This window comes from Variovorax sp. 160MFSha2.1 (assembly GCF_048305075.1).
Lineage (GTDB): Bacteria > Pseudomonadota > Gammaproteobacteria > Burkholderiales > Burkholderiaceae_C > Variovorax > Variovorax guangxiensis.
On sequence record NZ_CP157624.1, the window covers coordinates 5916568 to 6027987 of the forward strand.

Annotated in this window: 103 protein-coding genes, 1 tRNA gene, 1 pseudogene and 1 riboswitch (2 of these 106 cut by a window edge); of the genes and pseudogenes, 59 read left to right on the plus strand and 46 right to left on the minus strand. The window is 68.9% G+C overall.

Annotated features, from left to right (window positions below; all coding sequences use genetic code 11):
* Together ABL838_RS27245 and ABL838_RS27250 are read left to right on the plus strand one after the other, a co-directional pair.
* On the plus strand, positions 1–359 hold the end of the coding sequence (locus ABL838_RS27245; protein WP_184640831.1) for a DsbC family protein. The gene continues 364 nt to the left of window position 1, outside the view; the window shows 359 of its 723 coding nt (coding positions 365–723); its start codon lies off the left edge, out of view; its stop codon occupies positions 357–359.
* Positions 359–2188 carry a M61 family metallopeptidase gene (locus ABL838_RS27250; protein ID WP_184640832.1) on the plus strand — a complete coding sequence of 610 codons (1830 nt, stop codon included), beginning with the start codon at positions 359–361 and terminating at the stop codon, positions 2186–2188. The genes ABL838_RS27245 and ABL838_RS27250 overlap by 1 nt, the downstream gene beginning before the upstream one ends.
* 263 nt (positions 2189–2451) lie before the next feature.
* Here ABL838_RS27250 and ABL838_RS27255 read toward each other — a convergent pair whose 3' ends face one another.
* Entirely contained in the window at positions 2452–3042 is a 591-nt protein-coding gene (locus ABL838_RS27255; RefSeq protein ID WP_260319379.1) for a DUF2325 domain-containing protein, read from the minus strand.
* A 135-nt stretch (positions 3043–3177) separates the two neighbouring features.
* On the opposite strand from ABL838_RS27255, the gene ABL838_RS27260 reads away from it, so the two are divergent.
* Positions 3178–3957, plus strand: a complete 780-nt coding sequence (locus ABL838_RS27260; RefSeq protein WP_369660771.1) for an enoyl-CoA hydratase — start codon at positions 3178–3180, stop codon at positions 3955–3957.
* A 16-nt stretch (positions 3958–3973) separates the two neighbouring features.
* On the opposite strand, the gene ABL838_RS27265 is transcribed toward ABL838_RS27260, so the two are convergent.
* Complete coding sequence (locus ABL838_RS27265; protein WP_418122772.1) at positions 3974–5380, minus strand: hypothetical protein; 1407 nt, start codon at positions 5378–5380, stop codon at positions 3974–3976.
* A complete protein-coding gene (locus tag ABL838_RS27270) occupies positions 5377–6045 on the minus strand; it encodes a sigma-70 family RNA polymerase sigma factor (protein WP_126023649.1) in 669 nt (222 codons plus the stop codon). The genes ABL838_RS27265 and ABL838_RS27270 overlap by 4 nt, the downstream gene beginning before the upstream one ends.
* 136 nt (positions 6046–6181) lie before the next feature.
* On the opposite strand from ABL838_RS27270, the gene ABL838_RS27275 reads away from it, so the two are divergent.
* From ABL838_RS27275 to ABL838_RS27300, 6 genes are all read left to right on the plus strand, one after another.
* Complete coding sequence (locus ABL838_RS27275; protein ID WP_418122773.1) at positions 6182–7714, plus strand: VWA domain-containing protein; 1533 nt, start codon at positions 6182–6184, stop codon at positions 7712–7714.
* Positions 7715–7768: 54 nt separating this feature from the next.
* Positions 7769–7845, plus strand: a tRNA-Met gene (locus ABL838_RS27280).
* An 81-nt stretch (positions 7846–7926) separates the two neighbouring features.
* Positions 7927–8328, plus strand: coding sequence for a DUF2946 family protein (locus tag ABL838_RS27285; RefSeq protein WP_165909670.1), 402 nt, complete (start codon positions 7927–7929; stop codon positions 8326–8328).
* A 131-nt stretch (positions 8329–8459) separates the two neighbouring features.
* Positions 8460–9077 (plus strand): SCO family protein, encoded by a 618-nt coding sequence (locus ABL838_RS27290; RefSeq protein ID WP_418122774.1) that lies wholly within the window; start codon positions 8460–8462, stop codon positions 9075–9077.
* Between the two features lie 46 nt (positions 9078–9123).
* Positions 9124–9603 (plus strand): copper chaperone PCu(A)C, encoded by a 480-nt coding sequence (locus ABL838_RS27295; RefSeq protein ID WP_418117969.1) that lies wholly within the window; start codon positions 9124–9126, stop codon positions 9601–9603.
* Between the two features lie 268 nt (positions 9604–9871).
* Positions 9872–10381, plus strand: coding sequence for a hypothetical protein (locus tag ABL838_RS27300; protein ID WP_418117970.1), 510 nt, complete (start codon positions 9872–9874; stop codon positions 10379–10381).
* A gap of 231 nt (positions 10382–10612) precedes the next feature.
* On the opposite strand, the gene ABL838_RS27305 is transcribed toward ABL838_RS27300, so the two are convergent.
* Positions 10613–12253, minus strand: a complete 1641-nt coding sequence (locus ABL838_RS27305) for a long-chain-fatty-acid--CoA ligase (RefSeq protein ID WP_418122775.1) — start codon at positions 12251–12253, stop codon at positions 10613–10615.
* Between the two features lie 122 nt (positions 12254–12375).
* On the opposite strand from ABL838_RS27305, the gene ABL838_RS27310 reads away from it, so the two are divergent.
* The 4 genes from ABL838_RS27310 to ABL838_RS27325 all read left to right on the plus strand — a co-directional run bounded on the left by ABL838_RS27310 (position 12376) and on the right by ABL838_RS27325 (position 14831).
* The gene (locus tag ABL838_RS27310) at positions 12376–13047 is read left to right on the plus strand and encodes a nitroreductase (RefSeq protein WP_418117972.1); all 672 of its coding nucleotides are present in this window, start codon (positions 12376–12378) and stop codon (positions 13045–13047) included.
* Positions 13048–13114: 67 nt separating this feature from the next.
* Positions 13115–13909, plus strand: a complete 795-nt coding sequence (locus tag ABL838_RS27315; protein ID WP_418122776.1) for a phosphodiesterase — start codon at positions 13115–13117, stop codon at positions 13907–13909.
* Positions 13910–14036: 127 nt separating this feature from the next.
* The gene (locus tag ABL838_RS27320) at positions 14037–14297 is read left to right on the plus strand and encodes a hypothetical protein (protein ID WP_418122778.1); all 261 of its coding nucleotides are present in this window, start codon (positions 14037–14039) and stop codon (positions 14295–14297) included.
* 168 nt (positions 14298–14465) lie between these two features.
* Positions 14466–14831, plus strand: coding sequence for a hypothetical protein (locus tag ABL838_RS27325; RefSeq protein ID WP_126023656.1), 366 nt, complete (start codon positions 14466–14468; stop codon positions 14829–14831).
* Between the two features lie 44 nt (positions 14832–14875).
* Here ABL838_RS27325 and ABL838_RS27330 read toward each other — a convergent pair whose 3' ends face one another.
* From ABL838_RS27330 to ABL838_RS27345, 4 genes are all read right to left on the minus strand, one after another.
* Positions 14876–16045, minus strand: coding sequence for a GGDEF domain-containing protein (locus ABL838_RS27330; RefSeq protein ID WP_418122779.1), 1170 nt, complete (start codon positions 16043–16045; stop codon positions 14876–14878).
* Positions 16046–16119: 74 nt separating this feature from the next.
* On the minus strand, positions 16120–16938 hold the full coding sequence (locus ABL838_RS27335; protein WP_369660760.1) for an enoyl-CoA hydratase-related protein: 819 nt from the start codon (positions 16936–16938) through the stop codon (positions 16120–16122).
* A gap of 17 nt (positions 16939–16955) precedes the next feature.
* On the minus strand, positions 16956–18134 hold the full coding sequence (locus tag ABL838_RS27340; protein WP_418122780.1) for an acetyl-CoA C-acetyltransferase: 1179 nt from the start codon (positions 18132–18134) through the stop codon (positions 16956–16958).
* A gap of 42 nt (positions 18135–18176) precedes the next feature.
* Positions 18177–18959 carry an SDR family NAD(P)-dependent oxidoreductase gene (locus tag ABL838_RS27345; RefSeq protein WP_126023660.1) on the minus strand — a complete coding sequence of 261 codons (783 nt, stop codon included), beginning with the start codon at positions 18957–18959 and terminating at the stop codon, positions 18177–18179.
* A 102-nt stretch (positions 18960–19061) separates the two neighbouring features.
* Between ABL838_RS27345 and ABL838_RS27350 the strand changes: the two genes are divergently transcribed.
* A complete protein-coding gene (locus ABL838_RS27350; protein WP_418122781.1) occupies positions 19062–21737 on the plus strand; it encodes a LuxR C-terminal-related transcriptional regulator in 2676 nt (891 codons plus the stop codon).
* 86 nt (positions 21738–21823) lie between these two features.
* Positions 21824–22483, plus strand: a complete 660-nt coding sequence (locus ABL838_RS27355; RefSeq protein WP_418122782.1) for a hypothetical protein — start codon at positions 21824–21826, stop codon at positions 22481–22483.
* 24 nt (positions 22484–22507) lie between these two features.
* Here ABL838_RS27355 and ABL838_RS27360 read toward each other — a convergent pair whose 3' ends face one another.
* From ABL838_RS27360 to ABL838_RS27370, 3 genes and pseudogenes are all read right to left on the minus strand, one after another.
* Positions 22508–23704, minus strand: a complete 1197-nt coding sequence (locus ABL838_RS27360) for a branched-chain amino acid ABC transporter substrate-binding protein (protein WP_418125918.1) — start codon at positions 23702–23704, stop codon at positions 22508–22510.
* A pseudogene (locus tag ABL838_RS27365) lies at positions 23684–24835 on the minus strand (BMP family ABC transporter substrate-binding protein); the annotation flags it as partial. The gene ABL838_RS27360 and the pseudogene ABL838_RS27365, both read right to left, overlap by 21 nt.
* 65 nt (positions 24836–24900) lie before the next feature.
* Positions 24901–25608, minus strand: coding sequence for a hypothetical protein (locus ABL838_RS27370; RefSeq protein WP_418122784.1), 708 nt, complete (start codon positions 25606–25608; stop codon positions 24901–24903).
* Positions 25609–25866: 258 nt separating this feature from the next.
* On the opposite strand from ABL838_RS27370, the gene ABL838_RS27375 reads away from it, so the two are divergent.
* The 3 genes from ABL838_RS27375 (at position 25867) to ABL838_RS27385 (ending at position 28239) form a co-directional block, all read left to right on the plus strand.
* Positions 25867–26718, plus strand: a complete 852-nt coding sequence (locus tag ABL838_RS27375) for an AP2 domain-containing protein (RefSeq protein WP_418122786.1) — start codon at positions 25867–25869, stop codon at positions 26716–26718.
* A 236-nt stretch (positions 26719–26954) separates the two neighbouring features.
* Positions 26955–27788 carry an AP2 domain-containing protein gene (locus ABL838_RS27380; RefSeq protein WP_418122788.1) on the plus strand — a complete coding sequence of 278 codons (834 nt, stop codon included), beginning with the start codon at positions 26955–26957 and terminating at the stop codon, positions 27786–27788.
* A 73-nt stretch (positions 27789–27861) separates the two neighbouring features.
* Complete coding sequence (locus tag ABL838_RS27385; RefSeq protein ID WP_418122790.1) at positions 27862–28239, plus strand: hypothetical protein; 378 nt, start codon at positions 27862–27864, stop codon at positions 28237–28239.
* A 21-nt stretch (positions 28240–28260) separates the two neighbouring features.
* On the opposite strand, the gene ABL838_RS27390 is transcribed toward ABL838_RS27385, so the two are convergent.
* The 5 genes from ABL838_RS27390 to ABL838_RS27410 all read right to left on the minus strand — a co-directional run bounded on the left by ABL838_RS27390 (position 28261) and on the right by ABL838_RS27410 (position 34585).
* Positions 28261–29409 (minus strand): acyl-CoA dehydrogenase family protein, encoded by a 1149-nt coding sequence (locus ABL838_RS27390; protein ID WP_418122791.1) that lies wholly within the window; start codon positions 29407–29409, stop codon positions 28261–28263.
* Between the two features lie 45 nt (positions 29410–29454).
* The gene (locus tag ABL838_RS27395) at positions 29455–31014 is read right to left on the minus strand and encodes a long-chain-fatty-acid--CoA ligase (protein WP_418122793.1); all 1560 of its coding nucleotides are present in this window, start codon (positions 31012–31014) and stop codon (positions 29455–29457) included.
* A gap of 30 nt (positions 31015–31044) precedes the next feature.
* Complete coding sequence (locus ABL838_RS27400; RefSeq protein WP_418122796.1) at positions 31045–32157, minus strand: CaiB/BaiF CoA transferase family protein; 1113 nt, start codon at positions 32155–32157, stop codon at positions 31045–31047.
* Positions 32158–32235: 78 nt separating this feature from the next.
* Positions 32236–33378, minus strand: coding sequence for an acyl-CoA dehydrogenase family protein (locus tag ABL838_RS27405; protein ID WP_418122797.1), 1143 nt, complete (start codon positions 33376–33378; stop codon positions 32236–32238).
* A 13-nt stretch (positions 33379–33391) separates the two neighbouring features.
* Positions 33392–34585 carry an acyl-CoA dehydrogenase family protein gene (locus tag ABL838_RS27410; protein WP_418122799.1) on the minus strand — a complete coding sequence of 398 codons (1194 nt, stop codon included), beginning with the start codon at positions 34583–34585 and terminating at the stop codon, positions 33392–33394.
* A gap of 228 nt (positions 34586–34813) precedes the next feature.
* Here ABL838_RS27410 and ABL838_RS27415 point away from each other — a divergent pair, with 228 nt between their 5' ends.
* Entirely contained in the window at positions 34814–35062 is a 249-nt protein-coding gene (locus ABL838_RS27415) for a hypothetical protein (RefSeq protein ID WP_418122801.1), read from the plus strand.
* 16 nt (positions 35063–35078) lie between these two features.
* Here ABL838_RS27415 and ABL838_RS27420 read toward each other — a convergent pair whose 3' ends face one another.
* Positions 35079–35948, minus strand: a complete 870-nt coding sequence (locus tag ABL838_RS27420; RefSeq protein ID WP_418122803.1) for a UDP-2,3-diacylglucosamine diphosphatase — start codon at positions 35946–35948, stop codon at positions 35079–35081.
* 93 nt (positions 35949–36041) lie between these two features.
* Here ABL838_RS27420 and ABL838_RS27425 point away from each other — a divergent pair, with 93 nt between their 5' ends.
* Positions 36042–37784: a lysoplasmalogenase family protein gene (locus ABL838_RS27425; RefSeq protein ID WP_418122805.1), complete on the plus strand. Its 1743-nt coding sequence runs from the start codon at positions 36042–36044 to the stop codon at positions 37782–37784.
* A 27-nt stretch (positions 37785–37811) separates the two neighbouring features.
* Here ABL838_RS27425 and dmeF read toward each other — a convergent pair whose 3' ends face one another.
* Together dmeF and ruvB are read right to left on the minus strand one after the other, a co-directional pair.
* A complete protein-coding gene (gene dmeF, locus ABL838_RS27430) occupies positions 37812–38774 on the minus strand; it encodes a CDF family Co(II)/Ni(II) efflux transporter DmeF (RefSeq protein WP_184640854.1) in 963 nt (320 codons plus the stop codon).
* Positions 38775–38779: 5 nt separating this feature from the next.
* A complete protein-coding gene (gene ruvB, locus ABL838_RS27435; protein WP_369660747.1) occupies positions 38780–39844 on the minus strand; it encodes a Holliday junction branch migration DNA helicase RuvB in 1065 nt (354 codons plus the stop codon).
* Positions 39845–40013: 169 nt separating this feature from the next.
* Here ruvB and ABL838_RS27440 point away from each other — a divergent pair, with 169 nt between their 5' ends.
* The 7 genes from ABL838_RS27440 to ABL838_RS27470 all read left to right on the plus strand — a co-directional run bounded on the left by ABL838_RS27440 (position 40014) and on the right by ABL838_RS27470 (position 46584).
* Positions 40014–40640, plus strand: coding sequence for a CDP-alcohol phosphatidyltransferase family protein (locus tag ABL838_RS27440; protein WP_126023673.1), 627 nt, complete (start codon positions 40014–40016; stop codon positions 40638–40640).
* On the plus strand, positions 40637–42403 hold the full coding sequence (locus tag ABL838_RS27445; protein WP_418122808.1) for a bifunctional alpha/beta hydrolase/class I SAM-dependent methyltransferase: 1767 nt from the start codon (positions 40637–40639) through the stop codon (positions 42401–42403). Before ABL838_RS27440 ends, ABL838_RS27445 begins: the two co-directional genes overlap by 4 nt.
* Positions 42400–43752 (plus strand): phosphatase PAP2/dual specificity phosphatase family protein, encoded by a 1353-nt coding sequence (locus ABL838_RS27450; protein WP_418122810.1) that lies wholly within the window; start codon positions 42400–42402, stop codon positions 43750–43752. The genes ABL838_RS27445 and ABL838_RS27450 overlap by 4 nt, the downstream gene beginning before the upstream one ends.
* Positions 43742–44188, plus strand: coding sequence for a hypothetical protein (locus tag ABL838_RS27455; RefSeq protein ID WP_418122812.1), 447 nt, complete (start codon positions 43742–43744; stop codon positions 44186–44188). The genes ABL838_RS27450 and ABL838_RS27455 overlap by 11 nt, the downstream gene beginning before the upstream one ends.
* A gap of 124 nt (positions 44189–44312) precedes the next feature.
* The gene (locus ABL838_RS27460; RefSeq protein WP_418117994.1) at positions 44313–45032 is read left to right on the plus strand and encodes a lysophospholipid acyltransferase family protein; all 720 of its coding nucleotides are present in this window, start codon (positions 44313–44315) and stop codon (positions 45030–45032) included.
* Positions 45029–45985: a phosphatidate cytidylyltransferase gene (locus ABL838_RS27465; protein WP_418122814.1), complete on the plus strand. Its 957-nt coding sequence runs from the start codon at positions 45029–45031 to the stop codon at positions 45983–45985. The genes ABL838_RS27460 and ABL838_RS27465 overlap by 4 nt, the downstream gene beginning before the upstream one ends.
* The gene (locus ABL838_RS27470; protein WP_418122816.1) at positions 45982–46584 is read left to right on the plus strand and encodes a YdeI/OmpD-associated family protein; all 603 of its coding nucleotides are present in this window, start codon (positions 45982–45984) and stop codon (positions 46582–46584) included. The genes ABL838_RS27465 and ABL838_RS27470 overlap by 4 nt, the downstream gene beginning before the upstream one ends.
* Before the next feature lie 18 nt (positions 46585–46602).
* Here ABL838_RS27470 and ABL838_RS27475 read toward each other — a convergent pair whose 3' ends face one another.
* Complete coding sequence (locus ABL838_RS27475) at positions 46603–47229, minus strand: Crp/Fnr family transcriptional regulator (RefSeq protein WP_418122818.1); 627 nt, start codon at positions 47227–47229, stop codon at positions 46603–46605.
* 274 nt (positions 47230–47503) lie between these two features.
* On the opposite strand from ABL838_RS27475, the gene ABL838_RS27480 reads away from it, so the two are divergent.
* Genes ABL838_RS27480 through ABL838_RS27510 form a run of 7 tightly spaced genes read left to right on the plus strand, consistent with a single transcriptional unit; the run spans position 47504 to position 56785 of the window.
* Positions 47504–48568, plus strand: coding sequence for a porin (locus tag ABL838_RS27480; RefSeq protein ID WP_126023679.1), 1065 nt, complete (start codon positions 47504–47506; stop codon positions 48566–48568).
* Between the two features lie 23 nt (positions 48569–48591).
* Positions 48592–50703: an acetate--CoA ligase family protein gene (locus tag ABL838_RS27485; protein ID WP_418122820.1), complete on the plus strand. Its 2112-nt coding sequence runs from the start codon at positions 48592–48594 to the stop codon at positions 50701–50703.
* A gap of 22 nt (positions 50704–50725) precedes the next feature.
* Positions 50726–51706, plus strand: a complete 981-nt coding sequence (locus tag ABL838_RS27490; protein ID WP_418122822.1) for a Bug family tripartite tricarboxylate transporter substrate binding protein — start codon at positions 50726–50728, stop codon at positions 51704–51706.
* A gap of 34 nt (positions 51707–51740) precedes the next feature.
* The gene (locus tag ABL838_RS27495) at positions 51741–53123 is read left to right on the plus strand and encodes a DUF1254 domain-containing protein (RefSeq protein ID WP_418122824.1); all 1383 of its coding nucleotides are present in this window, start codon (positions 51741–51743) and stop codon (positions 53121–53123) included.
* 3 nt (positions 53124–53126) lie between these two features.
* On the plus strand, positions 53127–54470 hold the full coding sequence (locus ABL838_RS27500; RefSeq protein WP_418122825.1) for a DUF1254 domain-containing protein: 1344 nt from the start codon (positions 53127–53129) through the stop codon (positions 54468–54470).
* Entirely contained in the window at positions 54467–55738 is a 1272-nt protein-coding gene (locus ABL838_RS27505; RefSeq protein ID WP_418122827.1) for an alkyl sulfatase dimerization domain-containing protein, read from the plus strand. The genes ABL838_RS27500 and ABL838_RS27505 overlap by 4 nt, the downstream gene beginning before the upstream one ends.
* A 45-nt stretch (positions 55739–55783) precedes the next feature.
* Complete coding sequence (locus ABL838_RS27510) at positions 55784–56785, plus strand: Bug family tripartite tricarboxylate transporter substrate binding protein (protein WP_418122829.1); 1002 nt, start codon at positions 55784–55786, stop codon at positions 56783–56785.
* A gap of 19 nt (positions 56786–56804) precedes the next feature.
* Here the strand turns inward: ABL838_RS27510 and ruvA are convergent, their stop codons facing one another.
* Complete coding sequence (gene ruvA / locus ABL838_RS27515; protein ID WP_126023684.1) at positions 56805–57377, minus strand: Holliday junction branch migration protein RuvA; 573 nt, start codon at positions 57375–57377, stop codon at positions 56805–56807.
* A gap of 20 nt (positions 57378–57397) precedes the next feature.
* On the opposite strand from ruvA, the gene ABL838_RS27520 reads away from it, so the two are divergent.
* A complete protein-coding gene (locus tag ABL838_RS27520; RefSeq protein WP_418122831.1) occupies positions 57398–58354 on the plus strand; it encodes a PhoH family protein in 957 nt (318 codons plus the stop codon).
* Position 58355: 1 nt separating this feature from the next.
* Entirely contained in the window at positions 58356–58823 is a 468-nt protein-coding gene (ybeY, locus tag ABL838_RS27525; protein WP_418118006.1) for an rRNA maturation RNase YbeY, read from the plus strand.
* A 16-nt stretch (positions 58824–58839) separates the two neighbouring features.
* On the opposite strand, the gene dtd is transcribed toward ybeY, so the two are convergent.
* Both dtd and ABL838_RS27535 read right to left on the minus strand, forming a co-directional pair.
* Entirely contained in the window at positions 58840–59283 is a 444-nt protein-coding gene (gene dtd, locus ABL838_RS27530) for a D-aminoacyl-tRNA deacylase (RefSeq protein WP_418122833.1), read from the minus strand.
* Positions 59280–60197, minus strand: coding sequence for a cation diffusion facilitator family transporter (locus tag ABL838_RS27535; RefSeq protein WP_369660735.1), 918 nt, complete (start codon positions 60195–60197; stop codon positions 59280–59282). Before ABL838_RS27535 ends, dtd begins: the two co-directional genes overlap by 4 nt.
* 153 nt (positions 60198–60350) lie before the next feature.
* Between ABL838_RS27535 and ABL838_RS27540 the strand changes: the two genes are divergently transcribed.
* Together ABL838_RS27540 and ABL838_RS27545 are read left to right on the plus strand one after the other, a co-directional pair.
* A complete protein-coding gene (locus ABL838_RS27540; RefSeq protein ID WP_418122835.1) occupies positions 60351–60929 on the plus strand; it encodes a FecR family protein in 579 nt (192 codons plus the stop codon).
* Positions 60930–60940: 11 nt separating this feature from the next.
* Positions 60941–61561 (plus strand): OmpA family protein, encoded by a 621-nt coding sequence (locus ABL838_RS27545; RefSeq protein WP_369660734.1) that lies wholly within the window; start codon positions 60941–60943, stop codon positions 61559–61561.
* Positions 61562–61601: 40 nt separating this feature from the next.
* Here ABL838_RS27545 and tyrS read toward each other — a convergent pair whose 3' ends face one another.
* The gene (gene tyrS / locus ABL838_RS27550; RefSeq protein ID WP_369660733.1) at positions 61602–62810 is read right to left on the minus strand and encodes a tyrosine--tRNA ligase; all 1209 of its coding nucleotides are present in this window, start codon (positions 62808–62810) and stop codon (positions 61602–61604) included.
* Positions 62811–62994: 184 nt separating this feature from the next.
* On the opposite strand from tyrS, the gene ABL838_RS27555 reads away from it, so the two are divergent.
* Together ABL838_RS27555 and ABL838_RS27560 are read left to right on the plus strand one after the other, a co-directional pair.
* Entirely contained in the window at positions 62995–64341 is a 1347-nt protein-coding gene (locus ABL838_RS27555) for a M23 family metallopeptidase (protein WP_126023692.1), read from the plus strand.
* A 10-nt stretch (positions 64342–64351) separates the two neighbouring features.
* Complete coding sequence (locus tag ABL838_RS27560; RefSeq protein WP_418122837.1) at positions 64352–65482, plus strand: anhydro-N-acetylmuramic acid kinase; 1131 nt, start codon at positions 64352–64354, stop codon at positions 65480–65482.
* Positions 65483–65487: 5 nt separating this feature from the next.
* Here the strand turns inward: ABL838_RS27560 and mdtD are convergent, their stop codons facing one another.
* The 4 genes from mdtD to rplM form a co-directional block, all read right to left on the minus strand.
* Positions 65488–66915: a multidrug transporter subunit MdtD gene (gene mdtD / locus ABL838_RS27565; protein WP_126023694.1), complete on the minus strand. Its 1428-nt coding sequence runs from the start codon at positions 66913–66915 to the stop codon at positions 65488–65490.
* A gap of 78 nt (positions 66916–66993) precedes the next feature.
* Positions 66994–67359, minus strand: a complete 366-nt coding sequence (gene erpA / locus ABL838_RS27570; protein WP_019656358.1) for an iron-sulfur cluster insertion protein ErpA — start codon at positions 67357–67359, stop codon at positions 66994–66996.
* Positions 67360–67545: 186 nt separating this feature from the next.
* Positions 67546–67938 (minus strand): 30S ribosomal protein S9, encoded by a 393-nt coding sequence (gene rpsI / locus ABL838_RS27575; protein ID WP_126023695.1) that lies wholly within the window; start codon positions 67936–67938, stop codon positions 67546–67548.
* A 12-nt stretch (positions 67939–67950) separates the two neighbouring features.
* The gene (gene rplM, locus ABL838_RS27580; RefSeq protein WP_019656360.1) at positions 67951–68382 is read right to left on the minus strand and encodes a 50S ribosomal protein L13; all 432 of its coding nucleotides are present in this window, start codon (positions 68380–68382) and stop codon (positions 67951–67953) included.
* Positions 68383–68580: 198 nt separating this feature from the next.
* Here rplM and ABL838_RS27585 point away from each other — a divergent pair, with 198 nt between their 5' ends.
* Positions 68581–69534: a 23S rRNA (adenine(2030)-N(6))-methyltransferase RlmJ gene (locus tag ABL838_RS27585; RefSeq protein ID WP_418122839.1), complete on the plus strand. Its 954-nt coding sequence runs from the start codon at positions 68581–68583 to the stop codon at positions 69532–69534.
* A gap of 23 nt (positions 69535–69557) precedes the next feature.
* Here the strand turns inward: ABL838_RS27585 and ABL838_RS27590 are convergent, their stop codons facing one another.
* The 4 genes from ABL838_RS27590 to ahcY all read right to left on the minus strand — a co-directional run bounded on the left by ABL838_RS27590 (position 69558) and on the right by ahcY (position 73303).
* Positions 69558–70172 carry a septal ring lytic transglycosylase RlpA family protein gene (locus tag ABL838_RS27590; protein WP_418122841.1) on the minus strand — a complete coding sequence of 205 codons (615 nt, stop codon included), beginning with the start codon at positions 70170–70172 and terminating at the stop codon, positions 69558–69560.
* Positions 70173–70234: 62 nt separating this feature from the next.
* Positions 70235–71059 carry a methylenetetrahydrofolate reductase [NAD(P)H] gene (gene metF / locus ABL838_RS27595; RefSeq protein ID WP_184640871.1) on the minus strand — a complete coding sequence of 275 codons (825 nt, stop codon included), beginning with the start codon at positions 71057–71059 and terminating at the stop codon, positions 70235–70237.
* A gap of 10 nt (positions 71060–71069) precedes the next feature.
* Entirely contained in the window at positions 71070–71846 is a 777-nt protein-coding gene (locus ABL838_RS27600; protein WP_418122843.1) for a TlyA family RNA methyltransferase, read from the minus strand.
* Between the two features lie 17 nt (positions 71847–71863).
* On the minus strand, positions 71864–73303 hold the full coding sequence (gene ahcY, locus ABL838_RS27605) for an adenosylhomocysteinase (RefSeq protein ID WP_126023700.1): 1440 nt from the start codon (positions 73301–73303) through the stop codon (positions 71864–71866).
* A 64-nt stretch (positions 73304–73367) separates the two neighbouring features.
* Positions 73368–73436: riboswitch (S-adenosyl-L-homocysteine riboswitch) on the minus strand.
* A gap of 117 nt (positions 73437–73553) precedes the next feature.
* Between ahcY and ABL838_RS27610 the strand changes: the two genes are divergently transcribed.
* The 7 genes from ABL838_RS27610 (at position 73554) to ABL838_RS27640 (ending at position 79674) form a co-directional block, all read left to right on the plus strand.
* Positions 73554–74186 (plus strand): hypothetical protein, encoded by a 633-nt coding sequence (locus ABL838_RS27610; protein WP_418122845.1) that lies wholly within the window; start codon positions 73554–73556, stop codon positions 74184–74186.
* A 169-nt stretch (positions 74187–74355) separates the two neighbouring features.
* Entirely contained in the window at positions 74356–74856 is a 501-nt protein-coding gene (gene phaP, locus ABL838_RS27615; protein WP_126023703.1) for a TIGR01841 family phasin, read from the plus strand.
* A gap of 19 nt (positions 74857–74875) precedes the next feature.
* A complete protein-coding gene (locus ABL838_RS27620) occupies positions 74876–75796 on the plus strand; it encodes an alpha/beta fold hydrolase (RefSeq protein WP_418122847.1) in 921 nt (306 codons plus the stop codon).
* A gap of 38 nt (positions 75797–75834) precedes the next feature.
* Positions 75835–76269, plus strand: coding sequence for a hypothetical protein (locus ABL838_RS27625; RefSeq protein WP_418122849.1), 435 nt, complete (start codon positions 75835–75837; stop codon positions 76267–76269).
* Complete coding sequence (locus ABL838_RS27630) at positions 76266–77354, plus strand: alpha/beta fold hydrolase (protein ID WP_418122851.1); 1089 nt, start codon at positions 76266–76268, stop codon at positions 77352–77354. The genes ABL838_RS27625 and ABL838_RS27630 overlap by 4 nt, the downstream gene beginning before the upstream one ends.
* Positions 77351–77965 (plus strand): N-acetyltransferase family protein, encoded by a 615-nt coding sequence (locus tag ABL838_RS27635; RefSeq protein ID WP_418122852.1) that lies wholly within the window; start codon positions 77351–77353, stop codon positions 77963–77965. Before ABL838_RS27630 ends, ABL838_RS27635 begins: the two co-directional genes overlap by 4 nt.
* A gap of 80 nt (positions 77966–78045) precedes the next feature.
* The gene (locus ABL838_RS27640; RefSeq protein ID WP_418122854.1) at positions 78046–79674 is read left to right on the plus strand and encodes a peptide chain release factor 3; all 1629 of its coding nucleotides are present in this window, start codon (positions 78046–78048) and stop codon (positions 79672–79674) included.
* A 152-nt stretch (positions 79675–79826) separates the two neighbouring features.
* Here ABL838_RS27640 and ABL838_RS27645 read toward each other — a convergent pair whose 3' ends face one another.
* From ABL838_RS27645 to ABL838_RS27655, 3 genes are read right to left on the minus strand one after another with little or no spacing between them, the layout of a single operon-like run.
* Positions 79827–80630, minus strand: coding sequence for an ABC transporter permease (locus tag ABL838_RS27645; RefSeq protein ID WP_418122856.1), 804 nt, complete (start codon positions 80628–80630; stop codon positions 79827–79829).
* Between the two features lie 15 nt (positions 80631–80645).
* Complete coding sequence (locus ABL838_RS27650) at positions 80646–81488, minus strand: ABC transporter permease (RefSeq protein WP_418125919.1); 843 nt, start codon at positions 81486–81488, stop codon at positions 80646–80648.
* Between the two features lie 5 nt (positions 81489–81493).
* Positions 81494–82489: an ABC transporter ATP-binding protein gene (locus ABL838_RS27655; RefSeq protein ID WP_418122858.1), complete on the minus strand. Its 996-nt coding sequence runs from the start codon at positions 82487–82489 to the stop codon at positions 81494–81496.
* A 94-nt stretch (positions 82490–82583) separates the two neighbouring features.
* On the opposite strand from ABL838_RS27655, the gene ABL838_RS27660 reads away from it, so the two are divergent.
* A complete protein-coding gene (locus ABL838_RS27660; RefSeq protein ID WP_418122860.1) occupies positions 82584–83402 on the plus strand; it encodes an HAD-IIB family hydrolase in 819 nt (272 codons plus the stop codon).
* Between the two features lie 130 nt (positions 83403–83532).
* On the opposite strand, the gene ABL838_RS27665 is transcribed toward ABL838_RS27660, so the two are convergent.
* The gene (locus ABL838_RS27665; RefSeq protein WP_184640883.1) at positions 83533–84750 is read right to left on the minus strand and encodes a porin; all 1218 of its coding nucleotides are present in this window, start codon (positions 84748–84750) and stop codon (positions 83533–83535) included.
* A gap of 209 nt (positions 84751–84959) precedes the next feature.
* Positions 84960–86225: an MFS transporter gene (locus ABL838_RS27670; protein ID WP_418122862.1), complete on the minus strand. Its 1266-nt coding sequence runs from the start codon at positions 86223–86225 to the stop codon at positions 84960–84962.
* Positions 86226–86314: 89 nt separating this feature from the next.
* On the opposite strand from ABL838_RS27670, the gene ABL838_RS27675 reads away from it, so the two are divergent.
* Positions 86315–86884, plus strand: coding sequence for a TetR/AcrR family transcriptional regulator (locus tag ABL838_RS27675; RefSeq protein WP_418122865.1), 570 nt, complete (start codon positions 86315–86317; stop codon positions 86882–86884).
* Here ABL838_RS27675 and ABL838_RS27680 read toward each other — a convergent pair.
* The 4 genes from ABL838_RS27680 to ABL838_RS27695 form a co-directional block, all read right to left on the minus strand.
* The gene (locus ABL838_RS27680) at positions 86871–87857 is read right to left on the minus strand and encodes a tripartite tricarboxylate transporter substrate binding protein (protein ID WP_418122867.1); all 987 of its coding nucleotides are present in this window, start codon (positions 87855–87857) and stop codon (positions 86871–86873) included. The genes ABL838_RS27675 and ABL838_RS27680 overlap by 14 nt on opposite strands.
* A gap of 131 nt (positions 87858–87988) precedes the next feature.
* Positions 87989–89029: a histone deacetylase family protein gene (locus tag ABL838_RS27685; RefSeq protein ID WP_418122869.1), complete on the minus strand. Its 1041-nt coding sequence runs from the start codon at positions 89027–89029 to the stop codon at positions 87989–87991.
* Between the two features lie 39 nt (positions 89030–89068).
* Positions 89069–90118 carry an ornithine cyclodeaminase gene (locus ABL838_RS27690; RefSeq protein ID WP_418122871.1) on the minus strand — a complete coding sequence of 350 codons (1050 nt, stop codon included), beginning with the start codon at positions 90116–90118 and terminating at the stop codon, positions 89069–89071.
* 150 nt (positions 90119–90268) lie between these two features.
* Positions 90269–91678, minus strand: a complete 1410-nt coding sequence (locus tag ABL838_RS27695) for a PLP-dependent aminotransferase family protein (RefSeq protein ID WP_126023720.1) — start codon at positions 91676–91678, stop codon at positions 90269–90271.
* 173 nt (positions 91679–91851) lie between these two features.
* Here ABL838_RS27695 and gabT point away from each other — a divergent pair, with 173 nt between their 5' ends.
* The 7 genes from gabT (at position 91852) to ABL838_RS27730 (ending at position 100029) form a co-directional block, all read left to right on the plus strand.
* A complete protein-coding gene (gene gabT, locus ABL838_RS27700) occupies positions 91852–93144 on the plus strand; it encodes a 4-aminobutyrate--2-oxoglutarate transaminase (protein WP_418122873.1) in 1293 nt (430 codons plus the stop codon).
* 27 nt (positions 93145–93171) lie between these two features.
* The gene (locus ABL838_RS27705) at positions 93172–94278 is read left to right on the plus strand and encodes an ABC transporter ATP-binding protein (protein WP_418122875.1); all 1107 of its coding nucleotides are present in this window, start codon (positions 93172–93174) and stop codon (positions 94276–94278) included.
* Positions 94279–94344: 66 nt separating this feature from the next.
* The gene (locus tag ABL838_RS27710; protein WP_184640890.1) at positions 94345–95373 is read left to right on the plus strand and encodes an ABC transporter substrate-binding protein; all 1029 of its coding nucleotides are present in this window, start codon (positions 94345–94347) and stop codon (positions 95371–95373) included.
* 34 nt (positions 95374–95407) lie between these two features.
* Positions 95408–96664: an ABC transporter permease gene (locus tag ABL838_RS27715; RefSeq protein WP_126023724.1), complete on the plus strand. Its 1257-nt coding sequence runs from the start codon at positions 95408–95410 to the stop codon at positions 96662–96664.
* A 24-nt stretch (positions 96665–96688) separates the two neighbouring features.
* Positions 96689–97507, plus strand: a complete 819-nt coding sequence (locus ABL838_RS27720; protein WP_184640891.1) for an ABC transporter permease — start codon at positions 96689–96691, stop codon at positions 97505–97507.
* Positions 97508–97523: 16 nt separating this feature from the next.
* Positions 97524–98480, plus strand: a complete 957-nt coding sequence (gene speB, locus ABL838_RS27725) for an agmatinase (protein ID WP_126023726.1) — start codon at positions 97524–97526, stop codon at positions 98478–98480.
* Positions 98481–98550: 70 nt separating this feature from the next.
* Entirely contained in the window at positions 98551–100029 is a 1479-nt protein-coding gene (locus ABL838_RS27730) for an NAD-dependent succinate-semialdehyde dehydrogenase (protein ID WP_418122877.1), read from the plus strand.
* A 70-nt stretch (positions 100030–100099) separates the two neighbouring features.
* Here the strand turns inward: ABL838_RS27730 and uvrA are convergent, their stop codons facing one another.
* A complete protein-coding gene (uvrA, locus tag ABL838_RS27735; protein ID WP_418125921.1) occupies positions 100100–105850 on the minus strand; it encodes an excinuclease ABC subunit UvrA in 5751 nt (1916 codons plus the stop codon).
* 186 nt (positions 105851–106036) lie between these two features.
* Here uvrA and ABL838_RS27740 point away from each other — a divergent pair, with 186 nt between their 5' ends.
* Positions 106037–107149 (plus strand): ABC transporter substrate-binding protein, encoded by a 1113-nt coding sequence (locus ABL838_RS27740; RefSeq protein WP_126023731.1) that lies wholly within the window; start codon positions 106037–106039, stop codon positions 107147–107149.
* 181 nt (positions 107150–107330) lie between these two features.
* On the plus strand, positions 107331–108443 hold the full coding sequence (locus tag ABL838_RS27745; protein ID WP_418122879.1) for an ABC transporter substrate-binding protein: 1113 nt from the start codon (positions 107331–107333) through the stop codon (positions 108441–108443).
* A 12-nt stretch (positions 108444–108455) separates the two neighbouring features.
* Here the strand turns inward: ABL838_RS27745 and ABL838_RS27750 are convergent, their stop codons facing one another.
* The 4 genes from ABL838_RS27750 to ABL838_RS27765 form a co-directional block, all read right to left on the minus strand.
* Positions 108456–108605 carry a hypothetical protein gene (locus ABL838_RS27750; RefSeq protein WP_019656389.1) on the minus strand — a complete coding sequence of 50 codons (150 nt, stop codon included), beginning with the start codon at positions 108603–108605 and terminating at the stop codon, positions 108456–108458.
* Positions 108606–108710: 105 nt separating this feature from the next.
* Positions 108711–110405, minus strand: a complete 1695-nt coding sequence (locus ABL838_RS27755) for an MFS transporter (protein WP_184640895.1) — start codon at positions 110403–110405, stop codon at positions 108711–108713.
* Between the two features lie 188 nt (positions 110406–110593).
* A complete protein-coding gene (locus tag ABL838_RS27760) occupies positions 110594–111241 on the minus strand; it encodes a 2-hydroxychromene-2-carboxylate isomerase (protein ID WP_418118033.1) in 648 nt (215 codons plus the stop codon).
* Positions 111238–111420, minus strand: partial view of a DUF1289 domain-containing protein gene (locus ABL838_RS27765; protein WP_126023735.1) — the 3' portion only. Its footprint extends 87 nt past the window's final position; only the last 183 of its 270 coding nucleotides appear in the window; its start codon lies beyond the right edge, outside the window — the gene reads right to left on this strand; its stop codon occupies positions 111238–111240. The genes ABL838_RS27760 and ABL838_RS27765 overlap by 4 nt, the downstream gene beginning before the upstream one ends.

Below are 111420 nucleotides of genomic sequence, written 5' to 3' on the forward strand. Positions count from 1 at the left end.
TCGAAGACCCGAACTGCGGCTACTGCAAGCGCTTCGAGAAGGACATGAAGACGGTCGACAACGTCACCGTGTACCTGTTCCTGTACCCGGTGCTCGGCCCCGATTCGAACGTCAAGTCGCGCGACATCTGGTGCAGCAAGGACAAGGGCAAGGCCTGGAGCGACTGGATGGAATCGAGCACCCGCCCGGCCACCGCGCCCTCGAGCTGCGACGTGACCGCGCTGCAGCGCAACGTCGACTTCGGCCGCAAGTACAACATCACCGGCACGCCCACGCTGATCTTCAGCGACGGCACGCGCACGCCGGGTGCCATTCCCGCGGAGCAGGTCGAGAAGCAACTCGCCGCGTCGTCCAGCTGATGGCGACGAAGGCCCCAGCGCGGCACGCGGCAGGCGTGCACTACCGCGTCGAATGCGCCGACCCGCACGCGCACCTGTTCGGCGTCACCCTCACCATCGACGCGCCCGCCGCGCAGCAGCGCGTGTCGCTGCCGGTATGGATTCCTGGCAGCTACCTGGTGCGCGAATTCGCGAAGAACCTGCAGGGCCTGCGCGCCACGCAGGGCCGCCGCAAGCCGGTGCTGACGCAGCTCGACAAATGCAGCTGGCTGGTCGAATGCACACCCGGGCAGCCGCTGGTGCTGAACTACCAGGTCTGCGCGTACGACAACTCGGTGCGCACCGCCTGGCTCGACGCCGAGCGCGGCTTCTTCAACGGCACCAGCGTGTGCCTGCGCGTCGAGGGACAGACCGAATCGCCGCACGCGATGGAGATCGTCGCGCCCGCGCATGTCGATGGCGACAGCCCGCGCTGGTCGTGCGCCACCGCGCTCGTGCCGCTGAAGGCCGACAAGTACGGCTTCGGCAGTTACATCGCGTCGGGCTACGACGAGCTGGCCGACAGCCCCGTCGAGATGGGCGCCTTCTGGAGCGCCGACTTCGAAGCCTGCGGCGTGCCGCACCGCTTCGTGGTGGCCGGCGCAGCCGCCTCGTTCGACGGCGACAGGCTCATCGCCGACACCAAGGCCATCTGCGAAGCCGAGATGCGCTTCTGGCACGGCGACAAGGTCGGCAAGCGCGGCGGTGCGAAGCCGCCGATCGACCGCTACGTGTTCATGCTCAACGTGGTCGACGACGGCTATGGCGGGCTCGAGCATCGCCATTCCACCGCGCTGATCTGCAACCGGCGCGACCTGCCGCAACTGGGCGAGAAGAAGAAGCAGCCCGATGGCTACACCACGCTGCTGGGGCTCATCAGCCACGAGTACTTCCACACCTGGAACGTCAAGCGCATGCGGCCGGCGGAGTTCGCGCGCTACGACTACAGCCAGGAGAACTACACGCAGCTGCTGTGGTTCTTCGAAGGCTTCACCAGCTATTACGACGACCTGCTGCTGCGGCGCGCCGGGCGCATCGACGACGCGGGCTACCTGCGGCTGCTGAACAAGACCATCAACCAGGTCATGCAGACGCCCGGCCGGCTGGTGCAGCCGGTGGCCGACGCGAGCTTCGACGCCTGGGTCAAGTACTACCGCCAGGACGAGCAGACGCCCAACAGCACGGTGAGCTACTACACCAAGGGCGCGCTGGTGGCGCTGTGCCTCGATCTCACGCTGCGCCACGAAGGCAAGGGCACGCTCGACGACGTGATGCGCCATCTGTGGAAGCACAGCGAGGGCGGGCCGATCAGCGAGGAAGACATCGCAGCCGCGCTCGAAGCGGTGGGCGGCCGCTCGTACGGGCAGGAACTGGCGCGCTGGGTGCATTCGACGGAAGAGCTCCCGCTCTCGCTGCTGCTGCGCTCGCACGGCGTGGCCACGCTCGAAGACCCGTCTCAGCCGGCGCAGGCGCTGGGCCTGCGCGTGGCCGAAGCCAACGGCGGCGTGCAGGTGAAGGTGGTGCTGCGCGGCGGCGCCGCCGAGAAGGCCGGCTTCTCTGCCAACGACGAGTGGATCGGCATCGAGCTGCCCGCATCCGGCAGGAAGGGCCAGCAGCGACCGGCGCAGGCCTGGCGCATCGCCAAGCTCGACGACCTGGCGCTCTACCTGGGCGATGCGACGAAGTGCACCGCCATCGTGGCGCGCGACCGCAAGCTGATCAGGCTACCGCTGGCGCTGCCGACCGGGGTGACCACCTGGCGGCTGTTCTCGCACGATGCCGGCAAAGTGACGGGCTGGCTGGGCGGATAGGGCCTGTTCACACTATTTCCGGGGTCGCGTTGGCGTTACAAGGGGCTGGCTGCAAGGCGCCCGCGCGCAGCAGGGCTTTCGCCTTGCAAGCGCGGGCAACGCCGCAGACGGCCCCTTGTAACGCCAACCCTGCGGGAAGGGCAGCCAGGGCGGGCCACTCGGCGTTGCACTCCTAGCGTGTGCTCATGCACACGCGTCGTCGCGCGCCTTGATTGGCCCGCCCTGTCTGCCCTTCGCGACCCCGGAAATAGTGTGAACAGGCCCTAACCGTTTTCTCCTGCCACCACGGGGTGGCGCACGAACATCATCGGCTGGGGTTCGCCCACCAGCACGCAGGGCTTGCCGGTGCGCCGGCAGTGGTCCTGCACGCGCCAGTAGGCGCCGTGGCTCACGCACCCGGTCTGGCAGATCACGAGATCGGCCGCGCGCAGGCTGGCTTCGAGCGCGGCGTCGTCCGCCTCGTCGCCGCCGTCGTGATGCAGGTAGCGGCCACCGGCGATCTCCACCAGCTGGCGCGCGAGCGAGGTCGGCGCCTCGTCGCCCTGCCCCACGCACAGCACCGCCTTCTCGCGCAGGTCGGCCGGCGCAGGCGCCTCCGACGGCTTCAGGTGGCGCTTGCTGCCCGGCATCAGCAGCGCATGCAGCCGCTTCGGCAGCGCACCGCCCGCGGAGGCTCGCGCCGCGAGCTCCTCGCGCACGATGGCGATGGCCGAATCCCGCGCCACCAGCGCGCCGCGCAGCCGCACGATCTGCGCTTCGAGCTTTTCGACCAGGGCTGCCTGCTCGACCAGCAGGCGCGAGCAGCGCTCCTGAACGCGGGCATAGGCCCGCAGCAACACGGCATGTTCTTGCATCGGGAACTCCATGGCGGGCATTCTAGATGAGAGCAATTCTCAATTGAAGCAATCCGCAGCGGATCACCCCGCCGGCCATGCTGGGTATAGTGAAGCGCGTTTTTCTTCCCCTTTCCCGTTCCCCCCGGAGACACCATGAGCTACGAAAACATCGAAGTGCGGACCGAAGCAGGCAAGGTCGGCATCATCACCCTCAACCGCCCCAAGGCCCTGAACGCGCTGAACGACGCGCTCATGACCGAGCTGGGCCAGGCCCTGAAGGCCTTCGATGCCGACGACGCCATCGGCTGCATCATCCTCACGGGCAGCGAGCGCGCCTTCGCCGCCGGCGCCGACATCGCGGCGATGGCCAAGTACAGCTTCATCGACACCTACAAGGGCGACTACATCACCCGCAACTGGGAAACCATCCGCTCCATCCGCAAGCCGGTGATCGGCGCGGTGGCCGGCTTCGCGCTCGGCGGCGGCTGCGAGCTGGCGATGATGTGCGACTTCATCATCGCGGCCGACAACGCCAGGTTCGGCCAGCCCGAGATCAAGATCGGCGTGATCCCCGGCGCCGGCGGCACGCAGCGCCTGCCGCGCGCGGTGGGCAAGAGCAAGGCCATGGACATGGTGCTCACTGCCCGCATGATGGACGCGGCCGAAGCCGAGCGCGCCGGCCTCGTCAGCCGCGTGGTGCCTTACGAGAAGCTCGCCGACGAGGCACTGGGCGCGGCGCTGGTGATCTGCGGCTTCTCGCAGATCTCGGTGATGGCGGCCAAGGAATCGGTCAACCGCGCCTTCGAGAGCGGCCTGAGCGACGGCGTGATGTTCGAGCGCCGCCTGTTCCACGCGCTGTTCGCCACGCAGGACCAGAAGGAAGGCATGGACGCCTTCCTGACCAAGCGCCAGCCCGACTTCAAGAACGCCTGACGGCGGAATTGCTCAGTCAGCGCTGCAGCAGCGAACGCAGCGCGTCGAGCGCCTGGGCCGGCGGCGTGCCGACCAGCGCCGCGCCGCCGGGCTGCGGCGTCCAGCGCACCTGGTCGCCGGCGATCTCCATCACCGCGACCAGCGACTTCCCCCGATAGAGCTCGAGCCGCGCCTCCACCGGCGCGGCCAGCGGCTCGTCGGGCGCCGTGGCCGATCGCGCCACGGTGCCCACCAGCGCCGCCAAGCCTTCGATGTCGCCGCGCTCGCGGCGCACGCTCTCGCCGTTGCGCGTGAAGCCCAGGGAAGTCCAACGATCCAGCGCCGAGAAAGGCGCCGCGCTTCGCGGCGCGATGGCCTTGGCCGCCGAAGGAGCCGGCGCGGATGGACGCACCGCGCCGGAGGAACCCGTGCGGGCGTTGTCCTGCTGCGCGAGCACGGGCGCGGAATCCTGAAGCGGTTCGCGATACGCCGGCGCGGCGCCAGGTGCGGGCGCAGGAACCGCGGCCGGCGGCGGCACAGCAGGCGCACCCGCCGCGTAGGCACGGCGCCGCTGTTCCCCCTCCGTTTGCGCTTCACGACGCTCATCGCGGGCGATGGGAGCGGGAAGCGGTGCCGGCGCAGCCTGCTCGGCGACGACCGGAGGCGGCGGAGCCGGTGCGATCGATGCAGACGGCGAGACGGGAGCCGGAGCAGCCGGGGCAACCGGAGCAACAGGTGCGGCAGGCGCCGCCTGCAGGAGCGGGGGCGCCGGCTCGGCTTTCCGTGCGGCATCCACGCTCGCCGTGTTGGCGGCCTCCTTGGGCGCCCTTTTGGCTGAAGAGTCTGCCGACTCGCGCGCGATCCTGGCGCGCTGTTCCGATTCAGGTGCAGGTGCTGCGGGCGCTCTGGCGGGAGCGGGAGCAGGCGCCGCCGCTGCGGGCGCTGCCTGCGTCTCCGCCTGTGCAGTGGCTGCCTTTGCTGGAGGCGCGGCTGGCTTCGGTGCAGCCGGTGCGGCAGGCGCGGCCGGGGTAGCTGGTGCTGGTGCTGGTGCGGGCAGCGCTGCAGGTGCTTGTGCCGGCGCCGGCGCAGTCGCTTCGCCCACCCGCGCCTCGCCATCGAGCCGCGCATCCGGCACGGGCTCCTTGTGCCAGAGCACCGTCACGAAGGCGGCAACCAGCACGGTGGCGAAGGCGGCATTCCACGGCATGCGCGCATGCGGCCCGCCGCCACCGAAGAGACGGCGCCACCAGGGCGCGGCGCTCGCGTTGTTGGCCGCGGGGCCTGCGTTCGCAGGCGCGGCGGCGAGGTTGTGCGCCATCTTCAGGATCGCCTCGCGCGTGCGCGGATGGGGCGTGGCCTCGCTGTCTGGCGCATGGTCGAGCGCGCGGCGCAACGCCGGGTCGCGCAGGTCGTCGAAGTTGGAGTTTTCGTTGCCGCCGCTCATGCCCGCTTCTCCAGCACCGACAGGTAGCGTTCCATGCAGCCGCGCAGTTTCTGCAGGCCGTAGCGCAGCCTGCTGCGCACGGTCTCGAAGCCGATCTCCAGGCTCGCGGCCAGCGCCTCGACGGTCAGGCCGTCTTCGTGATGCAGCAGGAACGCGGCGCGCTGCTCGGCCGGGAGTTCGTCCAGGCAGGCGAGCAGGCGGCGGCCCGCGGCGCGCCAGAACGCGAGCTCCTCCGCCGAGGGATGCGACGCCGCATCGGCCGCCGCGCCGCGCACGCCGTGTTCGAGCGTGGGCACGGGGCTGTCGTCATCGTCCGCATGCGCTTGGAGCGTCACTTCGCGCCCGCTCACGCGCAGGCGGTCCATGGCCAGGTTGTGCGCGATGGTGAAAGCCCAGGTGCGCCACGTCGCGCCCTGCGGCGAGAAGCTCTCGCGCGCCGAGATGATCCGCACCCAGGTGTCCTGGAACACTTCGTCGGCCTGCGCCGCGAGCCGCGCACCCAGCAGACGCTTGACGAAGCGGAACAGCCCGCCCTCGTGGCGCGCGTAGAGCACGTCGAACGCGGCAGCGTCGCCCTGCGCATAGGCCAGCATCAACTGATCGTCGGGCATGGCCTGGCGCTCGGGGGCGTTCTTGGCTGAAGGGGCGCGGGGAAGCGCGGACATCGGAGGATTTTCACCCGAGCTTGTACGGGCGAAGAGGCGCACCGGGGTTCGAGGCGGCAAAAAAATTCGCAGCCGGCTAACCCCGACGGCGCAAGCAGGCCGTATCAGCCAGCACCCAACCACCCGGAGTGCTTCCATGACCCAGCCTTTCGTTTACCGGTTCAGCCGCCCGCTCGTCGTGCTGCTGTGCGCCCAGCTGCTGCTGGGCGCCAGCGGCGCCACCGAAATGCCCGCCATCGGAAGCTCCGTGCGCTGGCCGACACCCGCGCCCGACAGCCGCACGCTGCCGACGCAGACGGTGCCGAACTTCGATGCCCCTTCCGCCACGCACTGCGCACGGCCGGTACGGACCTACGAGACGCCAGGCATGCCGCGCGTCTCGGGCGCGCGGGAAGAGCGCAGGTACGCCGAGCTGTCGAAGGAATACAGGGCGAGCCCTGCGGTCGTGCCTTCGCCCACGACGCCAAAGCCGATGGCGACGCCAGCGGCCAAGTCGGCACCGGCTGGAGCAGCTCTCGCGGATGCCATCGCGGAGGCGCCGCCGGCCCCGGTAGCACCCGTCGCGCCCGCCCCCGCGGCTCGCGCGGCCGGCGAGCTTCAAGCGCCTGTGCAAGCCCAGCGCCCGGCCAACGAACCCGTCACCGCCGGCATGGTCGACGACAACGCCGACTTCAGCGAATACCTGGCCTTCCACGGCCGCACGCAGGTCCCCCATCGCGAGCGCGACATCAGCGTGCGCTACCTGCTGCAGGTGCGCGATGCGCGCGGCGCGGTCGTGCCCGATGCCGAAGTGGCCGTGCAAGCCGCCAACGGCGCTGCCATGTGGGCCCGCACCGATGCGGGCGGGCGCGCGTGGCTGCATCCGAACGCCTTCGACAAGGCACACAGCGCGGTCTATGAAGTCACCGTGCGCAAGAACGGCCGCCAGAGCACCGTTTTTCTGCAGCGCGGCCAGAAGAACGCGGTCGACGTGGTGCTGGGCGGCAAGCCGGGCGCCGTGCCCGCGCGCGCGAGGCTCGACCTGGTCTTCCTGATCGACGCCACCGGCTCGATGGATGACGAGATCGCCAAGCTCAAGGCCACCCTGCGCACCATCGCCGACCAGGTCGCCCGGCTGCCCAGCCGCCCCGACACTTGCTTCGGCCTCGTGGCGTATCGCGACCGCGGCGACGAGTTCCTCGTGCGCCGCCACGACTTCACCAACGACCTCGACGGCTTTCAGGGCGTGCTGGACGCGCTGCGCGCCGCGGGCGGCGGCGACTACCCCGAGGCGATGAACGAGGCGCTCAACGAAACCGTCCACAAGCTGAGCTGGCGCGGCAACGACACCACGCGCCTCGTGGTGCTTCTGGCCGACGCGCCGCCGCACCTCGACTACGGCGGCCCGCAATACGACGACGACATGGTCGCCGCGCTGGGCAAGGGCATCAAGGTGTTCAGCGTGGGCGCATCGGGCCTGGACAAGCAGGGCGAATACATCCAGCGCCAGATTGCGCAGTACACCGGCGGGCGCTTCGTGTTCCTCACCTACAAGGACGCGGCCAACCCGGCGAGCGGCCCGGGAACGCAGACCGTGCACGACGTCGGCAACTATTCGGTGCAGACGCTGGACAAGCTGATCGTGCGGCTGGTTTCCGAAGAATTGGGCAGGTTGCCGGCGGGTGGTTGAGCGGCCGCAAAAGTCTGGGCTATAATCGCAGGCTCGGTGAGCAACACACCGAACGGCTCTTTAGCTCAGTCGGTTAGAGCGATGGAATCATAATCCACAGGTCCGCGGTTCGAGTCCGTGAAGAGCCACCAAAACAACCGAAAAAGCCTTGCAGGTCAACGACTTGCAAGGCTTTTTTCTTTGCCGCGCGAGGCTGGCCGATAATCCGGACAATGCCTGCGCCACCCCTTCGACCCACGCCTGACCGCCTCGGCAAGGGATTGCGGCGCCCGGCCGCCGGGCTGATCCGGTGGGTGCTGCTGTGGTTCGCGCTGTCGCTCGGCGCGGCCGTCGCTTCCCCGCTCGTGCATCCGCAGGCGGTGGAACTGGTCTGCTCGAACGCCGGATCGCTCAAGGCCATCGTGCACACCGACGACGGCGCGCAGGAGCTGGGCGCGGGCCACATGGACTGCCCGCTGTGCGTGCTCACCGGCGCCCCGCCGGCGACCACGCCCATCGTCGAGCTGCCGGTGCTCCCGCCGGCGGCCCGCGTGCCACGGCCGACTCCGTCCGCGCACATCGCAGCAGCCACCGCGGCCCCGCTGCCGGCACGCGGGCCTCCCTCGCTCCTCTGAGGCTTCTTCCCCAGTTCCCGCACGCGTGATGCCGCGGCGGGCCTCCATACGAGGCCTGTCGCCCATCCATCGCATGCGCTTGTGCAACGAATCCATCGGCGCCCCGACAGGCGCCGGAGCGAGTCCATTCAATGACCAGAAAAGAATCCATCCAGCCGACGCGTCGCCGCCTGCTGCTCTCTGGCGGCAGCCTCGCCGCGCTCACGACCCTCGCGGCCTGCGACAAGGTGCTGCCCACCCGCTTCAACGGCGTCGACATCACCGGCGCCAGCTACGCGACAGACTTCCGCCTGGCCGACGCCGACGGCCGCGAGCGCACGCTGGCCGACTTCAAGGGCAAGGCCGTGATGATGTTCTTCGGCTTCACCCAATGCCCCGACGTCTGCCCCACCGCCCTCGTGCGCGCGGCCGAGATCAGGAAGCTGCTCGGCAGCGACGGCGAGCGCCTGCAGGTGATCTTCGTCACCGTCGATCCCGAGCGCGACTCGCCCGTCGTGCTCAAGGCCTACACGCAGGCCTTCGACCCGAGCTTCATCGGCCTGTACGGCGACATGCAGCGAACCAGCGAGACCGCGAAGGACTTCAAGGTGTTCTACCGGAAGGTGCCCACCGGCTCCTCGTACACCATGGACCATTCGGCCTTCAGCTATGTGTTCGACCCCAAGGGCAAGATCCGCATCGTGCTGCGCCACGAGCAGAGCGCGCAGGAGTGCGCCGAAGACCTGCGCAAGATCCTGCGGTCCGCCTGAGGGCCTGCGCCATCGCACACAGATTCAAACCAAGGAGATCAAGATCATGAAGAACCGTATCGCACACATCCTCGCCATCACCAGCGCCGCGCTGCTCACCGCGCATGCGGCGAACGCGCAGGTCACCGTCAAGGACGCATGGGTGCGCGCCACCGTGCCGCAGCAGAAGGCCACCGGCGCGTTCATGCAGCTCAGCGCCGCGAAAGACACGAAGCTGGTCTCGGCCAGCTCGCCCGTCACGCCGGTCGTCGAAGTGCACGAGATGGCCATGCAGGACAACGTGATGCGCATGCGCCAGATCCCCGAGCTCGAGCTGCCGGCCGGCAAGACCGTCGAGCTCAAGCCCGGCGGCTATCACGTGATGCTGCTCGACCTCAAGCAGCAGGTGAAGGAAGGCGACACCGTACCGCTCACGCTCACCTTCGAGGGCAAGGACGGCAAGCGCGAGACGCTGGAGGTGAAGGCGCCGGTGCGGGCGCTGAATGCCTCGGCGCAGCCGGCGGGGCATGGCGGGCACAAGCACTGAATCCGCCCCGCGCGGCCAGCCCCCTTGCGCCTGGACAGGCCAGAGGGAATACCCTTTTTCGGTGATGGCGCTCACCCCCGGAGATCAGAAGAATTGTTGACAAATATTCACAATCCATCCCCTCGCCGGCCGGCTCCTTCGTGGGCCGGGGTTCCCCGGGGCGCATGAGTTGTCCAGGGTGCCGGGAGGCGATCTCGCCGTCCCGGCTCCGGCTGGTCGGCACGGCGCGGCATCGAAGGCCGAGGGAGGTGATCACAGGGGTCCTTCAGTGCCGCTCAGATACCTTCTCCATCTGGAGCATGCCAACCTGCCGATGCACGTGACCGACGCGCAGGACGTGCGGCGCGTGTCCGTCCTGAAGGCCACCGGCCTCATCGAAGCCGCCATCGATCCGGCCTTCGACACCGACCACGGCAGCTACAGGCTGGCGCAGGCGGCGCTGGTGGTCTGCATCACGGAGGAAGGGCATGCCGAGATCGAAAAGCTGCGCGGCCACCGCGGCGGCACCGACCCGGCATCGAGAAGAAAGAAGGCGAAGACGCGCCTGGAGCCACTGGACTACCTGCGCGCCATAGAACGTTCGGCCTTCCCCCTGCGGGTGGAGGACCCGCAGGAGATCAGCTGCGTCGACGTACTGAAGCAGGCCGGGTTCGTCGATGCGGCCATCAGCCCCGGGCTCGCCTGGAAGGACGCCGGCGGATCGCCGCAGGAGCTCGCCGTGATCCGGCGCATCACACCGTTCGGACGGGCGCAACTCGCGCGTGGCGCCGCCAAGTAGTTTCGCGGCATCCGGAAGATCGCGAACGGGCCGGCATGCGCCGAGCCCTCCGGTTTGCATACATTCGCGCGTGCCCTGGGCCTTTGGTCTACACGCGGCGAGCACACCGATCCTGGTGCCTATTCAAGAGGCAACGTGGTGGGAAGCCACGCCAGTTCTCGCTCCGCCTCCCAGCCTCCACCCACAACTCACAGAGTTGTCCACAGAAAACTCTAACAAGTCACTGAACTGTCAAACGGATGTCGTCGCAACGTAACCTTTGAACTGTTCGCGCAGCTTTGTCTTCAGCAATTTGCCGGTGGCCGTATGCGGCAGGCTGTCGACGAAGACCACGTCTTCCGGTAGCCACCATTTCACGACGCGCTCGGCGAGGAATGTGAGCAGTTCCTCGCGAGTGGCCTCCATGCCCGCACGCTTCACCACGATGAGCAGCGGACGCTCCTGCCACTTCGGATGCGCGATGCCGATCACCGCCGCCTCGGCCACCGCGGGGTGCAGGCTCGCCGCGTTCTCGAGGTCGATGGACGAGATCCACTCGCCGCCCGACTTGATGACGTCCTTCGCGCGATCGACCAGCTGCACATAGCCGTCCTCGTCGATGTTGGCCACGTCGCCCGTCGGAAAGAAGCCTTCGGCGTCGAGCACCGATCCGCCCTCGCCCTTGAAGTAACCGCTCGCGATCCACGGACCGCGCACGTGCAGATGGCCGAAGGCCTTGCCGTCGTGCGGCAGGCGCTGGCCGTCCTCTCCCACGATCTTCAGCTCCACGCCCCACACGCCGCGGCCCTGGCGCATCTTCACGCGCGTCTGCTCTTCTTTGGGCATCGAGAGGTGCTTGGGCAGCAGGTTGCCGATCACGCCGATGGGGCTGGTCTCGGTCATGCCCCAGCCCTGCACGAAGTCGGCGCCGAAGTCGCGCTCGAAGCGCTCGATCATGCTGCGCGGCGTGGCGGCGCCGCCCACGCCGATGCGCTTGAGGCCGATGGCGCGCGTGTCGATCTCGGGGTGCGCATCGAAGTACTGGAACAGCATCAGCCAGATGGTGGGTACGGCCTGCGAGAAGCCGACCTTCTCGTCGCGCATGAGCTCATACAGGCTCTGGCCGTCCATGTGCGGGCCGGGCATGACCAGCTTCATGCCGGTCATCGCCGCCGCATACGGCATGCCCCATGCGTTGGCGTGGAACATCGGCACCGCGAGCAGCAGCGTCATCTGCGAGTTGACGCCGAAGGTGTCGGGCGCGCACTCCATCAGCGAGTGCAGCACGGTGGAGCGATGCGAATACAGCACGCCCTTCGGATTGCCCGTGGTGCCCGAGGTGTAGCAGAGCGACGATGCGGTGCGCTCGTCGAACTCGGGCCACTCGTACTGCTCGCTCTGCGAGCCGACGAGTTCGTCGAAGCACAGCAGGTTGGGCACGTCGATGGCCGGCATGTGCGCGCGGTCGGTCATCGCGATGAAGGCGCGCACCGACTTCAGCGCCGGCGCGAGCTTCTCCACCAGCGGCGCGAAGGTGGTGTCGAAGAACAGCACCTTGTCTTCCGCGTGATTGACGATGTAGTCGATCTGCTCCGGGAAGAGCCGCGGGTTCACCGTGTGGAGCACAGCGCCGGAACCCGACACGCCGAAGTACAGCGCAAGGTGGCGCCAGGTGTTCCACGCGAGCGTGCCCACGCGGTCGCCGCTCTCGATGCCCAGCGTCCTCAGCGCATTGGCCACCTGCTTGGCGCTGCGCTGAATCTGCGCGTAGTCGGTGCGGTGCACCGGCCCCTCGACGGTGCGGCCCACGATCTCCGCATGCGGATGAAAGGTGGCCGCGTAGTCGATGAGCGACGAGATCAGCAGCGGGCGGTCTTGCATCAATCCGAACATGTCTTGTCTCCTGTACGCTGGCCGGATGCTAGGCAGCGGCCATGCCGTGCGGCATCGTCGGAAGAGACGATTGAGGCCATCCGAGGGTTGCCCCTAGCATCGACCCCCAAGAGGACTTTGGAATGAACGTTCAGGACGCCATCGCCACCCGCCGCTCGGTGCGCGAGTTTCTCGACACGCCGGTGCCCGGCGAAGTCATCCGCCGCGTGATCGAACAGGCGCTGCGCGCGCCTTCGGGCGGCAACCTGCAGCCCTGGCACCTGCACGTGGTGGGCGGCGAGAAACTCGCAGAGCTCAAGGCCATCATGCGCACGCGCGTGAAGGAAGCGCCCGCCGGCGAAGGCAGCGAGTACGACATCTACCCGCGCGAGCTGGTCGCGCCCTACCGCGACCGCCGCTTCGCAGTGGGCGAGGCGATGTACGCGCGCCTGGGCATTCCGCGCGAGGACAAGGCCGCGCGCCGCGAATGGTTCGCTCGCAACTACCAGTTCTTCGGCGCGCCGCTCGCGCTCTTCTGCACCGTCGACCGCCGCATGGGCCCGCCGCAGTGGTCCGACCTGGGCATGCTGCTGCAGAACGTGATGCTGCTTCTGCGCGCCGAAGGCCTGGACAGCTGCCCGCAGGAATGCTGGGCGATCTACCCGCAGACCATCGGCAGCTTCATCGGCCTGCCGCCCGAGCGCATGCTCTTCACCGGCATGGCCATCGGTTACGCGGACCGCAGCCGGCCGCTCGATGCGCTGGTCACCGAGCGCGCACCGCTGTCGGAGGTGGCGGAGTTCGTCGGCATCTGAGCGCGATGCTCGCAGCGGAACGGATCGTGCTAGCCCTCGTGGCACAACGAACAGCACGAGACGCCGCATGCTCATCGCACAGATCTCCGACCCGCACATCCGCCCCGCAGGCCAGCTCTACCAGGGCGTGGCCGACTCGAACCGCATGTTCGGGGAAGCCATCGACCACCTGCACGCGCTGGACCGCCGGCCCGACCTCGTGCTGCTGACGGGCGACCTCGTCGACGAGGGCCGCCCCGAGGAATACGCGCAGGCGCGGCGCCTGCTCGCGAAGCTGGAGATCCCGTACCTCGTGATCCCGGGCAACCACGACCGCCGCGAGAACTTCCGCACCGCCTTCGCCGACCACTCCTACCTGCCGGCCGAGGGCGCGCTGCACTACTGCATCGACGAGCACCCCGTGCGCATCGTGGCACTGGACTCGTGCGTTCCCGGCCACCACCACGGCGGCGTCGACGCGCAGGGCCTCGCATGGCTTCAGCGCACGCTGGAGGCCCACCGCGCCAAACCCACGCTGCTGATGCTGCACCACCCGCCCTTCGTCAGCGGCATCCCCTACATGGACACGTACCGCTACATGGACACGCCGCCGCTCGAAGCCATCGTGCGCGGCGCCCCCAACATCGAGCTGGTGCTGTGCGGCCACGTGCATCGCACGATGCTGCGGCGCTGGGCGGGCACCGTCGTGTGCGCCTGCCCGAGCAGCACGACCGAGATCGCGCTGCAACTGGCCGAAGGCGCGGCGCCGGCCTCGTACATGGGACGGCCGGGCTGCATGCTGCACCTGTGGAGCGACAACCACGGCATGGTGAGCCATGTCAGCCACATCGGTGCGATGGAAGGACCATTCCCATTCGCCTGAGCGAGCCGGCGTTCGCGCGCTCAGGATCTCTTCAGGCAAGGCGGACAGAATCCGCCCGGGTTCCGCAAGGAACGACGCAGCCACCCAAACAACGCAGGGGCAGCCCCGGTCGACCAGGAGAGATTCGATGCAGAAACAACAGCCCTACTGGTTTCCCGCCAAGCGCTACGGCTGGGGCTGGGGGCTTCCCAATCGCTGGCAAGGCTGGGTGGTGGTCGCCGTCTACGCCGCGCTGGTGCTGACGGCGGTGTATTCGCTTCATCCCGAACAGGAGCCGCTGCGCTTCTTCCTCGGCCTCGCGATTCCGACCCTCGCGCTGGTGGCGGTCTGCTGGCTCAAGGGCGAGCCCCCGCGCTGGCGCTGGGGTGACGAAGACAACGGGAAATAAGCCGCCGGTGCCCCTCGGCGCGCAGAATGTTGCCGGGGATCGTGCTGGCGAGCGGGGCGGTGAGGTGGGGAGCGACGCAGGCGGCACGCTCTTCGACATGGCAGCCTCGGGTGACGCGGGCAGAATGCGGCCGATCATCGCGACCGAAACCCGCACGACATTCGTCCCATGCCCCGAACCCTCTACTGCTGGCGCTGCCAGACCGACATGCCGATGCTCACGGAGGAAGAGTGGCAGGTCGCCCATCCGATGGGCTACATCGCGCAGATGACGCAGTACCGTGAAGAAACCGGCTGCAGCCTTGCCGAAGCCCGTGAGCGCGGGCTCGGCTACCTGACGGTGGCGGCTTACGAGCGCATCACCGGCTACAGGGAGACCAACCCGAATGCGATCCTGCATCACCGCCTGAGCCTGTATGGCCCGCCATGCCATGAGTGCGGCAAACCGCTTCGCACACCTGCAGCCCGCTACTGCGCAAGCTGCAATGCCCCGCGCGTCGACGCAGCAACGCTCGACGCGAGTACGCCGGAATGAACCGAGAGGGCGCCGGCTGACAAGCTCCCGGCCGTCGTTGCGGATCAGGCCGCTGCGATGACGCGATCCCGCCCCATCGCCTTCGCGCGATACAGCGCCGCATCCGCCAGCGCCAGCACATCGTCGATGCCGCTGCCGCCAGTGCTGTTCTCGCCAGCCGCCACGCCAATGCTCACCGCCATCGAGCCGACGACGGCCATGGACGAATCCGCCGGGAAGGGCTCGCCTACGGCCTGCCTGAGGCGCGCCGCAATTTCCATCGCCTCGGCCTTGCCGGACTCTGGCAGCAGCACGACGAATTCCTCGCCGCCGTAGCGGCCGAGCACGCCCTTGTCGCCGATGGCGCGCTGCATGCGGTGCACCGCCTCGCGCAGCACGGCGTCGCCCATCTGGTGGCCGAAGCGGTCGTTGATGTCCTTGAAGTGGTCCAGGTCCACCATCAGCAGCGCGCCGCGGCGCTCGCCCGAGGTGAAGGCGCCCTCGCAGGCGTCGAGCACCGCGCGGCGGTTGAGCGCGCCGGTCAGCGGGTCGCGCGTGGCCAGGTATTCGAACTCGGTGTGCACGCGGTCGGTGGCCATCAGGATGGCGGCGATGGTCAGCAGCAGCACGGTGAACGAGTACATGCTGATGTAGAGCGACTGGATCCAGGAGCCCTCCATGAGACCGCTGCCCGCCATGCCCGCCACCACCGACACGAAGCGCAGGGCCGCCACCAGCGCCTGCGCCAGCAGTAGCCCCGTCATCAGCCGCTTGCCGAACACGCGGCCGGTGTGCCGCATGTACAGCAGCGCATGCCGGAAGAACAGCGCCGACACCGCCAGGGTGACGAACAGCAACCGCATCTCGAAGTCGGGCTTCACGATGCCGAACCAGAAAAGCGCCACCGCCAGGACGCAGTTCAGCACCGTCCAGCCCCGGGTGTCGCTGCGGCCGAACAGGAACTTCTGGCTGCCCGCGTAGTACAGGATGCAGGCCTGGTACAGGACGAAGTTGGCGACGACGATGGTGAGGAAGTCGGGGAAGTAGCCGCGCGCCGCGAACAGCATGGTGCTCACGAACGCCACCAGCGGCGCCCGCGCCCATTCGGCCAGCCCCTGGATGCTGCGCGGGTAGCTGCGCTGCATGAAGAAGACCACGAGCGCCATCACGACGCCCATGACGCCGGCCAGCAGGATGACGGAGCGAGGATCGAGGATGGATGGCGATGCGCCCATGGAGCCCGATTATGTTGGCATCGGCCAACCCCTATCCCGCGGCCCGGTTCCGCAGGCCCGGGCGGGGCCGCTGCTCAGGCCTTTCGGAACACCGGCTCGCGCTTCTCCAGGAAGGCTCTCACGCCCTCCGCGAACTCGGGCCGGTCGAGCAACTCGCGCTGGCGCTGCGCCTCGTGGCGCATTTGCGCCACCAGCGGCTGGCCGGCGGCAGACTCGTACACCGCGCGGATCTCGCGCGCCGCATGCGCGGGCAGCCGCGCGAGCCGCTGCGCCACCGACACGGCCTGCGCGCGCAGTTCGGCATCGTCCACGCAGGCCCACACCAGGCCCCATTGCGCGGCCTGCTCGCCCGAGAGCCGCTCGCCGAGCAGCGACATGCCCACGGCCCGCGCGCGACCCACCAGCCGTTCGAGGAACCAGGTGGTGCCCAGGTCGGGCACGATGCCCAGTCTCGGCATGAAGGGCAGGTAGAAGTAGGACGAGCGCGCCGCGATCACCACGTCTGCCGCCAGCGCCACGCCGACACCCGCGCCCGCCGCCGGACCGTTGATGGCGCTCACCACCGGAAAGGGCATGCCGCGCAGGTCTTCGATGAGCCGGTTCGACAGCGCCTCCATCGCATCGGCCGTGCGCTGGCCGATGCTGCCGTCCCCGCCGCCGGGGCCCATGCTCGACAGGTCTGCGCCCACGCAGAAGGACTTGCCCGCGCCGGTCAGCACCAGCGCGCGCACGGTGCCCGCCTCGCCTTCCTTGCGCAGCTGCGCGAGCCTGTCGCGCAGCGCCTGCTGCAGCCCGGCCGTCAGCGGATTGAGCCGCTTCGGGATGTTGAAGCTGACGATCTCCACATCGCCTTCGCGCTCGCACAGGATGGGGTCTTCATCCACGTAACCCATGCCTTGCTCCACGGCCGTCACAGCCGCTCGACGATGGTCACGTTGGCCATGCCGCCGCCCTCGCACATGGTCTGCAGGCCGTAGCGCTTGCCACGCTGGCCGAGCGCGTGCACGAGCGTGGTCATGAGCTTGGTGCCCGACGCCCCCAGCGGATGACCCAGTGCGATCGCGCCGCCGTTCACGTTCAGCCGCGCGGGGTCGGCATCCAGCGTCTGCAGCCAGGCCAGCGGCACCGGCGCGAAGGCCTCGTTGACCTCGTACAGGTCGATGTCGGAGATCTTCATGCCTGCCTTCTTCAGCGCGCGCTGCGTGGCGGGAAGCGGAGCCTCCAGCATGATCACCGGGTCGTGCCCCATCACGCTCATGTGGTGGATGCGCGCGAGCGGCTCCACGCCCAGCGTCTTCAGGCCGCGCTCGTTCACCACCATCAGGCCGCTGGCGCCGTCGCAGATCTGGCTGGCGGTGGCCGCGGTGCAGCGCCCGCCCTCGGCGATGAGCTTCACGGCGGCGATGCTCTCCAGCGTGGCGTCGAAGCGGATGCCCTCGTCGACGGTGTGCTGCTCGCCGGGCTCGGTGCCGTCGGCCATGCGCACCGCCACGGGCACGATCTCGCGCTCGAAGTGGCCGGCCTTCGTCGCCGCAATGGCGCGCTTGTGGCTTTCCAGCGCATAGCGGTCGAGCTCGTCCTTCTCGATGCCGTAGTTCCTCGCGATCATCTCGGCGCCGGTGAACTGGCTGAACTGCACGTCGGGATAGCGCCTGGCCATGAGCGGGCTCACGTAGAAGCCCAGCCCGTTCTTCAGCGGCAGCGTGACGGGCATGCCCATGGGCACGCGCGTCATGCTTTCCACGCCGGCGGCGATCACGATGTCCATGGTGCCCGACATCACGGCCTGCGCCGCGAAGTGCAGCGCCTGCTGCGACGAGCCGCACTGCCGGTCGACCGAGGTGGCCGGCACCGATTCGGGCAGCTTCGAAGCGAGCACCGCGTTGCGCGCGATGTTGGAAGACTGCTCGCCGGCCTGGTCGACGCAGCCCATGATGACGTCCTCAACCAGCGCCGGGTCGGCGCCGGTGCGCTCCACCAGCGCGTCGAGCACCTGCGCTGCGAGGTCGGCCGGGTGCCAGCCGGCGAGGCGGCCGTTGCGGCGGCCGCCGGCGGTGCGCGCGGCGGCGACGATGAAGGCTTCGGGCATGCGAGTTCTCCTGTCTGTATCTGTGTGGATGTAGGGATCGGATCAGCGCGGCGCCATGCGGATGGCCCCGTCGAGCCGAACGCTCTCGCCGTTGAAGTAGCCGTTGGTGATCATCAGCTCCGCCAGCGTCGCGTATTCCGCCGGGTTGCCCAGGCGCTTCGGGAACGGCACCGACGCCGCCAGCGCCGCCTTCACGTTGTCGGGCGCGCCCTGCAGCAGCGGCGTGTCGAAGATGCCCGGCAGGATGGTGTTGACGCGGATACCCTCGCTCATCAGGTCGCGCGCGATGGGCAGCGTCATGCCGACGATGCCGGCCTTCGATGCGGTGTAGGCCGCCTGCCCCATCTGCCCGTCCTGAGCCGCCACCGAGGCGGTGTTGACGATGGCGCCGCGCTCGCCGTCCTGCAGCATGCCGAGCGTGAGCATGCCGGCGGCCGACTTGGCGATGCAGCGGAAGGTGCCGACCAGGTTGATCTGGATGATGCGGTCGAAATTCGCGAGCGGAAAGTGCTTGATCTCGCCGGTGGCCTTGTCGCGGCTCGCGGTCTTCACCGCGTTGCCGGTGCCGGCGCAATTGACCAGCACGCGCTCCTGGCCGTGCGCCGCGCGCGCCCTGGCGAAGGCGGCGTCCACCTGTTCCTCCGACGTGACGTCGACCTTGCAGAAGATGCCGCCGAGTTCCTTCGCCAGCGCCTCGCCCTGCTCGGCGTTGAGGTCGAAGAGCGCGACTTTCACGCCGTGGCCCGCGAGGCGGCGCGCGGTGGCGGCGCCCAGGCCCGAGGCGCCGCCGGTGACGACGGCCGCAATGCTGGAATCGAGTTGCATCTGCTGGTGTCCTTGAGGTGTCTTGAATGGTTTGTCCACATCCAGTTTAGGAAGCAGAATCGGCCGCACACATCGTCGGAAACGACGGGATTTCAGCGCCGCATGCAGCCGCCCACACCCCGCATCCTCGAAACCAAGCTCAATCCCCCGGCCTTCGTCGCCACGCAGGTGCCGCGCACCGCGATCGGGGAAGAGGTCGCCTCGGCGGCCGTGAAGCTGGTGCTCGTGCGCGCGCCGGCCGGCTTCGGCAAGACCACCGCCATGGCGCAGATCCGCGAGCGCATGGAGGCGCGGGGCATCGCCACCGCGTGGCTCACGCTGGACCGGGCCGACAACGACGTCTCGCGCTTTCTCGACTGCCTGGCCGAGGCCGTGCAGCGCCTGGGCGTCGAGGAGGCGCGCAGCAACAACAGCAACCCCTTCGACGCGGTGGCCGCGCTGGCGGCGCACGAGTCGCCCTTCACGCTCTTTTTCGACGACTTCGAGCGGGTGCAGGAGCCGGCCGTGCTGGGGCTGGTGCGCGAGATCGTCGAGCACCTGCCGCGCAGGGGGCAGATCGTGATCGGCTCGCGCAGCCTGCCCGACCTGGGCCTGGGCCGGCTGCGCGCACGCGGGCAGCTCACCGAGATCGACACCGACCGGCTGCGCTTCAGCCTGGAGGAGACCGGCGCCTTCTTCGGCCCGCGCCAGGCGCTGCCGCCCGAAATGCTTTCGCTGCTGCACCGCAAGACCGAGGGCTGGGTGGCGGCGATCTGGCTCGCTTCGATGGCGCTGGAGCGCCACGGCACCGGCACCGAGACCGCCACCGCCACTGCTTTTGTCGAGCGCTTCTCGGGCTCCGACCGCGCGGTGGCCGAGTACCTGGCCGAGGACGTGCTCGCGCACCAGCCGAAGGAGATCCGCGACTTCCTGCTGCGCACCAGCATCCTGCGGCAGCTCGACGCATCGGTGTGCCAGGCGCTGTGCCCGCGCGTGGACTGCGCGGCCATCCTCGAGCGGCTGGCCGCGTCGAACCTTTTCCTCACGCCGGTGATGAGCGGCGACGGCGATGCGTGGCGCTATCACAGCCTCTTCGCCGACTTCCTTCGCGCCCAGCTCGCGCGCGAGATGCCCGGCGAGCCGGCGCGCCTGCATCTCGCGGCCTCGGGCTGGTACGAGTCGCACGGCCGGCCGGTGCCCGCCATCGACCACGCCATCGAGGGCGGCGACCATCCTCATGCGCTGAACCTGCTCGACCACCATGCCGCGCAGTTCCTCGAAGAAGGCCGCATGCGCATGCTGGCGCGCTGGTTTTCGGCCATTCCCGGGCACCAGCTGCGCGAGCACCCCTTCCTGCAGCCGATCTCGCTGTGGGCCACCTGCTTCACCCACGGCCCATGGGACGCGATGCGGCAGCTCGACGCATCGGGCTGCCTCGACAGCCCCATCGCCGAGGTGCGCGCGAGCGCCCACACGCTGGTGCCGCTGCTGCTGGCCATGCAGGACCGCCACGACGAAGCCTACGAGGCCGGCCGCCTGAGCCTGGCGCGCCTGCCCACCGGCCTGGCCTTCGCCGACAGCGTGCTGCTCAACGCCATGGCCCACATCCTCGCGGTGCGCGGTGACCAGCACGAGGCGCGGCGGCTGCTCGACGCGGCCCGCCGCGAGCAGGGCAACAGCGCCTTCAACCGCATGTACACCGAGTCGCTGGCCGGCCTCTTCGACCTGCACGAAGGCCGGCTGCGGCAGGCCACCGCGCGGCTGCGCATGGCGGTCGATTCGACGCATGCCGTGTCGTACAACCACAGCCACGGCAACGCATGGGCCGGCGTGCTCTACGCGGGCGCCGTCTACGAGACCAACCAGCTCGCGCAAGCCGAGCGGTTGCTGAACGTCTACCTGCCGATGGCGCGCGACGTGGGGCTGCCCGACCACATGATCCTGAGCCACGCGATGCGCTCGCGGCTGGCCTTCCACGCGGGTGACATCGACGCGGCCTTCCAGGCGCTCACCGAGCTCGAGTACCTGGGCCACGCGCGCCAGCTGCCGCGCGTGGTGGCGGGCGCCAAGCTGGAGCGCTCGCGCATGCTGCTGCTGCAGGGCAACGGCCCGGCCTCGCACGACGAGCTGCTGCGCGCCGACGACCCCACCCTGTGGGAACGCGAGCGCCGCCAGCGCCTGCCCGCGCACGACCTCGACTATCTGGCGCTCGCCAAGGCGCGCTGGGAAATCGCCTTCGGCGACGCGCGCATGGCGCTCTCGGTGCTCGACGCCGAACTGCACGCCGCGCTCGCCGTGGCCCGCAACCGCCGCGCGCTAAAGCTCAGGGTGCTGCGCGCCCTCGCCCTGCAACGCGCCGGCGACCCGGCCGCCGCCACCGAGGAGTTCGCAGAGGTGCTGCAGGCCGCGAGCCAGGAAGGCTTCATGCGGCTGATCCTCGACGAGGGCCCGGCCGTCGGCACGCTGGTGCACCGCTGCGCGGCGGCGATGCAGGAAGGCAACAGCGACCCGATCCTCGCCGACCACCTCCAGCGACTGCTGCAGGCTGTGGGGCCAGCGGCAGCTGCCACCGAACCGGAAGCGCCGGCCGGCGACGCGATCAAGGAGCCGCTCACGCGCAAGGAAATCCGCGTGCTGCAGCTGCTGGCCGAGGGCTACTCGAACAACGCGATGGCCGAAAAGCTCTTCGTGTCGGACAGCACCGTGCGCACGCACCTGCGCAACATCAACATGAAGCTGGATGCGAAGAGCCGGACTCAGGCGGTGGCGATTGCGCGCAGGTTGGGGGTGATCCGCTAGATCTTTTTGCGCCAGAGAGTCGCTCATTCGAGCTTTGCGCGCAAAGATAATACGGCGCAGAACAAGCGAAGATTCGAGGAGGAAGCATGTTCGGAGCACTCTCTGTTTACGCCGTGGCGGTGGCCGCACTGGTTGCCACCCCCTCTGCCACGAGCCAGACCGTATCCGCGCCGAAGCTCGCGGCGGGCGACACCTGGACATACCGGATCACCGATCTGTGGTCGGGCCGAGCCCGTGGCGAATCCAGCATGACGGTCATCGGTGTGCTCGGCGAATTCGTCCGTCTGTCGACCGAGGTGAAGAGCATCGCGAGCAACGGAACCGGCACGCTCAATCCCGCCTTCGAGACCACGGCGCGAGCGAACATGGATGTTGTCCACGTTGCCAATGGCAAGACGACCACGCGCGTGCTCTTTGCCTGGCCGCTCTCGGCCGGAAAGCAATGGAATTACGAGTACATGGTGCCGATCACCAATTCGCCCCCGGCCACGTTCCGCATGACTGCGGAAGCCTCTGGCTGGGAAGACGTGCAAACAGCCGTCGGCAAGTTCAAGGCGCTGAAAGTCGTTCACACCGGCACCTGGGACCCAGGCACTGGCGCCGCGACGGGCAAGGTCACACAGACATACTGGTATGCCCCCGAAGTGAAGAACTACGTGCGCTCCCAGACCGAGATGACCGGCGCCGACGGTGCACCTGGGCTGAGGGAACTCACCGAGCTGATTGCAGTGAGGGCGCCTCAGTAGATCCGCGCCGGTCAGCCACCGGCGTCAGTGCAGCACGGCCACCGCTACCCGGCGGCCGCCGCCGTAGGCATACAGCGTGAGCGTGCCGATCCGGTTGTCTCCCTTGGCATCGAAAGAGACTGGGCCGGTCAGGCCGACGAACGAGTTCGCCGCCAATGCCGAACGATAACGGGCAGGATCGCTCGATCCCGCGCTTTGCATGGCTTGCACCAGCGCCTGAACGGCATCGTAGGTATACGGCGCATAGAGCAGCACCGGAACGCCGAAGCGCTGGCTGAACCTCTCCGCGAACGCCTTCATCGCGGGTCGATACTCGTCGTCGATGCCGCCCGCCTCGCCACACAACACGGAGTCGTTGGCAACTTGCGCTCCGGCAAGCGCGATCAGCTCCAGAGTGCATATGCCATCACCGCCCATGAACTTTGCGTTGACGCCAGCCTGCCTCAGCTGCCGCAATAACGGCCCCGCCACAACATCCATGCCGCCATAGAAGACGACATCGGGCTCCACGGCTTTGACCTGCGCGACCAGTGAAGAAAATGATGTCGCATACTGATTCACGGTGTCCCGGCGGATCACCGTTCCACCCGCTGTCGTCACGCCAGCCGCGAAGGAGTCGGCCACGCCGCCGCCATAGGCCGTCTGATCGTCGATGATCGCGATCCTCTTGCCTTTGGCCACCTCGACGGCGTAGCGTCCCAGCATCTGGCCCAGCCGCTGATCGTCGGCCAACATGCGGAACGCGGTGTTGAAGCCCAGGCGGGTGTACCGCGGATTGGTCGCGCTTGGAGAAAGCTGCACGATGCCCGCGTCGCGGTAGATCTTTGCCGCCGGAATGGTCGTGCCGGAATTCAGATGGCCCACCACGCCGTTCACACGCAGACCGACCAGACGTTGCGCAACCCGAACGCCGGTCATTGGGTCACCCGCGTCGTCCTGCGGCACCAGTTCGAACTTCGCTAGCTTCTCGCCGATGCGAAGGCACTTTGCATTGAGATCCTCGACGGCAAGGCGCGCGCCGTTCTCGTTGTCGCGCCCCAAGTGGGCAATGGGCCCTGTCAGCGGTGCGACATGGCCGATCCTGACGTTCAGCACGCCGGCCGCGGGCCGCTCGCATCCCGGCTGGGCCGCGGTGTCGACCACCGCATCCGACTGTGGCAAGGGCAGGAGCGGCGGCACGGCGGACACGGCTGGTGACGCGCCGGGCACATCGCCTTCCACACCACGAACATAGAAGTTGACGCCCGCGAGGAAGCGATCAGTGGCCGAAGCGCCAGCCTCCAGTACCACCCGCCCACGGTTGTCGGCCAGAGGGCTCTTCCAGATCTGCAGCGAACCATCTCGCAGTTGCTGCTTCGCCTGTTCGATGCGCTCGCGCACATCGGCCGGGACATCATCGGCCAGCGATACGAGGTCGATGGCGCCTTCCTTCACCCCCCACCAGCTGCTCCCGGAGATCCATGTGCCATTGAGTTGCTCGCGCACCGCCTTGATGTAGTAGGGCGACCAGTCGACAACGCTGGACGCGAGGTGCGCCTTGGGCGCGTAGGCCTTCATGTCCGAGTCCCAGCCGATGGCGCGCTTGCCGTTGCGCTCCGCCGTCTCCAGCACGGCGGACGAATCCGTGAGCTGGAGCAATGTGTCGGCGCTGCCATCGATGAGTGTCTGCGCCGCACGCGCCTCTACCCGCGGGTTGAACCAGGAATTGATCCACTGGACCTTCACGCGCACGGAAGGATTGACCGTTTGCGCACCCATGGTGAATGCGTTGATGTTCCGGATGGCCTCGGGAATGGGGATCGGAGCGACCACCCCCAGCGTGTTCGATGACGTCATCCGGCCCGCGAGAATCCCGGCGAGATAGGCGCCTTCATAGGTACGAGCGTCGTAGGTGCGCAAGTTGCGCTCGGTCTTGAAGCCCGTGGCATGTTCGAACCGGACCATCGAGGGATAGGCCTGGGCCGCGCGACGCGCGGGCTCCATGTAGCCGAACGCCGTGGCAAAGATCAGTTTGTGTCCGCGCTCCACCAGTTGCCTGAACACGCGATCGGCAGTTTCGTCCTCGGGCACGCTCTCCACCTTGGTAGTGACCACCAGAGGCCCGAACTCGCGCTCCACCGCCTTGCGAGCCAATTCATGCTGGAAGGTCCAGCCACCGGTTCCGACCGGTCCGACGTAGACGAAACCTACCTTCAGGGGCTGGCGGACTGTCAGCAACGGCAACTCGGAGGCAGCGGATACTTCGAAGCCGCGCGACGGGGTGGCCCCCAGCGTCAGCTGGGCCAGCGCGCAGGCCGAGGTTGTCATGGCGGCCAGGAAAGCCACAGCGCGTCGTACCGACGCGGTCCACATCTTTTTCATCAGGGTTGATCCTTCCGCTGCATGGCGTCGAAGCCGCCTGCTCTTGAGGTCGATGGTCATGGGTAGATGGTCAGGCAGAGCTGGAACTGTGCTTCGGTGAACGCACTGGCGTTCCCGCTGCCTGGCTTCATCAGCAGGTAGGTGTCCCGCGTCAGGCGCCTGATGACCCCTTCGGGCAAGCCTCCGGCCGAGCTGTTGCGCTGCAGCAGCTGAGAAGATGCCTGCTCCGCGTCGAGACCGCCTTCGGATTTCATCCAGAGCAACTCGAAGAGGATCGCCTGCTCCTTGTAGCAACGGACGGTCTTCAGATACTCATGCCGCTCAGTGGACGTAGCAGCCATGCAGTCGTGGAAGATTTGCGCGGCCATCTCGGCGCTGTTGGCGTACCGCCCCGACCTGCGGTCGCCAAGGTATTTGCGCGCTTCGACCTGGTCCGCCATCGTGCCGCCCACGAGGTCGGTCACCAGCAGGTCAAGCCTTGCGTCCGAGTTCTGGGCGATCGTGACGACATCGACGAGCCACGGCTTCTTGGCTTTGGCATAGCAGGCACGAAATGCGGCCGATGCCTCCGGCGGATTTGCGGCCCCCTGCGCACGAGTTGGTGGCGCGGAGCAAGCGGCTGTCAGCACGAGGGCGGCCACTGATGCCAGCAGCGCCACCATCTGCCAGAGCCCGAGACTGCCCAGCGTACGGCCGATCGGACGGAAATCTGCAGTTCGGCCGATCTGGCGACAGACAAGTTTTCTTCCCCGGACGATCTGCATCGCCTCCCCCTCTTTCGTTGCTTCGTTCGGTCACGGTTTGTGACACCCGCACCATCTGCCGCGAATTCTAGGGAGCCTGTAAGCAGATATGCCGCAAATTGACAACGGCGTTGCGGTGCCGCATCACAGCCAATCCAAAGACTACGGATATCGGTGATACCGCCCCGCATTGCGGATGCCTAGCATTCCTTGAAGCCATTCGGAACAGCACTTCAGGGAGCGCACCAGGCAGGGATGCCCCAGTTCAGCGAGACCACCATGCCCAAAGGAATCCCCAACCCCGCAGCCATGTACGGCATCTACCCCCGCAGCTGGGGCTACGAGGTGTCGATCGTGCGAAACGGAAAGCGCTACTTCCAGCAGTTCGGCCGCGCCAGCTACGGCGGCGACGAGCAGGCGCTGCGCCAGGCGCAGGACTGGCGCGACGGCGTGGTGCGCAGCGTGCCGCCGGTGCCGCGGCGCACGCGGGCCGAGAAGCTGCGGGTCAACAACACCACCGGCGTGTCGGGCGTTTTCTGCCAGGTCGCGCCGGGCGGCAGGGTGCGGGCCTGGGTCGCCAAGACCTACATCGGGCAGGACGAGATCCTGCGCACCGACTTTCCCGTGAATTCGATGGGCGAAGCGGCGCAGGCGCTGGCCATCGAGGAGCGGGCGCGGCAGCTCGACCGCATGGACGGGCTGGCGAAGCTGCATCCGGCGGAGGAGACCATCCGCACGAGCCCGCCGGCCTTCGCGGCCGAGACGCTCCAGCCCAAGCGCTCGAAGTCGGAGATCAAGCGCAGCACCAATTCGAGCGGGGTGAGCGGCGTGCATTTCAAGGCGCCGAACCCGGGCCATCCTGGCTACTGGCTCGCGATCACCTACACGGCCGGCAGGGGCAGCGTGAGCAAGGCCTTCTCGATCAAGGAGCACGGAGCCGAGCAGGCGAAGCTGATGGCCATCGAGGAGCGCAGGCGCCAGCTCGAAGACAAGATCGCGTTCATGCAAAAGGGCAGCAGCGCCGAGGCCGAAGCACCGCCGCTTTCCATTCCTTTCCTGCTGGAGCAGCCTTCGCAGGCAGTCTCCCTGCAGCACGGCGTGGCCGCCGCCGGGGCGAGGCCGCCGCAGTGAGCGCGCCGATGCGCGGGGCCGGCCCCGTTCGCACGGCGGCCGGCGGACGCGCGCGCCCGGCGCACCTCGCTGAAGATATTTTTCCGCGCTTCGATGTTCGGGTGAATTTGTGGCGGAGCTTCGGCCAGAATAGCTGCGAAAAATGCGCGCCAAAGAGCGATGCGCAAGCCGGGGAGCCCATCGTAGTCAGCTGCAACAGCAAGACTGAGTACGTAAGTAGCAGCATCACGTCGAGAATGCCCAAAGGTATCCCGAACCCGGCAGCCATGTATGGCATCTACTCCAGGTCCTGGGGTTTCGAAGTCTCCATCGTCCGCAACGGCATCCGCCATCACAGGCTGTTCGGCAAGGCCAGCTACGGCGGTTCGGAGCAGGCGCTGCTCCATGCGCAGGACTGGCGCGACCACATCGTGCGCAGCGTGCCGCCGCAGACGCGCAGCGCGCGTGCCGAGAAGCCCCGCGCCAACAACAGCACCGGCGTGACCGGCGTGTTCCACCATCTCGCGCCGGGCGGCCGCGTGCGGGCATGGATGGCCAAGACCTACATCGCGCAGGACGAGATCCTGCGCACCGACTTCTCCGTCGCCGAGCTGGGCGACGACGCACAGGCGCTGGCGATCCAGGAGCGCGCACAGCAGCTCAAGCGCATGACGGGGCTGGCGCGCATCCACCCGGCCGAAGAGGCGATCCGCATGGGGCTGTCGGCCCACGCGGCCGGGCCGCGCACGGCCAAGCGCTCGAAGTCGGAGATCACCCGCCGCAACAACACCAGCGGCGTGAGCGGCGTGCATTTCAAGACGCCCAACCCCAGCCACCCAGGCTACTGGCTGGCCATCACCTACACCGCCGGCAAGGGCAGCGTGAGCAAGGCCTTCTCGGTGAAGACATTCGGCGCGGAGGTGGCGAGGAACATGGCCATCGCCGAGCGCGCCAGCCAGCTCGCCGACAAGCAGCGCGGGGCTGACGAAGAGGAAACAACAACAAGAGGAAAGACCAGGGCGGCGGAGCCGGCACTGCAGCGCAAGCCGCGCGCAAGGACGGCATCCGGCACCGGACGGAACAACGGATGAGCTTATTGCAAGGAATCGGCTTCGCGGAAGCTGCGAAGCCAGGGAGCGGTCGCCCGCACGGAGCGGCCCGCCGATGACACACAGGCAACTGCACCAGCTGCTGCGCGTGGCATCGCACCTGATGGACCAGGCCGCCACGGAAGTGCGCGCCACCGATCTCGGCCCCGTGGACGAGAACATCCAGCGCATCGGCCGCGCGCTGATCGAGGTGATCGAGGTGCAGCGGCGGATCTACGCCGCACAGCCCGAACTGCAGCCCAAGACGCTGGCCGCCACCGCGCGCGAGAGCGACGCCAACCGGCTCTTCACCCAGGTCACGATGGAGGCGCTGGAGCTGGAGGACGCGGGCAACCCCGAGGCGGCGCGCGAGAAGTACACGGAGCTCATCGGCCTGTCGCCCTCGTACCACCACCGCGAGATCGCGCGGGCGGAGATCAGGCGGCTGTCCTGAGCGAGGTGCCGGGTCGCTCGCTCACAGGGCCCTGGCAATCACCTCTTTCATGATCTCGTTGGTGCCGCCATAGATGCGCTGCACCCGCGCGTCGGCGTACATGCGCGCCACCATGTATTCGTTCATGAAGCCGTAGCCGCCGAAGAGCTGCAGGCATTCGTCGACCACGCGGCCCTGGGCCTCCGAGCCCCAGAGCTTGGCCATGGAAGCGGTGGCGGTGTCGAGCTTGCCGGCCACGAGGTCCTCGATGCAGCGGTCGATGAAGGCGCGGCCCACCTTGATCTGGATGGCGATCTCGGCCAGCTTGAACTTGGTGTTCTGGAACTCGGCCACCGGCTTGCCGAAGGCCTTGCGGTCGCGCACATAGTCGAGCGTGGCCTGGTAGGCACCCTCCATCGTGGCCAGTGCGCTCAGGCCGATGATGGTGCGCTCGTAGGGCAGGTCGCTCATGAGCTGGAAGAAGCCCTGCCCCTCCACGCCGCCCAGCAGCGCGTCGGCGCCAACGCGCACGTCGTCGAAGAAGAGCTCGGAGGTGTCCTGCGCCTTCATGCCGATCTTGTCGAGCACGCGGCCCACGCGGAAGCCCTTGCAGCTTTCGGTCTCGACGATGAGGATCGACGTGCCCTTGGCACCCTGCGTCGGGTCGGTCTTGCAAACCACCAGCACCACGCCGGCCAGGAAGCCGTTGGTGATGAAGGTCTTGGAGCCGTTGACGACGTAGCCGCCGTCCTTCTTCTCGGCGCGCGTGCGCACGCCCTGCAGGTCGGAGCCCGCGCCGGGCTCGGTCATGGCGATGGCGCCCACCATCTCGCCGCGCGCCATGCGCGGCAGGTAGTGGCGCTTCTGCTCCTCGGTGCCGTGGTTGAGGAAGTAGTGCGCCACGATGCTGTGCACTGAGGTCGCCATGCCGGTGAGCGCGCGGCGCGACATCTCCTCGTAGAACACGGCCTCGTGGCGGAAGTCGCCACCGGCGCCGCCGTATTCCTCGGGGATGTCGGCGCACAGCAGGCCGAGCGCGCCGGCCTTGCGCCACACCTCGTGGCCCACGTGGCCGCGCTTGCGGGCTTCCTCGTCGTGCGGGAGCACTTCGGTCTCGATGAAGCGCACCACGTTGTCGCGGTACAGCTCCAGGTCTTCGTCGCTCCAGGAGCGGCGGAAATCGATGGCCATGTTGTCTTCCTTTGCTTTCTTTCTCTGACTCTTGCGTCCGGGGCCTCAGCCGACGCGGCGTTCCCTGCCGGCCCAGAAGGGCTCGCGCAGCTGGAACTTCTGCAGCTTGCCGGCCGCCGAGAGCGGCAGCGCGTCGCGGAACTCCACGCTGCGCGGGCACTTGTAGCCGGCGATGTGCTCGCGGCAGTGGGCGATGACGGCATCGGCCTCCAGCGCCATGCCTTCGCGCCGCACGATCACCGCATGCACCCGCTCGCCCCACTTGTCGTCGGGCACGCCGATCACGGCCGACATCAGCACCTGCGGCATCTGCGCGATGGCGTTCTCGACCTCGGCCGAATACACGTTCTCGCCGCCGCTCACGATCATGTCCTTCATGCGGTCGACAACGTAGACGAAGCCCTGCTCGTCCATGTAGCCGCCGTCGCCGGTATGCATCCAGCCACCGCGCAGCGCGGCCTCGGTCTGCTCGGGCTTGTTCCAGTAGCCCTTCATCACCATCGGGCCGCGCGCGACGATCTCGCCGACCTGTCCGGGCGGCAGCTCGTTGTCTTCGCCATCGACGATGCGCACCTCGGCGATGGGCACCGGGGTGCCCGCCGAACGCAACAGGCGGTCGCGATCAGGGCCGGGCAGATGGCAGTGCGGCGACAGCGCGGTGACCACGGGCGACAGCTCCGTCATGCCGTAGACCTGCGCGAAGGCGGCGCCGGGAATGGCGCACATCGCCTGGTCGAGCAACGCCGCGTCGATGGGTGCCGCGCCGTAGAACAGCAGCTGCAGGCTCGACAGGTCGAACTCCGCGAAGCGCGGATGCTCGACCACGCGCTTGATCATGGTCGGCACCATGAACATCTCGGTGATGCGCGCGGACTGCACGGCCTGCAGCACCGCCAGCTCGTCGAACATCGGCAGCACGTGCGTGGGCGTGAGCCGCAGCATGTTCTGGATGGTGGCGCCGCAGCCGGCAACATGGAACATGGGCGCGGCGACGAGGGCCACCGCATTCTGCGCATCGCGCGGCAGCGCCGCCACGGTGCTCAGCGCGTTGATGCAGAGGTTGCCGTGGGTGAGCATCACGCCCTTGGGCTGCCCGGTGGTGCCGCCGGTGTACATGATGGCGGCGAGCTCGTCGGAGTGGTGCGGTGCGTCCTCGACGGGCTCGGCCTGCGCCAGCAGCGCCTCGTAGCCCACCATGCCCTCGGGCACCGCGCCGTCGCCGCAGTAGACCACGGTGCGCAGCGAGGCCGAGAGCTGGCGCAGTGCGGGCACCATCTGCACGAACAGGTCGTCCACCAGCAGGATGCGGGTGTCGCAGTCGTCCAGCGAGTAGGCGACCTCCTTCGGGTTCCAGCGGATGTTGACCGGGTTGATCACGCCGCCGCCCCACCAGGTGCCGAAGAAGTATTCGACGAAGCGGTGCGAGTTGAGGCTCATCATGCCGACGCGGTCGCCGCTGCCCATGCCGAGCTGTTTCAACACGGCGCCCAGGCGCGCGACGCGATCGGCGAGCGTGGCGAAGTCCAGCCGCGTGGCGCCGCAGACGATGGCGGCGGCCTTCGGCTTCTCGCGCCGGCCCTTGTGCAGGGGTTGGGTGAGGAACATGGTTGCTGTCTCCGTTCTCGTTTTCCTTCTTCAAGCTCCGCACAGGGGCGCGATGGCTTCCGCCGCCACGCCCCAGCGACGCAGCACCGTCGGGCCGTCGTCGCGCGCCGCGGGCTGCGGCACCACGGGCGCGGTGCGGCTGAAGCGCGGCGCCGGCGCGGGCTGCACCACGCCGCCCACGTTGGCGAAGGTGCCGCGCGCCACGTTGTGCGGGTGCTCCGGGGCCTCGTCCCAGTCGAGCACGGGCGCGAAGCAGGCGTCGCTGCCTTCGAGCAGCACGCACCACTCGTCGCGCGTGCGGGTGCGGAACACGTCGGCCATGCGCAGCTTCAGCATCGGCCAGCGGTCGGCGTCCATCTGCGCGTCGAAGGCGGTGTCGTCGGCGATGCCGCAGCGCTCGCGCAGCAGCGCGTAGAACTGCGGCTCGATGGCGCCCACCGCCACGTACCTGCCGTCGGCGCAGGCGTAGGTGTCGTAGAAGTGCGCGCCGCCGTCGAGCATGTTCTCGCCGCGCTGGTTGCTCCACTGGCCGGCCGACCTGAAGCCGTACATCATGGAAGACAGCAGCGCCGCGCCGTCGGTCATGGCGGCGTCGACCACCTGTCCCTGGCCCGAGCCCTTGGCCTCGTGCAGCGCGGCGAGGATGCCGAAGGCCAGCAGCATCGCACCGCCGCCGAAGTCGCCCACGTAGTTCAGCGGCGGCACCGGCGGCTCGCCCGCGCGGCCGATGGCGTGCAGCGCGCCGCTGATGGCGATGTAGTTGATGTCGTGGCCCGCCGCATGCGCGAGCGGCCCGTGCTGGCCCCAGCCGGTCATGCGGCCATACACCAGCTTCGGATTGCGAGCATGGCATTCGGCCGGCCCCAGGCCCAGCCGCTCCATCACGCCGGGGCGGAAGCCTTCGATGAGCACGTCGGCCCTGGCGATGGCGTCGAGCACCGATTGCGCGGCGCCTTCCGCGCGCAGATCGACCTGCAGCGTGCTGCGCCCGCGCGCGAGGATGTCGTGCGGCGCAGTGCGCGTGCCAGGCCGCTCGATGCGGATCACCTCCGCGCCCATGTCGGCAAAGAGCATCGCGCAGAACGGCCCCGGGCCGATGCCCGCCATCTCGATCACCCGAAGGCCTTGCAGTGGACCAGCCATGGTGCGTCTCCTGTGTGTGGAGGCATCTTGGCGCCGGGCCCACCGCGCCGCATCGTCGAAAGCGACGAATGCGCGGCGCTATGCCATCGCGGCGGCGGCACGCAGCTTCGCCACGCGCCGCAAATGCCACGAAGGCGGGCCGAACTGGCCTTCGATGAGCGTGGCGCGGCGCACGTAGTGGCCCACCGCCAGCTCTTGCGTCATGCCCATGCCGCCGTGCAGCTGCACCGCGCCCTGCCCCACGGCCTTGCAGGCCTTCGCGGCGGCCACCTTGGCGGACGAAACGGCGCGTGCGCGTTCCGGCGCGGATGCCGTGTCGATGGCTTCACCCACGCTGGCGGTGAGCGCCGCCGCCTGCTCCAGTGCCATGTGCATGTCGGCAAACCGGTGCTGCAGCACCTGGAAGCTCGCGATCGGCACGCCGAACTGCCTGCGCTGGCGCACATAGTCGAGCGTGTCGCGCATCAGGCGGCGCATGACGCCGACGGACTCGGCGCAGACGGCGAGCGTGGCTTCGTCGAGCGCCTGTTCGATCTGCGGCAGCGCGGCGCCTTCCGTGCCCAGCAAGGCATCGGCGGGCAGGCGCAGGTCGTCGAGGGCGATGTCGGCTGCGCGGCCGCCGTCGCGCGTCGGATAGGCGCGAAGGCGCAGGCCGGGCGCGTTCTTCGGAACGACGAAGAGCGAGAGGCCGGCACCGCTTCGCGCGCTCAAGAGCAGGTGGCTGGCCCATGGCGCGGCGTGCACCACGGCCTTGCGGCCGTCGAGGCGGAAGGAGCCGTCGGCATCGCGCACGGCTTGGGCCTGTACGTCGGCGCGGTCGTGCCGGCTCTGCGGCTCGGCATGCGCAAAGGCGAGTACGGCGTCGCCGGCGACCACGCGAGCGAGCAGCGCATCGGCCCGCGTGCCGGGGTTGCGCTGCAGCAGGCCGGCGCCGATCACCATCGTCGACAGATAAGGCTCGGCGGCGAGCGCGCCGCCCAGCGTTTCCATCATCGCAAGATGCGCGGCCATGCCGCCGCCGAGGCCGCCCTGCGGCTCGGGCAGTGGCGCGCGCAGCAGGTCGAGATCGGTGGCGAGGCCGCGCCAGAACGGCGGCGGTGCGTCGTCGGCCTTGCGCAGCACGTACAGGCGCTGCTCGAAGCCGTGGTTGTCGTCGAGGTAGCGCGCGAGGCTGTCGCGCAGCATCGCCAGGGTGTCGTCGCGTTCGGTGGTGGCGTTCATGGAGCGGCCTCTCTCAGTTCGCCAGCAGGTGGGCCGCGACGATGTTGCGCTGCACCTCGTTCGAGCCCGCATAGATCGAAGCCGCGCGGTCGTTGAGGTAGGCCGACATCGAGAACACGGCGTCCTCGGGAACGGGCAGCGCGCCACCCTGCAGGCCGTCGTCCAGCGGCAGGTCGGCGGCGGCGTAGTGGGCGGCGATTTCGACGCCCAGCTCGGTCAGCCGCTGGCGCAGTTCGGAGCCCAGCACCTTGCCCATCGACGGGCGGATGCCGTGCGGCTCGCCGCGGGCCTGCGCGCGCAGCGATTGCAGCTCGGTGGCCTCGAGCGCGTCGATGGCGCATTCGGCTTCGGCCAGGCGCAGGGCCATGTCGTCGGCCTCGTGCGGGTCGCCCACCGCGAGGGCCGCGTCGGCAGCTTGCTGCAGGCGGCGCAGGCGCGCGCGCAGCATCGGCGCCCACGCGCCGCCGCGCTCGTGCTGCAGCAGGTACTTGGCGATGGTCCAGCCCTGGTTCTCCTCGCCGATGAGCCCCTCGGCCGGCACGCGCACGTCGTCGAAGAACACCTGGTTGAGCTCGTGGTCGCCCGAGATGCTGATGATCGGCCGGATGGTGATGCCCGGCGCCGGGATGTCGAAGCACAGGAAGCTGATGCCCTGCTGCGGCTTGCCGCCCGACGCGGTGCGCACCAGGCAGAACATGCGGTTGGCGTACTGGGCGTGGGTGGTCCAGATCTTGGTGCCGTTGATGACGTAGTGGTCGCCATCTCGCACGGCCTTGCACTGCAGCGAGGCGAGGTCGGAGCCCGACTGCGGCTCCGAGTAGCCCTGGCACCAGTAGTCCTCGCCCGAGCGGATGCCGGGCAGCCAGGCGCGCTTCTGCGCCTCGGTGCCGAAGGCGATGATCACCGGCGCGACCATGCCCGGGCCCATGGGCGCGCGCGCCGGCGCGTCGGCGGCCGCCAGCTCGGCCGAGAAGATGTAGTGCTGCATCGGCGTCCAGCCGGTACCGCCATGCTCCACCGGCCAGTGCGGCACGCTCCAGCCGCGCCTGGCGAGGATGCGGTGCCAGCGGTTGCCGTATTCGTAGTCGCTGAAGATGCCCGAGCTGCGCCGGCCGGCGGCGCGCAGCTCGGGCGTCAGCTCGCGCGCCAGGAAGTCTCGAACCTCGTCGCGGAATGCGGTTTCCGCGGCCGTGAGTGCCCAGGCCATGTGTTTGTCGTCTCCATTCGGGATGCTGCGGCGAGTGTGATGCCGGCGGGGGCCGGTGGCATCGTCGGATCGGACGAACGTGGTTTGGCCGCCAGCGACCTACGGATTCCAGTGGACTTTTGTTTTCATCCGGGATAGTCCGATACGCCGCCGCGCCGCTTCCTGTTTCAATCTGCCGGGGAGTCGTTCCGGGCGCAGAAAAATGCGCCGCGCTGAAGGAGCACCGCAGTGAGCACTGTCATTCCCGGCTTCCCGCACGCCAGCGTCGAGCGGCTGTGCGACTACGAACTGTCGGAACCGCCTGCCGCCGCCTCCACCCTTTTCCAGAACCTGCCGGAAGCCGACGGCCCCGAGAAGCTCGCGCTGGCCTGGTGGCTGTGGATGGACGAGCTGGGCAAGAGCATGTTCAGGCACTACGACGCCTGGCGCGAGCAGCTCGGCCACGCGACGGCGAACGGCCCCGATCGCAAGGGCTGACGACCGGCCGCCAGGCTCAGGCGGCGACGGCTTCGCGCTGCGGCACCGCCTTAGCAGGCACGGGCATGTGCCTGGCCCAGTCGATGATTTCCAGCGTGCCGTCGGCATGCTCGGCCAGCGCCGTGAGGCTTTCGACCCAGTCGCCGTCGTTGCAGTAGAGGATGCCGTCGATGTCGCGCATCTCGGCATGGTGGATGTGGCCGCAGACCACGCCCTGCGCGCCGCGCTTGCTGGCCTCGCGCGCCACGGCCACTTCGAAGTCGCCCACGTAGCTCACGGCCCGCTTGACCTTGCCCTTGAGGTACTTGGACAGCGACCAGTACGGCAGCCCCATGCGCGCGCGCAGCGAGTTGAGGTGGCGGTTGAGCTTGAGCGTGAACTCGTAGAGCGAGTCGCCCACGTAGGCCAGCCACTTGGCGCACTGGATCACGCCGTCGAACAGGTCGCCGTGGATGATCCAGAGCTTGCGGCCGTCGGCCGTCTCGTGGATCCACTCGTCGGCCACGTCGATGCCGCCGAAGTTGTGGTGCAGGTACTTGCGGGCGAACTCGTCGTGGTTGCCCGGGATGAAGATCACGCGCGTACCCTTGCGCGCCTTGCGCAGCAGCTTCTGGATCACGTCGTTGTGCGCCTGCGGCCAGTACCAGTGCCGCTTGAGCTGCCAGCCGTCGATGATGTCGCCGACCAGGAACAGGGTCTCGCACTCGGTGTGCTTGAGGAAATCGAGCAGCGCCCTGGCCTGGCAGCCGGGCGTGCCCAGGTGCAGGTCGGAGATCCAGAGGGTGCGGAATTGCAGTGGCGGACGCCCGCGATCATCGTCCTCGGGGTCGAGGGCCCGGGTCGCGGTGTCGCGCCATGCGCGAAGGAAAGCGTCGTCGCGTTGCATGGCCGGGTAGGCTCCCACCGCCGGGTGACCATACGATGGCGTCCCCGTGACATCCCGATGACTTGTCGCAGTGCAGCAACGCACAATCGCGCGATGCGACCTGGCCAGATCATCGTTCTAGCGACCCCTGTCTTCTTCCTGCTGATGGGGATCGAATTCGCGGTCGGCCGCGCGCGCGCCCGCCGTGGCACGGGACAGGACACCTACCGCCTCGCCGACGCCGTCAACAGCGTCGGGCTGGGCATGCTGAGCCAGATCAGCGCGGTGCTCACCGGCCTTCTGCGCATCGGCATCTACACGGCCGTGTACTCGTCGATCGCGCTCTTTCCGCAGGAAGCAGCGAAGGAGTTCTGGACCGCCTGGTACGGCTGGCTGCTGGCGCTCGTGTTCTACGACTTCTGCTACTACTGGCTGCACCGCATGGGCCACGAGTCGGCCGTGCTGTGGGCCGCGCACGTGGTGCACCACCAGAGCCAGCACTACAACCTCTCGACCGCGCTGCGCCAGACCTCCAGCGGCGCGCTGCTGGGCTGGATCTTCTACCTGCCGATGGCGGTGGCGGGCGTGCCGCCGCTGGTGTTCGTCGTGGTGTCGCTCGTCGACCTGCTCTACCAGTTCTGGGTGCACACCGAGCAGGTGGGCAGGCTGGGCTGGTTCGACCGCTGGTTCTGCTCGCCCTCCAACCATCGCGTGCACCATGCGGTGAACGACCGCTACCTCGACCGCAACTACGGCGGCGTGCTGATCGTGTGGGACCGCATGTTCGGCACCTTCCGCGAGGAAGACGAGCGCTGCGTCTACGGCACGCGCGGCGGGCTGGGTAGCTGGGACCCGCTGTGGGCCAACGCCGAGGTCTACTGGGCGCTCGCGAAGGATTCATGGCACGCGCGCAGCTGGGCCGACAAGCTGCGCGTATGGATCAGGCCGCCGGGCTGGCGGCCGGCCGACGTGGCGGCGCGCTTTCCGAAGCCGCCCTTCGACATCGCGAAGGTGAGGCGCTACGAACCGGTGGTGAGCCCCGGCGTGCAGTGGTTCGCGGGCATCCAGTTCCTGCTGCTGGTCGGGTTCGCGGTGGTGTTCCTGTGGTTCTCCGACCTCCTGCCGCTGCCGCATTCGGCCGTGTGGCTGGCCGCGCTGACGGCCATGCTGTGGGCGATCGGCGGCGTTCTGCAGGGGCGGCTGACTGTCACGGAGGTGCTGCTGATCGAGGCCTGCGCGCTCGCCACGGCCAGCGCGGCACTGGGAATCGGCTGGCTGCACTACCTGTTCAAGCCGCTGGCGCTGTCGATCGCGATCTTCCTCGCGGCCCGGCGGGCGCTTTCGGCCGGCCCGATCACCGGCTTCGATGGCCTGCTGCTGGCGGGCCTGGTCGCCTCGCTGGCAGGCGACGTGCTGCTGATGGGGCCGGGCGGGATGTTCGTGCCGGGCCTCGTGTGCTTCCTGCTGGCCCACCTCGCCTACATCGCGCTGTTTCGCATCGGCGTGGGCCTGTTCCCGCGGCCGGGGGCGCTGGCGGCCGCGCTGTTGGTCGGCGCGGGGATGTACGCCTTTCTCTGGCACGGCGGGCTGCCTGCGGCGCTGCGGATCCCGGTCGGCGCCTACGTAGTGGTGATCGCCTGCATGGCGGCGCAGGCCATCGGGCGCGCCGCGGTGCTGCACCGGGCCGACCCATCGGCCCCATGGGTGGCGGTGGGCGCGTGCTTCTTCATGCTGAGCGACTCGCTGCTGGCAACCAACAAGTTCGTGGCGCCATTGCCGCTGGCGCAGCTGTGGGTGCTGGCGACGTACTACGCGGCGCAGGTGCTGATCGTGCGGCACGCCCGGCCCAAGGCCTGACTTCGGCTCGCTCGCTCCCCGCTGGACCTAATCCGCGCAGCGCTGGATTTCCACCGTCGAGTGGCGGATCTCCTCGTGCATCGAGAAGCAGGCCCGCACCTCGTCGGCGGTGAGCGTCGGCGAGTGGGTCACCACCGTGAGCGCGCAGGCATACGCGTCGCGGCCCACGCGCCAAACGTGCAGGTCGGCCACGCGGGTTTCGGAGTCGGCCAGCAGGGTCTCGACGCCTTCCCTGATCTCCTGCGTGACGGGGTGGTCCATCTCGCGGTCGAGCAGCACCTTGCCGGTTTCCTTCAGCAGCCCCTTGGCCCAGACCGCCACCAGCACCGCGCCGACGATGCCCATGGCCGGGTCGAGCCAGGCCCAGCCGTAGAACCAGCCGCCCAGCAGCGCCGCGATGGCGAGCACCGAGGTGGCGGCGTCGGCCACGACGTGCAGGTAGGCCGAGCGCAGGTTCAGGTCGTGGCCATGGTGGTCGTGATGGCCGTGCCCATGGTGATCGTGCGCATGGCCGTGGTCGTGCCCGTGATGGTGATGCGCCCCGCCCAGCAGCCGCGCGCAGACCAGATTGACCACCAGCCCCAGCACCGCCACCGCGATCGCTTCGGGGTAATGGATGGCCGAGGGCGACCACAACCGCTCCAGCGAGCCCACCACCATCAGCGCCGCCACACCCAGCAGCGCCAGCGCGCTCGCGAAGCCGCCGAGCACCTCGATCTTCCAGGTGCCGAAGGCGAAGCGCGGGTCGCGCGCGTAGCGGCGCGCGGCGGCGTAGGCGAAGGCGCTCAGCCCGATGGCCAGCGCGTGCGAGCTCATGTGCCAGCCGTCGGCCAGGAGCGCCATCGAGTTGAACCACCAGCCGGCGCCGATCTCGACGACCATCATCGCGAAGGTGATCCACATCACCAGGCGCGTGCTGCGCTCGGCGGAAGAGGTGTCCGCGCCGAAATGGTGGTCGTGCTGCCAGGCGCTCAGGTCATGGGTGTGCATGGAATTCAGGCTCCAAAGAGATCGGGACCGTCGGCGCGGCCCGAAGGCGGCGCCACGCCCAGGTGGCGGTAGGCGGCCAGCGTGGCGATGCGCCCGCGCGGGGTGCGCTGCAGGTAGCCCTGCTGGATGAGGTAGGGCTCGATCACGTCCTCGATGGTGTCGCGCTCCTCGCCGATGCTGGCGGCCACGTTGTCGAGCCCCACCGGGCCGCCGTCGAAGCGGTGGATGACGGCCTCCAGCAGCTTGCGGTCCATCAGGTCGAAGCCCTGCGGATCGACGTCGAGCATGGCCAGCGCACGGTGGGCGATGTCTTCGGTGATGCGGCCGGTGCCCTTGACCTCGGCGTAGTCGCGCACGCGGCGCAGCAGGCGGTTGGCGATGCGGGGCGTGCCGCGCGAGCGGCGGGCGATCTCGAAGCCGCCGGCCGGGTCGGCCTCAACCTTGAGCAGGCCGGCGCTGCGGTGCACGATCAGCGCCAGCTCCTCGGGCGTGTAGAACTCCAGCCGCGCGACGATGCCGAAACGGTCGCGCAGCGGGTTGGTCAGCATGCCGGCGCGGGTGGTCGCGCCCACCAGCGTGAAGGGCTGCAGGTCGAGCTTGATGCTGCGCGCCGCGGGGCCCTCGCCGATCATGATGTCGATCTGGTAGTCCTCCAGCGCGGGGTACAGGATTTCCTCGACGACCGGGCTCAGCCGGTGGATCTCGTCGATGAAGAGCACGTCGTTCGGCTCCAGGTTGGTCAGCAGCGCCGCCAGGTCCTTGGGCTTCTCGAGCACGGGGCCGGAGGTCTGGCGCAGGTTCACGCCCAGTTCGGCGGCGATGATGTGCGACAGCGTGGTCTTGCCCAGGCCCGGCGGGCCGAAAAGCAGCACGTGGTCGAGGGCTTCCTGCCGCTTGCGCGCGGCGCCGATGAAGATCTCGAGCTGCTCGCGGACCTTGGCCTGGCCGACGTATTCGTCGAGCAGCTTGGGGCGCAGGGCCCGTTCGATCGCCTCCTCGTTGGGCGAAGCGGGGGCTGCGGACACCACGCGTTGGGGAGCGGGCGCGAAATCGTCTGTCTGGATGGTCATTTGCTGGGGGTGTGCGACTACAAGTTTAGTCCCGAGCGCCGCGCCGGGCCGCCCCAAGCAAGCGAGCGCCCCCTCGGGGGGCAGCGAGGACACGCAGTGCCGAGCGTGGGGGCCTGTTCTTCGCTGGCAGAATGCTTCGGCCATATAACGAACGAGGGGAAGCCAGCACGTGTCGATCTACGAACTGAAGCCGCGTTTCCAGGCCCTGCTGCGGCCTCTGGTGATCCGGCTGCATGCGATGGGCGTCACCGCCAACCAGGTCACGCTGGCGGCATGCGCGGTATCGGTGGCGCTCGGACTCTGGCTCTTCTTCGCGGCGCCCTCGCTGGCGGCCTTCGGGCTCATCCCGCTGTGGATGTTCCTGCGCATGGCCTTCAACGCCATCGACGGCATGCTGGCGCGCGAGCACAACCAGCAGAGCAAGCTGGGCGCCTTCCTCAACGAACTGACCGACGTGGTCTCCGACGCGGCGCTGTACCTGCCTTTCGCGCTGGTCCAGCCCTTCGGCGGCTTCTGGGTCGGCACCGTCATCGTGCTGGCCGGGCTGAGCGAATTCGCCGGCGCGCTGGGCCCCACCGTGGGCGCCTCGCGCCGCTACGACGGCCCGCTGGGCAAGAGCGACCGGGCCTTCGTGTTCGGCGCGCTCGGCCTGTACGTGGCGCTGGGCGGGCCGCTGCCGGGCTGGACGGCCTGGCTGATGCCGCTCGTGGCCGCGCTCGTGGCCTGGACCATCACCAACCGCATCCGCCGGGCGCTGGCGGAGGCAGACGACAAGAATCAGACAGGGACTCAATGACGAACACCACTCCACGCATCGCCGAGGAACTCCACTTCCAGACGCACGACGGCGAATCGCTCTTCTATCGCCGCTGGCCCGCCACGGGGGCCGCGCGGCGCGGCGCCGTGCTGCTTTTCCACCGCGGCCACGAGCACGGCGCGCGCATGGCGCACCTGGTCGACGAGCTCGACCTGCCAGACTTCGACTTCTACGCCTGGGACGCCCGCGGCCACGGCCGCTCGCCCGGCCAGCGCGGCTACAGCCCCAGCTTCGGCACTTCGGTGCGCGACGTGCAGACCTTCGTGCAGCACATCGGCGCGGTGCACGGCGTGCCCGAGCAGGACATCCACGTGGTCGCGCAGAGCGTGGGCGCGGTGCTGATCGCCACCTGGGCGCACGACTACGCGCCCAAGGTGCGCGGCCTCGCGCTCGCCTCGCCGGCCTTCAAGGTCAAGCTCTACGTGCCCTTCGCGCGGCCCGGCCTGGCGCTTATGCACAAGCTGCGCGGCCTGTTCTTCGTCAACAGCTACGTGAAGGCGAAGTTCCTCACGCACGACCCGGAGCGCATCGCCAGCTACGAAAGCGACCCGCTCATCAGCCGGCCGATCGCCGTCAACATCCTGCTGGGCCTGTACGAGGCGGCCGAACGCGTGGTGGCCGACGCCAACGCGATCACGCTGCCGGTGCAGCTGCTCATCTCGGGCGCCGACTGGGTGGTGCATCACAAGCCGCAGCACCAGTTCTTCGAGCGGCTGGGCAGCGCCGTGAAAACCAAGACCGAGCTGCCGGGCTTCTTCCACGACACGCTGGGCGAGAAGGACCGCGCGCCGGCCGTGGCGCAGATCCGCGAATTCATCCTGCAGCGCTTCGACGAGCCGGCCGTGCCGGTGGACCGCCGCGAGGCGCACCTCAGCGGCGAGACGGCCGAGGAGTCGCGCGCGCTGGCCGAGCCGCTGTCGCCCCTGTCGCCGCGCGGCGCCTACTGGGCCATGACGCGCGCCGGGTTGAAGCTGGGCGGCACGATGTCCGAGGGCATCAGGCTGGGCCACGAAACCGGCTTCGACTCCGGCAGCACGCTCGACTACGTCTACCGCAACCATCCGCAGGGCAGCTCGTTCATCGGCCGCTCCATCGACAAGACCTACCTGGAATCGATCGGCTGGCGCGGCATCCGCCAGCGCAAGATCCACGTCGAGGAGCTGCTGCGCATCGCGATGGAGCGGCTGGCCGAGATGCACCGCGAGGTGCGCCTGATGGACATCGCCGCCGGCCACGGCCGCTACGTGCTCGACGCGGTGCAGGCCAGCCCGGTGAAGGCCAGTTCGATCCTGCTGCGCGACTACAGCGACATCAACGTGCGCGACGGCCGCGCGCTCATCGCCGAGAAGGGCCTGGAGGACATCGCCCAGTTCGTGCAGGCCGACGCCTTCGACCGCATGAGCCTGGCCAGCGTGACGCCGAGGCCCACGCTGGCCGTGGTGTCGGGCCTGTACGAGCTCTTCCCCGACAACGAGATGGTGCGCCGCTCGCTCGCGGGCGTGGGCGACGCGGTGGAAGACCGCGGCTACCTGGTCTACACCGGCCAGCCCTGGCACCCGCAGCTCGAGATGATCGCGCGCGCCCTCACCAGCCACCGCCAGGGCGAGGCCTGGGTGATGCGCCGCCGCACGCAGCACGAAATGGACCAGTTGGTGGAAGAAGCGGGCTTCCGCAAGATCGACCAGCGGGTCGACGAGTGGGGCATCTTCACGGTGTCGCTGGCGGTGCGCGTCACGCAATGACGACCGCCCCGCCGGCACGACGGCCCTGGAAGCGCGCAGCCGCCTGGCTGGTGCTGCTGGGGCCGCTGTTCTACGCGACCTACGGCTTCGCCAACTGGTGGGCCACCACGCGCGCCAACGTACCGTCGATGGCCTTCGAATGGGAGCGGCACGTGCCGTTCTGGCCGTGGACCATCTTCCCGTACTGGACGATCAACGCCTTCTACGCGCTGTCGCTCTTCCTCGCGCGCAGCAAGCATACGCTCGACCGTCATGCGCTGCGGCTGCTGACGGCCACCATCGTCGCCTGCACCTGCTTCGTGCTGTGGCCGCTGCACTTCAGCTTCGGGCAGCCGCCGGTCGACGGGGCGCCGGCCTTCCTGTTCAACGCGCTGCGCGGTTTCGACCAGCCCTTCAACCAGGCGCCCTCGCTGCACATCGCGCTGGCGGTGATCCTGTGGGACTGGTATCGCCAGTTCCTGAAGCCGCTGTGGGCGCGGCTGGTGCTGCATGTGTGGGCCTTCGCCATCTGCGCGTCAGTGCTCACGACCTGGCAGCACCACTTCATCGACATTCCGACCGGTGCGCTGCTCGGCATCTTCTGCGTGTGGCTGTGGCCGCTGGAGCGCGTGGTGGCCATGCCGCGCGCCTGGCGCACCACCCGCGATCCGCAGCGCTGGAAGCTGGCCGGTTTCTACGCGGTGGGCGCGGCGCTGTTCCTGGCGGCGGCGCTTTACGGCGGCGGCATCGCGCTGTGGCTCGCCTGGCCGGCCGCCTCGCTGGCGCTGGTGGCGCTGAACTACGCGGGCTTCGGCGCGCGCGGCTTCCAGATGGACGGCCATGGCCGCATGGCCTGGGTGGCGCGGTGGATGCTCGCGCCCTACCGGCTCGGCGCCGCCATCAACGCCTGGCTCTGGACGCGCAGCCTGCCGGCCTCGGTCGAGATCGTGCCGGGCCTGCGGCTGGGCCGCCGGCCCACGCGCGCCGAATGGCTGGCGGCCGGCCGGCCCCGGCTGGTGAGCCTGTGCGCCGAGTTGCAACTGCCCGCCGGCGTGCCGCACGCGCGCTGCGTACCCATCCTCGACCTGACGGTGCCGCCCACCGTGCGCCTGCAGCGCGCGGCGGCCGTCATCGAAGGCCAGCGCAGGAACGCGGACGGTGCCACAGTGTGGGTCTGCTGCGCGCTCGGCTTCTCGCGCAGCGCGGCGGCGGTGATCGCCTGGCTGGGCCGCTACGGCGCGGCCGGTGGCGTCGCCCAGGCCGAGGACACGGTGCGCCGGGCACGGCCGCAGATCGTGCTGCGGGATGCGTGGCGGGTCTCCCTGGAGCCGTTCAAGCCCTTGCCGGAGGTGCCGCCCCATGACCGATGACAACGACAGAACCACCTGCGCCGCGCTCGCGGCGCTGCTGCGCGCCATGGCGCTGCTGGCCCTCTGGGGCTTCGCGCTCACCTGCATCTCGGCGCTGGTGCTCGCGCTGACGCTGCGTTCGCTCTCCACCACCGCCACCATGGGCTTCGGCGCGGTCGTCATCCTCGGCGCGCTGGAGCGCTACTTCGCGTTCCGCCTGCGCTTCGACGAGGCGCTGTTCGACGGCCTGGCGCGCAACACCGTCGCCTCGCTCGAGGCGCTCGACCGCGCGCTCTCGACCCTCGGGCTGCGCGAGCCACCGCCTTCGCAGCATGCGCCCCGCCCGCTCGACGACCGCGTGCAGGGCACCCGCCAGCTCATGCAGCGCCACGCCATCGTGGTGGCCTGCCAGAGCGCCTTGTTCCTACTAGCCTTGATGACACAGGACTTGTCATGACTCTCCCCCAGGCTTGCCCACTGTGTGTGGCCTCCTCCCCCCTCGCCGGGGGCCGCACCGGCGGCCCGGCAAAGCCAGTTCCGCGGTGCGCACCGAACCAGGCATTCACGCCGGAGGCGACGCTTTGAGCGATAGCACAGACAAGCCCGAAAGCACCGTGCTGCGGCGCGGGCTCGCCATCGTGGCGGGCAAGCTCATCATCGGCGCGGCCGGGCTGCTGACCGGCGTGCGCGCCATCTGGTCGGGCACCACGCCCAAGGCCGAGCAGACGCTGTACTTCGCCAACCACACCAGTCACGGCGACTTCGTGCTGCTGTGGGCCACCCTGCCGCCCGACCTGCGCGCGCTGACGCGGCCCGTGGCGGGGCAGGACTACTGGATGGCCTCGAAGCTGCGGCAGTTCATCGGCATCGACGTGTTCAACGCGCTGATGATCCGCCGCGACGGCTCGGGCCAGGGCGAGAACCCGGTGGAGCAGATGAAGCAGGCACTGGACGCCGGCGACTCGCTCATCATGTTCCCCGAGGGCACGCGCAACACCGGCGACGAGATCCTGCTGCCCCTGAAGAGCGGCCTCTTCCACCTGGCGCGCGCCTGCCCCAACGTGCGGCTGGTGCCGGTGTGGATCGAGAACCTCAAGCGCGTGCTGCCCAAGGGCACGCTGGTGCCGATTCCGCTGGCGTGCACGGTGCGCTACGGCGCGCCGATCTCGCTGGCAGAGGGCGAGGACAAGACCAGCTTCATTGCCCGCGCTCGCGCCGCCATGCTCGACCTGCGGCCCGAGTACGACCGCATCGAGGAGAACGGACAAGCCGGAAACAACAACACGGGGACCGCCGCATGATCGAGCTCTCTCCCTTCGCGTGGACCACGCTCAAGCTCTTCGGCGGCGTGGCCGGCGTGCTGGTGCTGGCCTCGGCCATCGGCGCGCTGCTCAAGTGGAAGGTGGCGCACGGCCAGCCGCACTCGGTGATCGACAACCTCAACTCGCGCGTCAACGCGTGGTGGGTGATGGTGGCGGTGATCGGCATCGCCTTCGCCTTCGGCAAGGGCGGCGTGATCATCCTGTTCTACCTGATCTCGTTCTACGCGCTGCGCGAGTTCATCAGCCTGGCCTACACGCGCCGCGGCGACCATGCGCCGATCGCGCTGGCCTTCTACCTCGCGCTGCCGGGGCAGTACTTCCTGATCTGGATCGACTGGTACGGGCTCTACGCCATCTACATCCCGGTCTACGCCTTCCTGCTGCTGCCCATTCTGGCGGCGGTGGGCGGCGACACGCGGCGCTTCCTGGAGCGCACCTCGAAGATCCAGTGGGGGCTAATGGTGTGCGTGTTCTGCATCAGCCACGTGCCCGCGCTGCTCACGCTGCAGATTCCGGGCTTCGAGGGCCGCAACCTGCTGCTGATCGCCTTCCTCGTGATCGTGGTTCAGGGCAGCGACGTGCTGCAGTACGTGTGGGGCAAGCTCTTCGGCAAGCGCAAGGTGGCGCCCGAGCTCTCGCCCTCCAAGACATGGGAAGGCCTGGTCGGCGGCGTGGCCAGCGCCACCGCGCTGGGCGCGGCGCTGTACTGGGCCACGCCCTTCAACCCATGGCAGGCGGCGCTGATGGCGCTCACCATCTGCCTCATGGGGTTCTTCGGCGGCCTCGTGATGTCGGCCATCAAGCGCGACCGCGGCGTGAAGGACTGGGGCTCGATGATCGAGGGCCATGGCGGCATGCTCGACCGGCTCGACTCGGTGATCTTCGCGGCGCCCATCTACTTCCACGCGCTGCGCTACTGGTGGGTGCCATGAGCAAGGCGCAAGAGCAAGAAGAGCGCGTCGTGCACGAGGCGCCCCTGGAGTGCGCCAACGCAGCCGCGTGGGCGCGCTGGCTCAGGCGCCACCACGCCAGCGCCGCCGGAATATGGCTGCGCATCGCGAAGAAGGACAGCGGCATCGCCTCCGTCGACTACGCCGCCGCGCTCGAAGAAGCGCTGTGCTGGGGCTGGATCGACGGCCAGCGCAGGAGCGACGACGCGCAGTACTTCCAGCAACGCTTCACGCCACGCACCAAGCGCAGCATCTGGTCGCAGATCAACCGCGCCAAGGTGCTCAAGCTCATCGAGGAAGGCCGCATGCAGCCGGCCGGCCATGGCGAGATCGAACGCGCCAAGGCCGACGGCCGCTGGGAGGCGGCTTACGAGGGCGTCAGCGCCGCGACGGTGCCGCCCGACCTGCAGGCCGCGCTCGACGCCAACAAGAAGGCCGCGAAGTTCTTCGCCACGCTCGATTCGCGCAACCGCTTCGCGGTGCTGTTCCGCACCCAGGGCGCGAAGAAGCCCGAGACCCGCGCGCGGCGCATCGCGCAGTTCGTGGAGATGCTCGCCAAGGGCGAGAAGATCCACCCCTGAGCCTCATCCGGCTCCTCCTCAGGTGCCGGCGGCGATGCGCGCCAGCCGGTCCGCATCGACGATGCGGATGCGCTTGTAGCGCATGTCGATGGCGCCCTCTTCAACCAGGCGCCCCAGTTCCTTGTTGATGGTCTGGCGCGAGAGGCCGAGCATGGCCGCCAGATCGTTCTGCGACAGCCGTACCAGCGGGCCCTCGGCGTCCTCCGCGGTTCCAGGACCCTGCCCGCCGTAGAAGTGGACCAGGCTCATCAGCGTGGCCGCCACACGCCCGTGGATCGAGTTGAGCATCTGGTTCTGCAGCAGCACGATGCTCAGCCGCTGGCGCTGCAGACCCAGCTTGGCCACGTCGCGCCACAGCACCGGCTCGGCGTCGAGCACCGCGATCACCGCGTCGCTGGGCAGGTGGACGATCACCGAATCCTCGTGCGCGTGGTAGTCGTAGGCCAGCGGAACGTCTTCCAGCAGCCGCACCAGCGGCGCCACCTGCCCCGGGCCCAGCAGTGCGTTGACGTACTTGCGGCCGTTGGCGCTCATGCTGCTGATCTCGAGGCAGCCGGACACCACCACCAGCAGTTCGCGCCGGTGGCGGTCGTGCGCGAGCACCTGCGTGCGCCGGCTGTAGCGCTCCATGCGCGCGGACTTCATGAGCTCGGTGCGGCGCGCGTCGGGCCAGCGCGAGAACAGCTCGTTCCAGCGCAGTGCGCGCTCGATAAGCGCGGCGCTCTCTTCGGCGTTCCTGGGGGTGGAGCGGGGCGATCGGGTCAGCGGGTTCTCCCTGCCGTGATGTTCATGAATCTGTCAAAGCGTTGACAGATTCGGGAGGGCGTCATTTCTATCGTAAGCACCGGACATCCACAAGCACACAAGCGGCACCGCCATGCATCCGCATGCGGCAAGCCCTACCGGAGACAAGCAGCACATGAAGAAGACAGCCGCCGCCGGCCTCGCGCTGGCGGCCTACTCCTCGCTCACCCTGGCCCAGAGCAGCGTGACCATCTACGGCACGGTCGACCTCTACATGGCCTTCGCCAAGTCGGGCATCACCTCGTCGAAGCGGCTCGAAGATGGCGGCCAGACCGCGTCGCGCCTGGGCTTTCGCGGCACCGAAGACCTCGGCGGCGGGCTCAGCGCGCACTTCACGCTCGAAAGCGGCTTCGCGCCCGACACCGGCAACGGCACGCTGCCCGGGCCGGCCATGTCGTTCAGCCGGCAGTCCTTCGTCGGCCTGTCGGGGCCGTGGGGGCAGATCGACGCGGGCCGCATGTACACGCCGATGTTCTACACGCTGTTCAAGGCCGACCCGTACGGCGTGAACTCGGTGTTCTCGCCGATCAACCTGGTGGCCGCCACCGACGCGCAGCCGGGCCTCACGCCCTTCGCGGCCCGCGCGAGCAACATGGTGCGCTACCGCACGCCGGCCAGCAGCGACTTCTTCGCCGACATCGCCTACGCACCCGGGGAATCGAGCGCGCCCAGCCACCAGAGCGGCAACTTCTACGGCGGCAGCCTCGGCTGGTCGCGCAAGCCCTACTACATCGCCTATGCGTTCCAGCGCGCGCGCTCCGGCTCGGCCGCCGCGCCCGTGGCCGAACCGGCCACCACCACCTACCAAGCACTGAGCGGCGCCTACGAGCTGCCGGACGCCGGGCTGCAGTTCTATGCCAACTACGTGCGCAACAGCTCGAACCTGCCGCGCGTGCCCACGGCGAAGCTCGCGAGCCTGGGCGTCACCTACAACGTGACGCCCGCCTCGAACCTGATGTTCGAGGCCATGCAGCGCAAGGTGGACGACACCGGCCGCTCGCAGCTCGCGTGGACGCTGGGCTACGACTACTACCTGAGCAAGCGCACCGTGCTCTATGCGCGCTGGCTGCGCCTGCTCAACCGGCACGGTGCCTCGGCCTCGCTCGCGACCATCGCCGTCGCGCCCGACAGCGGCGCCGGCGTGCGCGTGCTCGCCGCCGGCATCCGCCACAACTTCTGAAACCGCTCCTCTTTCCTCTATCCATGGATTTCTTCTCGTCCCAGGCCGAATCGCTCTCGGCCCTGTTCGCGCCAAGCTCCATCGCGGTGGTCGGCGCCTCGTCCAGCCCGCAGAAGATCGGCGGCATCCCCATCGACTACCAGCGCCGCTTCGGCTTCGACGGCGCGCTCTATCCGGTCAACCCCAACGCCGGGCGCATCCAGGAACTGCAGGCCTGGCCCGACCTGCAGTCCATTGGCAAGCCGGTGGACCTGGCCATCCTCGCCGTGCCCGCCGCGCTGGTCGACGGCGCGCTCGACGACGCAATCGCCGCGAAGGTGAAGGGCGTGGTGCTGTTCTCGTCGGGCTTCGCCGAGACCGGCGCCGAGGGCGCGGCCGCGCAGGCGCGGCTGGGCGACAAGGCGCGCGCGGCCGGGGTGCGGCTCATCGGGCCCAACTGCCTGGGCTTCATGAACATCGCGCGCAATGTCTACGCGACCTTCTCGCCGGCGCCCGGCGTGGGCCGCGTGGCGGCAGGGCGCATCGGGCTGGTGAGCCAGTCGGGCGCGTTCGGCGCGTATGCGTACTCGATGGCGCGGGCGCGCGGCGTGGGCCTGTCGCTGTGGGCCACCACCGGCAACGAGGCCGACGTGCAGTTCGCCGACTGCCTCGCCTGGCTCGCGCAGGACCCGGCCACCGACGTGATCATGGGCTACATGGAAGGCTGCCGCGACGGCCCCCGGCTGCGCGCCGCGCTGGCCCTGGCGCAGGCCAACGGCAAGCCGGTGGTGATGGTGAAGGTCGGCAGTACGGCGCTGGGCGCGCAGGCGGCCGCCTCGCACACGGCCGCGCTGGCGGGCGACGACGCGGTGTACGACGCGGTGTTCCGCCAGTACGGCGTGCTGCGCGCGCGCAACCTCACCGAGTTCTTCGACCTCGCCCACAGCGCGGCCGTGGCCGGCCGTCCGCGCGACCGCTCGATCGGCCTCTTCACGCTCTCGGGCGGCGTGGGCGCGCTGATGGCCGACGAGGCCTCGGCACAGGGCCTGGACGTGCAGCCGCTGAGCGATGCGGCACAGGACACGCTGCGCAGCTGGGTGCCCTTCGCGGCGCCGCGCAATCCGGTCGACATCACAGGGCAGGTCACCAACGACATGAGCCTGCTGGAGCGCAGCGCGCGCGTGATGCTCGACGACCGCGGCTTCGCGTCGTGGATGGGCTTCCTCGCGGCCGCGGGCGCGTCGGACGCCTTCTGGCCGGTGCTGCGCGAGCTGGTGGGCTCGCTGCGCGCCGCCTATCCCGACACGCTGCTGGCCATCAGCACGCTGCTGGCACCCGAGCGCCGCGCGGAGCTGGAGGCGATGCGCTGCCTGGTGTTCGCCGACCCCTCGGACGGCATCCGCACCATCGCCGCGCTCGCGGGGCTGAAGACCGGCGCGGCGCCCGCAGCGGCCTCGGTGCCGGATGGCGAGCCGCTGAAGCTCCCGGCCAGCACCATGTCCGAACCCGACGCACTCGCGCTGCTGGCCGAGGCCGGCGTGCCCGTGGTGCCGCACCGCGTGGTGCGCAGCGCCGACGAGGCGGCGGCCGCCGCCGAAGCCATCGGCGACGCGGTGGTGGTGAAGATCGTCAGCGCGGACATCCCGCACAAGTCGGACGTCGGCGGCGTGGCGCTCGGCCTGCGCGGCGCGGCGCAGGCGCGCGCGGCCTTCGAGCGCACGCGCGACCATGCCCTTTCGGCACGGCCCGATGCGCGGCTCGACGGCGCGCTGGTGGCGCGCATGCTGACCGGCGGCGTCGAATGCATCGCGGGGGTGCACCGCGACCCGGTGTTCGGGCCGGTGCTGATGTTCGGCCTGGGCGGCATCCACGTCGAGACGCTGCGCGACGTGTCGCTGCGCGCGCTGCCGATCACGCGCGACGACGCGCTGACCATGGTGCGCGAGCTGCGCGCCTTCGCGATCCTCGATGGCGCGCGCGGCCGCGCGCCGGTCGACCTCGATTCGATCGCCGATGCGCTGTGCGCGCTGGCCGGCTTCGCGCTGCGCGCCGGCGATTCGCTCGACAGCGCCGAGATCAACCCGCTGATCGCGCGGCCGCGGGCCGACGGCGGCTGCGTGGCGGTCGACGCGCTGGTCGTCGGACGCGCCGGATGAACAACCACGGGAGACAGATCGCATGACATCGAAGAGACAACTTGCCATGCTCGGCACGGCCATCGCGCTTGCAGCGGGCGGCGTACATGCGGAAGCGGCCTTTCCGTCGAAGCCGCTGCGCATCGTCGTGCAGTACCAGGCGGGCGGCTCCACCGACATCCTCGCGCGCATCGTGGCGGAGGGGCTGTCGAAGCGGCTGGGCCAGCCGGTGGTGGTCGAGAACCGCAGCGGCGCGGGCGGGATCATCGGCACCGACTACGTCGCCAAGAGCGCGCCCGACGGTTACACGCTGCTGCTGACGGTGCCGGGCCCTGTCACGGCGAACATGGTGCTCTACAGCAAGCTGCCCTACGACCCGCGCACCGACCTGCGCATGGTGTCGGACATCGCCACCACGCGTACCGTGCTGGCCGTGCACCCTTCCGTGCCCGCGAAGGACTTCAAGAGCCTCATCGCCGCCGTGAAAGCCGCCCCCGGCAAGTACACGATGGGCTCGTGGGGCCCCGGCACGCAGCCGCACCAGATCCAGGTCTACATGGACAAGACCTACGGCCTGCAGACGCTGCACGTGCCCTACAAGGGCGAGAGCCCGATGGCGGTGGACCTGATCAGCGGCGTCATCAACATGACGGTCGGCTCGGTCACCACGCTGCAGCCGTACATCGCGGCCGGCAAGCTGCGCGCGCTCGCGGTGGCCGGCCCGCGCCGCGCCAAGGCGCTGCCCGACGTGCCGACCTTCGCCGAGCAGGGCTACGCCGACGAGGTCTATGCGCTCACCGGCCCGACCTCGCTGATGGCGCCCGCGAAGACGCCCGACGCGGTGGTCGAGCGGCTGGGGCGCGAAGTCAGCGCGGTGATCCGCCAGCCCGAGGTCAGCCGCCGCATCGAGGAACTCGGCGCCGAGCCGGTGGGCAACCTGCCGGCCGACGCCACCGCTGCCTACAAGGCATTCCTTCCCGTGACGCTGCGGCTCACGCAGGCCACGGGCGTGAAGCTCGATTGAACCGATCCATGAACTCCAGCAAAGAGACATCCCGATGACCGCTCCCGATTCCACCATCACTGCCGCGCGCAAGGCGCTGGCCCGCTCCATCGGCCTGGCCGCCTTCGTCTACGGCTATCCGCTCACCGAGACCTACCGCACCTGCGCGATGCAGACCGCGCCCCGGGGCGAGCGCCGCACCGGTGCCTCGCACGGTTCGGACGTGCGCGCGCCGGTGAACACGCTGCACCATGCGCCGCGCCCTTCCACCGATGAAGACCGCGACGTGGTGACGCCAGCCAACGACCTGCTCTACACCATCGCCTGGGTGCACCTGGCGCAGGGGCCGATGCTGCTGACCGTGCCCGCGTCGTCGCGCCACCCGGGCCGCTACTTCGTGCTGCCGCTGTACGACGCCTACACCGAGAACTTCGAGAACCTGGGGCCACGCAACTGCAACCCCGAGGGCGAGACGGTGGTGCTCGTCAGCCCCGGCGGCACGGTGCCGGCATCGCTCGAGGGCCACCGCGTGGTGCGCTGCCCGACCGACCTCGTCTGGCTGATCGGCCGCATCCTCGTCGGCGACGAGAGCGACTGGCCGGCCGCGCGCGCGCTGCAGTCCGAGATCAGGCTGGAGACCGCCCCCGGCACAGTGCTGCAGGGACGGCCCGCCGCCGTCGAACACTGGGCCGGCCCGGCGGTGGATGCCATGGCCGCCGCCTTCGAGAACGGCGAGCCGGCCGCGCAGGTGGCGCCGCGCTTCTTCACCAACATGTGCCTGGAGCTCGCCGAGGCGCCGGGCCGCGTGGAAGACCGCGCGCTGGTCGCCTGGTTCGGCCAGGCCGGGCTGCGGCCGGACGCAGCCTTCTCATGGGACGCGCTGGACGAGCCCGCGCGCGAAGGGCTGATCGAAGGCTTCGCCGAAGGCGTGCAGCTGGTAGGTGCCGCGGGCCGCAACCGCCGCCCCAAGCCCTGGTCGATGACGCCTTCCACCGGCCGCTACGGCAACGAGTTCCTCGGCCGCGCCCGCACCGCCTACCTGGGCCTGGGCGCGCTGGCCACCAGCGAGGCGGTCTACGCCGCCGCGCACTACGACGAAAAGCAGGAGCCGCTGGACGGCCAGCGCAGCTACACGATGCGCTTCGAGGCCGACGACCTGCCGCCCGCGGATGCCTTCTGGTCGGTGACGCTCTACGACGCCGACCGTTTCCTCTACCCCAACGAGATCAAACGACATGCGATCGGCGACCGCACGCCCGGACTGAAGCGCGCGGCCGACGGCAGCCTGGAGCTCAGCCTGAGCCACGCACGCCCTGCCGACACGTCCAACTGGCTGCCCGCGCCGGCCGGCCGCTTCTACCTGATCCTGCGCATGTACTACCCGCGCGAAGGCGTGCAGAGCTGGCGCATTCCCGCCCTGCAGGCGCGGGAGGCCTGAGCGATGCAGACGACAACCATCGACGACGAACTGCGCACGCTGGCCGAGAAGGCCGTCGTCTACGCCTTTCCGCTCTACGAGATGAGCCGCATGCGCGCCGCCACCTCGCCGCAACGCACCGACAGCGTCGGCGAAGCGCCCAAGCCCCATCGCTGGTGCAACGTGTTCACCCACGCGCGCCAGCTGCTGGGAGCGGGCAAGAGCCGCGTGGTGACGCCGAACAACGACACGCTCTACACCAACGCATGGCTGGACCTGGGCGACGGCCCGCTGGTGATCGACGTGCCCGACACGGCCGGGCGCTACTACGTGCTGGGCCTGCTGGACTTCTACACGAACCCCTTCGCGCACATCGGCCAGCGGCTCACGGGCACGGCCGCGCGCTCCTTCCTCGTCACGCCGCCAGGCTGGCGCGGGGAAGTGCCGGCCACGTTCGTGCAACCCGGCTCGCACATCGAGGCGCCGACGCGCTGGCTGTGGGTCATCGGCCGCATCCTGGTCGACGGGCCGGGCGACGTGCCTGCGGTCAATGCGCTCCAGGACGGCTTCGTCGTGCGCACGCTCGGCGACTGGCGGGCCGGCAAGGCGGCATCGATGCCGAAGCACTTCGACCCGGCCTGCGACCCGAAGGCGCCGCTGGGCGCCGAGCACTTCGCCACCCAGGTGAATCGGGCGCTGCGCGAGAACCTGCCGCCCGCGCGCGATGCCGCTGTGCTCGCCCGCTTCGCACGGCTCGGGCTGGGCCCCGATGCCGGCACGCCCGACGAAACGCAGCTCGGCCTGCTGCAGGACGCGCTCGATGCCGTGCTGCCGCGCCTGCGCAATGCGCAGTCGGGCACCACGGCACCTTCGGGCTGGGTGCAGATGCCGCTGGTCGAAGGCAGCTTCGGCGACGACCACCTCGCGCGCGCGCTGGTCGCGCTCAAGTACATCGGCATGCTCGAGAGCCGCGAGGCGACCTATCCGCTGGCCTGGCACGACGCCACGGGGCGCAAGCTCGAGGGCAGCGGCCGCTACACACTGCGCTTCGCGCCAGGCGCGCTGCCGCCGGTCGAAGCCTTCTGGTCGCTCACGATGTACGACAGCCGCGACTACATGCTGGTGGACAACCCCATCGACCGCTACGCCATCGGCGACCGCACGCCGGCGCTGCGCCGCGATGCGGACGGCGGGCTCACGCTGCACATCCAGCATGCGAGCCCCGAGGGCGAGACCGCGCGGGCGAACTGGCTGCCGGCGCCCGCCGGCGATTTCTATCTGTGCCTGCGCGCCTATGTGCCGCGCGAGGAAATGCTGGACGGCCGCTATGCGCTGCCGGCGCTGGTGCGTATCGGGGAGGCCGCATGAGCACCAACAACAGTACGGGCAACACTGAACAGGAAAAGCCCTTCCTCATCGTCGGCACGGGCACCGAGACGGTTGCGCCGGGGCTGCACATCCTGCGCGGGCAGGGACAGTCCTTCGTGGCCGAGACCGATGCCGGCCTCGTGGTGATCGACGCCGGGCCGGGCGGCGCGGTGACGCAGGGCATGATCGACGCGGTGCGCCAGATCAGCAACGCGCCGCTGCATGCGCTGTGCTTCAGCCACGGGCACGTGGGCTACAACTCCGGCGTGCCGATGTGGCTCGCGCATGCCGCGCAGCGCGGGGATGCGCCGCCGCGCGTCATCGCGCACCGCAACGTGCCGAAGCGCCACGCGCGCTACCGCGAGACCGAGACGCTGCAGCACCGCATGGCGGAGATCCAGTTCAACCGGCCCGCCGGCTTCTTCGACCACCGGCTCGCCATGCACCCGCCCACGGAGATCTTCGACGACCGGCTGCAGATCGGACAGGGCGACAGCCGCATCGAGCTGCGCTGGGCACCTTCGGAGACCGACGATGCGATCGCGCTGTGGAGCCCGTCGCAGCGCGTGCTGTACGGCGGCGCGGCGCTGATCGACTCGATTCCCAACATCGGCACGCCGTTTCGCACGATGCGCGACACGGTGCGCTGGGCCGACACGCTCGAAGCGCTCGCCGCGCTCGGTGCGCGCAAGGCGGTGCGCGAGTTCGGCGCCACGCTCGAAGGCGAGGAGCAGGTGCGGCACGTGCTCACGCACACCGCGCGCGCGCTGCGCTGGCTGCGCGCCGAGGTCGTGCGGCTGATGAACGAGGGGCACAACGAGCGCGGCGTGCTGGCGCGCATGCGCTTTCCCGACGAGCTGTTCGGCGTCGAGTGGATGAAGCCCACCTATGGCGACCCCGGCTACATCGTGCGCGACATCTACCGCTCGGAGAACGGCTGGTGGGACCGCAACCCGACCTCGCTGCACCCCGAGGCGCCGGAGGCCATCGGCCGGGCCGTGGCGGAGGCCATCACCGACAAGCGCGGCGTGATCGTGCGGGCGTGCGGCTTCGCGAAGGAAGGCCGCTGGCAGCTCGCGCTGCACGTGATCGACCTGCTGGCCACGGCCGAGGGCGACGCGCCCGAGATCGTGGAGGCGCGCTCGCTGAAGGCCGAATGGCTGCGCGAGCGCGCGCGGCAGGTGCCGAGTTACGTCTCGCGCAACCTGTATCGCGTGGGCGCGGACATGATCGAGCAGGGAACGCAGGCGCGCTTCGGCATCCACTGACAAACAGGTAGATAGATAGAGAGCAGAGAGACCAGGAGACAAGACATGAGAAGCACAACACTCCTCCGACGCCATCTGCGCACCCTGGCCGTGGGGGCGCTCGCGGCATGGGCCGCAGCCTCCGGCCATGCGCAGGGCAGTGCCGACGCGTATCCCGACAAGCCGGTGACGCTGATCGTGCCGACGGCGGCAGCGGGCGGCACCGACACCATCTCGCGGCTGATCGCGGACGCGCTCTCCAAGTCGCTGAAGCAGCCCTTCATCATCGACAACCGCCCGGGCGCCAACGGCATCCTCGGCACCGAACTCGCGGCGCGCGCCACGCCCGACGGCTACAAGCTGCTGTTCACCTACGCGGCGGCGATGGTGGTGAACCCCAGCCTCTACAGGAAGCTGCCCTACGACCCGCTGAAGGACTTCGCGCCCGTGGCGCAGATCGGGCGCGGCGGCAACCTGCTGCTTGTGCGGCCGGACCTGCCGGTGAAGACGCTCAAGGAATTCGTCGCCTATGCCAAGGCCCGCCCCGGCAAGCTCAACTATTGCTCGTGGGGCAGCGGCTCCGGCGGCCACCTCGCGATGGAGAGCCTCAAGAAGCAGGCCGGCCTGTCGATGACGCACGTGCCCTACAAGGGCAGCGGCCCCTGCGTGCAGGACCTGATGGGCGGGCAGGTGGATGCGGCCTTCGCCGACATGTCGTCCACGGTGGAACTGGTGCGCGCCGGGCGCCTGAAGGCGCTGGCCAACAGCGGCCCCTCGCGCATCCCGATGCTGCCCGACGTGCCGACGATGACCGAGGCCGGCTACCCCTTCGGCAATTACTCGTGGTACGGCGTGCTGGCGCCCGCGAAGACGCCGCCGGCCATCGTGAAGAAGCTCAACGCGGCGGTGAACCAGGTGCTGAAGGACCCGGCCGTGGTGCAACGGCTGCGCGAGCTGAACTTCACCGACCTGCCGCAGAACACGCCCGAGCAGTTCGCCGCGACGATGCAGAAGGACCTGCACGACTGGAGCGTGCTGGTGAAGGACATCGGGCTGACGCTGGAGTGAAGCCCCGGCCGCGCCCGCCTTACTTGGCCAGCGACTTCAGCGCCAGCTTGATGCCCTCGCTCACCGCCACATCCTTGGGCAGCGCCTTCAGCGCGAGCGCGGCTTCCTTGTCGCTGTAGCCCAGCGCGACCAGCGCCTGCAGGATGTCGGCCTGCGCGTCGGAGGCGGCGTGCGCCGGCAGGCCGATGTCGGCGCCGAGCTTGCCCTTGAGCTCCAGCAGCAGCCGCTCTGCCGTCTTCTTGCCGATGCCGGGGATCTTCACCAGCCGGCCCAGCTCCTGCGTTGTGATCGCCTGCGAGAGCTCGCCCACGCTCATGCCCGAGAGCAGGCCCAGCGCGGTGCGCGGGCCCACACCGGTGATCTTGATGAGCTGGCGGAAGGCGGCGCGCTCTTCCGCCGTGCCGAAGCCGTAGAGAATCTGCGCGTCCTCGCGCACGACGAAGTGCGTGAGCAGCGACACCTTGGTGCCGACGTTCGGCAGGTTGTAGAACGTGCTCATCGGCACGTCGACTTCGTAGCCGACGCCGTTGCAGTCCACCACCACCTGCGGCGGATTGCGCTCCGCCAGAATGCCGGTCAGTTTGCCTATCATGGGTGCCCTTTTTCCTTGAAATGTCCGGCGTGATTCTGCGACACACCTTTACCCCCCTGAACAATTCGCGCCTCAGCCACCTGTGCGGCCCTCTGGACGCGCACCTGCGCCGCATCGAGGACGCGCTGGGCGTGAAGATCGCGCACCGCCACGAGCAGTTCAAGGTCGACGGCCCCAAGGCCCCCGCGCAGCGGGCCATGGACGTGCTGCAGGCGCTCTACGAGATCGCCCAGCGGCCTATCGACGCTGCGGTGGTGCAGCTCACGCTGGCCGGCGACGGCGGCATGCTCGAAGGCGACGAGGACGCGGCGATGCTCGTCACCCGTCGCGGCGACCTGCGCCCGCGCACACCCACGCAGGCCATCTACCTCGACAACATCGCCAAGCACGACATCACCTTCGGCATCGGCCCGGCCGGCACCGGCAAGACCTACCTGGCTGTGGCCTGCGCGGTCGACGCGCTGGAGCGTGCGGCAGTGCAGCGCATCGTGCTGACGCGTCCGGCGGTGGAAGCGGGCGAGCGGCTGGGCTTCCTGCCTGGCGACCTGACGCAGAAGGTCGACCCCTACCTGCGGCCGCTGTACGACGCGCTCTACGACCTGATGGGTTTCGAGAAGGTGCAGAAGGCCTTCGAGCGCAACGCGCTGGAGATCGCGCCGCTGGCCTTCATGCGCGGGCGTACGCTGAACAACGCCTTCGTGATCCTCGACGAGGCGCAGAACACCACGCCGGAGCAGATGAAGATGTTCCTCACGCGCATCGGCTTCGGCGCGCGCGCGGTGGTGACGGGCGACGTGAGCCAGATCGACCTGCCGAAGAATCAGTTAAGCGGCCTGATCGACGCCGAGCGCGTGCTCAAGCGGGTGAACGGCATCGCCATGACGCACTTCACCAGCGCGGACGTGGTGCGCCATCCGCTGGTGGCGAAGATCGTCGATGCCTACGACGGCCAGCGCAAGCGCGCGGGAGGCCACTGAGATGGCGGCATCGAAGCTCCCGGCGCTTTCGCTTTCGCTGCAGTTCGGCCGCTTCAAGGGCGTGGAGCGCCATCGCGCCGCGCTGCCGCGCCACAGCGTGACGCGCTGGATACGCCATGCACTCGACATCGATGGCGAGATCACGGTGCGCATCGTCGATGCCGACGAAGGCCAGCGACTGAACCGCGAGTTCCGCGGCAAGGACTACGCGACCAACGTGCTCACATTCGACTATGCGCAGGGCCCGCTGGTGATGGCCGACCTAGTGCTGTGCGCGCCGGTGGTCGCGCGCGAGGCGAAGGAGAACCGCAAGACGCTGGCCGACCACTACGCCCACCTGCTGGTGCACGGCGCGCTGCATGCGCAGGGCTGGGACCACGAGACCAGCGAGGCCGACGCCGACGAGATGGAGGCGTACGAGATCGAGATCCTCGCGGGGCTGGGCATCCGCAGCCCCTACGGCAAGTAGGCAGCAGGCCGCGGCGCTACGCCGTCATCTGCAGCGGGATGGTGACCGGCCCGTCGTTGAGCAGGTGCACCTGCATGTCGGCGCCGAATTCGCCGGTGGCCACCACCGGATGCGCGGCGCGGGCCTGCGCCACGAAGTATTCGTAGAGCCTCCGCCCTTCGTCGGGCGGCGCGGCCTGGGTGAAGCTGGGGCGGTTGCCGCCGCTCGCATCGGCCGCCAGCGTGAACTGGCTCACCACCAGCAGGCCGCCGCCGATGTCCTGCACGCTGCGGTTCATCTTGCCGGCCTCGTCGGCAAAGATGCGCAGCTTGAGGATCTTGGCGAGCATGCGGTCGGCGAGCGCGTCGACGTCGCCCCGCTCGGCGCACAGCAGCACCAGCAGGCCCGCATCGATGGCGCCGACGGTGCGGCCGGAAATGTCTACGCGGGCATTCGCCACGCGCTGGAGAACGGCTTTCATAGGGGATGATGTTCGCCGGCTTGGGTGGCGCGGGCTTCCATGGTCAGGGGCAACAGCTGGATGGTGACGCGCAGGCCGGGCACGGCGTCCATGAGCGCCTGCTCGAGTTCGTCGCGCATGCTGGCGGCGTGCTGCAGCGTCCAGTCGCCGGGTACGTGCATGTGCAGGTCGGCAAAGCGGCGCTGGCCGGCGCTGCGCGTGACCATGTCGTCGAAGCGCAGCCGCCTGCCTTCGGGCACGCGGGTAGCGAAGGCGTCGATGGTGGCGCGCACGGTGGCGAGGGTCTCGGGGTCGAGGGCCTTGTCCATCAGGCCCTGCGAGGAGCGCCACACCAGCTTGACGCCCTCGCGGGCGATGTTCAGCGCGACGCCGATGGCCAGCACAGGGTCGAGCCAGAGCCAGCCGGTGAGCATCACGCCGACGATGCCGACCAGCACGGCGGCGGAGGTCCAGACGTCGGCCATCAGGTGGCGGCCGTCGGCCTCCAGGGCGATCGAGCGGTGGGCGCGCGCCGCGCGGAACAGCAGGAAGGCCAGCCCCGCGTTGAAGCCCGAGCTGAGCACCGACAGCGCCAGGCCCCAGCCCAGCTGCTCCAGCGGCTGGGGCGACAGCAGGCGCTGCACCGAGACCCAGAGGATGGCGACGGCGGCCCCGACGATCAGGATGCCTTCGAAGCCCGAGGAGAAATATTCGGCCTTGTGGTGGCCATAGGGGTGGCCGTCGTCGGCCGGCCGCTCGGCGATGGTCACCATGGCCAGCGCGAAGACGGCGCTCGCGAGGTTCACGAAGGACTCCATGGCGTCCGAGATCAGGCCCATGGAATTCGTCATGTAGCCGGCCAATCCCTTGAGCGCGATCGTGATCAAAGCCACGGCAATCGAGGCGCGCAGCAGCGTCTTAGGGGTAAACATCATGCAAATGCCATCAGGAATGGAGCAGGAAGCAACGCTAAAAGCGGTAAAAGACCGCAGAAACAGCCTGAATTATCGGCCTCGTGTCCATATGTAACGCCTTCGCATTAATAATGTTTGGCAAACGTTGCGCAACTGTTATTCGCAGAGAGCCAGATGATGAAAAACCTCGTGACCGCCCTCGGCGGCCTCGCCATCGCGGGAGCCGCCATGCTGGCGCAGGCCCAGACGCCGCCGGCCGCACCCGCGGCCTCCCCCGCGACTGTTCCCGCTCCGGCACCTGCTCCCGCTCCAGCGCCTGCTCCCGCAGCAGCCGTGCCGGCTCCAGTGCCTGCCGCTGCCAAGGCCGATCTCCAGGCCGGCTTCGTGAAGTCGGTGCGCGGCAACGTCCAGCTGCTCAACGGCGCGGGCGCCGCCCGCACCGCCAGCCCCGGTGACGCGCTGGGCGCCGTGGACCGCATCGTGACCGGCCCCGACTCCTCCGCCGCCGTGGTGCTGCGCGACGACACGACGCTGGTGGTCGGCCCCTCCTCGCGGCTCGATCTCAAGGAATTCCATTTCGACGGCACCACGCGCGAGGGCGGCATCCTGCTGTCGCTGCTGCGCGGCTCGATGCGCATGATCACCGGCCTCATCGGCAAGACCAACCCCGACGCGGTCCGGGTCGAGACGCAGACCGCCACCATCGGCATACGCGGCACCGACTTCATCGTGCAAGCCGACGGCCAGCCATGATGAAGACGCAGATGCCGAAACTCCAATCCTCCCGTTTCCCCTCCCTCCTCGCGGCCACGCTGGCCGCAGCGCTTCTGGCCGCCTGCTCCACGCCCGGCACGCGTGTGGTGCTGCTGCCGCAGGCCGACGGCAGGCCCTCGGCGGTGGTGGTTCGCGCCAAGGACGGCGAAGAGGTGCTCTCCACGCCCTACCAGCGCGCCACGGCCGCGGTCGGCGCCAAGGGCGCACCGGTGGTCGACAACGTCGATCCGGCCAAGGTGCAGGCGGAGAACAAGCCGCTGTTCGACATGCGCCCGCCCCCGCCGCAGCGCTACACGGTGTACTTCGAACTCGGCGGCACCACGCTGACGGCGGCGTCGCAGCAGATCATGAGCGAGGCGCTGGCGGCGGCGCTGGCGCGCAGCGGCGGCGACATCGTGGTCACCGGCCACACCGACACCAAGGGCAACGGCGACCAGAACGACGAGCTGTCGCGCCGCCGGGCGCAGGAAGTGGCCCAGCTCTTCGTGGAGCGCCAGTTCCCGGCCAACCGCATCGAGGCCGTGGGCCGCGGCGAACGAGACCTCGCCATCCAGACCGCCGACGACGTGGACGAGCCGCGCAACCGGCGCGTCACCATCGAGGTCCGCTAATTAGATATAGAGGGATCGAGCAGGTCGCCCCGAAGGGCGATCAGCTCAGGGTCACGCGCGCGAACTTGCGCTTGCCGACCTGAACCACGTAGCTGCCGGCAGGCAGCTTCAGCGCCTTGTCGCTGACCACGGCGGAATCGATGCGCACGCCGCCACCGTCGATCAGGCGGTTGCCTTCCGAGGTCGAGGGCGCGAGGTTCGCCTGCTTGAGCACCTGGGCGATGCCCAGCGGGGCGCCCGAGAGCGAAACCTCCGGAATCTCGTCCGGCACGCCGCCCTTGCTGCGGTTGATGAAGTCCTGCTCGGCCGCATCGGCCGCCGCCGCGCTGTGGAAGCGGGTGGTGATTTCCTTGGCCAGCGCGACCTTGGCGTCCTTCGGGTTGCGCCCGCCCTCCACCTCGGCCTTCAGCGCCGCGATCTGCTCCAGCGACTGGAAGCTCAGCAGGGTGTACCAGCGCCACATCAGGTCGTCAGAGATCGACAGCACCTTGGCGAACATGGTGTTGGCGTCTTCGCTGATGCCGATGTAGTTGTTCTTGCTCTTGGACATCTTCTCGACGCCGTCGAGCCCTTCCAGCAGCGGCATAGTGAGGATGCACTGCGGTTCCTGGCCGTATTCCTGCTGGAGATGGCGGCCGACGAGCAGGTTGAACTTCTGGTCGGTGCCGCCCAGCTCCAGGTCGCTCTTGAGCGCGACCGAGTCGTAGCCCTGCATCAGCGGGTACAGGAATTCGTGCACCGAGATCGACTGGCCGGCCTTGAAGCGCTTGTTGAAATCGTCGCGCTCCATCATCCGGGCCACCGTGTACTTGGCGGCCAGCTGGATCATGCCGCGGGCGCCCAGGGGGTCGCTCCATTCGGAGTTGTAGCGGATCTCGGTCTTCTCGGGGTCCAGCACCAGGCTGGCCTGCTTGTAGTAGGTCTGGGCGTTGGCCTCGATCTGCTCGCGGGTGAGCGGCGGGCGGGTGCTGTTGCGGCCGGAGGGGTCGCCGATGGTGGTGGTGAAGTCGCCGATCAGGAAGATCACCCGGTGGCCCAGGTCCTGCAGCTGGCGCATCTTGTTGAGCACCACGGTATGGCCGACGTGAATGTCCGGCGCGGTGGGGTCCAGGCCCAGCTTGATGCGCAGCGGGGTTCCGGTGGCTTCGGAGCGCTGGAGCTTGCGCACCCATTCGTCCTGCGGCAGCAGCTCGTCGGCGCCCCGGAGGGAGATTTCGAGCGCGCGTCCTACACTATTCGAGAGGCTCATGGATGTAACAGAATCGGCCTTTACGGGCTTTTTTAGCTGATTTTTGGGGTGCCGAAGCTATACTCAGCCCGACTTTTCTAGCGCCGAATTCTAAGCGGCGCTCTTTCCGCACCGTCTCCTGCCGCCCTGAACGTTACTGGGCCTTGCAGCACGGACCTGCAGAACCTGAGCTGGAATTCATAGTTTGATCAACGGCATCCTTGCCGCCGAGGAGCTTCTCGCTTCCCGCGTGGCTTACACATTCCGGACGTACCCCAGGCAGATCACCGCGATCATCGCGGGCGCGCTGCTGAGCGCCGGCACCCTCGCGGTGGCCTCCCTGGGCCCCGACGCATCCGACCTCCCCGTCCACCAGATCCTCGAAGCCACGGCGCCCGTCTCGTTCGCCGACCAGAGCGAATCGCTCGAGAACTTCAGCTTCACCCTCTTCCGCACCGACGTCACCCGCTCCAGCGACACGGCCGATGCGCTCATGAAGCGCCTGGGCATTTCCGACCCGGCCGCCACCGCCTTCGTGCGCGGCAGCGTCGAGGCCCGCAACGCGCTCTTCTCGCGCGCCGGCCGCACCGTGACGGCCGAGGCCACGCAGGAAAACCAGCTCAAGAAGCTCAGCGCCCGCTGGATTCCCGACGGCGACGGCGGCTTCAAGCGCTTCGTCATCGAGCGCACGCCCACCGGCTTCTCGGGCGTCACCGAGCGCGATTCGCTCACCCCCGGCACGCGCCTGGCGAGCGGCACCATCCGCACCTCGCTCTTCGCCGCCACCGACGACTCGCGCATCCCCGACGCAGTGGCCAGCCAGCTCGCGGACATCTTCGCGGGCGACGTCGACGTGCGCAACCTGCGCAAGGGCGACCGCTTCGCCGTGGTGTACGAGACCTTCGAAGCCGACGGGCAGGCGCTGCGCAGCGGCCGCGTGCTGTCGGCCGAGTTCGAGAACAACGGAAAGATCCACCAGGCCGTCTGGTTCCAGCCCCCCGGCGCGGGCCAGAAGGGCAGCTACTACCGCCCGAACGGCGACAGCCTGCGCAAGGCCTACCTGGCGACGCCGGTCGAGTTCTCGCGCGTGTCCAGTGGCTTCGCGATGCGCATGCATCCGATCCTGAACAGCTGGCGCCAGCACAACGGCATCGACTACGCGGCGCCCACCGGCACCTCGGTGCGCTCGGTCGGCGACGGCACGGTCGACTTCGCCGGCACGCAGAACGGCTACGGCAACATCGTCATCATCAACCACCGCAACAACCAGCAGACGGCATACGCTCACCTGAGCCGCATCGACGTCAAGGCCGGCCAAGCGGTGAGCCAGGGCCAGACGGTCGGCGCGGTGGGCTCCACCGGCTGGGCCACCGGCCCGCACCTGCACTTCGAATTCCGCGTGGGCGGCGTCTACCAGGACCCAGCCTCCATCGCACAGGAAGGCGGTGCTCCGATCACCGCTGCCATGCGTCCTGCCTTCGAACGCGTTGCCGTGGGCGCGCGCACCGAGCTGGCCGCGGCCTTCTCCGTCATCCAGGCCAGCGCCGACTGACCTCCCGGCGATGGCGGCCGAGGAGCTTTTCATCGGCCTCATGTCGGGCACCTCGCTCGACGGCGTCGATGGCGTGCTCGCCGACTTTTCGGGCGGCCGCATCGCGGTCAAGTCCTACGCCACAGCCCAGTTTCCGGTGGCATTGCGCGCCGAGCTGCTGGCGCTGAACACGCCGGGCGACAACGAACTCCACCGCGCGGCACTGGCCGGCAACGGCCTGGCCCGCGCCTACGCCGGCGTCGTCGCCCAGCTGCTGGCCGACAGCGGCACCGATGCCGGCGCGATCACCGCCCTCGGCGCGCACGGCCAGACCGTGCGGCACCGGCCGCTCGAGTTCGACGAAGTCGGCTACACGCTGCAGATCAACAATCCCTCGCTGCTGGCCGAGCTGAGCGGCATCGACGTGGTGGCCGACTTCCGCAGCCGCGACCTCGCGGCCGGCGGCCAAGGCGCACCGTTGGTGCCGGCATTCCACCGCGCGCTGTTCGGCAGGCCGGACGAGACGGTTGCGGTGCTGAATATCGGAGGCATTTCCAACCTGAGCCTGCTGCCGGCCACCAACCGGCCGGCAGGCGCGCCCACGGTGCTCGGCTTCGACTGCGGCCCCGGCAACGCGCTGATGGACCACTGGTGCCAGGCCTATCAGGGCCAGCCCTTCGACCGCGGCGGCCAGTGGGCGGCCAGTGGAAAGGTACTGCCCGGCCTGCTCGCGCAGCTTCTGGCCGACCCGTATTTCGCCCGGACCCCGCCCAAGAGCACCGGCCGCGACCTGTTCAACCCCGACTGGCTGGCCGCGCAGCTCGGCACCGCGGCCATGGCGCCCGAAGACGTACAGGCCACGCTGGCCGAACTGACCGCGCATGCTTGCGCGGCGGACCTCAAGAGCTACGGAAAAGATAGCAAGCTGCTGATCGTCTGCGGCGGCGGCGCGCTGAACGACCACCTGCTCGCCCGGATGCGCGCCCTGCTGCCAGGCGTGACGGTCGCGGCTTCCACCGATCACGGGCTGCCGCCCCTGCAGGTCGAGGCCGCCGCCTTCGCCTGGCTTGCCCGCGCAACGGTGCGCCGCGAGCCGGGCAACCTCGCCAGCGTGACCGGCGCGCGCGGCGCCCGGGTGCTGGGCACGATCTACCCCGCCTGACCCGATCAGCCCTGGCCGGAAACCTCCGGTTGCGCCGGGTGCGGCGCACGCACTTCAGATGGCAGATGCCAGAAGATGAGCGCGGAAGCGATCGTGATGAGCCCCATGGTCGCAAAAGTCGCCTGGAAGGCGTCCAGCGTGTGGGCCGGCGTGTCGGTGCCGAACACACCGTTGTAGCCCGCCAGCACCGCGCCCGCGGCGGCCACGCCCATGCTCATCGCGAGCATCTGCACCATCGACAGCAGGCTGTTGCCGCTGCTGGCCGTACTGCCGTCCATGTCCTTCAGCGTGATGGTGTTCATGGCCGTGAACTGCAGCGAATTGACCGCCCCGAAGGCCAGCAGCTGCAGCACGTGCAGCGCCATCGGCTGGCCCGGCGCCGTGAGCCCGAAACTGGCCATGGTGCAGCCGACGAGGATGGTGTTGACCACCAGCACCTTGCGGTACCCATGGCGGGTGATCAACGGCGTGGCGAAGCGCTTCATGGCCATGCCGGCCAGCGCGATCGGCAGCATCATCAGCCCGGCGTGCACCGGCGAGTAGCCCATCGACACCTGCAGCAGCAGCGGCACCAGGAAGGGCATGCAGCTGCTGCCCAGCCGCGAGAACAGGTTGCCGATCAGGCCGATGCTGAGCGTGGGCACATGGAAGAGCGAGGGTGCGAACAGCGGCTCGGGCGTGCGCGCGGCGCGCAGCCAGTAGCCGGCGATGCTCGCGAAGCCGAAGATCAGCACCACCATCACCCCGCCCTGGCGCAGGCCCACGCCGTCGAGCGCGAGCGAAATCGCCACCATGCCGAAGGCCAGCATCGCGTAGCCCACGCTGTCGAAGCGCTTGAGCGCCGCGCCCCGCAGGTCGGGCATGTACTTCAGCGTGGCGATGCAACCGGCCAGCCCCACGGGCACGTTGATCAGGAAGATCCAGTGCCAGGAGGCGTACTGCACCAGCCACCCGCCCAGCGTGGGGCCCAGCAGGGGCCCGATCAGCCCCGGGATGGCCACGAAACTCATCGCCTGGAGAAACTCCCCGCGCGGCACCGTGCGCAGCAGCGACAGCCGCCCGACAGGCAGCAGCAGCGCTCCGCCGAGCCCCTGCACCACCCGCGCCGCCACCAGCTGGCCCAGGCTGTGCGACAGCGCGCACAGCACCGAGCCCAGCGCGAACAGCACGATGGCCGAAAAGAAGATGCGCCGGGTGCCGAAGCGGTCGGCGATCCAGCCCGAGGCGGGGATGAGCATCGCCATGGTGAGCGCGTAGGCCACCACCACCGACTGCATGCGCAGCGGACTCTCACCCAGGCTCGCGGCCATCGCGGGCAGCGCCGTGTTGATGATGGTCGCGTCGAGCGTCTGCATGAAGAAGCCGACGGCCACGAGCCACAGCAGGCTCCTGCGAACGGGTTGATCGGCGGGCTCAGCCTCGGGAGTCGTCATGGCGCGAAAGGAAACGGGAACGAAAAAGCCGCCCGAAGGCGGCTTTTTGGGGGGAGGCTGGTCAGCGGCATCCAGGCATCAGGCCGAGAAACTCGACCCACAGCCGCAGGTGCTGGTGGCGTTCGGGTTCTTGATCACGAACTGGGCGCCTTGCAGGTCTTCCTTGTAGTCGATCTCTGCGCCGACCAGGTACTGGTAGCTCATGGCATCGATGAGGAGCGACACACCGTTCTTGGTCATGGTGGTGTCGTCTTCGTTGGTGATCTCGTCGAAGGTGAACCCGTACTGGAAGCCGGAGCAGCCGCCACCCTGCACGAACACGCGCAGCTTGAGGTCGGGATTGCCTTCTTCGGCGATCAGGTCGGCCACCTTGGCTGCCGCGCTGTCGGTGAAGATGATCGGCTCGGGCATCTGGGTCTGGATGTTTTCGGCTACGGCGCTCATGGGCTAATAACTCCTTGGGGGGCCGGATGTGCGGCCAATGGGACGAATCCTACTGCAATGACGCGATTCCGGCAGGCCATGGCCGGCTCGCACCCCATTGCAAGTGGGGTCGGAGCAACCCGGTACCAGGGGCCTCCAACGAAAAAGCCGCCCGAAGGCGGCTCTTGTTCGCTCGCAGGAAGCGGATCAGCGCTTGCTGAACTGCTTGCGGCGACGGGCGGAGTGCAGACCGACCTTCTTACGTTCGACTTCACGTGCATCGCGCGTGACGTAGCCAGCCTGGCTCAGCACCGACTTCAGCGCTGCGTCGTAGTCGATCAGCGCGCGGGTGATGCCGTGGCGGGTAGCGCCGGCCTGGCCCGATTCGCCGCCGCCGTGCACGTTGACCATCACGTCGAAGGTTTCGAGGTTGTTGGTCAGCGCGAGGGGTTGCTTCGCGATCATGATCGAGGTTTCACGGCCGAAGAAATCCTGGATGTCCTTGCCGTTGACCGTGATCTTGCCCGAGCCCTTTTTCAGAAACACGCGGGCGACGCTCGATTTGCGACGGCCGGTGCCATTGTTCCATTCACCAATCATTCTCAAGGCTCCTTAGATTTCCAGCGTCTTGGGCTGCTGGGCGGCGTGCGGGTGCTCAGCACCACCGTACACCTTGAGTTTCTTGATCATTGCGTAACCGAGCGGGCCCTTGGGCAGCATGCCCTTGACAGCCTTTTCCAGGGCGCGGCCCGGGTGCTTCGATTGCATGTCGCGGAAGTTCGTCGCCGTGATACCGCCCGGGTAGCCCGAGTGACGGTAGTACACCTTGTCGATGGACTTGGCGCCGGTGACGCGCAGTTGCGATGCGTTGATGATGACGATGAAGTCACCGGTATCGACGTGAGGCGTGTAAATGGCCTTGTGTTTGCCGCGCAGACGGAGAGCAACTTCGCTGGCTACTCGTCCGAGGACCTTGTCGGTCGCGTCAATCACAAACCACTCGTGCGTCACGTCAGCGGGCTTTGCGCTGAACGTTTTGGTCATGAGTTTTCTCTTGAAAAGAGGGTTTGGCGGGCCCTTTTCCACGGTCGGCGTTCCTCTGACGGGAATCTCTTAGGTGGGTTTCGAAGTCTTCGCCGCGGGGCCACAAAAACGCTGCGAAGCCCGCGATTATACGAAGAATGGCCCTGGGCGGGCAAATTCGCCCGTATCCAGCCCCAACACCGTTACCATCCTCCCCCTATGTTCAGTTACCGCCACGCCTTCCATGCCGGCAACCACGCCGACGTGCTCAAGCACACGGTGCTGATTGCCACGCTCGACCATCTGCTCGAAAAAGAGGCAGCGCTGACGGTCGTCGACACCCACGCCGGCGCCGGCCTCTACCGCCTGGACGGCGACTACGCCGGCACCAGCGGCGAGGCGGCAGACGGCGTCCTGCGCCTTCTTTCGGACAAGAAAGAGCCCGCCACGCCGGCTCCTGCGACAAAGCCTGCTATCAAAAAGGCAGCACCCGAGGCCGAAGCCCCGCTGGCCGACGCCATTGCCCGCTACCTGAGCGTGATCAGCGACTTCAATCCCAAGGGCGGCGCCCGCGTCTACCCCGGCTCGCCCTTCATCGTGCAGCACCTGCTGCGCGACCACGACAAGCTCAAGCTGTTCGAGCTGCACCCCACCGACGCGCGCACCCTGGACGCCAACATCGCCCAGCTCGAGGCCGGCCGCCAGATCGCCGTGCTGCGCGAGGACGGCTTCGGCAGCGCCACCAAGTTCCTGCCGCCGCCGTCGCGCCGCGCGCTGGTGCTGATGGACCCCAGCTACGAGATGAAGACCGACTACGGGCGCGTGCTCGACTTCATGGCCGAGGCGCTCAAGCGCTTCGCCACCGGCACCTACGCGGTCTGGTATCCGATCATTCCGCGCCCCGAGGCGCACGACCTGCCGCGGCGGCTCAAGACGATGGCGACCAAGGCCGGCAAGTCGTGGCTGCACGCCACGCTGACGGTCAAGTCCAGCAAGATCACGAAAGATGCCGCCTCGGGTGAAACGCACCGGCCGGGCCTGCCGGCCAGCGGCATGTTCCTGATCAACCCGCCCTACACGCTGAAGCCGATGCTGGCGGCCGCACTGCCGCAGCTGGTGGAGCGCCTGGGCCAGGACCGCAACGCCGCCTTCTCGCTCGATTCGGGCGGCTGAGCCGGCCGAATCTCCCAACCTTTTTACTTGCGACGCCGGGGCGGCACCGCCACCTTGCGCCGAACCGGAACCGGCGCCCGCGCCCGCTGCTGCGACGGCTCGCTCGACGCCGCCGGCGCCGCTGCATCGCCGGCTTCCACCGGCAAGCCGCCGCAGCGCATGCCGTCGCGGTCGACGACCGTCAGCGCCACCTGCTTGATGCCCAGCCCCGTCAGGCCGATGCGGTCGGCCGCCGCGCGGCTCAGGTCGATCACCCGGCCTGCCGCATAGGGCCCGCGGTCGTTGATGCGCACCAGCACCTCGCTGCCATTGACGAGGCTGCGAACGCACACGCGCGTGTTGAAGGGAAGGGTCTTGTGCGCCGCCGTCATGGCGGTCATGTCGAAGCGCTCGCCGCTGGCGGTCTTGCGCTGGTGGAACTGGATGCCGTACCACGAGGCGCCGCCGCGCTCGAAGATCTCGCGCAGCCCGTCGTCGGGCACGCCGTCGTCCGGCGCCTGCTCGCCCGTGCCCGAGACAGCGAGGTCATAGCGCACCGCCGGAACGCTGGAGCGCGCGGCCGCGCCCGGAGGCACCGCGATGGCGCGAGGCAGGGGCAGCAATTTCGCGTTGCCCTCGGCGTCGGTCGCAGGCGGCATGGCGCATCCCGCGAGAACGCAGGTCGCCGCGGCAAGCGCCGCCCGAAGCCCCGCGCGCCCTCTCAATCGAGGCGCTCCAGCACAGCCAGCGTGGCCGCCGACTGGTTCATCGTGTAGAAGTGCAGCGCCGGTGCGCCGCCTTCCTGCAGGCGCGCGCACAGGTCGGTGACCACGTCGAGGCCGAAGGCCTTGATCGACGCCGTGTCGTCGCCGAAGCCCTGCAGCCGCAGGCGGATCCAGCGCGGAATCTCGGCGCCGCAGGCGTCGGAGAAGCGCATGAGCTGCGTCGAGCTCGTGATCGGCATGATGCCCGGCACGATCGGGGTGTCGAGCCCGAGCTTGCGCACGTCGTCGACGAAGCGGAAGTACGCCTCGGGGCTGAAGAAGTACTGCGTGATCGCCGAATCGGCGCCCGCCTTCACCTTGGCGGCGAAGGCCTGCAGGTCGGCCTCGGGCGAGCGGGCCTGCGGGTGGATCTCGGGGTAGCAGGCCACCTCGATGTGGAAGTCGCGGCCGGTCTCCTCGCGAATGAAGCCGACGAGGTCGCTCGCGTACTGGAACTCGCCGCCGATGCCGTAGCCGCTGGGCAGGTCGCCGCGCAGGGCCACCAGGCGCTTGACGCCCATGGCCTTCAGCTCGGCGAGCTGCTCGCGCACGGTGGCGCGCGTGGCGCCGATGCACGAGAAGTGGCTCGCGGCGTCCACGCCCTCGGCCAGGATCTCCTGCACCGCGCCGAAGGTGCCCTGGTGCGTGGACCCGCCCGCGCCGTAGGTGACCGAGCAGAACTGCGGCTTGCGCGCATAGAGCTGCTGGCGCACCGCGCGCAGCTTGACCGCGCCTTCGGGCGTCTTGGTCGGGAAGAATTCGAAACTCAACGGAAGGCGCACCTGCGTCTCCTTAGGAACCGTTCGCGCGCACGGCGCGCTCGGCATGAATGAAAAACTCGCGGTTGCCGTCGCCACCGGCGATCGGGCTGTCGAACCACTGCAGCACCCGCAGGCCGAGCGCCTCGCAGGCATCGCGCAGGCGCTTCTCGACCACCGCGTACATCGACTCGTCTCGCACGATGCCGCCCTTGCCGACCTGGCCCGGTTGCAGTTCGAACTGCGGCTTGACCAGCATCAGCAAGCGGCCCTCGTCGGCCAGAAACTCGACCACCGCCGGCAACACCAGCGTGAGCGAGATGAACGACAGATCGCCCACGATCAGGTCGAAACGCGACTCGCCCTCCTCGCCCAGATCGTCGGCCGAGAGAGCGCGCGCATTGACGCCCTCGATGGCCACCACGCGCTCGTCCTCGCGCAGCCGCGCATGCAGCTGCCCATGCCCGACGTCGACGCCCACCACCCTGGCGGCGCCGCGCTGCAGCAGGCAATCGGTGAAGCCGCCGGTCGACTGGCCCACGTCGAGGCACAGCTTGCCGGCGGCGTCGATACCGCTCGCCGCCAGAGCGCCTTCGAGCTTGAGCCCGCCGCGCGACACGTAGCGCGCTTCCGCCGCGTCGAGCAGCTCGAGCTCGGCCGATTCGGGCACATCGTCCTTGTTCTTGACGACGTCGCGCCACGCGTCGCCCGAGCCCGCATCACGCCAGCGCAAGCCGCCGGCAATGAGCCGCACGGCCTGCGAACGCGATGCGGCAAGGCCGCGCTCCACCAGCAACTGATCGGCGCGCATGCGTTGGCTGTCGCCGCTCAGTAGCGGTAGGTGTCCGGCTTGTAGGGGCCGTTCTTGTCGACGCCGATGTAGGCGGCCTGCGTGTCGGTCAGCTCGGTGAGCATGGCGCCGACCTTCTTCAGGTGCAGGCGCGCGACCTTCTCGTCGAGGTGCTTCGGCAGAACGTAGACCTTGCCGGCCTGGTAGGCGTCGGGCTTGGTGAACAGCTCGATCTGCGCGATGGTCTGGTTCGCGAACGACGACGACATCACGAAGCTCGGGTGGCCCGTGCCGCAGCCCAGGTTCACGAGGCGGCCCTTGGCCAGCAGGATGATCTTCTTGCCGTCGGGGAACTTGATGTGGTCGACCTGCGGCTTGATCTCTTCCCACTCGTACTTCTCGATCGAAGCGACGTCGATCTCGTTGTCGAAGTGGCCGATGTTGCAGACGATGGCCTGGTCCTTCATGGCGGCCATGTGCTCGTGGCGGATCACGTCGCGGTTGCCGGTGGTGGTCACGAAGATGTCGGCCTTGTCGGCGGCGTATTCCATCGTCACGACCTTGTAGCCTTCCATGGCGGCCTGCAGGGCGTTGATCGGGTCGATCTCGGTCACCCACACCTGCGCCGACAGCGCGCGCAACGCCTGGGCCGAGCCCTTGCCCACGTCGCCGTAGCCGGCCACGCAGGCGATCTTGCCGGCGATCATCACGTCGGTGGCGCGCTTGATGCCGTCCACCAGCGACTCGCGGCAGCCGTAAAGGTTGTCGAACTTGCTCTTGGTGACCGAATCGTTCACGTTGATGGCGCGGAACAGCAGCGTGCCCTTGGCCGACATTTCGTTCAGGCGGTGCACGCCGGTGGTGGTTTCTTCGGTCACGCCGATGATCTCGGCCGACTTGCGGGTGTACCAGGTGCCGTCGACGGCCAGCTTGGCCTTGATGGCGGCGTAGAGGATGCGCTCTTCCTCGCTGGTCGGGTTGGCGAGCACGCTCTGGTCCTTCTCGGCGCGCTGGCCCAGGTGCATCAGCAGCGTGGCGTCGCCGCCGTCGTCCAGGATCATGTTCGGGCCTTCGCCCTTCGAGCCCTTGGGGCCGAAGTCGAAGATGGCGTGGGTGTAGTCCCAGTAGTCCTTGAGCGACTCGCCCTTGATCGCGAACACCGGCGTGCCCTTCTCGGCGATGGCGGCGGCGGCGTGGTCCTGCGTCGAGAAGATGTTGCACGAGGCCCAGCGCACCTGCGCGCCCAGCGCCTGCAGCGTCTCGATCAGCACGGCCGTCTGGATGGTCATGTGCAGCGAGCCGGTGATGCGCGCGCCCTTCAGCGGCTGCGACTTCGAGAACTCCTCGCGGATGGCCATCAGGCCGGGCATTTCGGTTTCCGCGATGCGGATTTCCTTGCGGCCCCAGGCGGCGAGGGACAGGTCGGCGATCGCCTGGTCGGCGGTCGAAACGGGGGTGGGTTTGAGAACAGCGCTCATGGGAACTCCAACAAAACTGGTTTGAAGATGCCGCTGCGTACGGAAAAAGACTCACCGCAAGAACAGCGGGTGAGCGTCGTTGCGATGTGGTCCGAGCCTCACGCCTGATGGCGCTGCAACGCTCCTCGGAGCGGCGGATTGTAGACGGGGGCAAAGGCGACGCCAATCGCAGGACATCCCACATCACGGAACGCATGCAATTCAATGGAGGCGTAGATTGACCGACACCCCAACCACGGAGTTTCCGTTCATGTCCAAGAGGCTTACTTCGATCCTGCTCGCCGCAACGACACTGTCCTGTGCAATAGGTGCGCCGGTTCTTGCCGCCGCCCAGAGCGCCGACACCGTCCGCATCCGCGGCACTCTCGTGCGCGTCGATGCGAACACCCTGGTCGTGCAGGACCGCACCGGCGAGGTCGTCTCGCTCGCGCGCCCGGCTCACCTGTCGGTATCCGAGGTCTATCCGATCAAGCTTTCGGACATCAGGCGCGGCAGCTTCATCGGCACCGCCGCCATGCCGCAGGCCGACGGCACGCAGAAGGCGCTCGAAGTGGTCGTGTTCCCCGAGGCCGCGCGCGGCACCGGCGAAGGCCATCGCCCATGGGACCTGCTGCCCGAAAGCACCATGACCAACGCCACCGTCGCCGACCTGGCCGCGGCGCCGAAGTCGGTGCGCGGCGGCCAGCAGCTGCACCTGACCTACAAGGGTGGAGAGAAAACCGTCGTGGTGCCGCCCGACGTGCCGGTGGTCACCTTCCGACCCGGCACCGATGCGCTGCTGGTACCCGGCGCCCGGGTGCTGGTCAATGCGCAGGAGAAGAACGGTACGCCCACGGCCTTGCGCGTGACGGCCGGGCGCAACGGCTTCGCGCCGCCGATGTAGCCCCGAAGCCGGCAACGAACGCGGGCACGCACCCAAGGGAAATCCCGCAGGCATTTTTGTCGCTGCGGCGACCTCCGGCGCACCGGCGCGGCGTATCGTGGCGAGGGATTTTTGCCGTCAGGCTGATCCTCGCCATCCAAACGTCCACCGTCACAGGAGATTCCGCACCATGGCCACTGCCAAGAAAGCCGCCGCCAAGAAGACCACCGCCAGCAGCAGCACCAGCACCGCCGGCGCGAAGAAGGCGGCGCCCGATGCCGCGGACATGCTCAATCCGCTGAAGGGCATGGCCGACCGGCTGCAGAGCCTCAACCTGACCGGTGGCGCCGGCAAGCTGCTGGAAAGCGGCCGCAAGGACCTGGCGGCGCTGATGGAGGCCAACGAGAAGTCGTACAAGGGCCTGCAGACCGTCGTGCAGCGGCAGACGGAAATGATCAAGAGCGCCATCTCCGAGTGGCAGACCGCCGCCAAGGAAATGCCCGGCAAGGACCCGAAGGAAAACCTCGCCAAGCTCGACGAGCTCGGCCGCCAGTCGTTCCAGCGCGCCATCGACGACATCAAGGAGCTGGCCAACCTCGCCGCCAAGTCGCAGGCCGATGCCTTCGACGTGGTGCGCCAGCGCATCCAGGCGAACGTGGACGAAGTGACGAAGATGCTGCAGCGCAAGTAATACGCTTGCGCGCCCGGCCATGACCGCAGCCCCGCCCCGCGTCGAACAACGCACGCGCGCCAACGGCATCGAGCTGGCCTGGGACAGCTTCGGCGATCCGGCCGCCGAGCCGCTGCTGCTGGTCATGGGCCTCGGCGCGCAGATGGTGGCGTGGGACGACGCCTTCTGCGCCCGGCTCGCCGAGGCCGGCGGGCACCGCGTGATCCGATTCGACAACCGCGATATCGGCCATTCGACGCACCTCACGCTGCTGGGCGTGCCCGACATCCAGGCGCTGATGGCGCAGGCGATGGCCGGGCTGCCGCTGCGAGCGCCCTACGACCTGCGCGACATGGCGGCCGACTGCGTCGGGCTGCTCGACGCGCTGGGCATCGCCCGGGCGCACATCGTGGGCGCCTCGATGGGCGGCGCCATCGGGCAGGAGCTGTGCATCCACCATCCGCAGCGCATGCTGTCGTTCACCAGCATCATGTCGAGCACCGGCGCGCCGGGACTGCCGCCGCCCACGCCCGAGGCGATGGCAGTGCTGTTCTCGCCGGCGCCGACCACCTTCGCGGCCTACCAGGCGCACTACGCGAAGGTGTGGCGCGTGCTGCGCGGACCCGGCAGCTTTCCGCTCGACGAAGCGCGCGACGCCGAGAAGGCGCAGCTCGTCTTCCTGCGCGGGCTCAACCCGGCCGGCGTGGCGCGGCAGCTCGCTGCCATCCTCGCCTCGGGCAACCGCAAGCCCGCGCTGCGCAACGTGCGCGTGCCCACGCTGGTGATCCACGGCGACGACGACCCGCTGGTGCCGGTGGCCTGCGGCGTCGACGTGGCCGATGCGATAGCGGGCTCGCAGCTGCTGCGCATCCCCGGCATGGGGCATGCGTTGCCGATCCCGATGTGGCCGCAGATCGTCGACGCCATCGCGGCGCACACGGCGCAGCACCCAGGCGACTGAAGCAGAAGAAACAACAAGGCGACAAGGGAGCATCCGCCATGACGAACAAGTTCTCCCCTCTCGACCCGATGGCCATGTGGCGCGAGCTCACGGCCCAGTGGGAAAAAACCACCAACGAGTTCGCCAACGAGACCATGGCCTCGGACCCGTTCCGCCAGGGCATGCACGGCGGCATGAACGCCTCGCTCACCGCGCAGAAGGCGCTGGGCGAGCTGATGGCGCGCTACCTGACGATGCTGAACCTGCCGACGCGCGCCGACCTGCAAGTGCTGGGGGAGCAGCTGCAGCGCATCGACGATCACCTGGCGCGCATTGCCCGCGCCGTGGAGGGCGGGCCCGCTTCCTCCGCTGCGGCAGCGCCAGGACCGCGCCGCACCCGGCAGCCTCCGAAGGCGGCGCCTGCGGCACCCGCGGCGGCGCCCGCCACCCCGCCCCGCACGCGCAAGCCCCCGGCAGGAAAGCGCCCGGCATGAGCATCACCGCCGACACGCCCTTCGCCCTGCCCGACATCGCGGTCGACATGGCCGCCGAGATCGAGCGCGCGATCCAGCGCAACCTCAAGGGCCTGGACTTCCTCACCACCGCCGCGCCCGCCGTCGGCCAGACGCCCAAGGACGAGATCCACCGGCGCGGCACGCTGAGCCTGTACCACTACCGGCCCATGGCCGACGAGATCTACCGCGTGCCGCTGCTGATCGTGATGGCGACCACCAACCGCGGCTACATCCTCGACCTCGCGCCGGGCCAGAGCATGGTCGAGCACCTGCTGCTGCAGGGCTACGACGTCTACATGATGGACTGGAACGCGCCGCGCCCGCAGGAGAAGCACCTGCGCATCGAGGACTACGTACTCGACTTCATTCCCGACTCGATCCGGCGCGTGCAGGAACGCTCGGGCGAGGAAGACGTCACGCTCGTGGGCTACTGCATGGGCGGCGTGCTCTCCACGCTCTATGCCGCGCTGCACCCCGGCGGGCCGATGAAGAACCTCGCGCTCTTCACCACGCCCATCGACTTCAGCCGCATGAAGCTGTTCCACGCGTGGTCGGACCGCCGGTATTTCGACGTCGACCGGCTCATCGACACCGTGGGCAACGTGCCGCCCGAGATGCTCTTCGCCTCCTTCGACATGCTGCGCCCCGCCGGCCGCAGCGCGGGCATGGTGCAGCTGTGGGACAACATGGACAACGACGAATTCGTCAAGTCGTACCGCATGTTCGACCGCTGGGGCAACGAGATGCTGCCGCTGGCCGGCGAGTACTTCCGCCAGACCGTCAAGGAGCTCATGTGGGGCAACAAGCTGCACAAGGGCGAGCTGGTGATCGGCGGGCAGAAGGTGCAGCTGAAGAACATCAGGGTGCCGGTGCTGCACGCGCTCGCGCAGCACGACCACATCGTTCCCTACGAGGCCGGACAGCCGCTCGTGGCTGGCGTCGGCTCCACCGACAAGGAGGAGGTGGTGCTCAAGGGCGGCCACGTCAGCCTCGCCGCCGGGCCCAACGCGGTGCGCCGGCTGTGGCCCAGACTGGACGAATGGCTTGGAGTGCGATCGACATGAGCATCACCACCGTGACCGACTCCTTCTCGCGGACCTACCCGCGTACCGTGACCAGCAGTGACGGCAACATCGTCCTGCGCCTGATGGCCGCCGAAGACGCGAATGCCGTGCTCGCCTTCGCGCAGGCGCTGCCGGCGCACGACCTGCTCTTTTTGCCGCGTGACATCACCCAGCCCAAGGTGATGAACGCCTGGGTGCGCGCCATCGAGCGCGGCGACATCGACAGCGTGCTCGCAGCGCGCGGTGATGCCGTGCTCGGCTGCGCGGCGGTGATCCGCGACCCGCATTCCTGGTCCAGCCACGTGGCCGAACTGCGCGTGCTCGCCGCGCCCGAGCTGCGCGGCAGCGGCCTGGGCCACAAGCTCGCGCGCGAAGCCTGCGCGCTGGCCATCGAGCGCGGGGCCGAAAAGCTCGTCGCCCGCATGACCGTCGACCAGCGCGGCGCCATCGCCGTCTTCCAGGCCCTGGGCTTCAAGCCCGAGGCGCTGCTGGGCAAGCACGTGAAGGACCGCCAGGGCATGGCGCACGACATCGTGGTGCTGAGCCAGGACGTGGTGCGGTTCGAGGCGCAGATGCGGGCGTATGGGATGAACGAGGCGCTCGGGGGCTGAAATGCCCCTGGCACGGGGGCGGCGGGGCCGGAAACCGCCGGCCTTTTAAAATCGCGGATTCCCCTCGCAGATTGCCCACCTTGTCTTTCGTAGCCGAAACCCGCCGCCGCCGCACCTTCGCGATCATTTCCCACCCTGACGCCGGCAAGACCACGCTGACCGAAAAGCTGCTGCTTTTCTCCGGCGCGATCCAGATCGCCGGCTCGGTGAAGGCGCGCAAGGCCTCGCGCCATGCCACCTCCGACTGGATGGAGATCGAGAAGCAGCGCGGCATCTCGGTGGCCTCGTCGGTGATGCAGATGGTGTACCGCGACCACGTCATCAACCTGCTGGACACGCCGGGCCACAAGGACTTCTCTGAAGACACGTATCGCGTGCTCACCGCCGTCGACTCGGCGCTGATGGTGATCGACGCGGCCAACGGCGTGGAAGCGCAGACGCGCCGGCTGATCGAGGTCTGCCGCCAGCGCGACACGCCCATCATCACCTTCGTCAACAAGATGGACCGCGAAGTGCGCGAGCCGCTGGACATCCTCGACGAGGTGGAGCGCGAGCTGGGCATGCCCTGCGTGCCCATGACCTGGCCGGTGGGCCAGGGCAAGAGCTTCCGCGGGATCATGAACCTGCGCACGCAGGCGATGACGGTGTTCGAGTCGGGCAGCGAGCGCCTGCCGCAGGACTTCGAGACCATTCCGCTGAGCGAGCGCGATACGCTGGTCGAGCGCTTCGGCGCCGACTTCGAGACCGCCATGGAAAGCATGGAGCTCGCCACCGGCGCCTCGCCCGCCTGGGACCGCGAGGCCTTCCTGGCCGGCAAGCAGACGCCCGTGTTCTTCGGCTCCGGCGTGAACAACTTCGGCGTGATGGAAGTGCTCGACGCGCTGGTCGACCTGGCGCCCTCGCCGCGCTCGCGCACCAGCACCACGCTGGTCAACCGCCAGCCGGTGACCAAGGAGATCCAGCCCGAGGACAAGGACTTCGCGGGCGTCGTCTTCAAGGTGCAGGCCAACATGGACGCCAACCACCGCGACCGCATCGCCTTCGTGCGCATGGCCTCGGGCAAGTACACGCCGGGCATGAAGCTGAAGGTGCAGCGCACCGCCAAGGAACTGCGCCCCACCAGCGTCGTGACCTTCATGAGCCAGCGCCGCGAGGCAGTGGAAGAGGCCTACGCGGGCGACATCGTAGGCTTCACCACCCACGGCGGCGTGCAGCTGGGCGACACCATCACCGACGGCGCGAGCCTGCAGTTCACCGGCCTGCCCTTCTTCGCGCCCGAGCTCTTCATGACCGTGATCCTGAAGAACCCGCTGCGCACCAAGCAGCTGCAGCAGGGCCTGGCCCAGCTCGGCGAGGAAGGCGCGATCCAGGTGTTTCGCCCCGAGATCGGCGGCCCGATGCTGCTGGGCGCGGTCGGCCAGCTGCAGTTCGAAGTGGTGCAGCACCGCCTGAAGGCGGAGTACGACGCCGACGTGCGCCTCGAAGGCTGCCAGTACACCGGCGCACGCTGGATCACGGCCGACACGCCGGCCGAGCTGCGCGAGTTCGTGAACGCGTATCCGCAGCGCATGGCGAAGGACGCGGCGGACACGCTGGCCTTCCTGTGCACCTCGCCCTACGACGTTCGGCTGGCGCAGGAGCGGTTTCCGAAGATCCACTTCCATCCGCTGCGCGAGCATGCGGGGCTGGCGCTGCAGAGCGCGGGGTAAAGAGACGGGATCGGGCAGCCGAACGCAGAAGGAAGACAAAAACTACGCAGAGATCGCAGAAGAGAACCTGGTCATTTCCGGATTTGTCCTCTGCGACTTCTGCGAAACCTTTGCGACTTCTGCGTTCGGCTTTCCTGCCGGTTCGCAGTCCCTCAACTGCCCGTCGACGCATAGCGGCGCAACCCGAAGCGCCACACCCCGAAAGCCGCCACCAGGAACACGAACCCGGCGAGCGGCGACACCAGGCCCACCCATGCCGGCGCCCCCAGCGGGTCGGCCTTTCCCAGGATCGCCAGCACCGGGTAGTACGCCACGCAGGCCAGCGGCACGATGAAGGTCAGCACGCGCCGGAACCAGCGCGCATAGAGCGCCAGCGGGTACTGCGCGGCCTGCACGCCGCCGTAGGTCAGCACGTTCGCGATCTCGAGGCTCTCGACGGTCCAGAAGGCCAGCGTGCCCTGCAGCACCAGGATGCCGAGGAACAGCGCCACGCCGCCCGCGATGGCGATCAGCGCGATGGCGACGGCGCCCGGCGTCCACGCGATGCCCATCTGCTGCGTGGCGAACGCCACCATCGCCAGCCCCTGCAGCAGCCGGCCCAGGCGGCTGATGCGAAAGTCGTTGCCCATCAGCTGCAGCGCGAGCGGACGCGGCCGCAGCAGCAGGCGGTCGAAGGCGCCGGTGCGCAGGAACTCCGTGCCGAGCACGTCGAAGCCGCGGCCCAGCGCATCGGCAAGCGCGAACATGCAGTTCACCAGCCCGTAGAACAGCGCCACCTCGCCGATGCGCCAGCCCTGCACGTCGCCGAAGCGGTGGAACAGCGCCCACACGGCGATCACTTCGATGCCGGTGCCGAGGAACTGGCCGACGGTCAGCATCAGCGCCGAGGCCGGGTAGCGCGCCTGGCCGCCGAGGGACGCGCCGACCAGCCGGAAGAAGAGCGGAATCGATCCCATCGCCCTCACCTGCCCTCACCCGCCCTGCACCTGCAGGCCGCGCATGGTGCGGCCCATGGCGAAATGGCCGAAGGCCACGAGCACCGCGATCCAGAAGACCTGCAGCCCCAGCCCGCCGATGGCCTGCCAGCCCTGCAGCTGCCCGAAGTACAGGCGCGCCGGAATGTCCATCAGCCCGGCCAGCGGCTGGACCAGCAGCGCGGTCTGCCAGCCGTCGGGCAGCATCGCGAGCGGCAGCAGGTTGCCAGAAAGAACGATGACCACCGGCGTGGCCACCGCGCTGATGCCGCGTTCGTTGAGCGCGGCGGTGGCGGCCACGTTCAGCAGCATCACCATCGACGTCGACAGCAGCAGCGCGAGCACGGCCGAGAGCACGAAGGCGAGCCCCGCCGCCACGCCCGCCGGCAGCTGCCAGGCCCACTCGCCCAGCCCGAACAGCGGCAGCGCGACCATCGCGAAGGCCGCCATCAGCGCCACGCGTGGCAGCACGCGGGCGGCGATCCAGCCGGCGCTGCGCGCGAACCACAGCGCGTAGGCGTCGACGGGCCGCAGCCGGTCGTAGGCGACGGCGCCGGTGCGCACCGCCTGCGCCACTTCCGGGTCGCCCAGCCACGGCAGCAGCACGAGCAGCCCCTGCGCGAGCCAGGTGTAGGTGATGGCCTGGGCGAGCGACATCGAGCTGCTCGCGCCGGTGCCAGCCGCATGGCCGTAGAAGGCCGCGAACACCATCACCTTGATGCCGCCCCACCAGCACTGCGTGGCGAAGCCGGCGAGCGCGGCGGTGCGGTACTGCAGCATCTGCAGGAAGCGCGACGCGAAGGCCGCGATGTAGGGCCGTGCAAGGTCGTGCGGGCGCATCGCCGTCACGCTTCTGCCGCTCCGTGCATGGCGTAGAAGCGCGCAATGACGGCCTCGATCGCCAGGCCTTCGAGGCGAATGTCCTCCACCGCATGCGCGGCGGCGATGCGCGCGATCAGCGCGGGCGCCGCAGTGCGGGCCGGGTCGAAGTCGAGCACCAGCGTCTGGCCGTCGCGCGAGTGCACCCGCGCGCCTTCCACCTGCGCGGGCAGCTCGGCGCCCTGCGCGAAGTCGACCACCAGGCGGCGCTCGGCCATCACCTGCGCACGCAGCGCCTCGACCGGGCTGTCGGCCAGCACGCGGCCGTGGCCGATGATGATCACGCGGCGGGCCAGCGCCTCGATGTCGTGCATGTCGTGCGTGGTCAGCAGCACGGTGGTGCCGCGCTCGCGATTGGCGCGGCGCACGAAGTCGCGCACGGCCAGCTTGGAAGGTGCGTCGAGGCCGATGGTCGGCTCGTCGAGAAAGAGGATGTCGGGCTCGTGCAGCAGCGCGGCAGCGATCTCCGCGCGCATGCGCTGGCCCAGCGAGAGCTGCCGCACCGGCTGCGCGAGCACGCGCTCCAGGTTCAGCAGCGCCACCAGTTCGTCGCGCGTGCGGCGATAGCGCGACGGGTCCACGCGGTAGATGTCGCGCAGCAGGTCGAAGCCGTCGCCCACGGGCAGGTCCCACCACAGCTGCGTGCGCTGGCCGAAGACCACGCCGATGCGCCCCACGTGGCGCTCGCGGTCGGCGAAGGGATCGCGACCGTCGATCTCCACGCGCCCGCCATCGGGCCGCAGGATGCCAGAGAGGATCTTGATGGTGGTCGACTTGCCCGCGCCGTTGGGCCCGATGAAGCCCAGCAGCTCGCCGCGCTCCAGCGCGAACGACACGCCCGACAGCGCCTCCACCGTGCGATGGCGCCGCTGCACGAGGCCGCGCAGCGCGCCCATCACGCCAGGGTCGCGTTCGGAGATGCGGTAGGTCTTGCGGAGGTCGTCGACGAGGATGTGGGGCATGGCGGGCGCCGCGCCGGCCTCGATGGCACGGCGGGGGCGGGATGCTACACGAAAGCGCCGGTACGATCGGCGCTCCCCCTGCATTGCTCTCTCCATGCCCACCTTGCCTTCTTCGCCCCACCATCTGCTGCCGCTGGCCCAATGGCCGCAGGCCGCGCGCGGTGCGCTCATCGGCGTCTTCACCGACATCGACGACACGCTCACGCACGACGGCGCCATCACGCCCGATGCGCTGCAGGCGCTGGGCGATCTGAAGGCGGCGGGGCTTTCGGTGGTGGCGATCACCGGCCGGCCGGTGGGCTGGAGCCTGCCCTTCGTCAACGCCTGGCCGGTCGACGCCATCGTGGCCGAGAACGGCGCGGTCGCGCTGCTGCCCTCGGCCGATGACAAGGTCGAGAAGCGCTACCAGCAGGACGAGCCCACGCGCGCCGCCAACTTCGCGCGCATGCAGGCGGTGGTGGAGCGCATCGAGCGCGAGCTGCTGGGCGTGGGTCGCGCCACCGACTCGCCGGGGCGCGAGACCGACATCGCCATCGACCACAGCGAGTTCGTGCAATTGAGCGACGACACCATCGCGCAGGTGGTGGCGCTGATGCGCGGCGAGGGCATGCACGCCACCGTCAGCAGCATCCACGTCAACGGCTGGTACGGCGACAACGACAAGCTCGAAGGTGCGCGCTGGATCGTGCGCGAGCTGTGGGGTCGCACGCTCGACGGCGAGATGGACCGCTGGGCCTACGTGGGCGACTCCACCAATGACCAGCTGATGTTCCGCACCTTCGCGCACAGCATCGGCGTGGCGAACGTCGCGCGCTTCGTGCCGCAGTTGGAGCACCTGCCGCGCTACGTGACGCGGGGCGAGCGCGGCACCGGCTTCGCCGAGGCCGCGCGCGCGATTCTCTCGGCGCGCTGAACACCGCCGGACGCTGCGGACAAACGACACTCCGCGCGAAAAAATACGGACGAAAAAAAGCCCGCACGAGGCGGGCGAAGGGACCGTTCGACGGGGTCCTTGGAGAAAACAGTCTCGGGGTTCGCTGCGATCAGAAGCTGTGGCGGATGCCGAACTCGTAGCCCATCGACGACTTGGGCTGCAGCGCCACGCGGTTGTACGTTGCCACGTACGACGGACCGGCGCCGACCGTGTTGCCGGCACCGTTCTTGTTGGTCACGCGCGCGATCGTGCCGTAGAGCGCGGTGCGCTTCGACAGGTTGTGCACGTAGCCCAGCGCGAACTTGTTCGACTTCGGGTCGGGGGTGTTCACGGCGAAGAGGGCCGGCACGCGGTTGTAGTCGTACTTGACCTGCGAGTACGAGGCGCGGATCTGGCCCGGGCCGATCGGCACGGTCACGCCGATCAGGTAGCCGGTGAGGTCGGTGCTCGGCACCGGCGTGAAGATGTTCAGCGGATCGCGCTGGTCCTTCGAGCGCGAGTACTCGCCGAACAGCTTGGCCACGCCGAAGTCGTAGGTCGCGCCGAGGTTGAAGGTCTTGATCTTGCCCGGACGTGCCACGGCGGAGGAGCCTGAACCGGAGGTGAAGCTGGTGTCGTTCTGCGCGTAGCTGACGGCGACGTCGACCGGGCCCGAGGCGTACCCGACGCGGCCGCCGATATGGCGGCCGGTGTTGGTGCGGTCGGCGCCGGTGATGGTGTCGGGCGACAGGCGGGTAATCTCGTGGAAGCTGTAGCCCAGGTTGCCGTAGAAGCCGCCCAGGTTGCGCGGCAGGAAGTACTGGACCATGTTGCCGGCGCGCTTGTAGGTGCTGTTGCTGCCGTAGCCGGTGCCCGAGAGGCTGCCTTCGTTGGCGTCGATGATCAGCGAGCCGCCGATGCCGGTGTCGCCGAACGGATCGAACTGCTCGTCGTTCAGCACGGTGGCGGTCTTGTCGCGGCCGATGCGGAACTCGCCGAAGCTGCCGGCCAGGCTCACGGTGGAGCGGCGGCTGAAGTTGGAGACGCCGGTGGCGCCGTCGTCGTTGGTGATCGGGGCTTCGAGCCAGAAGCTGGCCGACAGGCCGCCGCCGAGGTCTTCGACGCCGCGGAAGCCCAGGCGGCTGGAACTCAGGCCCGAGTTGGCCAGCTCGGTACGGCTGGCCTTCACGCTGTAGTAGGGGGTGAAAAGGGTGGCCGGGACCGACTCGCTCTTGTTCGAGACGTTGCGGTAGGCCGCATCGACGACGCCGAACAGCGTCACGGTCGATTGCGCCGACGCGGCACCGCAGGCTGCCATCGCAGCCAGAACAAGCAGGGATTTTTTCATTCGTATCACTCCAGGATGGGGAAGTTGCCGCTCCGATGCCGGATGCAGCTGCTGAGAGCCCGGGCTTTTGCGCCACAAGACTGCATCGGAGTGTTTCCATCGCGGAAGACAAACGAATTACATAGGGTAAGTACCCAACCCCCGAAGGGCCAAGCCTCTTGACATAGGTGTCCTGACTGTTTCCTGACCCGGAACGCCGTTCCGGCCACTCACTCGCTCATGGGCAATTCGCGCTGCCGGCGTCGCAGCACCATCCACTGGCTCCACGTGCCGAAGGCGGCGATCAGCAGCAACACCGCAGCATAGCCCTCGGCCGTGTTCAGCAGCCCCAGCGGCGCCACCAGGAAGCCCGCGAGCATGGCCGGCAGGCTGAACGCGAGATAGCTCACCACGAAGATCGCCGCGAAGAGCTCGCCGCGCTCGTGCGATTGCGCCATCGGCGCCAGCGTCTGCACCAGCGCCGAGAACGCGCCGCCGAAGCCGATGCCCGCTACCGCCGTGCCGACGAAGAAGAGCGCGAGCGAACGGGTGGCAAGCGAGGCCAGCAGCAGCACCAGGCCGAGCGCGATGCTGGCCATGCCGACGATGGCCGGGCGCGGAGCCGCAAGGCGGCCGAGCAGCGTCGGCGCGATGGCTCCCATGCCGGAAAGCACCGCCACCGTGAGGCCGTTGACCACGCCGTTGTCGATGCCGAACACATACAGCATCAGAGAAGGCGCCAGCGACAGGTACAGCCCGCCGAGCGCCCACACCACGATGAACACCGGCAGCCCGCGCGCGAACTCGGCGCGTGCCTTCGCCGGAATCGACACGCGCGGCACCAGCGAGGCCAGCGCGCCCGCGCGCGGCGTGACGGTCTCGGGCATCCACAGCACCACCGCCGCGCCCAGCGCGAACACCGCGGCGAGCACGCCGAACACCAGCATCACCGGTTGCAGCGAGAACTTCACCGCCATGCCCGTGAGCAGCGCACCCGCGGCAAGGCCTGCAAGCGGCGACACGCTCGTGATCAGCGCCCCCAGCCGCTTGCGCGCTGCCGGCGCGGCCTCGACCACCGCCGCGCTCAGCGCGCCGCTCGCCACACCGGTGGCGATGCCCTGCACCACGCGCGCGACGATCAGCCCGCCGATGCCGTTCGCCAGCAGGAAGAGCCCCATCGCCACCGCCTGCAGCACCAGCGCCGACAGCACCACCGGGCGGCGCCCGATGTGGTCCGACAGCGAGCCGGCTACCAGCAGAGAAACCAGCAGCGCGATCGCGTAGACCGCGAAGGCCACCGTGAGCAGCGACGAAGAGAAATGCCAGGCGTGCTGGAACACCACGAACAGCGGCGAAGGCGCGGCAGCCGCGAAGAAAAAGGCGAACAGCACAGCCGCGAGCAGCGGAAAGGCCGCGCGCTGCGGCAGGCGCCAGGGCCTGGAGCGCGCCGCGAGGTCGGCGGTGGCGGAAGCGAGTTCGGGGCAGGAGGACGGCATGGCGAATCCTTAATGCAACTTTTTTTGCTTTTGTGATTCTAGACATGCGAATCCTCTAAAGCAAATATCTTTGCGTTAAAGTCCAGACCATGACCGACATCGCCCTCCCCAACAAACGCCCCGGCGGCCGCAGCGCCCAGGTGCAGGCATTGGTGCGCACTGCCCTCGAAGAACTCGTGGCGGAACAAGGAAGGGAGCGCGTCACGGTGCCGGCGGTGGCCGAGCGCGCGGGTGTCAGCGCCTCCAGCATCTACCGGCGCTGGGGCGACCTGCAGGGGCTGCTGGCCGAAACCGCCACCCACCGGCTGGACCCGAACCGCCCGCTGCCGAATACGGGAACGCTGCGCGCCGACCTGGAAGCCTGGGCGCGCGAACTCATCGAGCACCTGGCCAGGCCGTGCAATACCTCGTTGCTGAAAGCCGCGGCCGCGCTGGCCAACGATGGCGCCGACACCGACTGCCTGCGCAACCGCCGCAGGGAGGCGCTCACGCTTGTCGAGCAGGCCCGCGCCCGCGGCGAGCCCGCACCCGAGCCGCAGCAGGTGATCGATCACCTGATCGCGCCGATCGTGTTCCGGCTGGTGTTCGGTGGAGAGGGGGTGCAGCCGGAACTGGCGTCCCGGCTGGTGGACGAACTCTTCGTCCTCAGTTCGTCTTGACTTCCTTCGCCAGCCCCAGCTTGTCGATGATGGCCTTCTCCTTCACCACCGTGTCCTGCGCGAACTTGGTATAGGTGGCCGAGCTCATGTAGTTCGGCAGCATGTCGTAGCGGCCCAGCGCGGCGACGTAGCTCGGCTCCTCCATCGCCTGCTTGAAGGCGTCGTGCAGCTTCTTCACCACCTCGGGCGGCGTGCCCTTGGGTGCGCCGATGCCGAAGGGCGAGTTCTGCACCACGTCGTAGCCGAGTTCCTTCAGCGTGGGCGCGTCGGGGAACTTGGCCAGGCGCTTCTCGCCCCAGGTGTTGAGCACGCGCAGCTTGCCGGCCTCCACCTGCGGCGCGAAGCCGGTGCTGTCGGCCGCGGCCATCAGCTGGCCGCTGACCACCGCGAGCATCAGGTCGGCGCTGCCCTTGTAGGGCACGTGCTGCAGCTGGATGCCGGCCTTCTGCGCGACGATCTCGGTCGTCAGGTGCGGGCTGGTGAGCGTGCCCGTGGAGCCGTAGGTGAGCTTGCCGGGGTTGGCCTTGGCGTATGCGACGAAGTCGGCCCAGGTCTTGAAGGGGCTGTCGGCCGGCACGACGATGCCGAAGGCGTAGCCGGTGACGTTGATGACGTAGGTGATGTCCTTGAGCGGATCCCAGTTGATCTTGGTGGTGTAGCCCAGGCGGAACACGCCCAGCGGAATCTGCGCGACGGTGTAGCCGTCGGGCTGCGCGGTCTGCAGCGCCTGCGCGGGCAGCGTGCCGCCGGCGCCGGGCTTGTTGTCGATGATCACCGGCTGGCCGAGGATCTTGCTCGCGTTCTCCGCGAGCTGGCGCATGGTGATGTCGGTCGGGCCGCCCGCCGGGAAGGCGATCACCAGCTTGATGGGCTTGGCGGGAAAGGCCTGCGCGAGCGCCGCCATCGGAAAAGCGAGGCCGCCGGTTGCGGCGAATGCGGCGGCGGTACGGAGGAAGGTGGAGCGGCGGAGCATGGCTGACTGGGTCCTGACTTGGGAAAGCGCCGATTGGGCCCCGCCGCACCGGCGAAGGCAATCGGGGCTGCCCTGATTTCCGTGGGAAACAGGGGCGAATTCCGGCGTCCGAGTCGCCTGCGCGTCAGCTGCTAGGCCTGCGCGAAGCCTTCGATCACGTTCACCGCGTTGACGCCCACCTCCGCCACCGCGTAGCCGCCCTCGAACACGAACACCGTCGGCAGTCCGGCGCGTGCCAGGTCCTCGCCCATGCGCAGGTAGTCGTCGCTCTTCAGCCTGAAGCCGGAGATCGGGTCGCCCTCGAAGGTGTCGACGCCCAGCGAAACCACCAGCGCGCCGGCCTTCACTTCGGCGATGCGGGCCAGCGCGGTTCCCAACGCGGCGCGCCACGCGGTGAAGTCGGTGCCGCGCGGCAGCGGCAGGTTGTGGTTGAAGCCCTCGCCCCGCCCGGCGCCGCGCTCGTCGGCATGGCCCAGGTAGTAGGGATAGTCGGTCAGCGGATCGCCATGCAGGCTCGCGAAGTGCACGTCGTCGCGCTCGTAGAAGATGGCCTGGGTGCCGTTGCCGTGGTGGTAGTCGACGTCGAGCACGGCCACGCGTTCGACGCCCGCGTCGCGCAACGCCTGCGCGGCGACGGCAGCGTTGTTGAGGAAGCAATAGCCGCCGAAGAAATCCGCGCCCGCATGGTGGCCCGGCGGCCGCGTGAGCGCGAAAGCGGCACGCTCGCCGCCGATGACGCGCTGCGCCGCGGTCCACGCGCATGCCGCGCCGTGGCGCGCCGCCGTCCAACTGCCCGCCATCAGCGGCGTGCCCGCGTCGAAGGAGAAAAGCCCCAGGCGCGCCGGAAAGCTCTTCGGCAGCACGTCGCTGCGCATGCCGCGCGTGGGCCAGTACGAAGGCAGCGCGTCGCGCGTCGCGTTGGACGGGTCGAGCGCCACCCACTCCTCCCACGCATGCGCGATGAAGTCCAGGTAGCGCGGCGCATGCACCTTGGCCAGCACCGCTTCGTCGAAGGCATCGGGCGCCTGCAGCGGGCCGATGTTCCTGCGCTCCAGCTCATGCCTCACATGATCGACGCGCGCGGGCACCTCGAAGCACGGCACGAGCTCGCCGCGGAACATCTCGACTTTGCCTTGGTGAAGAACGTGCTGGTCGTTGTAGATGGTGAGCATGAAGATGTGCGACAGGAGCGGCTGTGACGAAGCCGTCCATCATGCCGCACGCCGCAGCACCGCCCGGCGCCGGCCCGAGGCGGTGAGCCCGAACAAGTCCTTCGGGTCGTCGAGCTCCGGCACCAGCGCGATCTGCCGGCCGATGCCGCGCTCGGTCGCGATGCGCTGGATGTAGCGCAGCGCCGTGTAGTCCTCCAGCGCGAAGCCCACCGAGTCGAACAGCGTGACCTGCGCCGCGCTCTCGCGCCCCGGCACCTCGCCGAGCAGCACGCGCCAGAGCTCGTGCACCGGGAAGTCGGCGGCCACCTGCTGGATCTCGCCCTCGACGCGGGTCTGCGGCTCGTACTCGACGAACACGCGCGCCTTGCCGAGCACGCCGGGATGCAGTTCGGTCTTGCCGGGCGAATCGCCGCCCACCGCGTTGATATGCATGCCCGGCTCGATGATGTCGGGCGTGAGCACCGTCGCGCGCCCCTGGTAGGCGGTGACGGTGGTGACGATGTCCGCGCCGCGCACCGCCTCGGCCACCGAGCGGGCGCGCACGATCTCCAGCGGCGTGCAGGCCGCGAGGTGGCGCACCAGCTTGTCGGTGGCATGCGGGTCGATGTCGTACACCCGCACTTCCTCGATGCCCAGCAGCGCATGGAAGGCCAGCGCCTGGAACTCGCTCTGCGAGCCGTTGCCGATCAGCGCGAGGCTGCGCGAATCGGGCCGCGCCAGCGCCTTCGCGGCCATCGCCGAGGTGGCGGCCGTGCGCAGCGCGGTGGTGAGCGTGAGTTCGGAAAGCAGCACGGGGTAGCCCGTGTCGACCTCGGCCAGCACGCCGAAGGCCATGACGGTCGGCAGTCCGACCTGCGTGTTGTGCGGATGCCCGTTGACGTACTTGAAGGCGTAGGCGCCGTCGTCGGCCACCGGCATCAGCTCGATCACGCCGAGGTGCGAATGGCTGGCCACGCGCGCCTTCTTGTCGAACTCGCGCCACCGCATGAAGTCATCGCGCAGCGCGTCGGCCAGCGCGGTGAGGAACTGCGGAACCCCGGTCTCGTCCACCAGGCGGACCAGGCTGTGAACATCGATGAAGCGGGTCATGACATGGCTCCTTGCGTAGCCCCGCCGCGGCGCTTCATCCCATCGCATGTTTACTCCACCATGGCTGATTCAGGATGCGCCTGCGCCAAGGGTTGAAAGCCATTGTGCGCCTGCTCGCGAACCTTTGCGAGCCCTCTGCGGCTGCCGCCTTCAGTCGCTGCGGCGCTCCTCGATGCTGCGCTCCAGGAAGCGCCAGAGCCGCTCGTCCTCGCTGAAGGCGACGTTGAAGCGCAGCCAGCCGGTGGGGCGCGGGTTGACCAGGAACAGCTGGCCCGGGCCCAGCATGATTCCCTCGGCCGCGGCGCGCCGCGAGAGCTCGGCGCTGTCGGTGATGTCCGGATGCCGGGCCCACAGGTACATGCCGGCCGCGGGCTCATGAAACAGCTCGAAGCCCAGTCCCCCCAGCCGCCGAGCGACACTGCCGTGCGCCTGCGCGAGGCGCTCGCGCAGGGCCTTGAGATGCTTGCGCCAGCGGCCGTCGGTCACGGTGCCGAAGGCCAGGCGCTCGGTGATGTCGGACGATGTGAGGCCCGAGATCATCTTGAGCTGCGCCAGCTCGTCGAGCAGCTCGGGCTGCGCGATGACGTAGCCGACGCGGATGTTCGGCGAGATGGTCTTCGAATAGCTGCCCACGTAGACCACGCGGCGCAGTTGCCCGAGGCTGGCGAGCGAGGGGCGCATCGACGCGTCCATCTCGGCATAGATGTCGTTCTCCACCAGCGTGAAGTCGTGCGCCTGCGCGAGTTGCAGCAGCTGCACCAGCTGGGGCAGCGAGGCCATGGAGCAGGTCGGGCTCTGCAGCCGCGGCTGCGTGAAGAAGGCCTTGGGGCGGTGCACCGCCAGCAGCGCTTCGAGCGCGGGCATGTCGTAGCCCGAGGGAGTGCGCGGCACGCCGACGATCTCCACGCCCAGGAAGCGCAGCATGAACATCAGGTTCGGATAGCCGGGATCGTCCACGAGCACGCGGTCGCCCGGCTTGAGCAGGCGGCGCGCGACGAGATCCAGGGCCTGGCTCGAGCCCTGGGTCAGCAGCACCTGGGCGGCCTCGACCACGATCTGCTGCTCCGAAAGCGCCTCGGCCGTCGCCATGCGCAGCGCCATGTGGCCGAAGGGCAGGCCGTAACCGCCGATGTCGCTGCCTTCGGAGGCCAGGTGGCGCAGGCTGCGGCGCATGCCGTCCTCGAAGAGCCAGTCGTGCGGCAGCCAGCCGCAACCGGGCTTGAGTGGCAGGTTGCGGTTCTCGAAGATCTGCTGGAGATACCACCGCGCGTCGAAGCGGGGGTCCGCGCGGGGCGCGCTGGCCGTGCCGGCGGCGCTCTCCTCGCTGCGCCGCTTGACGAAGAAACCGGCGTTGGCCCGCGAGACCAGCAGGCCCTGCGCCACCAGCCGGTCGTAGGCTTCGACCACCGTGAAGACGCTGACGCCATGGGCGGCGGCGAAGGCGCGGATCGACGGCAGCTTGGTGTCGGCCTTGAGCTTCTGGGCGCCGATCAGGCCGCGCAGCCCTTCCACGATCTGGCTCACCAGTGGCGTCGGCTGTTCGGGGCGAAGAATGAGCATCGGGGGTGTCTCCGGCGGTCCGGCCTGCACCATATTGAGGAAAGTATGTACAGGATACAAGACCAGTACAGTCCTCCGGACGACCGCTTCCGGTGTACATGGCCGGTCCGGATCGGGCGACCTAGAGTGCCGGCATTCCTTTCCTTCCAGCACTCAAGCACAGGTCGTCCCCCATGCAACGCGAACCCCACCTCAGCAACGCCGCCCTCATGACCCGCCGCAGCGCGGCCGTCGCGCGCGGTGTCGGCCAGGCCCATGAAATCTTCGTCAGCCGGGCCGCCAACGCCGAGCTCTGGGACGTCGAGGGCCGCCGCTACATCGACTTCGCGGGCGGCATCGCGGTGCTCAACACCGGCCACTGCCACCCGGAGATCACGGCTGCAGTCAAGGCGCAGGCCGAGCTCTATTCGCACACCTGCTTCCAGGTACTGGCCTACGAGCCCTACGTGGAACTGGCCGAGCGCCTGAATGCACTGGCCCCGGGCGCGTTCGCGAAGAAGTCGGTCTTCCTGAGCACCGGCGCCGAGGCGGTGGAGAACGCGGTCAAGATCGCCCGTGCCCACACCCGGCGCCCGGGCGTCATCGCCTTCACCGGCGGCTACCACGGCCGCACGATGATGACGCTGGGCCTCACCGGCAAGGTGGCGCCCTACAAGGTCGGCTTCGGCCCCTTCCCGGGCGAGGTGTTCCATGCGCTGTACCCGAATGCGCTGCACGGCGTGAGCGTGGACGAGGCCCTGCATTCGGTCGAGCTGCTGTTCAAGAACGACATCGAGCCCGAGCGCGTGGCGGCCTTCATTCTGGAGCCGGTGCAGGGCGAAGGCGGCTTCTACGTGGCGCCCAACGACTTCGTCGAGGGCCTGCGCGCGCTGGCGGACCGCCACGGCATCCTGATCATTGCCGACGAAGTGCAGACCGGTGCCGGCCGCACCGGCACCTGGTTCGCCAGCGAGCAGTGGCCGGTGGCGCCCGACCTGATCACCACCGCCAAGTCGATGGCGGGCGGCTTCCCGATCTCCGGCGTGGTGGGCCGCGCCGAGGTGATGGACGCCCCCGCCCCCGGCGGCCTGGGCGGCACCTATGCCGGCAGCCCCATCGGCTGCGCCGCGGCGCTCGCGGTGCTCAAGGTGTTCGCCGACGAGCAGCTGCTGGCGCGCAGCCGTGCGCTGGGCGAGCGGCTCATGGCCGGCCTGCGCCGCATCGCGGCGGGCGAGCCGTCCATCGGCGACGTGCGCGGGCTCGGCGCCATGGTGGCCATCGAGCTGTTCGAGGAGGGCGACACCGCGCGGCCCGACGCCGCGCTGACCCGCAAGGTGGTCGCGGAGGCGGCACGGCGCGGGTTAATCCTGCTGTCATGCGGCACCTACGGCAATGTAATTCGCGTGCTGGTGCCGCTCACGGCATCCGACTTGCTTGTGGACGAAGGCCTGGCGCTTCTCGCGGACAGCTTCGCCGCACTGCGCTGATCGACCGATCCTTTTCCTGAATCCTCCATGACCGCAGAACCCTTGGTGCGCTTCCAGCGTGTCCAGAAGACCTACGACGGCGAGCACCTGGTGGTGCGCCAGCTCGACCTGGACATCCACCGCGGCGAGTTCCTGAGCCTGCTCGGCCCTTCGGGATCGGGCAAGACCACCACGCTGATGATGCTGGCGGGCTTCGAGTCGCCGACCTCGGGAGAGATCCTGCTCGACGGCAAGCCGATCACCCGCACGCCGCCGCACAGGCGCAACTTCGGCATGGTCTTCCAGAACTACGCGCTGTTCCCGCACATGAGCGTGGGGCAGAACGTGGCCTATCCGCTCACCGTGCGCAAGGTGCCGAAGGACGAGCAGCAGCGCCGCGTGCAGCGCGCGCTCGACATGGTGCAGTTGCGCGGCATGGCCGACCGCCTGCCCGGCCAGCTCTCGGGCGGCCAGCAGCAGCGCGTGGCGCTGGCGCGGGCGCTGGTGTTCGAGCCCCAGCTGGTGCTGATGGACGAGCCGCTCGGCGCGCTCGACAAGCAGCTGCGCGAGCACATGCAGATCGAACTCAAGGACCTGCACCGCCAGCTGGGAGTCACCTTCGTCTACGTGACGCACGACCAGGGCGAGGCGCTCACCATGAGCGACCGCGTGGCGGTGTTCAACGAAGGCGTGATCCAGCAGCTGGACACGGTCGACCGTCTCTACGAAACGCCTTCCAACCGCTTCGTGGCCGGCTTCGTCGGCGACAACACCGTGCTCTGGGGCCAGCTGGGCCAACGCCAGGGTCATGGCGGCGAGCATGCCGAGATGACGCTGCCCGACGGCCGCGTGCTGCACGGGCTCAACGTGAGCGGAGCGGCTTCTGGCGCGGCCGTCGAGGCCTGCATCCGCCCCGAGCGCGTGGTGCTGCACCGCCGCACGGACGTGCAGCGCGCCAACATGCTCGAGGCCGAGGTGGCGCGCGTCATCTACTTCGGCGACCACCTGCGGCTGCTGTGCAGCGTCGGCGGCGGCCAGGCCGACGCCACCGTGAAGCTGCCGCTGGACGGCCTCGACGGCGCCGCCGCGCCGCGGGCCGGCGAGGCGGTGGTGCTCGAGTTCCCGACGGCGCATGCGCGCATCTACGTCCCCTGAAGCCGGCCTTCCGTTCCCGTTCGCATTCCCCCTCGTTCCCGTTCATCACCCAGGAAGATTTCCACCATGAAAAAGACACTTCTCGCCTGCACCGTCGCCGCCAGCTTCGCCCTGCCGGCCCTCGCCCAGCAGCAGCTCACCGTGGTCAACTTCGGCGGCGCCAATGCCAACGCCCAGAAAAAGGCCTACTACGAGCCCTACGAGAAGACCGGCACCAAGATCGTCGCGGTCGAATACAACGGCGAGCAGGCCAAGATCAAGGCCATGGTGGAGACCAAAAAGGTCACCTGGGACGTGGTCGAGGTCGAATCGCCCGACGCGGCGCGCGGCTGCGACGAGGGCCTCTTCGAGAAGCTCGACTATTCCAAGATCGGCACCAAGTCCGACTTCCTGCCGGCCGCCGTCACCGACTGCGGCGTGGGCCTGTTCGTGTGGTCGACCGTGATGGCCTACAACGGCGAGAAGCTCAAGACCGCGCCCACGAGCTGGGCCGATTTCTGGGACGTGAAGAAGATTCCCGGCAAGCGCGGCATGCGCAAGGGCGCGCGCTACAACCTCGAATTCGCGCTGATGGCCGACGGCGTGAAGCCGGCCGACGTCTACAAGGTGCTCGGCACCAAGGAAGGCGCCGACCGCGCATTCAAGAAGCTCACCGAGCTCAAGCCCAACATCCAGTGGTGGGAGGCCGGCGCGCAGCCGCCGCAGTTCCTGGTAGCCGGCGACGTGGTGCTGACCACCGTCTACAACGGCCGCATCGACGCGGCCAACCGCGAAGGCCGCGACCTCAAGATCTACTGGCCGGGCGGCATCTACGACCTCGACTACCTGGTGATCCCCAAGGGCGCGCCGAACAAGGAAGCCTCGTTGAAGTACATCCAGTTCGCGATGCAGCCCGCCAACCAGGCGGTGTATGCCCAGAACATCGCCTACGGCCCCACCAACACCAAGGCGCTGGCCTCGCTCAGCCCCAAGGTGCTGGCCGACCTGCCGACCTCCTCGACCAACGCCAAGGACGCGCTGCAGTTCAACGTCGGCTTCTGGGCCGACCAGGGCGAGGCGCTGGAGAAGCGCTTCGCGGCCTGGGCCACGCAGTAAACCGGCAGACGAACCAGCGAACGCGAAAGAGGCCATGCACGCGGCAACGTCTGTTCCCCCGGTTCCAGCGGAAGCGCCCCCCGGCGAACTGCGGCGCGCACTGGCGCGCGCCGAGGCCCGCCGCAAGTGGCGCGCCTTCGCGCTCACGGCGCCGCTGCTGGTGTTTCTTCTGCTGACGCTGCTGGTGCCCATCGTGGCGCTGCTGCAGCGCGCGGTGGAGAACCCCGAAGTGGCCAACGCGCTGCCGCGCACCGTGCGCGCGCTCGACGGCTGGAACCGCAAGGAGGCGCCCGCGCCGGCGGCCTATGCGGCCATCGCGGCCGACCTCGGCCAGTTGCCCGACAGCTCCGACGCGGGCGCCCTCGCGCGCCGCCTCAACACCGAGATCGCGGGCGCCCGTTCGCTGGTGATGGGTGCCTTCAGGGCGCTGCCCATCGCCGGCACGCCGGAGGAGATCAAGGCACGCATGCTGGAGCTCGATCCGCGCTGGGGCGAAGCGCCGTACTGGCAGGCGATCGCCAAGAACGGCTCTCGCTGGACGCCCGACTACCTGCTCGCCTCGGTCGACCTGCGGCGCGACGTGGCCGGCGAGGTGGAGCGCATGCCCGCCGACCAGCGCGCCTTCGCCGGCATCCTGCTGCGCACCTTCCAGATCAGCGCCGTGGTCACCTTCTTCTGCCTGCTGCTGGCCTATCCGCTGGCGTGGTGGCTGTCGACGCTGCCGGCGCGCAAGGCCAACGTGCTGATGATCCTGGTGCTGGTGCCGTTCTGGACGTCCATCCTGGTGCGCGTGGCCGCATGGATCGTGCTGCTGCAGTCCGAGGGCCTGGTCAACCGCGGCCTGATGGGCATCGGCCTCATCGACCATCCGCTGGCGCTGCTGTTCAACCGCACCGGCGTGATCATCGCGATGGTGCACATCCTGCTGCCCTTCATGATCCTGCCGCTGTACAGCGTCATGAAGAGCGTGCCGCCCACCTACCTGCGCGCGGCCGTCTCGCTGGGCAGCTCGCCGCTGGCGGCCTTCTTCCGCGTTTACGTGCCGCAGACCTACCCCGGCATCGGCGCCGGCGCGCTGCTGGTCTTCATCCTGGCGATCGGCTACTACGTGACGCCGGCGCTGCTCGGCGGCGCGGACGACCAGATGCTGAGCTACTACATCGCGCGCTACACCAACGTGGAAATCAACTGGGGCATGGCCTGCGCGCTGGGCGCCGTGCTGCTGGTCGCCACGCTGCTGCTGTACGCCGTGTACCGCCGCATCGGCAAGGCCGAGCTGAGCCTGGGCTGAGCAGCCACAAAGACAGGAGTCATCATGCTGAAGCTCCCTCAATTCCCGGCCTACGCCACCTTCGCCGACAAGCTCGGCTGGTGGCTGGTGCGCGCCGGCTGCGTCGCGGTGCTGGCCTTCCTGCTGGCGCCGATCCTGGTGGTGATTCCGCTGTCGTTCTCCGACAGCTCGTTCCTGGCGTATCCGATCCCGGGCTGGTCGCTGCGCTGGTACCGCAATCTCTTCGACTCGCCCGAGTGGGCGCGCGCGGCGCGCAACAGCTTCATCGTCGCGCCCGCCGCCACGGTGCTGGCCACCGTGCTGGGCACGCTCGCGGCGGTGGGGCTGTCGCGCACGAACTTCGCGTTCAAGGGCCTGCTCATGAGCGTGCTGATCTCGCCGATGGTCGTGCCGATCGTGGTGGTCGGCGTAGCCACCTACCTCTACTTCGCGCCGCTCGGTCTGGCCGACACCTACCTCGGCCTGATCGTGGTGCACGCGGCGCTGGGTGCGCCCTTCGTTCTGACCACCGTGCTCGCCACGCTGGCCGGCTTCAACCAGAACCTGGTGCGCGCGTCGCTGAGCCTGGGCGAGACGCCGTTGCGGACCTTCATGCGAGTCACGCTGCCGGTGATCGCGCCGGGCGTGATCTCGGGCGCGCTGTTCGCCTTCGCGACCTCGTTCGACGAGGTGGTGGTCACGCTGTTCCTCGCGGGGCCCGACCAGGTCACGCTGCCGCGCCAGATGTTCACCGGCATCCGCGAGAACATCTCGCCCACCATCGCCGCCGTGGCGACGCTGCTGATCATCTTCACCACCACGCTGCTGCTCGCGCTCGAATGGCTGCGCGGACGGCGGCGCTGAACACTCCATTCGCGCGATGCCCTCCACGACCCCGAACCAGCCGCTGGGCGGCAACACCATGCCGCGCTTCGCCGGCCCCGGCACGATGATGCGGCTGCCCCCGGCAACGTCGCCGGAAGGACTGGACGCCGCGTTCATCGGCGTGCCGCTGGACATAGGCACCTCCAACCGCCCCGGCGCGCGCTTCGGGCCGCGCCAGATCCGCGCCGAGTCGGCGCTGCTGCGCCCCTACAACATGGCCACCGGCGCCGCGCCCTTCGACCGGCTGAACGTGGCCGACCTGGGCGACGTGCCGATCAACACCTATTCGCTGGACAAGTCGCTGGCCATCATTTCGGCCTTCTACGACACGGTGCTGGCAGCAGGATGCGCCCCGCTGACGCTGGGCGGCGACCACACCATCGCGCTGCCGATCCTGCGCGCGGTGGCGCGTAAGCACGGCCCGGTCGCGCTGGTGCACGTGGATGCGCATGCGGACGTGAACGACGACATGTTCGGCGAGCGCATCGCCCACGGCACGCCGTTCAGGCGCGCCGTCGAAGAGGGCCTGCTGGCCTGCGACAAGGTCTGGCAGATCGGCCTGCGCGGCACCGGCTACGCGGCCGACGATTTCGACTGGCCGCGCGCGCAGGGCTTCACCGTGGTGCAGGCGCACGAGGTCTGGTACCAGTCGCTCGCGCCGCTGATGGCGCAGGTGCGCGAGCGCATCGGGCCCGCGCATCCGGTCTACATCAGCTTCGACATCGACGGCATCGACCCCTCGTTCGCGGGCGGCACCGGCACGCCCGAGATCGGCGGGCTCACCGTGCCGCAGGCGCTGGAGATCGTGCGCGGCTGCCGCGGCCTGAACGTGGTGGGCGCCGACCTGGTGGAGGTCAGCCCGCCCTACGACACGAGCGGCAACACCGCGCTGCTGGGCGCCAACCTGCTCTACGAAATGCTCTGCGTGCTTCCCGGCGTGCCCTTCCGCTGACACGGCCTCTGCCCGCGCAGGCCATTACCGGTTACCCATTCATTCCTTCCTTCCGAGACAACACGAGAACATGGACACGAAGACTTCTCCCCTCGCGCTGCTGAACGACCCGACCCTGCTCAAGACCGATGCGCTGATCGCCGGCGAGTGGACGAAGGGCGCCAGCCGCTTCGACGTGAACGACCCGGCCACCGGCCGGAAACTGGTCGACGTGGCCAACCTCACGCGCGCGGATGCCGCGCACGCCATCGCCGCCGCGAACGGGGCGCTCGCCGCCTGGCGCGGCAAGACCGGCAAGGAGCGCAGCATCGTGCTGCGCAAGTGGTTCGACCTGCTGATCGCCAACACCGAGGACATCGGCCGCCTGATGACCGCCGAGCAGGGCAAGCCCTTCGCCGAGGCCAAGGGCGAGGTCGCCTACGGCGCGAGCTTCATCGAATGGTTTGCCGAAGAAGCCAAGCGCGTGAACGGCGAGGTGCTGCCGCAGTTCGACAACAACCGCCGCCTGCTGGTGATGAAGCAGCCCATCGGCGTGTGCGCGGCGATCACGCCGTGGAATTTTCCGCTCGCGATGATCACCCGCAAGGTGGCTCCGGCGCTCGCTGCCGGCTGCACGGTGGTCATCAAGCCGGCCGAGCTCACGCCGCTGACCGCGCTGGCCGCGGCGGAGCTGGCCGTGCGGGCCGGCATTCCGGCGGGCGTGCTCAACGTGCTCACGGCCGACAGCGCCAACAGCATCGCGATCGGCAAGGAGCTGTGCGAGAGCGACGTCGTGCGCCACCTGAGCTTCACCGGCTCCACCGAGGTGGGCCGCATCCTCATGAGCCAGTGCGCGCCGACGGTCAAGAAACTGTCGCTGGAACTGGGCGGCAACGCGCCCTTCCTGGTGTTCGACGACGCGGACGTGGATTCGGCCGTCGAAGGCGCGATTGCCAGCAAGTACCGCAACGCCGGCCAGACCTGCGTTTGCGCGAACCGGCTGTACGTGCAGGACGGCATCTACGACGCCTTCGTCGAGAAGTTCGCGGCCAGGGTCAAGGCGCTCAAGGTCGGCAACGGCTTCGACGACGGCGTGGTGCAGGGCCCGCTGATCGAGGACGCGGCCATCGACAAGGTGCAGCGCCACGTCGACGACGCCGTCGCCAGGGGCGGCAAGGTGCTGGCCGGCGGCCACAGGATGCAGGGCCAGTTCTTCGAGCCGACCGTCATCGCCGACGCCACGGCCGACATGCTGTGCGCGCGCGAGGAAACCTTCGGTCCCTTCGCGCCGGTGTTCCGCTTCAAGACCGAACAGGAAGGCATCGACGCGGCGAACAATACCGAGTTCGGCCTGGCGAGCTATTTCTACACGCGCGACGTGGGCCGCATCTTCCGCGTGGCGGAGGCGCTGGAGTACGGCATGGTCGGCATCAATGCCGGCGTGATCGCCACCGAGCACGTGCCCTTCGGCGGCGTGAAGCAGTCGGGCCTGGGACGCGAGGGCTCGCACCACGGCATGGACGACTACGTCGAGATCAAGTACCTCTGCCTGGGCGACATCCAGAAATAGGAAGAGAAGAAGAGGAAAGAAGGAGGGGGCGGGAAGAGCCGGGGCAAGCCCTGCCCTGCCCCGCCCGGCCCTATCGCGCCAGCACGGGCGCCAGCGCCACGCCGGTGTGCGTGCCCAGCCGCACCACCTCTTCGGGCGGCGCCGACGCGACGACGCGCCCGCCGGCGCTGCCGCCCTCGGGCCCGAGGTCGAGGATCCAGTCGGCCTCGGCGATCAGGTCGAGGTCGTGCTCGATCACCACCACGCTGTGGCCGCCGTTCACCAGCCGGTGCAGCACGTGGATCAGCTTCTCGACGTCGGCCATGTGCAGGCCCACGGTCGGTTCGTCGAGCACGTACAGCGTGTGCGGCGCCTTCTGGCCGCGGCGGGTGATGTCGTCGCGCACCTTGCTGAGTTCGGTCACCAGCTTGATGCGCTGCGCCTCGCCGCCCGAGAGCGTGGGCGAGGGCTGCCCCAGCGTGAGGTAGCCCAGCCCCACGTCCTTCAGCAGCTGCAGCGGGTGGCTGATGTTGGGCATGCTCGCGAAGAACTCGACGGCCTCGTCGACTTCCATCTTCAGCACGTCGCCGATGCTCTTGCCGCGCCAGCTCACGGCCAGCGTCTCAGGGTTGAAGCGCGCGCCGTGGCACACCTCGCAGGGCACCTTCACGTCGGGCAGGAAGCTCATCTCGATGGTGCGCACGCCCGCGCCCTCGCAGCCCGGGCAGCGGCCTTCGCCGGTGTTGAAGCTGAAGCGCGCCGGGCCGTAGCCGCGGGCCTTGGCTTCGAGCGTGTCGGCGAAGAGCTTGCGGATGGTGTCCCAGAAGCCGATGTAGGTGGCCGGGCAACTGCGCGGCGTCTTGCCGATGGGCGTCTGGTCGACCTCGAGCACGCGGTCGACGGTCTCGTAGCCCTCGACCTTGCGGCAGCCCGCCCACGCGGGACGCTTGCCGGCAGCGTCGGCGTCGCGGCCGGCCTTGGTCGAGCGCTGCGCCACGATGGCCTGCACGTTGGCCAGCAGCACGTCGCGCGCGAGCGTGGATTTGCCCGAACCGCTCACGCCGGTGACCACCACGAGGCGGCGCAGCGGCAGCGTGGCCGTCACGTCCTGCAGGTTGTGCAGGTTGGCGCCGTGCACGGTGAGCCATTCGCCGCTCTCCTCGGCCTTCGGGTCGGGCGAAGGGATCAGCCGGCGCGCCTGCAGCGGGTGCCGGATGGCGTCGCGCAGGTAGCGGCCGGTCTGCGAGTCGTCGGCCTTCTGGATGTCGGCGACCGTGCCCTCGGCGACCAGGCGGCCGCCGCGCTTGCCGGCGCTCGGGCCGATGTCGATGATGTGGTCGGCGCGGCGGATGGTGTCCTCGTCGTGCTCCACCACCACCAGCGTGTTGCCCTTGTCGCCGAGCTTGTGCAGCGCGTCGAGCAGGATCTGGTTGTCGCGCGCGTGCAAGCCGATGGTCGGCTCGTCGAGCACGTAGCACACGCCCTGCAGGTTGCTGCCGAGCTGCGCCGCCAGGCGGATGCGCTGCGCCTCGCCGCCCGAGAGCGTGGGCGCGCCGCGGTCCAGCGTGAGGTAGCCCAGGCCCACCTCTTCCAGGAACTCGAGCCGGCTGCGGATCTCGGGCACGAGGTCGCGCGCGATCTCGGCTTCCCGGCCGCTGAGCGCGAGGCCTTCGAACCACTGGCGCACCTCGGTCACGCTCATGCGCGCGAGTTCGGTGATGCCGATGCCGCCCGAGCCGTCGGCCGCGGTGCCAAAGCCCACGGCGCGCGCAGTGGCGTTCAGGCGCGTGCCCTGGCAGGTCGGGCAGGCCACGTCGGCCAGGTCTTCCACCTCGGGCTCGGCGAAGGTCTGCTCGCGGCCCTTGTCGTCGCCGGCCAGCACGGAGTCGTCGAACACCTTGCGCTGGTCCTTGCTGAGCTTGACGCCGGTGCCCACGCAGTCGGGGCACCAGCCGTGCTTGCTGTTGTAGCTGAACAGGCGCGGATCGAGCTCGGCGTAGCTGGTGCTGCACACCGGGCAGGCGCGCAGCGTGGAGAACACGTGGACGCGGCCGATGCCGGCGGCGGACACGCCCGCCATCATCGCGGCGCGCAGCCCGTCGAGTTCGCTGAGCACGTGCACCACGCCCTTGCCGTGCTCGAGCGCCTTGGCCAGCGCCGCGCGCAGTTCGTTCTCGTTCGAGGGCAGCACGTCGAGGCTGGCCACCGGCAGCTCGATGCTGTGCTCCTTGAAGCGGTCGATGCGCGGGAAGCCGGTGGTCGGCAGGAAGTCGCCGTCCACGCGCAGGTGCGTGAAGCCGCGCGGGCGCGCCCAGTCGGCCAGCTCGGTGTACACGCCCTTGCGGTTGGTCACCAGCGGCGCGAGCAGGCCGATGTGCTGGCCCTTGAAGTTGCGCATGAGCTGCGCGGCGATGCTGTCGGGGGTCTGCGGCTGCACGGCCGCGCCGTCGTGGATGCAATGCTGGATGCCCAGCTTCACGTACAGCAAGCGCAGGAAGTGCCACACCTCGGTGGTGGTGCCCACCGTGCTCTTGCGGCCGCCGCGCGACAGGCGCTGCTCGATGGCCACCGTCGGCGGAATGCCGTAGACCGCGTCCACCTCGGGCCGGCCAGCGGGCTGCACGATGCTGCGCGCATAGGCGTTGAGCGATTCGAGATATCGGCGCTGCCCTTCGTTGAAGAGGATGTCGAAGGCCAGCGTCGACTTGCCCGATCCGCTCACGCCCGTCACCACGCTGAACTTGCCGCGCGGAATGTCCACGCTCAGGTTCTTCAGGTTGTGCTCGCGCGCGTTGACGATCTGCACCGCATCGGCACCCGGCGCCGCCTTGGCGTTGGCGATGTAGCGGCGCGCGGCGCGCTCGGCCACCTTGTAGGCCTCGGGGCCGATGGCGAGTTCGTAGTCGGCCAGCGCGGCGCCGGTGAGCGAGGCGCGGTTCTCGCGCAGCTGCTCGGGCGTGCCCTCGGCCACCACCTGCCCGCCGCCCTCGCCGCCTTCGGGGCCGAGGTCGATGAGCCAGTCGCTCGCGCGGATCACGTCGAGGTTGTGCTCGATCACGATCAGCGAATGGCCGGCGTCCAGCAGCTTGCGCAGCGCGCGCATGAGCCGCGCGATGTCGTCGAAGTGCAGGCCGGTGGTGGGCTCGTCGAACAAAAATAGCGTGCCCTTGCGCGCCACCGACTGCTTGCTCGCGGTGGCGTTCTTCGCGGCCTCGGCCAGGAAGCCCGCGAGCTTCAGGCGCTGCGCCTCGCCGCCTGAGAGCGTGGGCACGGGCTGGCCGAGCTTGACGTAGTCCAGGCCCACGTCGGAGATCGGCTGCAGCACGCGCAGCACGTCGCGGTCGGCCTCGAACACCGCCGCGGCCTCGGCCACGGTGAGTTCGAGCACGTCGGCCACGTTGTAGCTCCTGCCCTTGCGTTCCACGCGCACTTCGAGGATCTCGGGGCGGTAGCGCTTGCCGTCGCAGTCGGGGCAGCGCAGGTACACGTCCGACAGGAACTGCATCTCGACGTGCTCGAAGCCCGAGCCGCCGCAGGTCGGGCAGCGCCCGTCGCCGGAGTTGAAGCTGAACTTGCTCGCGGTGTAGCCGCGCTGGCGCGAGAGCGTGGCCGTGGCGAAGATCTCGCGGATCGCGTCCCACGCGCCCACGTAGCTCGCGGGGTTGGAACGCGCGGTCTTGCCGATGGGCGACTGGTCGACGAACACCACGTCGCCGAGGTGGTCGGCGCCGAGCAGGCGGTCGTGCGCGCCGGGCGTCTCGGTGGCCTTGCCGAAGTGGCGCATCAGCGCGGGCGCCAGCACGTCCTGGATGAGCGTGGACTTGCCCGAGCCGCTCACGCCGGTCACGCACACCAGGCGCGCCAGCGGGAACTCGACCGTCACGTTCTTCAGGTTGTGCTCGCGCACGCCTTCGAGGATGAGCCGGTGCGTGTTCTCGCTCACCAGCCGCTTGAAGCCCATGCCGATCTTCTTGCGACCGCCCAGGTACAGGCCGGTGAGCGTGTCGGCGTCGCGCAGCTGGTCGGTGGTGCCGTCGAACACCACCTGCCCGCCGCGCGCGCCGGGGCCGGGCCCCATGTCGATCACGCGGTCGGCGGCCAGCATCACGGCCGGGTCGTGCTCGACCACCACCAGCGTGTTGCCCGCGTCGCGCAGGCGCAGCATGGCCTCGGTGATGCGGTTCATGTCGCGCGGGTGCAGGCCGATGCTCGGCTCGTCGAGCACGAAGAGCGTGTTGACCAGCGAGGTGCCCAGCGCCGTGGTCAGGTTGATGCGCTGCACCTCGCCGCCGCTGAGCGTGCGGCTCTGTCGGTCGAGCGTGAGGTAGCCGATGCCCACGTCGTGCAGGTAGCGCAGGCGGGTGGTGATTTCCTCGAACAGCAGCTTCAGCGCCTGGATCTCGCCCTCGCTGGCCGCCTGGCCGTTGCCGTGGTGCTCGATGCGGTCGAAGAGCTGGCGCAGCCGCTCGATGGGCAGCAGCATCAGGTCGTGCAGGCACAGGCCCGGCAGCGCCTCGAGCTGGGCGCGCGTCCATTTCACGCCCTTGGGCATGAAGCGCTTCTCGGGCGGCAGGACGGCGTCGGCGTCTTCCTTGCTGCCGATGCGCCACAGCAGGCTCTCGAGCTTGAGGCGCGCGCCGCTGCAGGTGGGACACGGCGTGTAGCTGCGGTACTTGGACAGCAGCACGCGGATGTGCATCTTGTACGCCTTGCTCTCCAGGTAGCCGAAGAAGCGGCGCACGCCGTACCACTGCTTGTTCCAGTTGCCCTCCTTGTAGTTGGGCGTGCCCTCGATCACCCAGTGCTTCTGCTCGTCGGTGAGCTTGTTCCAGGGCGTGTCGCGCGGGATGCCGACCGCCTCCGCGTGGCGCATGAGGTCATCCTGCGCCTCCTTCCAGGCGGGCGTCTGGATGGTCTTGATGGCGCCGGCGCGCAGCGTGAGCTTGTCGTTCGGAATCACCAGCCCCAGGTCGACGCCGATCACGCGGCCGAAGCCGCGGCAGGTGTCGCAGGCGCCCACGGCCGAGTTGAACGAGAACATCGACGGGATCGGGTCGGCGTAGCGGATGTCGCTCTCGGGGCAGTGCAGGCCGGTGGAGAACTTCCACACGTCGGTCACTGCGTTCTCTTCCGAGCCGGTGGCGTGCACCGTGACGCGCCCGCTGCCGCGCTTGAGCGCCACTTCGATGGCTTCCACCACGCGCGAGCGCTCGGCGCCGGACGCACGGAAGCGGTCGGCCACCACGTCGAGCACCTTGCGCGGACCGGTGGGCGTGGCCACCTCGCGCTCGGACTGCACGCGCGTGAAGCCGCTGGCGGAGAGCCACTGCGTGACTTCCTCGGCCGTGGTGCTCGCGGGCAACTCGACCGGGAAGGTGACGACCAGGCGCGGATCGCCCGCAGCAGCCGCGCGCTCGACGATCTGCGCGTAGATGCTGTCAGGCGAATCGTGGCGCACCGGCAGCGCGGTCTCGCGGTCGAACAGGTTGGCCGCGCGCGCGAAGAGCAGCTTCAGATGGTCGTTCAGCTCGGTCATCGTGCCGACCGTGGAGCGCGAGGAGCGCACCGGGTTGGTCTGGTCGATGGCGATGGCGGGCGGCACGCCTTCCACCTTGTCGACGGCCGGCTTGTCCATGCGGTCGAGGAACTGGCGCGCGTAGGCGGAGAAGGTCTCCACGTAGCGCCGCTGGCCTTCGGCATAAAGGGTGTCGAAGACGAGGCTCGACTTGCCCGAGCCGCTGGGCCCGGTGACCACCGTCATTTCGCCGGTGCGGATGTCGAGATCGAGGTTCTGGAGGTTGTGCTGGCGCGCGCCGCGAATCCGGATGGAGCCCTGTGTCATGAGTGCCTTGGGGGGTGGGGCAAACATTCTAGGGAGTGCCTCGTGACGGGTTTGCGCACTACGTCACAAGGTCGGTGGCTGCGCAGGGGTTTGTCCGGATGGAGTTAAAAACACTTTCAGAAACAAATAGCACATTTGTTTTCACGTTCGCCCGGCCGGGCGCCCGCATTGCTTCGAAAGGACTCCATGACGAAAACGCGCACGCTCTGCGCCGCCGCCCTGCTGGCCTTCAGCGCCCTGGGGGCGTCTGCCCAGATCCTGATCGGCCAGACCGCCGGCATGACCGGCTCGGTGGCCGCGAGCGTGAACGAGACCATCGGCGGCGCGAACCTGGTGATCGACGCGGTCAACGCGCAGGGCGGCATCCATGGCGAGAAGATCGAAGTGCTGCGCATGGACGACGGCTTCGACGTGAAGCGCGCCAGCGAGAACGCACGCGTGCTGATCGAGGAGAAGAAGGTGCTGGCGCTCTTCATGAGCCGCGGCACGCCCCATTCGCAGGCGATCATTCCCTGGCTCGACAAGAACGACGTGGCGCTCATCGGTCCTTCCACCGGCGCGATGGTGCTGCACAAGCCGCTGCAGAAGCACGTGTTCAACGTGCGCGCCACCTACCAGCGCGAAGCCGAGAAGGCCGTGCAGCACCTGCTGACCATCGGCCTCACGCGCATCGCGGTGGTGCACGTGACCGACTCCTTCGGCACCGACGCGCTCGAAGGCGCGATGACCGGCTTCAGCAAGGGCAACGCCAAGCCGACCGTGATCATCCCGGCCGACCGCGACAAGCCCGACTACAAGACCATCGTGCCCGCCATCAAGGGCGCCGACGCGCAGGCCGTGGTGTGGATCGGCTCCGGCGTGGCCGTGGTCGACGGCATCAAGGCGCTGCGCGCCGCGGGCTCGGCCGCGCAGGTGGTCACGCTGTCGAACAACGCCTCCTCGGGCTTCATCAAGCAGCTCGGCGACGCGAGCCGCGGCGTGATCGTGACGCAGGTGTTTCCCAACGAGCGCTCGCTGGGCCATCCGATGGTGAAGGAAGCCCTGGCTCTCGCGCAGGCCAAGGGCCAATCGGAACTGTCGCCGGCCGCGCTCGAAGGCTTCGCCTCGGCCAAGGTGCTGGTGGAGGCGCTGCGCCGCGCCGGCCCCAAGCCCACGCGCGCCAGGATGGTGGCCGCCCTCGACAGCCTGCGCGGCTACGACCTGGGCGGCGGGCTGGAGGTGAGCTATTCGCCCACCGACCACAGCGGCATCGATTTCGCGGACCTCTCGATCATCAGCGACGGTCGCTTCAAGCGTTGAGTCCCCGCCCCGAGAGGGGCGAGTTTGAACGGCCCGCCGGCACAACCGGCGGGCCGCTTTTTTTCCGGGCGCTGGAAACCTTGGTTTGACAGGGTTTGCGCGAGCTAGCGAGACGTGACGTTCAGCAACACATTACACAGTTTCTGACAGAGGCGACCGCTTCCTGGAAAGGCTTTGCTCGATGAAGAAGACGTTCACGTCCTGCGCCGCTGCGCTGTTCCTGGCCATGATGGCGCCGGGGGCGGCGGCCCAGATCCTGATCGGCCAGTCGGCCGACCTCTCGGGCCCCGTGGCGGCCAGCGTCAAGGAAACCATCATGGGCTCGCAGCTGGTCATCGACCAGGTCAACGCCCAGGGCGGCATCAACGGCGAGCAGATCGAGGTCATCCGCATGGACGACGGTCTCGACGCCAAGCGCTCGCTGGAAAACACGCACGTGCTCATCGAGGACAAGAAGGTCGTCGCGCTGCTGCTGAACCGCGGCACGCCCAACACGCTCGCGGTGATCCCGCTGCTCGACAAGTACGGGGTGGCGCTGGTCGGCCCCTCGACCGGCGCGATGGCGCTGCACAAGCCGCTGCAGAAGAACATCTTCAACGTGCGCTCCACCTACCAGCGCGAGGCAGAGAAGGCGGTGCAGCACCTGCAGACCACCGGCATCCAGCGCATCGCCGTCGTGCAGGCCGACGACTCCTTCGGCAAGGACGCGATGGAAGGCGCGAACAAGGGCTTCGAGAAGGCCAACCTGAAGCCGGCGGTGGTGGCGCTGGCCGACCGCAACAAGCCCGACTACGCGGCCATCGTCCCGCAACTCACCAAGGCCAACGCGCAGGCGGTGCTGTGGATCGGCTCGGGCACGGCCGTGACCGACGGCGTGAAGGCGCTGCGTGCTGCCGGCTCGGCGGCGCAGATCATCACGCTGTCGAACAACGCGGCCTCGGGCTTCATCAAGGAACTGGGCTCGGCCAGCGCGGGCGTGATCATCACGCAGGTGCTGCCCTACGAGCGCTCCTTCGGCCATCCGCTCATCAAGGAAGCGTTGGCGCTGGCCAAGGCCAAGGGCCAGAACGAGCTCTCGCCCGCGCTGCTCGAAGGCTTCGTCGCCACGAAGGTGATGGTGGAGGCTCTGCGCCGCACGGGGCCGAAGCCCACGCGCGCGAAGCTGATCGCCACGCTGAATGCCTTCCAGTACGACGTGGGCGGCGGGCTCGACATCAGCTACTCGCCGACCGACCACACCGGCATCGACTACGTAGACCTGTCCATCGTCAGCGACGGCAAGTTCAAGAGATAGGCTCGCCCGGCCTCACTTCGGCGCGGCGGCGGGCGCGGGTTCGTGCGTGGTGGTGTCGCCACCATGCTTCTCGCCCGACATGTCGACCTTGTCACCGGCCTTCGAGATCACGTACAGGGCAATGGCGGCGAAGATGACGAAGCCGACGACGAGTTTCCACATGGGTTTTGTCTCCTGGATGGTTCAAGAAAAAGGCCTCATGCGGTCGGCATGAAGCCTCTTTGTTGAACGGAGGGCGGCGCCCTCCTGCCTGTTCTTCGGCGACGGTCAGTCGTTAGCGTAGATGTCCACGTCCTTCGTCTCGCGGATGAAGAGTGTGCCCACCACCAGCGTGATGCCGGCGATGATGATCGGATACCACAGGCCGTTGAACATGTTGCCGGTCGAGGCCACGATGGCGAAGGCGGTGGTCGGCAGCAGGCCGCCGAACCAGCCGTTGCCGATGTGGTAGGGCAGGCTCATCGAGGTGTAGCGGATGCGCGTGGGGAAGAGCTCCACCAGCATCGCGGCGATCGGGCCGTAGACCATGGTCACCAGCAGCACCAGCCAGAACAGCAGCACCACCGTCAGCACCTTGTTCATCTTCGCGGGGTCGGCCTTGGCCGGGTAGCCGGCGACCTTCAGGTCTTCGGCCACGCCCTTCTTGAAGGCGGCGATTTCCTTGACGGAGTTCTCGTCGAACTTCGAATTCACGACGTTGCCGACGGGTGCCTCGACCGACTTGTCGCCGATCTTCACGATGGCCTTCGAACCCGGCGCGCCGGCCACGTTCTCATAGCTCACCGAGTTCTGAACCAGGTAGCGCTTGGCGATGTCGCACGAGCTCTTGAAGTCGATCTCGCGCGCCACCGGGTTGCCCTGGAACGAGCAGGTCGCGGGGTCCGCCGTCACCGTCACGCCGGCGGTGGCCTGTGCGCGGGCCAGGTCGGGGTTGGCGGCTTCGGTCAGCATCTTGAAGACCGGGAAGTAGGTGACCACGGCCAGCAGGCAGCCGGCCATGATGATCGGCTTGCGGCCGATTTTGTCCGACAGCGTGCCGAACACCACGAAGAAGGGCGTGCCCAGCAGCAGCGCGGCGGCGATCATCAGGTTGGCCGTGGTGGCGTCGACCTTCAGCTGCGCCGTCAGGAAGAAGAGCGCGTAGAACTGGCCCGAGTACCAGACCACCGCCTGGCCGGCCGTCAGGCCCACCAGCGCCAGGATCACGATCTTCAGGTTCTTCCACTGGCCGAAGGATTCGGCCAGAGGCGCCTTGGAGGTCTTGCCCTCGGCCTTCATCTTCTGGAAGGCGGGCGACTCCGACAGCGTCAGGCGGATCCACACCGAGATGCCCAGCAGCAGGATCGACACCAGGAACGGCACGCGCCAGCCCCAGTCGTTGAAGGCGGCTTCGCCCATGAACTCGCGCACGCCCAGGATCACCAGCAGGCTCAGGAACAGGCCGAGCGTGGCGGTGGTCTGGATCCAAGAGGTGTAGGCGCCGCGCTTGCCGTGCGGCGCGTGCTCGGCCACGTAGGTGGCGGCACCGCCGTACTCGCCGCCGAGCGCGAGGCCCTGCAGCATGCGCAGCGCGATCAGGATCACCGGCGCCGCGACGCCGATGGTCGCGTAGCTGGGCAGCAGGCCGACGATGAAGGTCGACAGGCCCATGATCAGGATGGTCACCAGGAAGGTGTACTTGCGACCGATCATGTCGCCCAGCCGGCCGAACACGATGGCGCCGAACGGACGCACCAGGAAGCCGGCGGCGAAGGCCAGCAGCGCGAAGATGAAGGCGGCGCCCGCATCCAGGCCGCTGAAGAACTGCTTCGCGATGATCGCGGCCAGCGAACCGTAGAGGTAGAAGTCGTACCACTCGAACACGGTGCCCAGCGAGGAGGCGAAGATGACTTTCTTCTCCTCCGAGGACATGGGCCGGGGGGCCGGGTGCGGCACTCCCCTCGAATCTAGTGTGGCTGCCATTGGTCGTCTCCTGTGTGTATGCGTTCATTCGTTCCCGGAATCCGGGACCGTGCGGCATTCTTGGAGGCGCGACTGACCCGAGCCTTTCGCGAAACTGAACCGGCGCTTACGGTTTAGGGTGAAACCCGCGCAGCACGTTTCAGCCTGTAAGAAATCGGGGCGCTTTTCCGGCGCCCGCGGGTTTGTACTCAGCCCTGTTTGCTGCTGCGCAGCAAGGCCGGGCGCTGGTCCGCCGAAGCCCACTCAGGGCCGTCGAACCACGCATCGCCCGACAGGTAGGCGCGCAGCATCTGCAGGCCGTCGAAGCCCCAGAACAGGCGGCCGTCGACCACGTAGGTCGGCGTGCCGAACACGCCCTGGCGCAGGGCCTCTTCGGTGTTGCGCTTGAGCAGGGCCTTGCTCTCGTCGCTGTTCGCGTCGCGCTTCGGCCCGAGCTGCGCGGTGAGCGCGGCGAGCCGCGCCGGGTCGCCCGCTTCCTCGCCGCCGCGCCACACGTGGCGGAAGATGGTCTCGGCCACGAGGCGGCTGATGGTGCCGTCGTCGCCCGTGGATACCGCCAGCCGAAGGTGCGCCAGCGGGTTGTAAGGATGCGAGGCCGGCATCCGGATCTCTATGCCGTGCGTGTGGCCCAGCCAGAGCACGTGGCGGTAGGTCCAGCTGCGCTTCGACGGAATCTCCGCCGGCCCGAGCTGGCCGTGCTGCTTGAGCAGCGCGCCAAGCAGCACCGGCCTGTAGGCCACGCTGTAGCTCAGGCCCTCGAGCGCTTCGGGCAGGTGCTCGAAGGCGAGGTGCGCGTAGGGCGAGATGAAGTCGAGATGGAAGTCGATGTGCTTCATGGGCTGCTGTCTCCTGGGTTCGCCGCGGGCACGCGCCAGATGCCGGCCTTCGCCCGCAACTCTATCGCCCGCCACACGTGGCGCCGGGTCTCGTCTTCCATCCTGCTCCAGCCCGCGATCTCGGGGATGGTGCGCAGGCAGCCTTCGCAGAAGCCGCTCAGGCGATCCATGCGGCACAC

Excerpts from the sequence above, each read along its gene's own strand:
- ABL838_RS27315 (WP_418122776.1), top strand. The coding sequence starts at position 13,115 with ATGCTCATCGCACAGATCTCCGACCCGCACATCCGCCCCGCAGGCCAG.
- ABL838_RS27500 (WP_418122825.1), top strand. The coding sequence starts at position 53,127 with ATGCAGACGACAACCATCGACGACGAACTGCGCACGCTGGCCGAGAAG.
- ABL838_RS27385 (WP_418122790.1), top strand. The coding sequence starts at position 27,862 with ATGACACACAGGCAACTGCACCAGCTGCTGCGCGTGGCATCGCACCTG.
- ABL838_RS27560 (WP_418122837.1), top strand. The coding sequence starts at position 64,352 with ATGGCGGCCGAGGAGCTTTTCATCGGCCTCATGTCGGGCACCTCGCTC.
- ABL838_RS27275 (WP_418122773.1), top strand. The coding sequence starts at position 6,182 with ATGACCCAGCCTTTCGTTTACCGGTTCAGCCGCCCGCTCGTCGTGCTG.
- ABL838_RS27455 (WP_418122812.1), top strand. The coding sequence starts at position 43,742 with ATGACCGATGACAACGACAGAACCACCTGCGCCGCGCTCGCGGCGCTG.
- ABL838_RS27675 (WP_418122865.1), top strand. The coding sequence starts at position 86,315 with ATGACCGACATCGCCCTCCCCAACAAACGCCCCGGCGGCCGCAGCGCC.
- ABL838_RS27405 (WP_418122797.1), bottom strand. The coding sequence starts at position 33,378 with ATGAACGCCACCACCGAACGCGACGACACCCTGGCGATGCTGCGCGAC.
- ABL838_RS27590 (WP_418122841.1), bottom strand. The coding sequence starts at position 70,172 with ATGCCGCCTGCGACCGACGCCGAGGGCAACGCGAAATTGCTGCCCCTG.
- ABL838_RS27620 (WP_418122847.1), top strand. The coding sequence starts at position 74,876 with ATGACCGCAGCCCCGCCCCGCGTCGAACAACGCACGCGCGCCAACGGC.
- ABL838_RS27470 (WP_418122816.1), top strand. The coding sequence starts at position 45,982 with ATGAGCAAGGCGCAAGAGCAAGAAGAGCGCGTCGTGCACGAGGCGCCC.
- ABL838_RS27465 (WP_418122814.1), top strand. The coding sequence starts at position 45,029 with ATGATCGAGCTCTCTCCCTTCGCGTGGACCACGCTCAAGCTCTTCGGC.
- ABL838_RS27330 (WP_418122779.1), bottom strand. The coding sequence starts at position 16,045 with ATGGGCGCATCGCCATCCATCCTCGATCCTCGCTCCGTCATCCTGCTG.
- tyrS (WP_369660733.1), bottom strand. The coding sequence starts at position 62,810 with ATGAGCCTCTCGAATAGTGTAGGACGCGCGCTCGAAATCTCCCTCCGG.
- ABL838_RS27355 (WP_418122782.1), top strand. The coding sequence starts at position 21,824 with ATGTTCGGAGCACTCTCTGTTTACGCCGTGGCGGTGGCCGCACTGGTT.
- speB (WP_126023726.1), top strand. The coding sequence starts at position 97,524 with ATGCCCTCCACGACCCCGAACCAGCCGCTGGGCGGCAACACCATGCCG.
- ABL838_RS27445 (WP_418122808.1), top strand. The coding sequence starts at position 40,637 with ATGACGAACACCACTCCACGCATCGCCGAGGAACTCCACTTCCAGACG.
- ABL838_RS27370 (WP_418122784.1), bottom strand. The coding sequence starts at position 25,608 with ATGCAGATCGTCCGGGGAAGAAAACTTGTCTGTCGCCAGATCGGCCGA.
- ABL838_RS27285 (WP_165909670.1), top strand. The coding sequence starts at position 7,927 with ATGCCTGCGCCACCCCTTCGACCCACGCCTGACCGCCTCGGCAAGGGA.
- ABL838_RS27260 (WP_369660771.1), top strand. The coding sequence starts at position 3,178 with ATGAGCTACGAAAACATCGAAGTGCGGACCGAAGCAGGCAAGGTCGGC.
- ABL838_RS27295 (WP_418117969.1), top strand. The coding sequence starts at position 9,124 with ATGAAGAACCGTATCGCACACATCCTCGCCATCACCAGCGCCGCGCTG.
- ABL838_RS27305 (WP_418122775.1), bottom strand. The coding sequence starts at position 12,253 with ATGTTCGGATTGATGCAAGACCGCCCGCTGCTGATCTCGTCGCTCATC.
- ABL838_RS27250 (WP_184640832.1), top strand. The coding sequence starts at position 359 with ATGGCGACGAAGGCCCCAGCGCGGCACGCGGCAGGCGTGCACTACCGC.
- rplM (WP_019656360.1), bottom strand. The coding sequence starts at position 68,382 with ATGACCAAAACGTTCAGCGCAAAGCCCGCTGACGTGACGCACGAGTGG.
- ABL838_RS27335 (WP_369660760.1), bottom strand. The coding sequence starts at position 16,938 with ATGGGTTACGTGGATGAAGACCCCATCCTGTGCGAGCGCGAAGGCGAT.
- ABL838_RS27665 (WP_184640883.1), bottom strand. The coding sequence starts at position 84,750 with ATGAAAAAATCCCTGCTTGTTCTGGCTGCGATGGCAGCCTGCGGTGCC.
- ABL838_RS27695 (WP_126023720.1), bottom strand. The coding sequence starts at position 91,678 with ATGCTCATTCTTCGCCCCGAACAGCCGACGCCACTGGTGAGCCAGATC.
- ABL838_RS27495 (WP_418122824.1), top strand. The coding sequence starts at position 51,741 with ATGACCGCTCCCGATTCCACCATCACTGCCGCGCGCAAGGCGCTGGCC.
- uvrA (WP_418125921.1), bottom strand. The coding sequence starts at position 105,850 with ATGACACAGGGCTCCATCCGGATTCGCGGCGCGCGCCAGCACAACCTC.
- ABL838_RS27475 (WP_418122818.1), bottom strand. The coding sequence starts at position 47,229 with ATGAAGTCCGCGCGCATGGAGCGCTACAGCCGGCGCACGCAGGTGCTC.
- ABL838_RS27340 (WP_418122780.1), bottom strand. The coding sequence starts at position 18,134 with ATGCCCGAAGCCTTCATCGTCGCCGCCGCGCGCACCGCCGGCGGCCGC.
- ABL838_RS27400 (WP_418122796.1), bottom strand. The coding sequence starts at position 32,157 with ATGGCTGGTCCACTGCAAGGCCTTCGGGTGATCGAGATGGCGGGCATC.
- ABL838_RS27410 (WP_418122799.1), bottom strand. The coding sequence starts at position 34,585 with ATGGCCTGGGCACTCACGGCCGCGGAAACCGCATTCCGCGACGAGGTT.
- gabT (WP_418122873.1), top strand. The coding sequence starts at position 91,852 with ATGCAACGCGAACCCCACCTCAGCAACGCCGCCCTCATGACCCGCCGC.
- ABL838_RS27660 (WP_418122860.1), top strand. The coding sequence starts at position 82,584 with ATGCCCACCTTGCCTTCTTCGCCCCACCATCTGCTGCCGCTGGCCCAA.
- ABL838_RS27520 (WP_418122831.1), top strand. The coding sequence starts at position 57,398 with ATGTCCGGCGTGATTCTGCGACACACCTTTACCCCCCTGAACAATTCG.
- ABL838_RS27760 (WP_418118033.1), bottom strand. The coding sequence starts at position 111,241 with ATGAAGCACATCGACTTCCATCTCGACTTCATCTCGCCCTACGCGCAC.
- ABL838_RS27320 (WP_418122778.1), top strand. The coding sequence starts at position 14,037 with ATGCAGAAACAACAGCCCTACTGGTTTCCCGCCAAGCGCTACGGCTGG.
- ABL838_RS27585 (WP_418122839.1), top strand. The coding sequence starts at position 68,581 with ATGTTCAGTTACCGCCACGCCTTCCATGCCGGCAACCACGCCGACGTG.
- ABL838_RS27650 (WP_418125919.1), bottom strand. The coding sequence starts at position 81,488 with ATGCGCCCGCACGACCTTGCACGGCCCTACATCGCGGCCTTCGCGTCG.
- ABL838_RS27655 (WP_418122858.1), bottom strand. The coding sequence starts at position 82,489 with ATGCCCCACATCCTCGTCGACGACCTCCGCAAGACCTACCGCATCTCC.
- ABL838_RS27270 (WP_126023649.1), bottom strand. The coding sequence starts at position 6,045 with ATGTCCGCGCTTCCCCGCGCCCCTTCAGCCAAGAACGCCCCCGAGCGC.
- ABL838_RS27685 (WP_418122869.1), bottom strand. The coding sequence starts at position 89,029 with ATGCTCACCATCTACAACGACCAGCACGTTCTTCACCAAGGCAAAGTC.
- ABL838_RS27540 (WP_418122835.1), top strand. The coding sequence starts at position 60,351 with ATGATGAAAAACCTCGTGACCGCCCTCGGCGGCCTCGCCATCGCGGGA.
- ABL838_RS27535 (WP_369660735.1), bottom strand. The coding sequence starts at position 60,197 with ATGATGTTTACCCCTAAGACGCTGCTGCGCGCCTCGATTGCCGTGGCT.
- ABL838_RS27395 (WP_418122793.1), bottom strand. The coding sequence starts at position 31,014 with ATGTTCCTCACCCAACCCCTGCACAAGGGCCGGCGCGAGAAGCCGAAG.
- ABL838_RS27625 (WP_418122849.1), top strand. The coding sequence starts at position 75,835 with ATGACGAACAAGTTCTCCCCTCTCGACCCGATGGCCATGTGGCGCGAG.
- ABL838_RS27485 (WP_418122820.1), top strand. The coding sequence starts at position 48,592 with ATGGATTTCTTCTCGTCCCAGGCCGAATCGCTCTCGGCCCTGTTCGCG.
- dtd (WP_418122833.1), bottom strand. The coding sequence starts at position 59,283 with ATGAAAGCCGTTCTCCAGCGCGTGGCGAATGCCCGCGTAGACATTTCC.
- ABL838_RS27265 (WP_418122772.1), bottom strand. The coding sequence starts at position 5,380 with ATGAGCGGCGGCAACGAAAACTCCAACTTCGACGACCTGCGCGACCCG.
- ABL838_RS27325 (WP_126023656.1), top strand. The coding sequence starts at position 14,466 with ATGCCCCGAACCCTCTACTGCTGGCGCTGCCAGACCGACATGCCGATG.
- ABL838_RS27505 (WP_418122827.1), top strand. The coding sequence starts at position 54,467 with ATGAGCACCAACAACAGTACGGGCAACACTGAACAGGAAAAGCCCTTC.
- ABL838_RS27450 (WP_418122810.1), top strand. The coding sequence starts at position 42,400 with ATGACGACCGCCCCGCCGGCACGACGGCCCTGGAAGCGCGCAGCCGCC.
- ABL838_RS27390 (WP_418122791.1), bottom strand. The coding sequence starts at position 29,409 with ATGGCCATCGATTTCCGCCGCTCCTGGAGCGACGAAGACCTGGAGCTG.
- ABL838_RS27545 (WP_369660734.1), top strand. The coding sequence starts at position 60,941 with ATGCCGAAACTCCAATCCTCCCGTTTCCCCTCCCTCCTCGCGGCCACG.
- ABL838_RS27490 (WP_418122822.1), top strand. The coding sequence starts at position 50,726 with ATGACATCGAAGAGACAACTTGCCATGCTCGGCACGGCCATCGCGCTT.
- ABL838_RS27750 (WP_019656389.1), bottom strand. The coding sequence starts at position 108,605 with ATGTGGAAACTCGTCGTCGGCTTCGTCATCTTCGCCGCCATTGCCCTG.
- ABL838_RS27345 (WP_126023660.1), bottom strand. The coding sequence starts at position 18,959 with ATGCAACTCGATTCCAGCATTGCGGCCGTCGTCACCGGCGGCGCCTCG.
- dmeF (WP_184640854.1), bottom strand. The coding sequence starts at position 38,774 with ATGCACACCCATGACCTGAGCGCCTGGCAGCACGACCACCATTTCGGC.
- ABL838_RS27710 (WP_184640890.1), top strand. The coding sequence starts at position 94,345 with ATGAAAAAGACACTTCTCGCCTGCACCGTCGCCGCCAGCTTCGCCCTG.
- ABL838_RS27420 (WP_418122803.1), bottom strand. The coding sequence starts at position 35,948 with ATGCAACGCGACGACGCTTTCCTTCGCGCATGGCGCGACACCGCGACC.
- ABL838_RS27600 (WP_418122843.1), bottom strand. The coding sequence starts at position 71,846 with ATGCGCGCCGATCAGTTGCTGGTGGAGCGCGGCCTTGCCGCATCGCGT.
- mdtD (WP_126023694.1), bottom strand. The coding sequence starts at position 66,915 with ATGACGACTCCCGAGGCTGAGCCCGCCGATCAACCCGTTCGCAGGAGC.
- ABL838_RS27375 (WP_418122786.1), top strand. The coding sequence starts at position 25,867 with ATGCCCAAAGGAATCCCCAACCCCGCAGCCATGTACGGCATCTACCCC.
- ABL838_RS27720 (WP_184640891.1), top strand. The coding sequence starts at position 96,689 with ATGCTGAAGCTCCCTCAATTCCCGGCCTACGCCACCTTCGCCGACAAG.
- ABL838_RS27255 (WP_260319379.1), bottom strand. The coding sequence starts at position 3,042 with ATGCAAGAACATGCCGTGTTGCTGCGGGCCTATGCCCGCGTTCAGGAG.
- ABL838_RS27730 (WP_418122877.1), top strand. The coding sequence starts at position 98,551 with ATGGACACGAAGACTTCTCCCCTCGCGCTGCTGAACGACCCGACCCTG.
- ABL838_RS27610 (WP_418122845.1), top strand. The coding sequence starts at position 73,554 with ATGTCCAAGAGGCTTACTTCGATCCTGCTCGCCGCAACGACACTGTCC.
- ABL838_RS27380 (WP_418122788.1), top strand. The coding sequence starts at position 26,955 with ATGCCCAAAGGTATCCCGAACCCGGCAGCCATGTATGGCATCTACTCC.
- ahcY (WP_126023700.1), bottom strand. The coding sequence starts at position 73,303 with ATGAGCGCTGTTCTCAAACCCACCCCCGTTTCGACCGCCGACCAGGCG.
- ABL838_RS27630 (WP_418122851.1), top strand. The coding sequence starts at position 76,266 with ATGAGCATCACCGCCGACACGCCCTTCGCCCTGCCCGACATCGCGGTC.
- ABL838_RS27755 (WP_184640895.1), bottom strand. The coding sequence starts at position 110,405 with ATGGCAGCCACACTAGATTCGAGGGGAGTGCCGCACCCGGCCCCCCGG.
- ABL838_RS27425 (WP_418122805.1), top strand. The coding sequence starts at position 36,042 with ATGCGACCTGGCCAGATCATCGTTCTAGCGACCCCTGTCTTCTTCCTG.
- ABL838_RS27510 (WP_418122829.1), top strand. The coding sequence starts at position 55,784 with ATGAGAAGCACAACACTCCTCCGACGCCATCTGCGCACCCTGGCCGTG.
- ABL838_RS27290 (WP_418122774.1), top strand. The coding sequence starts at position 8,460 with ATGACCAGAAAAGAATCCATCCAGCCGACGCGTCGCCGCCTGCTGCTC.
- ABL838_RS27670 (WP_418122862.1), bottom strand. The coding sequence starts at position 86,225 with ATGCCGTCCTCCTGCCCCGAACTCGCTTCCGCCACCGCCGACCTCGCG.
- ABL838_RS27745 (WP_418122879.1), top strand. The coding sequence starts at position 107,331 with ATGAAGAAGACGTTCACGTCCTGCGCCGCTGCGCTGTTCCTGGCCATG.
- ABL838_RS27635 (WP_418122852.1), top strand. The coding sequence starts at position 77,351 with ATGAGCATCACCACCGTGACCGACTCCTTCTCGCGGACCTACCCGCGT.
- erpA (WP_019656358.1), bottom strand. The coding sequence starts at position 67,359 with ATGAGCGCCGTAGCCGAAAACATCCAGACCCAGATGCCCGAGCCGATC.
- ybeY (WP_418118006.1), top strand. The coding sequence starts at position 58,356 with ATGGCGGCATCGAAGCTCCCGGCGCTTTCGCTTTCGCTGCAGTTCGGC.
- ABL838_RS27680 (WP_418122867.1), bottom strand. The coding sequence starts at position 87,857 with ATGCTCCGCCGCTCCACCTTCCTCCGTACCGCCGCCGCATTCGCCGCA.
- ruvB (WP_369660747.1), bottom strand. The coding sequence starts at position 39,844 with ATGACCATCCAGACAGACGATTTCGCGCCCGCTCCCCAACGCGTGGTG.
- ABL838_RS27310 (WP_418117972.1), top strand. The coding sequence starts at position 12,376 with ATGAACGTTCAGGACGCCATCGCCACCCGCCGCTCGGTGCGCGAGTTT.
- rpsI (WP_126023695.1), bottom strand. The coding sequence starts at position 67,938 with ATGATTGGTGAATGGAACAATGGCACCGGCCGTCGCAAATCGAGCGTC.
- ABL838_RS27480 (WP_126023679.1), top strand. The coding sequence starts at position 47,504 with ATGAAGAAGACAGCCGCCGCCGGCCTCGCGCTGGCGGCCTACTCCTCG.
- phaP (WP_126023703.1), top strand. The coding sequence starts at position 74,356 with ATGGCCACTGCCAAGAAAGCCGCCGCCAAGAAGACCACCGCCAGCAGC.
- ABL838_RS27705 (WP_418122875.1), top strand. The coding sequence starts at position 93,172 with ATGACCGCAGAACCCTTGGTGCGCTTCCAGCGTGTCCAGAAGACCTAC.
- ABL838_RS27715 (WP_126023724.1), top strand. The coding sequence starts at position 95,408 with ATGCACGCGGCAACGTCTGTTCCCCCGGTTCCAGCGGAAGCGCCCCCC.
- ruvA (WP_126023684.1), bottom strand. The coding sequence starts at position 57,377 with ATGATAGGCAAACTGACCGGCATTCTGGCGGAGCGCAATCCGCCGCAG.
- ABL838_RS27645 (WP_418122856.1), bottom strand. The coding sequence starts at position 80,630 with ATGGGATCGATTCCGCTCTTCTTCCGGCTGGTCGGCGCGTCCCTCGGC.
- ABL838_RS27350 (WP_418122781.1), top strand. The coding sequence starts at position 19,062 with ATGCAGCCGCCCACACCCCGCATCCTCGAAACCAAGCTCAATCCCCCG.
- ABL838_RS27690 (WP_418122871.1), bottom strand. The coding sequence starts at position 90,118 with ATGACCCGCTTCATCGATGTTCACAGCCTGGTCCGCCTGGTGGACGAG.
- ABL838_RS27740 (WP_126023731.1), top strand. The coding sequence starts at position 106,037 with ATGACGAAAACGCGCACGCTCTGCGCCGCCGCCCTGCTGGCCTTCAGC.